This is a genomic window from Notoacmeibacter sp. MSK16QG-6, assembly GCF_024158145.1.
In the GTDB taxonomy this organism is placed as follows: Bacteria; Pseudomonadota; Alphaproteobacteria; order Rhizobiales; family Rhizobiaceae; genus Notoacmeibacter.
The window spans coordinates 113964-229306 of the sequence record NZ_JAMYXM010000001.1 but is presented as its reverse complement, the minus strand read 5'-3'; the positions used below and the strand labels follow the sequence as shown (position 1 = coordinate 229306).

The window sequence follows — 115343 nt, the reverse complement described above, 5'->3', positions numbered from 1 at the left end:
CGTTCTCCTGGAGGCCGGGCTGATCGAGCGTCGACCTGCCGGTACAGCCAGCCAATACCGGCTGTCGGCCGATGCGGCGGATCTGCTGCGTCAAACGGGCGAAGCGATCGTCGATCTCGCCCCCTCAACCTCAATGACAGACGGGCAGACCGAGCCAGAAAGCGCGATGGAATGAGTACGACCGTATCGGCCGATCGAGGATCGACCCTGCAAACGTTGAAGAACCTCTGGCCCTACATGTGGCCTTCAAATCGCGCCGATCTGAAATGGCGCGTGGCATGGGCTACGGTCTTTCTCGTTATCGCCAAACTGGTGCTCATCGCAGTGCCGTATTTCTTCAAATGGGCGACCGATGAACTCGCGGCCGATGGCGATGGCGCGCCAGGCTGGCTGCCGCTCGCCATTGCCGGCCCGATAGCGCTTGTCATCGGTTATAATATTGCGCGGATCGGTCAGCAGGGGTTCAACCAGTTGCGCGATGCCCTGTTCGCGCGTGTCGGCCAGCATGCCGTGCGGCAACTGGCTTACAAGACTTTCGTCCACATGCACAAACTGTCGCTTCGCTACCATCTGGAGAGGCGAACGGGCGGCCTGTCTCGAATCATCGAGCGCGGGACGAAGGGGATCGAAACCATCGTTCGATTTACGATCCTGAACACGATCCCAACAATTCTGGAGTTCGCGATCGTTGCCGCTATTTTTGGCATCTCCTACGGCATCTGGTACGTGGTGGTGATCGGTCTGACCATATGGGCCTACACATGGTTCACTGTTCGCGCATCCGACTGGCGGATCGAGATCCGTCGCGACATGAACAATTCGGACAATGATGCGAATACCAAGGCGATAGACAGCCTGCTCAATTTCGAAACCGTCAAATATTTTGGCAACGAGGAAATGGAAGCGGCCCGCTTCGACCGCTCTATGGCGACTTATGAGGTTGCCGCGACCCGTATATGGACATCGCTTGGTTGGCTGAATTTCGGTCAGGCCGTGATTTTCGGCACAGGCATGGCCGTGGTGATGGTCATGAGCGCGCTCTCTGTCCGTAACGGCACACAAAGCGTCGGCGATTTCGTTTTCATCAACACCATCCTGATGCAGCTGGCCGTGCCGTTGAATTTCATCGGGTTCGTCTATCGCGAAATTCGGCAGGGCCTGGCGGATCTGGAGCAGATGTTCGGACTGATGGATGTCGAGGAAGAGATCACCGATGCGCCGGATGCCGCGCCTTTGGTGATCGAAAGCGGAGCCATCCGTTTCGACAACGTTAATTTTGCCTACGACGCCAACCGGCCGATTTTGCGAGGCATCAGCTTTGAGGTGCCCGCAGGCAAGACAATCGCTATTGTGGGACCGTCGGGGGCGGGCAAGAGCACGATAAGCCGGCTGCTCTATCGTTTCTATGACATCCAGTCCGGCGCCATTACCATCGATGGGCAGGATATTCGAAACGTGACACAGCGCAGTCTGCGCGCCGCTGTCGGCATGGTGCCGCAGGATACCGTCCTGTTTAACGACACGATCGCCTACAACATTCGATATGGCCGAACGTCTGCCACGCAGGCGGAAGTCGTGCGTGCGGCGGAACTGGCGCAGATTGCTGATTTCGTGCGCGGCCTGCCTGAAGGTTTCGACACCATGGTCGGCGAACGTGGCCTGAAGCTGTCAGGTGGCGAGAAGCAGCGGGTCGCCATAGCGCGGACCATTCTGAAGAGCCCGCCAATCCTCATCCTCGATGAGGCAACCAGCGCGCTCGATACTCACACAGAGCAGGAGATTCAGGCTTCGCTGGATATGGTCTCCAAAGACCGTACCACTCTTATCATCGCCCACCGGCTCTCGACGATTGTCGATGCGGATGAAATCATCGTTTTGCGCGATGGACTTATCGCGGAGCGGGGCACCCACCGCCAACTCATGACGCATGGCGGTCTTTATGCGGATATGTGGAACAGGCAGCAGGAAGCGAGCGAGGCGGAAGAGCGACTGCGTCGCGCTCAAGAGGGGGACGAAATGGGCGTGATCGTGCGCAAATCACCTGCGCGGTAATATTCGGACCCGTCGAAACGAAACGCCCGCCGGTTCGGCGGGCGCGGTAACGGATGAGCGCCAGTGGAGAATCACTCTTCCAGTGATTTTTCGGCCTTCTGGTCGACAAGTTTCCGCTCGGCCTTCTTTCGCTCTTCGAAGCGGGGCGCGAATTTTTCGGCTTCCTCGTCAGAGAATACCTTCTTCGCCTTGGCGAAAATGTCTTCCTCTTCCTCGTCGATATGGTGCTCGTAATCGTGGCGCAGCTGTTTGAATTTCTGCAGCCAGCCGGGTGAGCTCATATCGATTTCGTTTAGCTCTTCCATCAGATCGTCCAACTCCTTGTGTTCGGAGACAGAGTGCCGCGCGTCGTCCTGCCCGTCCGGATCGGCGATAAGCTGGGAATAAAACGTTTCTTCTTCTGCGGCGGCATGGCTTTTGACCTCGTAATAGAAGTCCTTCCACGCATCCTGCCGCTCCTGACTGTCACCGCTCGTATCCGAGATGGTTTCCAGCAGAGCGCGGTGTTTGTCGTGATCGGCTTTGATCGCCTCGTAAATGTCTGTCATGGTTCGAAGCCCCTTGCTGATTGGTATGTCCGAGTTAGCGCGCCGCGGTCGGAGGCAAAGGGCAAACCCCGGTGACGAACGCTTTGCAATGGAAGCCGGGTGTCTTATGTCATCCGCACGGCCTTGTCGCCGCGCAACCCTTCTGGAGGATCGATGAGTTTATCGGATACCATACGCAAGACGCTGGTGCCGGTTCGGCCGGAAGGCTATCCGTTCATCGCAGTCTTTTTTGCTGTTGCTGTCCTGCTCGGTTTTCTCTGGTCCGGTCTATTCTGGATCGGTCTGGCTCTGACGGCCTGGTGCGCCTACTTTTTCCGCGATCCCGACCGATACGTGCCTGTCGATGACGGCTTGGTCATCTCGCCTGCAGACGGTGAAGTTTCCGCTGTCGGCCCTGCGGTGCCGCCGGAAGAACTGATGCTCGGCGCCGAACCTATGCTGCGCATATCCGTCTTCATGAATGTCTTCTCCTGCCATGTGAACCGCGCGCCCATGCGCGGTCGTATTTCGCGCATCGCGTATACTTCCGGCAAATTCCTCAACGCCGATCTGGACAAGGCAAGCCAGGAGAACGAGCGCAACGGTATCGTCATCGATGGGCCTCACGGATCGATTGGCTGCGTCCAGATTGCCGGCCTGGTGGCAAGACGCATTCTCTGTTGGGCCGAAGACGGCGAAGCGCTGATGGCCGGCGAGCGCTTCGGCCTTATCCGCTTCGGTAGTCGCGTCGATGTTTATCTCCCCGATGGAGCGGTGCCACGCGTTGCGACAGGTCAGACGGCCATCGCCGGTGAGACGGTTCTGGCGGTTTTCGATGAGCGGCAGGATGCGATACACGCGGTCCGGCGCTAGAGTAACGCGATGAACTCCTCGGCAGACCAGCCTTCGACAGAAAAGTCCGGTTCGTCAGACCGCGGGCCGCGCCTGCGCGAAATCCCGCTTCGCCTGATTTGGCCGAATCTGGTGACGGTTCTTGCTATCTGCTTTGGCTTGACCGGCATGCGGTTTGCCATCGAGGGCGATATGGAGCGGGCGGTCTATCTGGTCCTGGTGGCTGCCGTTCTCGATGGAATTGACGGTCGTCTGGCGCGCATGCTCAAGGCGACCAGCAAGTTCGGAGCGCAGATGGATTCGCTCGCCGATATCGTCAATTTCGGCGTCGTTCCGGCGATTCTTCTTTATAGCGACCTACTTTACATGACCAAGCCGTTCGGCTGGATTGCGGCGCTCATCTTCACGGTTGCCTGTGGTCTGAGGCTGGCGCGCTTCAACGTGATGAGTGAAAATCCGGGAAGGGCGACCTGGCAGGGTGAATATTTCGTCGGCGTGCCGGCGCCGTCCGCCGCAGTCCTGCTGCTTGTACCGGTCTATCTCGGTGTGCTGGGCATGGAACCCGGCCAGACGATGGCTGTCCTTGCGACGGCTTACGCTCTTCTGGTCGCTGTTCTCATGGTGAGCCGTCTGCCGGTATGGTCTGGCAAGGCGCTTGGCGCAAGGGTGCCTCGCGATGCGGTCGTGCCGATCCTCTTGATGGTCGTCATCGTCGCGATGCTGCTGTATTTCTACACCTTCCTCACATTGCTGGTCGGCTCAATTTTGCTGTTGATATCGATTCCAGTCTCGACCTATCGATACAATGCGCGTTTCAAGGCGTGGCAAATCCAGGAGAACACCGGCGCTCTGGATGAGCAGCCGGATATATCCGCCCGGCATGAGAAGATAAACGAGGACGTCAATCTCTAGGATGAGACTTCAGGCAGGCGCAGGCAGGTCGACGAATATCTCATCTCGCGCCTCGAAACGTTTTCCCGTTACCTGCAATTCAGGCGAAGCAAGGAAAAGCAATCTCTGGGCGATCTCCGAGGGATGCGGAATTGTTTCCGGATCTTCGCCCGGCATCGCCTGGGCTCGCATTGCCGTTCGCGTTGCGCCGGGGTTCACCATGTTCACGCGCACAGTCATATTTTGCGTTTCATGCGCCCAGGACCGACCGATGGCCTCCAGCGCCGCCTTAGAGGCGGCATATGGTCCCCAGTAGGCCTTTGCGGACGACGCTGCGCCAGAACTCATCAATATGGCGCGGCCGGCATCGGACAGACGCAAAAGCGGATCGACGGAGCGGATCAGACGCCACTGGCTGGTCACGTTGATCGTCATGACCTTTTCGAAGGTTTTGGCTTCGACATGACCGATAGGCGAAATGGTGCCGAGAACACCCGCATTGGCAACGAGCACGTCGAGCTTGCCCCAACGTTCATGGATCGAGCCGCCGAGCCGGTCGATACCAGCCATATCGGTCAGGTCGAGCGGTACAAGTGTTGCGCTGCCGCCCGCTTCGCTGATCTCATCATCGAGTTCTTCGAGCCCGCCCACGGTGCGCGCCACGGCGATAACATGCGCACCGCATCCGGCCAGTCCCTTCGCCAGGAAATAGCCGATACCCCGCGAAGCGCCCGTCACCAGTGCGATGCGTCCGGAAAGATCCGGAACCGTCCCGATCAAATCGCTCAAAATCTAGCCTTTCGACGAGAGGACGGAGAGCCGGCGGACATTGTCCGCGCCTTCTAGATCCGTCAGCCGGGTCGGATATTCCCGCGTAAAACATGCATCGCAGAATTGCGGCTTCTCATCGTGACGGCCTTCTTCGCCGACGGCGCGATAAAGCCCATCGGTCGAGAGGAAAGCGAGGCTGTCGACGCGAATGAAGTCGGCCATTTCTTCCACGGACATGCGGCTGGCGAGAAGTTTGGCGGTCTCCGGCGTATCGACACCATAGAAACAGGAAGCGCGGGTCGGCGGCGAAGCGATCCGCATATGCACTTCCCTCGCACCGGCGTCACGCACCATCTGTACGATCTTCTGGCTGGTGGTTCCGCGCACGATGGAATCGTCGACCAGCACGACGCGCTTGCCTTCGATGGTGCGGCGATTGGCGTTGTGCTTCAGCTTCACGCCCATATGGCGAATGGAATCGCCCGGCTGAATGAAGGTGCGGCCCACATAATGGTTTCGGATAATGCCGAGTTCGAACGGAAGATTGGCTTCCTGCGCGTAACCGATGGCCGCCGGTGTGCCGCTATCGGGCACCGGGACGACCATATCGGCCTCAATCGACTCTTCGCGGGCCAGTTCCACACCGATATTCTTTCGGATCGCGTAGACATCGCGCCCTTCGATAACCGAATCCGGCCGAGCGAAATAAACATATTCAAAAATGCAGAAACGGCTGTCGACGCCGTCGAAGGGGAAATGGCTCTGAATGCCCTTTTCCGTAATGACAACCATCTCGCCGGGTTTGACGTCCCGAACGTAACGCGCGCCGATAATGTCGAGGGCGCAACTCTCCGAACAGAGAATGTAGGAGCCGTCCAGATCGCCGAGGACGAGCGGGCGAATACCCAGAGGATCGCGGCAGCCGATCATCTTCTTGGAGGAGAGGGCGACGAGCGAGAATGCACCTTCCAGCTGCCGCACCGCGTCGATGAAACGGTCGTTGAAATTGGTTTGCTCGCTGGTCGCGACCAGATGCAGAAGCGTCTCGGTATCCGAGGTGGAGGAGATGATGGCGCCCCGTTTCTGCAGGACACGCTGGATGGTCATCGCATTGGTGATATTGCCGTTGTGCGCGACCGCAAAGCCGCCATCGGCGAGTTCGGCAAAGAGCGGCTGGACATTGCGCAGGCTGGATTCGCCTGTCGTCGAATAACGGGTATGGCCAATAGCGCGATGGCCGGGCAAACGCTCCATGACGCTGGGCTTTGTGAAAGTATCGCCGATCAGCCCGATATGCCGCTCGACGTGGAATTGCGCGCCATCGAAGGAGACGATACCCGCCGCCTCCTGGCCTCGATGTTGCAGGGCGTGAAGCCCGAGCGTCACGATGGGCGCTGCATCCTGTCGACCGTAAATACCGAAGACGCCGCACTCGTCGTGAAACGCGTCGGCCTCGTTGTCCAGACCGTCCATACCATGCAAGTCTGCATCGACCATCATGCCGTTCCGCCTGTCCTTGAACTACCTGCCGGGTCGTACCCGCTGGAATCTGTTTTTTACCGTCAGTTCGCGGCTGCTTCGCCATCGGCCGGCGCAGGCTCCGCCTCATCGTCTTTCAGAAACCGGTCGAAAAGGTCACGCTCCGGATCTTCCGGCAAAAGCGCCGCAATCTCTTCGCCGACCGGGTCGAGAATGGCCCGGCTCTTGGCGTTGACAACCCATTCAGGGGGATTGCCGGCGACAAGCCATTGGAAGAAGAGAAGGGCGACCGCAGCCACCACCACGCCGCGCGCTGCGCCGTAGATGAAGCCGAGTGTCCGGTCGAGCGCGCCCGCACGACTGTCGATGATGAAATCGGCGATCCGCATCGTGACGACCGTAACAATTACGAGAACGATCAGAAAGACGATCGCCGCCGCTGCCAGATCGGCGTAGAGCTGTTTGCCGAGAGGTTCGAGCAGATAAGGCGATAGCAGCGGGTAGGCGATCCATGCTGCCAGACCCGCGACGAGCCAGGAGGCGATGGAAAGGACCTCGCGTGAGAACCCCCTGACCATGGCAAGCAGCGCCGAAACGAGCGTGAATACGATGAAGATGCCATCCAGAAGCGTCATGTTACCCGTCTATCTATCCTGTTCGGGCGCCTTGTTCAGCATTGGAACCGCGACCGCATGAAGGCCGACAGGTTACGCTGCTTCATCATGCGCCGAAATCGGCGAAGATCCAGCAATGGAGGCAACCAGATCGACAAGCGTTTCAGGCTGTGAAAGCCGTAGCGCACTGCTCCCGATCTCTTCGGTCCCCGCCGGAAGGACAGCCCTTTCAAATCCCAGCTTTCGCGCCTCTTTCAACCGCTGAACGGAATGGCCGACCGGCCGCACCGCCCCGGAGAGACTGATTTCGCCGAAATAGACGCAATCGGCAGGCAGAGCAAGCCCGGCAAGCGATGAGACGAGAGCGGCGGCGGCGGCCATATCGGCCGCCGGTTCGCTGATACGGTAGCCGCCCGCAACATTCAAATAGACATCGTGCTGGGAGAACCGCACACCGCAATGGGCTTCGAGCACGGCAAGGATCATTGACAGGCGTCCGCTGTCCCAGCCAATGACGGACCGGCGTGGCGTACCGAGCGGGGAGGGCGCGACGAGCGCCTGAATTTCCACAAGAAGGGGGCGGCTGCCCTCCATTCCGGCAAAGACGGCTGCACCGGGAGTCTTGCCGTTGCGTTCGCCGAGAAAAAGCTCCGAAGGATTGGGCACTTCCGCAAGGCCGCGATCGCCCATCGCAAAAACTCCGATCTCATCGGTGGCGCCGAAACGGTTTTTTACCGTCCTGAGAATTCGATAAGCCTGTCCGCCATCGCCTTCGAAATAGAGAACGCCATCGACCATATGCTCCACGACGCGGGGGCCGGCAATCTGCCCGTCCTTTGTTACGTGACCGACCAGCACCACGGCCGCGCCGCTCTGTTTTGCATAGCGGATCATTGCCGACGCGCTGGCCCGCACCTGCGTAACCGTGCCTGGCGCGCTTTCCACACTGTCCGTCCAAAGCGTCTGGACCGAATCCAGAATAACGAAATCCGGTCGAGGACCATCCGCCAGGGTCGCCAGTATATTCTCCACATTTGTTTCCGCCGCCAGCATTACCGCGCTGTCGGCAGCGCCGAGGCGATGTGCGCGAAGCTGTACCTGTCCCGTCGCTTCTTCGCCCGAGACATAAATGACCCGACGGTTGCGGCGGGCCAGAGCAGCCGCCGCCTGCATCAGAAGAGTTGACTTGCCAATGCCGGGATCGCCACCCAGAAGCAGCGCGGAGCCCCTTACGAATCCTCCCCCCGTTACGCGATCGAGCTCGGCAATACCGGTCTGGATGCGGGGGGCCTGTTCCTGCTCGCCGTCCAATGCGACCAGTTCGACCGGTCGGCCCTTTTTCGGCGCGCGTTGATGTCCGCCGCCGACGCCCCCGCCAGCCTGTTCCTCAGCCAAAGTGTTCCATTCGCCGCAACCGTCGCATTTGCCCTGCCAACGCGGATGAACGGTTCCGCATTGGGCGCAGATAAAGCTGATCTTCTGGCGTGCCATGAAACCCTCTAATGTTCTTCTTTCGTTCATAGCCGATCAAACTTCATTTCGCCAGAGAGGGCGATTGAGTTTTCGCCGCTCTGTTGAAAAAGCATCGTATGACGGCAGATAGCCTGATAAGTTGTGCCGGGTGGTCCGGTTTTACTGGATGAGGTCTGATGCGCTGGCTCTGGACATTGGCGGGATTGCTGGCGCTGATTCTGGGAGTCGCCGGCATTGCGGTTCCGCTACTACCGACCGTGCCATTTCTCATTCTGGCGGCCTTTTGCTTTGCGCGCTCATCCCCCCGCCTTCATGACTGGCTCGTCGGTCATCCTCGTTTTGGACCGCCAATCGCCGACTGGCGGCGTGAGGGCGCGATCTCTCTACGGGCCAAAAGGCTGGCAACGCTCTCAATCGGGGCCGCTTTCATATTGTCGGTGGCAATGGGCCTCGGTATCGGCCTTTTGGCCATTCAGGGCGTGACGCTGATCTGCGTTTTGCTCTTTATTTGGACGCGGCCTCATGGAAGCCGGCGGTCTGTCCAGACCGACGATCAGATATAGCTGCGGCGATGACGCTGCCCAAGGGCGGTCAGCACCTCGTAGCCAATCGTGCCGGTTCGCCGCGCGACATCTTCCAACGCTATCGTTTCGCCTATGATCTCGAGCCAGTCTCCTGCCGTGCACTGCTCGGGCGGAATATCGGTGATGTCGAAAATGCTGAGATCCATTGTCGTGCGTCCGACGAGAGGCACGCTGACGCCGTTCATCGCCGCCACTGCGCCGTCAGGCACAGCGGAGCGTAGCGGAACGCCGCTGCCTGAACCGGACCGGAAATAGCCATCCGCATAACCGATAGCGGCGACGGCAAGCCGGCTGTCGCGGGTGAGGCGGTAAGTGTGGCCATAAGAGACGTGTTCTCCCATTCGCGCCTGACGGATCTGTATAATCCGCGCCTTCAACTCGATGACCCGATGAATGCCCCTCATTTTCGGACCGGCCGATCCGCCATAAAGAGCAATACCCGGCCTGGTCAGATCGAAGTGGTAGTCCGATCCAAGAAAAATTCCGGCCGAGTTAGCGAGAGAAAATCGAGACATATCAAAATTTTCACGCAACGTATTGAATCGGCCTCGCTGCTCGGAATTGGCCGGATGGTCCGGCTCGTCGCCACACGCCAGATGACTGATCACAAGATCGGGGTGGCAATTGTCCGCTACCTGCTTCGCTTCTGATGGCGACAATCCAAGCCGGTTCATCCCCGTGTCGACCTGGATCGCGAAGGGCTGTTCCGTCTCTTTCCAAAGGCTCCACTGTTCGGTCGTGTTGACGACCGGTCGGAGTTTCGCGGCGGCCATGGCTGACGCGGCCGCTGCGCTCCAGGGCCCAGAAAGCACATAGATCACTGCATCGGGGCAGATCGGCCGAAGCGCCATGCCTTCCGATGGAGTTGCCACGAAAAAGGTACGACATTCCGGCAAATGCGGCACGATCTCAACCATACCGAGGCCATAGGCATCGGCTTTGACCACCGCAGCGCATTCGCTGGATGGCGCATATCGCTGAAGGGTCTCCCAGTTTCGACGGATCGCCGCCCGGTCGACGATTAGACGGGTACCTTCCAGATCGGTCATGACGTTACTATCCGGCAAGTCGGGAGGCCGGCTACTCAAAGCGTTCCGGTAGCCGTTCATCATCCGCCAGATCGGAGAATTTTGTGAATTCGCCTTCGAAGGCCAGATCGACTGTGCCGGTCGGGCCGTGGCGCTGCTTGGCAATGATGAGCTCCGCCTTGCCGCGCACACGGTCGAACTTCTGCTGCCATTCCTCATGTTCGGGCGTGCCGAACTCCGGTTCGCGGTTTTGCATGTAGTATTCGTCGCGATAGACGAACAGCACCACATCGGCGTCCTGCTCGATCGAACCGGATTCGCGAAGATCCGACAGTTGCGGCCGCTTGTCGTCCCGCGATTCGACTTGTCGCGAAAGCTGCGAGAGCGCGATAACGGGCGTGTTCAACTCCTTGGCGAGGGCTTTCAGCCCTGTGGTGATTTCGGTCAGTTCCTGCACGCGGTTGCCCTGGCTCTTGCTCGACCCCTGCATGAGCTGCAGATAATCGATCACGATCACGTCGAGGCCGCGCTGACGCTTGAGGCGACGGGCGCGTGCGGCAAGAGCGGCAATCGAGATGCCGCCGGTCTGGTCGATATAGAGCGGGGTCCGCTGCATCATCTGCGAGCAGGCAATCAGCTTGTCGAAATCCGCTTCGGTGATTTCCCCGCGGCGGATTTTGGACGATGAAATGCGAGCCTGTTCGGAGATGATACGCGTGGCGAGCTGCTCCGAGCTCATTTCCAGGCTGAAGAAACCGACAACTCCGCCTTGCGCGGGTTTGACCGAACCGTCGGCCTGCGGTGCCGCTTCATAGGCGGCCGCGATATTATGAGCGATGTTGGTGGCGAGCGACGTTTTGCCCATGGCCGGGCGTCCCGCCAGAATGACGAGGTCGGAAGGCTGAAGGCCGCCGAGCTTCCTGTCGATGTCGATGAAGCCGGTCGAAATTCCGGAGAGATGGCCATCACGCTGATAGGCAGCGCCGGCCATATCGATGGCGGTCGCCAAGGCATCGGAAAAGGCCTCGAACCCTCCATCGTAACGGCCGGTCTCGGCCAGTTCGAAGAGGCGGCGTTCCGCATCCTCGATCTGCTGCTGCGGCGGTGCATCGACGGGCGCGTCGAACGCGACATTGACCATATCCTCGCCGATGCCGATCAGCGCGCGGCGGGTCGAAAGATCGTAGATGCCGCGCCCGTAATCCTCGGCATTGATGATGGTGACGGCTTCGGCGGCGAGCCGTGCGAGATACTGGCTGACCGTCATCTCGCCGATCAACTGATCGGCTGGCAGAAAGGTTTTAAGCGTTACCGGATTGGCGCTTTTGCCCATGCGGATCAGTTCGCCGGAAACCTCGTAGATTTTCCTGTGAAGCGGATCGTGGAAATGGACCGGCTTCAGAAAATCCGAGACGCGATAGAAAGCATCGTTATTGACCATGATCGCGCCAAGCAGCGCCTGCTCGGCTTCGATGTTATTGGGCGCCTGGCGGTAGCCGCTGTCGGCGCCGCCTTCATTTGCAGGCTGAAGATGCCGCGCCGCTTCGGCCATCGATCCGTTCTCCCGTTCATCGCATGAGCGCGGAGTCTTCCCGATCCGCCGTGAGTCGTCTAGCACGCGGAGATGGTTATCGGGCTGTTAACGGGGTGATCCGGGCGCAGAAACATCTCATGGGAGAACAGCGGGGAGAGCGGGGAAAAGATCGTCCCGCCCTTTACTCCGCCGCGCTTGTTACATCGCTCCTGGATTTCTCGCTGTCAGCCTTGGCGAGTTCCCGCTCTCGCTTTTCGATATAGTCGCGGCTCATCGGCACGACCGTTTTATCGTGAACGATCTGAATCTGGAAAACGACCATATTGTAGTAGCGGAAGGCCGCTTCCGACGCGGCTAAATAGAGATCCCACATTCGAAAGAAGCGCTCATCGTATTCTTCGAGCACTTCGTCGCGCGTTGCGTGGAAACGATTGCGCCATTCGGCGAGCGTATCGGCGTAATGCGTTGTCAGAACTTCCACATCGGTGACGGTCAGTCCTGCGCGTTCGATGGCCGCCGAGACTTCCGACAGCGCTGGAATATAGCCGCCCGGAAAGATGTATTTGTGAATGAAGCCGGAGGTCACGTTTGGCGGCTCGCTGCGACCGATCGTATGGAGCAGCATGACGCCGTCACGAGCCAGAAGATCGTGCGATTTCTGAAAAAAGGTTTTGTAGTTGCGAATACCCACATGCTCAAACATGCCGACCGAAACGATGCGGTCATAAGTCTGTTCCAGGGTACGGTAGTCACGCAATTCGAAGCGGACATCGTCTCGCCCAGCGCCGCGCTCCCTCGCAACAGCAAGCTGTTCTTCCGAAAGCGTTATGCCGGTGACGCACGCATCGCATTCGTTGGCCAGTGTGAGCGCCATACCGCCCCAGCCGCACCCGATGTCCAGCACACTCATAGAGGGCTCAATCATCAGCTTGGCGGCAATGTGCCGCTTTTTGGCCGCCTGCGCGTCCTCCAGCGACATGCCCGGGCGGGAAAAGTAGGCACAGGAATATTGCATGTCTGCATCGAGAAACCGGCGATACATGGCAGGCGACAGATCATAATGCCGTTTAACGTTACGGAGCGACGCAGTCAGGCCGTTCCACTGCGACAGACGGCGAGCAGCAAAGCGTAGACGCCGGTTCATCCGCGCTGACACGGGATATGACGATGCACGCTCGATCGGCGCAATCAGGTGAAAAAAGTCGAGAAGATCGCCCTGCTCGATGGTGACGCGGCCATCCATATAGGCCTCGGGAAAGGCAGGGTCGGGGTTGAGGATGATGGCCATCATTGTGCGGCGATCATGGATGGTCAGTGCAATCGTTGGCTCGCCGCCAGGCCCAAGGCGCAGCGTTTTTCCGCCCGGCAATGTTGCAATCAGTGTACCGGTTCCGATCATCTGATCGACCAGCCTGACGATACTTTTTTCCGCTATTCCCCGAGCTTTACCCTTCATCATTCCGCTCCGGACGCCCCGGTCATGCCGCTCAATATTTAAGATTATCATTATGTTGGTGTCGGCGGCGGAATCAATATCTTAGCTGAAAAAGCAAAAACCCCGGCGTCAGCGCCGGGGTTCTGCGATTGAGAGACGGTGCGTGGATCAGCCGGCGTTTTCTTCGTCGCCATCGCTTTCGTCTGCAGCGTCGGCCTCAGATGCGCCTTCGCCCTCGTCATAGAGATCGTCTTCCTCGAAGAACTCTTCCGGCTGGGCGGCATCGTTGATGTCTTCACCGTAGATGGCTTCGGCGCTGGTGAGGTCTTCGCCACGTGCCTGACGCTCGGCTTCGTCCGTCGTGCGGGCAATGTTCAGCGTAATGGTCACCCGAACCTCCGGATGCAGTTCGACCGGCACGTCCGTCAGGCCGATGGCCTTGATGGCCTGGTTCAGATCGACCTGGCTGCGGCCGACCTTGAAGCCCTCATCCTTGAGGAGTTCGGAAATATCGCGCGAAGAAACTGAACCGTAAAGCTGGCCGGTTTCGGCTGCCGAGCGGATGACGACCAGCGTCTTGCCTTCCAGCTCGTCGGCGATCTTCTGCGCTTCGGACTTGCGGTCTTCGTTGCGCGCTTCGATCTGCGCGCGCTCGGCTTCGAAGCGAGCTTTGTTCGCCTCGTTAGCACGCAGCGCACGGCCGGTCGGGATGAGATAGTTGCGGGCAAAGCCAGGCTTGACGGTGACGGTGTCGCCGATCCCGCCAAGCTTGTTCACGCGTTCCAGAAGAATGACTTCCATTTGAATTCCTTTCCTGAGGTCGTCTTTCGTTAGCGTTATTCCACCGGCCTCGGCGAAAGCGGCGAAGCGCGTTTCGTGTCGAACAGGCCGGCGATGACAAATCCCGCCAGAAGCGGGGCAAAAAGCAGTACGGCGACATAAGTGCCGAAGAGGATGAAGAACCGTGCGCTGGTTTGCCGGCTCCATTCATGCAGCATGGCGAAACCGCCGACCGCAAACCCCGCACCGAATGCGCCAGCGACGCCGGCGGCCAAATAGCCGGCAAGGCCCGGAGCGAAACTGGCGAGAAGCGCGACAAGAAAAGGCGCCAGCGCGATGCGCGGCAGACGAAGGGATGTAGGCCAATCATCCTTCGGCCGCACGAGCAGGCCGGCGCGGCGCGCAACCTGCAGCGCGATGTAGAAATTGGCAAGCAACACCAGAACCCAGCCAAATGGCTGCACGATAGGAAGGATGTTACGAAGCAGCGCCGCCAGTTGTCCTTCGAACCCATCCGGCAGAGCAACGTCGCCCTGGCGATAGCTCTCCGCGAGAACCGCAGCGACGTCGTCAGCCAGTTCCAGGCCGAGACCATCCACCAATGAGAGCGCGACAAAAGCGACTGCCGCGCTGCCGCAGATCGCCAGAAGAATATCGGCCATCGGGAACCAGACAAGCGTTTCGTCCGGGCCGCCTAATTCGCTTGCGGGGCGTGCCAGCGCGCCGAGCGATCCGGCCAGAACGCTTGGCACGCAGACCAACAGGGCAATGCCAAGAGCGGGTTGGAGACCGGAAACGACGGCGATACCGGCAATAGCCACAGCCGAACCGCTAAGACCCGCCGATACACCGTAGCCCAGTGTCGCCACGAGAAGCGGAAACGGAGACAGCAAAGTGAGAAAAGCCATTCCGCCAACAGGCGATGCCGCGACAAGCGCGGAGGTCAGGCCGGCAAGCGCGCCGATAAGATGGGGATTGGCAAGGATCGTTTTCACGCGGTCGCTGTCCTGCCTCTGGCAGTTAGGGATCGGCTTATGCCCGGTCCCAACTTCGGGTTTAAGAAATATAGCCTGCAATGCCGAACATGGCAGGCTGCGTCCGCGCCGGCGAGCCGGCGCGGCAAATCGTTCTTACTTCACGACGTAGGGCAGAAGGCCGAGGAAGCGCGCGCGTTTGATGGCCTTGGCCAGTTCACGCTGCTTCTTGGCGGAAACAGCCGTGATACGGGACGGTACGATCTTGCCGCGCTCGGAAATATAGCGCTGCAGAAGGCGAACGTCCTTGTAATCGATCTTCGGTGCATTGGAGCCTGAGAACGGGCAGGTTTTGCGGCGGCGATGGAAGGGCCGGCGCGTCGGAAGCTGGTTGATATCGACCATGTCTTTTTCCTCTCGTCGGCGTCTTAGCGGCGCGGACCGCGGTCGCGGCCGCCACGGCCACCACGACGATCGTTCCGGTCATCCTTGCGAAGCATCGCGGACTGACCTTCTTCCAATTCGTCGACTTTCAGGGTCAGCGAACGAAGGATTTCTTCCGACAGGCGCTGCTGGCGTTCGACTTCCTGCACGGCTTCCGCAGGGGCTTCGATGTTGAGCAGGGTGTAGTAAGCCTTGCGGTTCTTATCCATCCGATAGGCGAGGGACTTCAATCCCCAGCTTTCGGTCTTGCTGACCGATCCGCCGGCATTTTCGATGATACCGGTATATTGCTGAACGAGGTCGTCGACCTGGCTCTGGCTAAGGTCCTGGCGGGCCAGGAATACGTGTTCGTAAAGGGCCATTATCGGCTTTGCCTTTCCATCGTTTCACATCACCGGACCCGCGCGGCTAGAGCCTCTGCGACCTTCCGAATGCCGAAAAGACGGCGGGAAAGGCGCTGCACGAAGCGGTCGAGAGCGGAGACGGGAGCGAAGGTCGGCGAACGTTCCGTCACCTGCCGTCCGTAAACGGCCCTTCGATTAACCCCCGGCACAGGACCGGCTGAAGGGCGGCTCATTACAGAAAGATGGATCGTAGGGCAAGAGGGGCGCGCCAGATTGATAATTGTCAGCGGGCGCAACGTACGGCCCTGTCGTGAATTTATACTGGTCAGTACGCGTCAGGAGAAGACAATGAGTTTCACGCAGCTCGATCCTCCAATCCCTGTTCAGGTCGCCGGCAAGGGAAAAGGTCTCGCTTTCGCTGTCATCGACTACGGCATCGAACACAATCTGCTTTGGGTCACCGCAATCGACGAAACCGGTGAGATATGGTGCGCGCCAAATCCAATCGTCCGCATGCAGGCCAACTGGTCGGCGGGAAGGTCGAAGCCGTATTTCGCGGAAGGGCCAACGAAGGGCGCCATACCGACGGAACTGTCGGAGGCCCTAGGCCTTAGAGGCGGCGTTGTGCCAAGGCCGGAGCCGGCGGAATAGGATAATATAAGGCGCAATCCCTCATCTTTTTGAGGCCTTTGCTTGACGTTTGCCTCACCTTTCGGCAATCCGCGACGACCAGTTTACGGATCAGCCATGGGAGGCTCATGCAGCATGGCCACAGCTTTTATCTTTCCAGGTCAGGGCAGCCAGACCGTTGGCATGGGCAAGGATCTGGCCGATGCCGTGCCGGAAGCACGCGCCGTTTTCGAGGAAGTGGACGAGGCACTCGGCGAATCCCTTTCGAAGACAATCTGGGAAGGGCCTGAAGAAAAGCTGACTTTGACGGCGAATGCCCAGCCCGCACTGATGGCGGTTTCGATTGCGGCCCTTCGCGCCATGCAGTCGCGCGGCCTGCTTTTGGAAAAGAGCGTCTCCTATGTGGCGGGTCATTCTCTCGGCGAATATTCCGCGCTTTGCGCCGCCGGCACCTTCTCCCTTTCCGATGCCGCCAGGCTTTTGCGGATACGCGGGGAGGCGATGCAGAAGGCCGTGCCGGTCGGCCAAGGCGCCATGGCCGCAATCATCGGCTTTGAACAGCCCGATGTAGAAGCGATCTGTGACGAGGCCTCTGCAAAAGGGGCGGTTCAGATCGCTAATGACAATGGCGGCGGACAACTCGTGATTTCCGGAAGCAAGGATGCCGTTGAAAAGGCCGCCGAGCTGGCCAAGGATAAAGGCGCCAAAAGAGCGTTGATGCTACCGGTTTCCGCGCCGTTCCATTCCAGCTTGATGGAACCGGCTGCCGATAGAATGCGAGCGGCCCTGGCAGACGTCACGATGAACGCGCCGACGGTGCCTCTTATCGCTAATGTGACCGTCAGTCCGCTTACCGATCCCGCCGAAATTGCGGATCGTCTGGTGGAACAGGTGACGGGACGCGTTCGCTGGCGTGAGACCATGGAGTGGTTCGCCGCGAACGATGTCGAGACGCTTTACGAGATCGGCGCCGGCAAGGTGCTGTCCGGCCTGGCGAAGCGCATCGACCGTTCGCTGACGACCATACCGATCGGCAGCCTCGACGACATCGAGAAGGCGCTCAACGCTTTGTCCTGACCGGATGGAGCTGAAACAAAGACAAGGACATTTCCATGATCGACCTTTCCGGTAAGAAAGCGCTGATTACCGGCGCATCAGGCGGTATCGGCGAAGCCATTGCCAGAAGCTTTCATAAGCTGGGCGCGACTGTGGGCCTGCATGGCACGCGAGCCGAGAAACTTGAGCAGCTTGCCTCCGACCTCGGCGAGCGTACGGCGGTTCTGCCCGCGAACCTTTCCGACCGGCAAGCCGTCACCAAGCTCGGCAAGGATGCCGAAGAAAAACTCGGCGGAGTCGACATTCTGGTCAACAATGCCGGCATCACGAAGGATGGCCTTTTTATCCGCATGAAGGATGAGGACTGGGACGAAGTTCTGGAGATAGATCTGACCGCCACCTTCCGTTTGACGCGTGAATTGACGCAGCCGATGATGAAGCGCCGTGCCGGTCGTATCATCAACATCACGTCGATTGTCGGCGTCACCGGCAATCCAGGCCAGGCGAACTATTGCGCGGCCAAGGCGGGCATGATCGGCTTCACGAAAAGCTTGGCTCAGGAGATCGCCAGCCGTGGAATCACGGTTAACGCGATTGCACCGGGCTTCATTGAGAGCGCCATGACCGACAAGCTGAATGACAAACAGCGCGAGGGTATTTTGTCGTCGATTCCCATGAAAAGAATGGGAACGGGTGACGAAATCGCATCCATGGCTGCGTTTCTGGCTTCCGATGCGGCAAGCTATGTCACGGGACAGACCTTGCACGTCAATGGCGGCATGGCTATGTTCTGAAGCCGATTTACCAGTCAAACCATCCTGACAATAAGACACCGAACAACAATGCTTGCCCTTGATTAGCGGCGATTGCGCAGCTAACGAAAGCGCCAGCAGATTTTACAACTGGGGAATACGAAATGAGCGACACCGCCGAACGCGTGAAGAAGATTGTCGTCGAGCATCTCGGCGTGGAGGAGGAGAAGGTGACGATGGAAGCCTCCTTCATCGACGATCTCGGTGCCGACAGCCTCGACACGGTCGAGCTGGTCATGGCTTTCGAAGAGGAATTCGGCGTGGAAATTCCGGACGATGCCGCCGAAACCATTCTTACGGTTGGCGACGCCGTTCGTTACATCGAGAAGCAGACCGCCTGATTAAGGCGGAGGAGCCGGCTTGCCTGTCGCGAAAGCCCATCGCGAAACCGGCGGCGGCAGGCTGATAGCGTGAAGGTCTCCGTCTTTCCGGACGGAGGCCTTTTGCATTTGGAGAGGGTCTATGAGACGAGTAGTCGCAACCGGCGTCGGGATGATCTCACCATTCGGTGTTGGTCACGAACACACCTGGAAACAGATTTTGGCCGGAAAATCGGCTGCGCGACGGGTCGAGCGCTTCGAGGTCGACGATCTGGCCTGTCAGATCGCTTGTTCTATCCCGCGCGAAGGCGAGGGCGCCTATAATCCCGACGACTTCGTCAATCCGAAAGAACAGCGTAAGATCGGCGAATTCATCACCTATGGCATCGCCGCTGCCGACCTGGCTCTCGAAGATGCCGGCTGGAAGCCGCAGACCGAAGATGACAAATGCGCCACCGGCGTTGTGATCGGCTCGGGCATCGGCGGTATCGAAGGCATTTCCGAGACCACGTTGACGCTGGAGCAGAAGGGCCCGCGCCGCGTCAGCCCGTTCTTCATCCCCGGCAATATCATCAATATGGTCTCCGGTCAGGTCTCGATCCGCCATGGGCTGAAAGGTCCGAACCATGCGGTCGTCACGGCCTGTTCGACAGGTGCGCACGCTATTGGCGATGCTGCGCGCATGATCGCGCTTGGCGATGCCGATGTGATGGTCGCAGGCGGCGCCGAGGCGCCGATCACGAAACTGTCGCTGGCCGGCTTCGCGGCCTGCAAGGCGTTGTCCACCAAATATAACGATCGACCTGAAATCGCTTCACGCCCGTGGGATGCCGACCGTGACGGCTTCGTTATGGGCGAGGGCTCCGGTATCGTCGTTCTGGAAGAGCTGGAACACGCCAAGGCGCGTGGCGCGAAAATCTACGGCGAGGTCATCGGCTACGGTTTGTCCGGCGACGCGTTTCACATCACAGCGCCGGCAGAGAATCACGAAGGCGCTTACCGGGCTATGACGGCGGCGATGAAGCGGGCTGGAATCGCAGCCGCTGACATCGATTATGTCAACGCACACGGCACGTCGACCATGGCGGACACCCTGGAGCTCGGTGCGGTCGAGCGTCTGCTGGGCGATGCAGCTGGCAAAACGTCGATGTCCTCGACCAAAAGCGCGATTGGCCATTTGCTGGGTGCGGCAGGTGCGGTCGAGGCAATCTTCAGCCTTCTCGCCATCCGCGATCAGGTCGCGCCGCCAACCATCAACCTGGACAATCCAGAGGCTGAGACAGCGATCGATCTCGTTCCGCACAAGCCGCGGGAGCGGGAGATCGATGTCGCGCTTTCCAATTCCTTCGGATTCGGCGGCACGAATGCGTGCTTGATCTTCCGTCGGTACTCCGAATAGGCGCAAGCAGCCGCCAGCATGCCACATTGGCCGGGCAGGGCTGTCCGGCCAGCGAGAGACAAACGAATCGGAGCGGGGATGAACGAGAGCGAAAGGCCACCAATCGCGAGGCCGACCCCATCGGACGAAGAGGTAGTCGCCCGCAAACGTAGCCGTACGGCGCGCAACCAGTTCGTTATTTTCTTCAATTTCCTGTTCACGCTGGCGGTTCTGGCGGTGATCGGGATCGGCGGGATGATCTGGTATTCGCTCCATGTGTTCGACCGGCCGAGCGAGCGCTCCAGACCTGCACTGTTCGCCGTCGAGCCGGGATCGGGGCTTTCGACGATTGCCGGTAATCTTGCGGATCGTGGGCTGATTTCGGACGCTCAGATTTTCAAGATTGCGACGCGCGCCTATGGCCTCGATGCATCGCTCAAGGCTGGCGAATATGAGATTCCGCCCAAGGCGTCGATGCGCGATATTCTTCAGATGATGCAGCGGGGCGATGTGCTGGAATATCGGGTCACGATTCCTGAAGGCTGGACGACCTATCAGGCGCTCGCCCGGATTGAGAGTAACGACGCGCTGACGGGCGACATGCCGGATGAGACGCCGGAAGAAGGCAGCCTGATTGCGGATACCATCGTGTTTCAGCGCGGGCTGGAGCGGGCGGCGCTGATCGCGGATATGCAGCAGCGTCAGCGCGAACTCGTTCAGCGTATCTGGGAGGGCCGTGCGCCGGACCTGCCTATTGAGACCGTTGAAGAGTTCGTGACGCTCGCATCCATTGTCGAGAAGGAAACGGGCGTGGCCGAGGAGCGGCCCGAAGTCGCGGCTGTCTTCGTCAATCGCCTGAAAAAGGGAATGCGCCTGCAGTCTGATCCGACCATCATTTACGGGCTTTTCGGCGGCGAGGGCAAACCGGCGGATCGGCCGATCTATCGCTCCGACATCGCGAAAGAAACGCCTTATAATACCTACACGATCAACGGTCTGCCGCCCGGCCCGATCGCAACGCCAGGCAAAGATGCGCTGGAAGCTGTGGCCAACCCGGCTGAAACCGACGCGCTTTACTTCGTGGCGGACGGATCGGGGGGGCACGCTTTTGCCGAAACACTCGATGAGCACAATGCGAATGTGCGAGCCTGGCGGAAGATTGAGGCTGAACGCGGCATTCCCGACGACGAACTCGAGCCCGTTCAGGGCGATGATCCTCTGCCGGATCAATAGGCGCGACGCATGACTTTGAAAAGTATGACAGGTTTCGGTTCGGCAGATGGAATGGTCGCCGGCCGGCCCCTGCGTTTCGAAGTACGTGCCGTCAACGGCCGGGGCCTGGATATTCGCTTCCGGCTTCCGCCGGGCTTGGATCATCTGAGCCAGGCGCTGCGCTCATCAGCGCGGGAGGTGCTTGGCCGCGGCACATTGCAAGTCAATTGCGAACTCTCTGGCGCGACGGAAGGCGTCTCGATCAATCGAGAGGTTCTTGCCAGGTTCTGTGATGAGGCAAAGCTTTTGGAAGAGAAAGGCTTTGCGACGGCGCGGGCCGATGCGCTTCTGACTCTGCGCGGCGTCATCGAAGCAGGCGACGAAGCGCTGCCGACCAATGAAGCGTCGCGCAAGGAAAACGATCCTGCCATTATTGCCTTGTTTGAAGCGGCTCTCAGCGCCCTCAACGATAGCCGCGAGCAGGAGGGAAAGCGCCTGCAATCGGTCATCATCGAACAGATTGACCGTATCGAAAAGCTGGCCGCTTCGGCCGAGAACGACCCCTCGCGGCGGCCTGCTGCTATCGCCGAAAAACTTAAAGCTCAAATCGATGCGCTGATGGGTGCATCCGATACGCTCGATCCGGCGCGGTTGCATGCAGAGACTGCGCTTCTGGCGACGCGCGCCGATATTCGTGAAGAACTCGACAGAGTGATCGCCCATTGCGCCGCGATCCGCGAACTGTTCGAGGCCGTCGAACCGGTTGGCCGCCGACTAGAGTTTCTGGCCCAGGAACTGGGTCGCGAATCGAACACGCTCTGTGCCAAATCCAATGCGCCAACGCTGACCGCAATCGGCCTCGATATGAAGGTCGTGGTCGATCAGCTGCGTGAGCAGGTTCAGAACGTGGAATAGGCTCGTGCCGCCGCTGGCGCGGGATGCCGGAGGAGAGCGATGATCGACAGTATAGCGCGCTATGCGGCTGCAGCCGAACGCCGGTCAATTCCGCGAAGAGGCCTTATGCTGGTCCTCTCCTCGCCGTCCGGCGCCGGCAAATCGACTATTTCCCGCAGCCTCCTGGAAACGGACCCCGCCTTTCGCCTTTCCGTTTCCGTGACAACGAGAAAGCGGCGATCCAGCGAGATAGATGGACAGCACTATCATTTCCGGTCGGTGGCGGATTTCGAAGTGATGCGCGAGCGGGATGAGTTGTTGGAATGGGCCGAGGTACACGGCAATTTTTACGGCACGCCCCGCGCCCCAGCGGAACAGGCCATTGGCGACGGCCAGGACATGCTGTTCGACATCGACTGGCAGGGCGCCCAGCAGATGAAGGATAAGGTCGGCATCGATATGGTGTCGATTTTCATTCTGCCGCCGTCACTGGGCGCATTGCGCGAGCGGTTGAAACGACGGGCTGAGGACAGCGAAGATGTCATTGGTACGCGCCTGCGGAACGCCCGTGAGGAAATCGCCCATTGGCGCGAATATGACTACATCGTCATCAATGACGATCTGAACGATGCATTTCACGAAGTGCAGGCCATCGTTACCGCCGAGAGGTTGCGTCGCGATCGGCGTCCCGGCCTGTTCGATTTTGTTTCGGAAATGCTGAAAGAGGAGATTTAGATCGCTGCGTCGATCGCATTGGCGAGAGCAACAAATTCTTCGATTGTGAGCGTCTCGGCCCGTCTCGTGGCGTCGATGCCGACCCGATTGAGTAGCGCCTCGCCACCGAGCGGTTTCAGCGATTGACGCAGCATTTTCCGCCGTTGTCCAAACGCATATGAGGTAACCCTCTCCAGACTGACGAGAGTTCCGGCCAGTGGCTGCTGCCTTGGCTCGATATGCACGATGCTGGAGGTGACTTTGGGCGGCGGTGAAAATGCCTCTCTGGGCACATCGAACATGCTGACAGCTTGGCAGCGCCAGCCGGCCAGAACACCCAGCCTGCCATAATGCTTATCGCCCGGGGCTGCGACAATACGCTGCGCGACTTCCTTCTGAAACATCAGCGTCAGGGACGACCAGAAAGGCGGCCAGTTCGCTGGTGTGAGCCAGCCGAGGAGCAGTTCGGTGCCGATATTGTAAGGCAGGTTGGCGACGACTTTTACCGGACCGAGCGATTGCTCGGCCAACGCCGCGTAATCGATGGAAAGCGCGTCGCCCGCAATGATTTCGAGGCGGTCGGTATAGGCCGCGCCAATGTCTTCCAGCGCCGCGATGCAGCGCTCGTCGCGTTCGATGACGATTACTTTCCCGCCGCCGGCAGCCAAAAGAGCGCGTGTCAATCCGCCGGGACCAGGCCCGACTTCTATGACAGTATGATCGTCAAGAACCCCGGCCGACCGAGCGATCTTGGCGGTCAGATTGAGATCGAAAAGAAAATTCTGGCCGAGCGACTTCTTGGCTGCGATGCCGTGCCGTTCGACGACTTCACGGAGCGGAGGAAGCCCGTCAAGACTCACCGGGAGGACCCGGACGCCATTTCGGCCGCCATTTTAAGCGCCGCAATGAAGCTGTCCTCGCGTGCAACGCCTTTGCCGGCGATGTCGAAGGCCGTGCCATGATCCGGCGACGTACGAATGAATGGCAGACCAAGCGTGACGTTCACCGTCTCGTCGAAAGCCAGCGCCTTCGCCGCGATCAATGCCTGATCGTGATACATGCATACAGCCACGTCATAGCCGGCGCGGGCACGCTCGTGAAACATCGTGTCGGCGGGCAGAGGGCCTGCTATGTCAAAGCCCTCTTCTCGAAGGCGGTCGAGAACAGGTGCAACGAGATCCATCTCCTCGCTGCCCATCTTACCGCTTTCGCCGGCATGGGGGTTGAGGCCAGAAACCGCGATACGCGGACATTGAATGCCGAAGCGTTCGCGCAGATCGCGTTCGGTGATGCGTATCGTTTGTTCCAAAAGCTCATCCGTGAGCGCTTCCGGCACGGCGGACAGCGGAATGTGGATCGTCACCGGGACGGCGCGCAGGCTTGGGCCTGCCAGCATCATGACAGGCTGAACAGGGGTAGCGGTCGCTTTTTCGGACAACGATCCGAGATATTCGGTGTGTCCGGGAAAAGCGAAGCCAGCATCGTAGAGCGGCGCCTTGGCGATTGGCAGGGTGACTAGGCCCGCGGCCTCATCAGAAAGGCTCGCGGCAACGCCGCGATCGATCGATTCGATTATACCATTTGCATGAGCGGTAAGAGGCTCACCCGGGCAATCGTCGAAGCGTGCTTTGAGTGGCAGAACGGGAAGGGCTTCGGAGAAGGTAGCCGGGACTTCCTGCCAGCTCTCGATGCACTTCATCGACACACCGACGCCCATGCGGTTGGCGCGCGCTTTGAGGAAGTCGGGATCGCAAATCACGGCAAATGGAGGCAAACCGAGCGGTTCCCGGCGGTTATAGGCCCGGAACAGCAATTCCGGGCCGATCCCGGCTGGATCGCCGCATGATACGGCCAGAGGTTTATCGGTCATGAATGAATGCCGCGCCTCGCGCGTTCATTTGCGTTGAATGTTCGCCTTTTCACGCAGTTCGGCCAGAATTTTCTCTTGGGTCTCTTTGCCCTGACCGTTTGCGTTTTCTTCGGCACTCCAAACCATCTCAGCCGCCTGATCGTCAGAAACCGAACGTGTCCGACAAACTGCGATGAACTCGGCCCCCTTCTCGGTCTGGCGAACTTTCGTCGTCTGGCCCTGTTCGAGACCCTTGATGAGAGACGCCCAATCGTCGGGTAGCTCTGGCGCAAGCTTGCGGCCGAGATTGCGGACGGTCACGTCCAACAACCCACGAGCGAATTGCGGCGTGCTCTCACAATCCCGAAAGCGTTGGCGCATGGCTTCCGCTTCTTTGGTGCGAGCGGCAAGGCGGCTGCCACGCTCGGCCTGCGGCACAACGAAAATGACCTGTTGAAGGATATATTCGGTCGCCGTGGGCTTTTCCCCGCCGCGCGCGAGAATCTGTTTGGTGATGTCGTTTTCATCTTTGCGCTTTTCAGCGCTGAGACGGGCGCGGACATATTTGGCCCAAGCCATCTGGGTGCGGATGAAGTCCTTGTAATGCCTGGCTGTCACGCCAGCCTGTCCGAGGATTTGCGTCAGTTGCGCGGACGTCAGCTTGTTGCTTTTGGCGAAGCGCTCGAAATAAGCGTCGACTTCAGCGTCAGCAATTTGGATTCTTGTCCCATCGACAGCCGAACGTTTCAATGCGTCTTCGATCATCTCGTCTTCGGCAAGCTTGCGCAGATTGCCCTTTTTACGCTGCAGTTTGAGAAAGGCAGCCCGCCTGGCAAGATCGTAGCTCGTGATCGGCACTTTATTGACGACGATCTTTATTTCGCTGGCAGCGGCGCTGTGCGTGACAGCCAGCGCGGTCAGGCAACTCAGCGTGAAGCTTAGCGCAAGGGCAACGATATATCTGGAATGGCGAGACATGGCGGCTCCGGCATTGATCGTCTGATATTTGTCGCAAGGGTGCGGCATGGCCCCACCGATGCCTATCTTATAAGGCGAAAGCATGATCGGCAGAAGGTTGTGCCGCTTTATTGGTCGAAACTTGGGCGGGCATCGGTTCCGATGTCGACCAGGGTGCGGAAGGACATGAACACCTTGAAATCATGCTGTAAATCGGTCGATCCGCTACGAGTCAGCTTGTAGGCGCCGGCAAAGATATAACAACTATCCTCATAGGACAGACCGGTCGTAGCCGTTGAAATGTAGTCCTGCTTGAAGTTGTAGGCGGCCTTGCCGAATGCGGTCCAGTGATCCGCGAACTTCAGCGAAGCCGCTGCACTCAGCTCTTCATTTCTGTCGTAGAGCCCGTAGCCGGGCTGCGCAGCGATCGAACTGTACCCCACGCCCGCGCTCCACCGATCCGATACGTAGGATAGACGCGCGGCCAAGCGGTCCGGATCGCCATCGTCCTTGCTGATGCGGGTATCGACACTGGCCTGAAAACCGTTGGGTGAACTTAGGCTGAATTGCGCGACGACATCCGAGACATCGTCCTCCAGCCCGGAGAATGCGCCGGTTTGAACGAGATCGGGCTGCGCGAAAGGATTTTCGCCGGCCAGATGATAGGATTGACCGAGGATGGCATCCGCTCGCCAGCCATTATCGAACGTTCCTACATAGCGTAGTCCGACATTCGCCCGCGTGCCGCCTTCCATGCGATCCAGACCGCTGAACTTATCGATGTCGAAAAGATTCGCGGCCGTGAACGTCAGCGCCTGCGCATCTTCGTTTGGCAAACCGAAGGTCGATTGATAGGCGGCGTCGGGCCGCACGATCAGTTGACCGACAGGCTCGACGATGTGTGACGATCCTACCGTCGAAAACAGAAACGGATAGCTAACCTGAACCGCCGCGGTCGCCATGCCGCGCGCGACAAGGTCGCGATCCTCGTAACTTGTGCCCTGATTGGCCGCGAGCGTCCCAAGCGCCGTTTTCGTGTCGTCAGAAAAGTCTGTGCCGATAATATCAGCACGACCCGACAGAAGAGGCGTTACGACCAGGCCCTGTTCCGTGATGAACTGGCGTCGCCAGGTGCTCTGCGCGGTAAGCCGGCTGGAAAGACCTTCCGGCCCGGGCACACCGACCAAATCAATGTCGTCTTCATCATTGTAGGTTCGCAGTCGCTCCCGATAGATGGTGCGACTGTTGACCCTTGTGTGGATCTCGCCGCCGGCAACGTCCTCATCCACCCGGCGGTAGTCGACGCTCGGCAGGAACCAGGGCTGGCTGCGATGGCGGGCTGACGTAGCGTCGTCTTCGACGGCTTCCTGAATTTGAAACCGACCCGCGCGGAGATCGAGCAAGTTGCGGTCATTGCTGCCCTCAAGCCAGACTTCAGAAGCGCGCTCGTATTGGGAATAGCTATCGATCTGATACAGCTTGGAAAAATTCTTGTCGGTTTGAGCAAGAAGATCCCAGCCGAAAACGAAATTCTTGTTGAGCGTGAACTGGCCTTTGGTGCCGACCATAGCGCGCCACTCGCGGCCTTGGCTGATATTGTTGTCGCCAAAGGATGACGGCTTTAACTGCCGAATGCCGGCCGCCGTGATGGACGCAGTGCCGTTCTCGAACCGGCGTGCGTAATAGCCGGAAAGCAGCAGCCCCTGTTTCGAATAGACCACCGGCTTGATGATCGCTTCCGATGAGGGGGACAGCGCGAAATAATAGGGCACGGCGAGCGAATAGCCGAGCGTGCTCGAATTGCCGAAAGTCGGGAAAAGAAAACCGCTTTTCCTCACGACGGTAGGATCGTCGGTGGTGAAGCTGCCTACGCGAAACAGCGGCACGCCGAGAAAGTCGAAAGTGGCGTCATCGAACGTGACGGTCTTTTCCTCGCCATCCCAGATCACGCGGCGGCTCTTGATGCGCCAGATCGGAGGTTTGTCGGGGTTTTTTTCGCAGGGCTCACATGCGGTATAGACGGCAGAGTTGAAGATAGTGACGTCGCCCGGTTGGCGAACGGCACTTTGCGCGCCGAAAAACGTCCTGTTCGGCGTCGTTACCCGAAGGGCGTTAACGAACCCATTGGCGAAATCGTCCGTGATATCCAGAGCCGCGGCATTGATGATCGTTCCATCGGGCTGGATGAGTTCGACATTGCCGACAGCCTGCAGCTTGCCGCCCTTCTGATCGTAGATCACGCGATCCGCGACGATCGAATTGCCTTGATAATAAATCCGCACCGCTCCGTAGATGGAGACGATGCCGTTATCGATATCGTATTCCAGCGTGTTGGCTTCGATCAGCATCCGCTCGGGATCGGGAGCACCGAGCGCTGAAGCGAGGTTGACATTGGAGGTAGCAACGGGAGCAGCTGCGGCGGCAACAACAGGGCCGGCGAGCGCACTCGCAAGCAGCAGTGCGGTCAAACCTCGCACTGCAGAACGCCGCCTGCCACGCCAAACCCGCACTTAGCCGTCCTCCCTCTGGATAAGGAAAGCAGTCCCCATCAAACCCGCCACGAGAATCGGTACCCACACCGCAATGGCAGGCGCAATCAGCCCCGCGCTGCCGAACCCTTCCGACAGCACCGAGACGACATAAAGCAGAAAGCCTGCGGCGACGCCACCGGCTATGAGCCGCAAAACGGGTCCGGTGCGTTCGAATTTTACGGCGACTGTTGCAGCAAAGATAACCATCACAATCAAAGTGATGGGTTTTGCGAGCAACTGATGCATACGTGTGCGTAACGGAGCCACGCTGGCGCCTCTTGCTTCGGCATCGCTTTCGGCGGCGGGAATGTCGGTCAAGGCAAGCCGTCTTGGATCGATCTCTCGCGGCTTGAGACGCGCCGGTGTCACATCGGTCGGAAAATCGATCGTTTCGCGCACGACCATGCGACCGCCGATCGGTCGCTCGACCACACCATCGAGAACCATCTTGTTATCGGCGATGACGGCGCGGTCCGCATCGATCCGCCTTTTGACCGCTCCGTCCTTGCCGATATCCAAAACCGTGACCTCGTAGATGGCGTCAGGCGCCGATCCTTCTACGGTGCCGCCGATCACACGGGTCCCGGCATCGGTCCGCTCGCGCAGCCAGAGAGAGCGTCGCTCGCCGAGCGTCGTACTTTTCTGGCCGGTCGCAAGCGCGATCCATTCGGTCGAATAGGTCGTGAGCGGACCGATCAACAAAATAGTGACCACACCGACAAGAAAGGCACCGGCTATCGCAGGCGCAACGAATTGCCACACGCTCATCCCGCCAGCTCGGGCCACTACAAGTTCCAGCCTCCTGTTGAGCGAGGAGAAATGCATGACAGCCGCCAGCAGAATGACGAAGGGGATGATATCGGAAACGAGTTGCAAGATTCGGTTCCCTGTAATCCCGACCAGAATGGCGGTGGTCACACTTTCCCGGTCGGCATAGCGATCGGCGACTTCGACAAAATCGACGATGAAGGCGAGAGCGAGTGCGATCACTGCCAGAACGGCAACGCTCTTCAGGAAATGCCAGAACATGTAACGCTGGAGGAGGAGTATCTTCATGCCGCCAGCGCTTTACGTCTGAAGGTGAGCCTCGACATCGATAGCCCGCCGAACAGCGCTCGTCCGGACATGAATATCCACAGAAAGACAAGCATGCTGGCGATCGGAATGAGATAGATGAAGGGAATGAGTTCGGGCGCTCCGGCCGCCGCGTCTTCGACGGTGAAGCCGAGCCAGCGTATGACGAGTGCAACCAGCAGCGGCGGCACGATACCCATGCCCTGACTTCGGTTCGTCCGTGGTTGACCGAGGGCGGCGAGGGTCAATGCCGCGAATGTGAAGCAATAGATCCAAGATGTCAGGCGGACATGCATCTCCTTGCGATAGGAATCCGGCGTGTCGCGATAGGGCGGCTGAACCGGTTCCAGCCCCGCCAGAATCGAAAACGGCGCCTCCTTGTTGCCGAAAGAGACCCCTTTGGAATCGGTCCCGGTAAAATCGTAAAGGCTGATACCGTAGCGGTCGAAATTGATGATCGACACGTCCTGGCCCTTGCCGCGATGGATCTGACCGTCGCGCAGCGACAGAATCGGCTCGGCCCGCTGTTTGTCGACAACCGCCTTGTCGGCATAGATGACAGTTGGATCATTGGGGTTGCGCTTGTCGGCGATAAGAATGGACGTGAGTTGGCCTTCGGTGTCCCGCGCGCCGATCTGAATGGTAATGCCACCGGGCAGGGTGCGACTGCTGTTTTCCTGCAGCGCGAAGAGAATGAGCTCTGCGCTCGATTCGGCGATCAGCGTACGCACCTCCCGCCAGCTTGCTGGCGACACGACGTTCTGAATATAGGCCGCCGCCGCCGCGCAGATCAGCGCAACGATAAAAACCGGTCGCAATAGCTGACGCCGGCCGCCGCCTGAATTGGCGATGACCGCCAGTTCGCTGTCACGATTCATGCCGTGCAAGGTCAGCGCGACAGCAATAGCAAGCGCGAATGGCAGCGTATCGGGCACGATGCCCGGCAGCAGAAGCGAAGCGACCTTCACGAAAACCAGACCGCTGCCATTGTCGGTCACAAGTTCCAGGCGACCAATGGCTTCCGTCATCCAGACCACGCCCAGGCTCAGCGCCAGTGTGATCAGCACCGTCTTGGCGATTCGCACGGCGATGTAACGGTTGAGGATATTCATGAGTGCCCAGGATCAGGACCGGAAACAGGTCGGCTTTTCGCTAATTTGAACGCAAATGGCAAATGAGGCGACAAGAAGCTTGGTTAACGCCGGAAGAATGGCATCGGCACGGATCGTCACCCGGCATGAGCAGCAGATATATGCCTTTCGTCAAAGGCAAAACAATCGGCCTGCCCTTGCATAAGCAGCTCTTCTGACCAGATGATCGGACGGCTTGCTAGAATGCCGATCAGAAAGGTTCAGTTCATCATGTCGCTTCGTCCAGAAATTCGTTTCGCGCCGTTTTCTACACCGACAGAAGGGTGCGTGATTCTGCTGGCCGGCGAGGGTGGTGTCTTCTCCGAACGCGCGAAGGAAGGCGATCCTGACAGTGCTTTGGACCGCGCGGCGGCGGAGATGAAATTCAAAGGCAAGCTTGCCGGCAAGCTCGACATTTTGGTGCCGGGTGGAACCAATTACTCCAGGATCGTCGCAATCGGTGTCGGCCCGGCCGACAAGCGGCAGGAACATGATTTTATACGTATTGGCGGCGCAGCCTATGCGGCGCTCCGCGCCGGACAGTCGGCGACGGCGGTGCTGGATGCGCCGGACGGACCGTGTTCGACAGACGAGGTCGTCCGCTTTGCGATGGGCTTTTTCATGCGGTCCTACAGTTTCGACACGTACAAGACCAAAAAGAAGTCGGATGACGAGGACAACGACGAAGGCGCGGTCAAGCTGACGATCCAGTGCGACGATCCTGACGCGGCCACTGCGTCCTGGAAGAGTCACATGGGCGTCGCAGAAGGTGTTCTGGCCGCCCGAGAGGTTGTCGATCTGCCGGCCAATGTGCTCGGGCCAGTCGAATTCGCCGACAAGGCTGAGAAGCTAAGCGAAAAGGGCGTCGAGGTCGAAATTCTTGGCTGGAAGGAAATGGAAGAGCTTGGCATGGGCGCGCTTCTCGGCGTTTCGCAAGGCTCGGAGCGTCCGCCACGACTCGTCGTCATGCGCTGGAACGGCGGTGCGGAAGGCGAAAAGCCTGTCGCCTTTATCGGCAAGGGAGTCGTTTTCGATACGGGTGGCATCTCTATCAAGCCGGCCGGCGGCATGGAGGATATGAAGGGCGATATGGGTGGCGCGGCGGCTGTCTATGGCCTGATGCACGCGCTTTCCGCCCGAAAGGCCAAAGCCAATGTCGTCGGCGTGATTGGATTGGTCGAGAATATGCCTGACGGTAAGGCCCAGCGACCGGGCGACATCGTCACCTCAATGAGCGGCCAGACCATCGAAGTCATCAATACCGATGCGGAAGGTCGCCTCGTTTTGGGAGATGCGCTCCATTACGTCCGCGACCGTTTCGATCCAAAATTCATGATCGATCTGGCGACGCTTACCGGCGCGGTTATCATCGCGCTTGGTAATGAGTATGCCGGCCTCTTTTCAAATGACGACGATCTGGCCGGCCATCTCATGGCGGCGGGCGAAAAAACCAACGAGAAAGTCTGGCGACTGCCGTTGGGCGACGCGTACGACAAGCTGATCGACAGCAAGAATGCCGATATGAAAAACACGGGAGGCCGCCCGGCCGGCTCCATTACCGCCGCACAGTTTCTGAAGCGTTTCGTCGGCGAGACGCCATGGGCTCATCTGGACGTCGCAGGCACGGCGATGGGCTCGCCGAAAAACGAAATTTCGAGCGGCTGGGCATCCGGCTTCGGAGTTCGGCTGCTCGATCGGCTGGTCCGCGACAACTACGAGGACGGCGAAGCCTGACAGGCGCATGGCGGAAATCTGGTTCTATCACCTGACCGACTCGACGCTGCATGCCGCTTTGCCGACATTGCTCGAAAAAAGTCTCGCACGCGGCTGGCGTGCGGCGGTCGAGGTGCCGGACGAGCGCCTGCGCGACGCGCTCGATACGCATTTGTGGACGTTTCAGGACGGCTCGTTTCTCGCGCACGGCGTCGACGTGGCGAAAAACATGGAGCCAGCCGATCAGCCAATCCTTCTGACGGTGGGAGGCGGCAACGCCAACGGCGCGCAGGTGCGTTTTCTCGGTGGCGGCGCGATGCCGGGTGATGGGATCGAGGCATATAAGCGCGTTGTGCTGATGTTCGACGGCCATGACGAAGCGCAACTCGCCGATGCTCGCGCCGCGTGGAAGAGCCTGAAAGCCGAAGGGCACGATGTTACCTATTGGCAGCAGGGCGAGGGCGGCGGATGGAGGAAGATGGCGTAAGGCTTCTGCCATGCCGATCAACTACGCCGAGGAAGCCGAACCCTCTGCATGAGCCGAGCTAACGGCATCCGCCAGCGCCTGCCAAGGTGCGGTATCCCAATATCGCCGGGCCTGACCGGAGGGTGAAGGGAGCGCCCAGATCTCTGTTTTGCCGATCGATTTGCCAAGCGGTCCACATTGGAATTGTCCCGTCGGTCGATCGAGAAAGATCGACGCCGCTGTCTTGCTGGTAAAAGCGAGATGGGCCGGCTGAAACAGATCGATCTTCGCAGCAAGTCCTGCCGTGTCGAACCCCGAGGCAGGCAATTCCGCGTCCTGTCCGAAATGCGTTTTGCAAAGGTCGGTAAGGCCGATCCCGTACCGCAGGACATTGGCATAATTGGCCGGCTCGATCCGCTCAGGCGTAAGCCCCACATCGTGAAGCGTTCGCCAGAAATAATTGCCGGGATTGGCGTAATAGGCCCGCCGCTCCGCCGAGATGCGCCCAAGCGCGGTGCCGCAAAAGACGAGTGCGAGACCCGGCGCGAGGACATCCTCGATGATCGGCGACGGTGCCCCCATCGTCAGATTGGCAGGCCATTATTGGATCTGCGGATGGTGTTGATCTCTTCCATTACTTCGTCCGACAGCGTCAGATCGGCAGCATCCAGCGCGTTGTCGAGCTGTTCGAGGGAGGTCGCGCCGATGATCACGCTGGTCATGAAGGGGCGGCTGGCGGCGAAGGCCAGCGCCATCTGGGCTGGATCGAGCCCGTGGCGGCGGGCAAGCAAGTTATAGGCTTCGGCCATCTTCATGCCTTGCGGCGCTTCGCGGCCGCCGAGACCGCCATTGATAGCCCAGCGCGATCCCTCCGGCACCGCGCCGCCATCGTATTTTCCAGTAAGAAGACCGGCGGCGAGTGGCGAATAGGCGAGCAGTCCGACATCCTCATGGTGGGCGACTTCCGACAGATCGGTATCGAACAGTCGGTTCAGCAGGTTGTATTCATTCTGCACGGAGGCGATGCGCGGCAAGCCTCGCTCTTCGGCCAGCCGCACCATGCGCATGATTCCCCAGGCCGTGTCGTTCGAGACGCCCAGCGCGCGTATCTTGCCCTCTCGGATCAATTCGTCCGCCGTTGAAAGCACCTCGACGAAATGGTCGAGTTCGCGCTGGGTCTTCTGGTCGGACGGCTCATAGGTCCAGTGCTTGCGGAAATGGTAGGAGCCGCGATTGGGCCAGTGCAGTTGGTAGAGGTCGACATATTCGGTCTGGAGTCGCTTCAGCGAAGCGTCCAGCGCCTCACGCATGGTCTTGCCGGAGATGGGCGCGCCGTTGCGCGCCATGGAAGTGCCTTCTCCAAGGATTTTGGAGGCGAGCACGATCTGGTCGCGCTTGCCGCTCTTTGCCCACCAGGTGCCGATCAGCTCTTCGGTTTTGCCGAGTGTTTCTGCGGATCGCGGCGTGGTCGGATACATCTCGGCCGTGTCGAAGAAATTAACGCCGCGCTCCGCCGCACGGTCCATCTGGCCGTGGGCTTCGGCTTCGGAGTTCTGGCTGCCCCATGTCATGGTGCCGAGACAGAAGTGCGAGACGGTGATGCCGGTACGGCCGAGGGGTTTGGTTTTCATGGCTTCTCATTTAGCGATTGAATGGCGTCCTGCAGGGGCAGGACCAGTTTTAGGGGATCGAAACGGGTCTCGACGAAACCGAGACGGAGATAGAATGATCGTGCCTGATCGTTAAGGGCATCGACCATGATGGCTCGAAAGGCCACATTCTCAGCGGCCAGAAGAATTTTTCGGATCGCATCAGCCAAAAGCGCTCGCCCGAGGCCTTTGCCTTGCATGGACAGATCCACCGCGAGCCGTGCAAGAAGGGCCACAGGAATTGTGGTCGGCGATCCATGGATGGCCAAACGCCGAGGCAGCTCCTTTCGCAAGATCACGCCGGCGCTTAGCGAATAATAGCCGACGACCCGTTTGGATTGGTCCGCAACGACAAATGTCCTGGTAAACCGGTCACGTTGGTTTCCCAGCGCCCGCTCTTTGAGCCAATGATCGAGAGGTTCTTCCCCCGAAAAGAAATGCGCGACATCGTGGCTGGCATCAAAGGGCGCCGGCGGGCGAAGCCTCATCCTGTCGCTTCATTCCAAGGTGCCTTTTCGCCCAATAGCTTTGCCAGTTCGGGATTATGCGAGCCGGGCTGCGATAGCCGTTCGTCAAGCGCATCGAAGATAGAGCCTTCCACTTCGATGAGAATCTGCTCACGCAAGGTCTCTTCGGCTTGCCGCTTGGCCGCGGACACGACAAAAGACGAGACGCTGCGACCGCTGATCCGCGCTGCGCGCTTGATAATCGAGAGATCGTCGGCGGCGATCCTTGCAGCGAAATTTTCGGTCTTGGCGTCGGTCAAAGCAAGTTCACCAAATTGCGTTGTTGCTACAATGTAGAGACAATACAATCGTTGGACAATGGGTTACCGGAAATTTCGAATAGCTGACCGAGTCTTTCAGCTTGTTGCACTCTCATACGTCTCGCTCGCCTCGAGCCACGCCATCTCCGTTTCGGCGAGTGTCACGCTGGCGTCGCTGCGCTCCTTGGCGAGTTTCGTCGCGCGTGCGGGATCGTTTTCATAGATGTCGCCATCCGCAAGTTCCGCTTCAATCGCCTGAATCCGCTTCTGAGCTTTTCCCATCAAGGATTCGAATTCCTTGATCTTTTTGGCCAGCGCCTTGAGTTCCTCACGCTTCTTTGCGGCTTCGCGACGGATCTCGGCTTTCGACTGGTTGGGCTTCGACTTGTCGCCCTTGCTCGTCCGGTTCAGCGACAGGATCAGCGATTTGTAATCCTCCATATCGCCCTCATAGGGCGCGACCGTGCCGCCATGAACGAGCCAGAGCCTGTCGGCGGTACTTTCTACCAAGCTGCGGTCGTGGCTGATGAGAATGACGGCGCCGGAAAAGGCGTTGAGCGCGTCGGTCAGCGCACGGCGGCTGTCGATGTCCAGATGGTTGGTCGGCTCGTCGAGGATCAGGAGGTTCGGCCCCTCGAAAGTGGCGAGCCCCATAAGAAGTCGCGCCTTCTCGCCGCCTGAAAGGTCTTTCGCGGCGGTCGTCATCTTCTCGGTCGGCAGGCCCATCTGCGCCACTCGCGCGCGGACCTTGGCTTCCGGGGCCTGCGGCATCAGCGCGCGGACATGCTCGATGGCGCTTTCGTTCGGATGCAGATCGTCCATTTGATGCTGCGCGAACATGGCGACCTTGAGCTTCGGCGCGACCACCATGCGCCCGTCCTCGAAACTTAGCCGGTCAGCGAGCAGCTTGGCGAAGGTGGATTTGCCGTTGCCGTTCGCGCCGAGCAGCGCGATCCGGTCATCGGCGTCGATGCGCAGGTTCAGCCCTTTGAGGATTGGCTTGCCCGGCTCGTAGCCGACAGCGACCTCTTCAAGACGAATGGCGGGCGATGCCACTGTCTTGTCCGGTTCGGCGAAACGAAACGGCGCGACATGCTCGTCGACCGGGATGTCGATGGCATCCATCTTTTCCAGCATCTTGAGCCGGCTTTGCGCCTGTCGAGCCTTGGAGGCTTTCGCGCGGAAGCGGTCGACGAATGCCTGCAATTCCTTTTTGCGGGCGTCCTGCTTTTCGGCCGCCTTGGCGGCCAGTTCGGCCTTTTCGGCGCGCTGGCGGGCAAACTGATCATAGCCGCCGCGCCAGAAGGTCAGTTTCTTGCCTTCCAGATGGACGATGGAGGAAACGGCGCGATTCAGAAGATCGCGGTCATGGCTGATAAGAAGGACAGTGTGCGGATAGCGCGCCAGATAATTTTCCAGCCAGAGCGTACCTTCCAGATCGAGATAGTTGGTCGGCTCGTCGAGCAGCAGAAGGTCCGGCTGGCTGAAGAGAACGGCGGCGAGCGCAACGCGCATCCGCCAGCCCCCGGAAAAGCTCTTTGCCGGGCGCTGCTGCGCTTCTTCGTTGAAGCCGAGACCGGCGAGGATGGCGGCGGCTCGCGCTTCGGCCGAATGGGCGTCGATATCGACCAGTCGGGTCTGAATCTCGGCGATCCGCATCGGATCGCTCGCCGTTTCCGATTCCGTGAGCAGCGCGGCCCTTTCGGTATCGGCTTTTAGAACGATGTCGAGCAACGCTTCATCCGTGCCCGGCACCTCCTGGCTGACGCCGCCAATCCGCGCGCCTTTCGGCAGATCGATGCGTCCGCTCTCGGACGGCATTTCGCCACGGATTGCCCGGAAGAGGGTGGTTTTGCCTGCGCCGTTGCGGCCGACAAGACCCGCTTTCGCGCCGGTCGGCAGCGAAAGATCGGCATGATCGAGGAGCAGGCGTCCGGCGATGCGGAGCGAAAGGTCGGATATGGTCAGCATAGCGCGGCCCTTGTGGCGCGGGACGGCCCGGTAAGCAAGGGCTATGCGCTGGGCCTTTCAAAGACACGTTGCTTCCGCTAGAAGCGCGCCGAACATCCTTTCCCGAAAATATGACCAGAGGAATACCATGGCCATCGAACGCACCTTTTCCATGATCAAGCCGGATGCGACCAAGCGCAATCTGACCGGCGCCATCACCAAAATGCTGGAGGATGCGGGTCTGCGCGTCGTGGCGTCCAAGCGCGTCCATATGAGCCAGCGCGAGGCGGAAGCCTTTTACGCTGTGCACAAGGAGCGTCCCTTCTTCGGCGAACTGACGGAGTTCATGGCGTCCGGCCCGACAATCGTGCAGGTGCTTGAAGGCGAGAACGCCATTGCCAAAAACCGCGAAGTGATGGGCGCGACCAACCCGGCCGATGCCGACGAGGGCACGATCCGCAAGGCCTTCGCCCAGTCGATCGGCGAAAACTCCGTCCATGGTTCCGATGCGCCCGAGACCGCCAAGGAAGAGATCGCTTTCTGGTTCGCCGAGAAGGACATTGTCGGCTGATCGAATCCGCAGCGTAACATACGATAAAAGGCCGGCGTCTTGCGTCGGCCTTTTTGATTCACGACATTGAAGTCTGGCGCGAAGCGACTCGACGTATTGCGTTATTTCGTTCGCGTCAAAGTTCTGTCGACAGCCGGCATAATGCCGTTAACCTGTTGTCATGACGTTGTCACGGATACTCATCCTATTGGGAGCGGGGCGGATCGCCTGCGGCGCGCCACCCGGAGGATCAACTCGGGAAGGGAGGCGCTAATGCCGTTTCCAAATTTCACGGCTGCCGAGCTCTATGCGGATGGTGTGGTCCACACGCTCGCAATGATCGCCAGCGCTGTGGCCGTGACTCTCCTCCTCGCGCTGACAGCCGGCGACATTTCGGGCAGCATGACTTTCGCCCTGTCCATCTATGGCGCAGGCCTGTTTGCCATGTTCGCCTTCTCCGCTGCCTACAATCTGACGCCCTGGCACAGCGCGAAGGTGCTTCTTCGCCGGTTCGATCAAGCCGCGATTTTCGTCATGATCGCAGGAACTTACACGCCACTCGTCGTGCTGATGGACACCACGCTGGCTTATGTCATTCTGGCGGTCGTCTGGGCGGGGGCGCTGGCCGGCGTGGCGTCTAAGCTCATCTTCGCAGCCGAGTACCGCCGCTGGGATCCGGCGCTCTACCTCGCGCTCAGCTGGTGCGGTGTCGTGCTGATCGGTCAGATGCTTTTGGTGCTGCCGACCTTCGTGACGGCGATGATCTTCATCGGCGGCGTATGCTATTCCGTTGGCGTCGTTTTCCACGTCTGGGAAACGCTGAAATTCCATAATGTTGTCTGGCACAGCTTCGTCGTGGCGGGCGCGGTCTGCCATTTCATAGCCGTTGCTCACGGCACGACGAAAATGATCGGCTAGGTTGCAGCTTGCAGTCGTCATTCCGTGACTTGTTCACGGTCTCCAGACGACAGCGGCCCCTCTGGATTCCGGCAACGAGTGCCGGGACGACGCCCGCCAGCGCCTAGATCATCGCGATATGGCGAGACGAAATTCTCCGGCCTAAAATTCAGCTTAGGCTACTGTTTCCGGCAGGCGCCAGTCGACCGGCGTCTGACCGGCCTTTTCCAGAAAGGCGTTTGCCTTGGAGAAGTGGCGGCAGCCAAAAAAACCGTTATGGGCAGAGAGTGGCGACGGGTGAGGGGCCTTCAGAACGAGGTGGCGGCCTGTGTCGACGAAGGCCGCTTTTTTTTGAGCGTATGATCCCCACAGCATGAAGACCACCGGATGATCGAGGTCGTTAACGCGACGAATAACAGCGTCGGTGAAGCGCTCCCAGCCCTGTCCGCGATGCGAAGCCGCTTCACCGCGTCGCACGGTGAGCACGCTGTTCAATAGCAGCACGCCCTGCCTGGCCCAGCTTTCCAGAAAACCGTGCCTGGCCGGTGCGATACCGAGATCGCTCTCCAGTTCCTTGTAGATATTGACGAGCGAGGGAGGGATGCGTACGTCCGGTTTCACGGAAAAGCAGAGCCCGTGCGCCTGACCGTCGCCATGATAGGGATCCTGTCCGAGGATGACGATCTTCACATCGTCGAGCGGTGTCAGGTCGAGCGCGCGAAAATAGTCCACCCCCTTTGGGAAGACGACCTGCCTATTGGCATATTCATTTTTCAGAAACGATTTGAGCGTCGCCATGTAAGGATCGGCAAACTCGCTGGCGAGGGCGGCTTTCCAACTCTCGTCGAGACGGACCGGATCGCTCATCGTTCGGCCCAGCGCTTCTTCGCCTCATCGTCGGCGTCCTTGGCCGAAACCCATTCGCCGGCCGATCCATCCACCCAATGCTCTTTCTTCCAGAAGGGCGCTTCGGTCTTCAGAAAGTCCATCATGAAATTCGCGCCGTCGAATGCCGCCTGTCGGTGCGCGGATGTTGCCGCGACGAGGACGATCTGTTCGCCGGGTGCAATCTTGCCGAAGCGATGAATAGCCAGGACTCCGTAAAGTGGCCAGCGTCGGCAAGCTTCTTGAGCGATGCGGCGGATTTGGGCTTCCGCCATGCCTGGGTAATGTTCCAGCTCCAGCGCAGCCAGGCTATCGCCGTCTGCCCGGCAAAGCCCGGTAAAAGACACGACGGCGCCGATATCGGTCCGCCCATCCGTCAGAGCGGCGATCTCGGCTTCTCCGTTGAAATCCTCGGCTTGGATGCGAACGATAACCGGCGGCTCGGCCATATATCAGCCTCCCGTCATCGGTGGAAAAAGTGCGATTTCCGATGCATTACCGATCCGCTCGCTACGATCGGCATGTTCCTGATCGATGGCAACACGGATCGTGTTCCGATGGCTCATAAGGTCTGCGTAAGCGTCGCCACGTTCGGCGAGATGGTCGAGGAGATCGCCGACTGTCTCGACCGTTTCCGGCAACTCGATTTCTTCGGAACTTTTGTTCAGCCGTTCGCGCACCCACGCGAAATAGACGAGTTTTACCATGGCGGCCTCTTTATTCTTCGACGACATGTTTCAGCCCGGCGCGGAAATAGTCCCACCCGGTGATGAGAGTGACGATCGCCGAGATCCACAACAGGATAAGACCGGTCTGTGTCGTATAGGGAAAAATCTTGTCGCCTGCCGGGCCGGCCAGAAGAAACCCGATGGCGACCAGTTGCGCGGTGGTTTTCCATTTGGCCAATCGCGACACCGGCACCGAGACTTTCAAGCCGGCGAGATATTCACGCAGCCCGGCGATCAGGATTTCGCGGCACAAGATGATGATGGCGGCCCAGAGGCTCCAACCCTGAATCGTCTTGTCGGTATCGGCCGCGAGCAGCAGAAGAGCCGTCGCAACGAGTAGTTTGTCGGCAATCGGGTCCAGCATCTTGCCGATATTTGAACTTTGACCCAGCCGCCGTGCCAGATAGCCATCGAAGAAGTCGGTAACGGCGGCAGCGACGAAGATGCCAAGCGCCCACCAGCGCGCAGTATCGGACGAATGTAGCCGTCCCTCGACGAAAAAGCAGATCGCGACCGCCGGCACCGCCAGTATACGGGCATAGGTCAGCATGTTGGGGATATTATAGGCGTTGCGAATGTTACCCACCGTCGTCCGGAACCAGCTTCGTTATTAGCCAAGTCGGGCTCAACCCGCCATGGTCAAGCGCTATCGAGCATGAACTTGTCGTCATCCGCCATCGCCGCCCTCATGGAAATGATCGTAGATCTGCCTGGCAATGGATTCGGATATCCCTTCCACGGCCATCAGATCCCTTAGGGCGGCTCGTGAAACTGCCTTGGCGGTACCGAAATGCTGTAGAAGCGCGCGCTTGCGCGACGGGCCAATCCCGCCGATTTCGTCGAGTGGATTTTTTGTGAAATTGGCCTTCCGCTTGGCGCGATGACTGCCGATGGCAAAGCGGTGCGCTTCGTCGCGCAAGCGCTGGATGAAATAGAGAACCGGATCGCGCGGCGGCAGCGAAAATTCACTACGCCCTTCGATCACGAAACGCTCGCGACCGGCGTCACGGTCCTGCCCTTTGGCGACGCCAATGACGGCGACCTCCTTTTCGACGCCAAGTTGACGAAGGATTTCCATCACGGAGCTGATCTGCCCACGCCCGCCGTCGATCAGGAGCAGATCGGGCCAGTCCGGAAAACTGTCCTCGTCCTTCTGCGGTGAATCACCGGCAGCGGTTTCACTCGGCTTCCCCTGCTCTTTCAAAAGACGCGCGAACCGTCGCTGCATCACCTCGCGCATCATGGCGAAATCGTCGCCCGGATTTGTGTCCGGGTTCTTGATATTGAACTTGCGATAGCTGTTCTTGGCGAACCCGTCCGGGCCGGCGACGATCATTGCGCCCACCGCATTTGTGCCCATGATGTGAGAGTTATCGAACACCTCGATACGTCGCGGGGGCTCATCCAGTCCGAAGGTTGCGGCGAGTCCGGCCAGCAATTTGCTCTGTGCGGAGGTCTCGGCGAGCCGTCTTCCGAGCGCCTCTCGAGCGTTTTGAAGCGCTCGACCCACCAGGTCGCGCTTTTCCCCCCGCGCCGGTACCGCAATCGTCACCTTTCGGCTGGCTTTTACGCAGAGGGCTTCGGCAAGCAGGTTTTGATCCTCGACGGAATGGGAAAGCAGAATCTGACGCGGCACGGGCTTGTCGTCGTAGAACTGCGAGAGGAACGCGCCCAGCACGTCGCCTTCTTCGAGCGCTGAATCCGCTTTTGGGAAATAGGCGCGGTTGCCCCAGTTCTGACCGGTGCGGAAGAAGAAAACCTCGATGCAGTTCTGCCCGCCCTCCTGATGGATGGCGAAAATATCCGCCTCCTCCACGCCTTGCACGTTGATGCCCTGATGGCTCTGCACGTGGGAGAGAGAGGACAGACGGTCGCGGAATAACGCGGCGCGCTCGAAATCTAGATTTTCTGCCGCAGCATTCATTTCATCGGCCATGCGCTTTGTGACGGCGTTCGAGCGGCCGGACAGGAAATCGCCGGCGTCCCGTACAAGTTTACGATAGTCGTCTTCGCTGACTTCGCCCGTGCAAGGGCCGGCGCATCGCTTGATCTGATAAAGTAGGCAGGGGCGCGTCCGGCTGGCATAGACGCTGTCGGAGCATGATCGGATGAGAAAGGCCTTCTGCAAGGAGTTGACCGTCCGCGTCACCGCGCCGGCAGAGGCGAAGGGGCCGTAATAATCGCGGTGTTTGGACCGTGCGCCTCGATGCTTGAAGATGCCCGGCGCGCTGTGATCGGTGGTCAGAACGATATAGGGGAAGCTTTTGTCGTCTCGCAGCAAAACGTTAAAGCGTGGCCGCAAGCGTTTGATCAGATTCGCTTCGAGCAGCAGAGCTTCTGTCTCGGTGCGGGTGACGATGAAATCCATCGAATGGGTTTCGGCGATCATGCGCGTCAAACGTCCGGCGTGGGCGCGGCCCTGCGCATAATTCGAAACACGCTTCTTCAGGCTGCGCGCCTTGCCGACATAGAGAACATCGCCGCCCTTGTTCAGCATACGATAGACGCCGGGCCGGTTCGGCAATTGCTTGACGTAGATCGCAATGGCTTCGGCGCCGGTCTTGCCTGCAGTCTCGGCCGCGGACAGATTATCCCAGGCGATATCTTTCAATAGTGCTTCTATGGCGTCTCGGTCGGTCTCGGTCGCCTGGCTTTCCGTGACGATATCGCCCGGTTGCCACTGTTCGCTTCCGGCGGTTTCGCGAGCATCATCGTTCTCGTCTATCAGTTCGCGCACCCGCGCACCGAGATCCCGGTCTTCGCCTGGCACCAGTGGCTCTTTGCGCTGACGGTTGCGTCTTGCCTTGATGATTCGCGTTTCGCTCATATCCCTATATTTGGAACTTTCCGGGCGAGATGTTGAGACCCGGACGGATTTTCATCGTCGATTATCATCGGGACAGTCGATCTGAGGGCCATGTGGAGAGGATATGACGGAAAACAGGGATATGGCGGGTCGGATGGCCGTGGTGACTGGCGCATCGAGCGGCGTGGGCAGGGAGGTCGCCCGACAGATGGCGGAGAGGGGGTGTAACCTCTGGCTGACCTACCACAATGACGACGAGCCTGCGCGCGAACTTCAAGAAAGGTTTGCCGGCAAGGTGCGAATCGAAGCGCGACAGCTCGACCTCACCGACGAAGAGGCTGTGCGCGAGCTATTCGGCGAAATCGGCCGAGGCGAGGATGGGCTCGACTATCTCGTCAACAACGCTTCGTTCTGGTCGGAGGATTTGTGGGACGCCGATCCGAAAGATTTGAAGCCGGCAGACTTGCGCGCCGTTTTCGACGTCGATCTCGTCGGATCGTTTCTGACAATTCGAGAATCGATCGACCTGATGAAAAGAAAAGGGGGAGGGGCCATCGTCAATTTCTCCTCCAGCGATTCATTGCGCGGTGATCCGAAAGCATTTGCCTATAATCCGGCGCAGGTGGCGGTCATCGGGCTGACGCGCTCAGTGGCGCGCCGCTACGCACCATCGATCCGATGCAACGCCATCGCGCCGGGGCCTATCGATACGGGCTGGACGGAGCGCTGGGGGCTTAGCGAAAGCGAGAAAGCCGATGTCGGCGAGAAGAACGGCCTCGCCGGGCGAATGGGCCGACCCGATGAGATAGCTTCGCTCGCATGCTACCTGCTGTCGGATTCGTCACAATACATAAATGGTCAGGTGATTCGTGCCGATGGCGGAGCATCCATTGCCTGATCGGCGTCAATGTGAGGCGAACAGCGCATAGAGATAGACGAGAAAAGCAGCCGTCAGCAACGCGCCGAGTGCTTTGCCCATCTTGATCCGACAGAACACGACAACAGCCAGAACAACAGCCACTGCAGCCATCACCCACATATCGACATCGATAATGCGCCGATCGACATCGAAAGGCACGACCATGGCCGTAAGCCCCATGATCGACAGAATGTTGAAAAGGTTTGATCCGACCACATTGCCGAACGCCACCGCTCCGTGATTGCGCCATGCCGCTGCTACGCTGGCCGCCAGTTCTGGAAGCGATGTGCCGACCCCAACAATGGTAAGCCCGATCACTGTTTCCGGGACGCCCAACGAACTGGCGATGGCGCTTGCGCCAGAGACGGTCAGTTCAGCTCCGAGAGGCAGAAAGACCAGACCGGCCACAATTCGAAGGCCGATTCCGGTGCCGGTTTGACCACCGGCATCGACCTCATCCTCGTCGAGGAAGCTCGGCGCACGCTTATTGCTGCGGGCGTTCATGAACTGCCAGACAAGAAAAGCGATCAGCAGAGCGAAAAGAAAAGCGCCTGAAAGGCGGCTCAGCTCCCCCTGAAAGCCCATCATCGCCATGAAAATCGCGGTGGCGGCCAGCATGGCAAATACATTGCGTCGAACGCCGTGCTCGGTTGGCGCCATCGGCGAAATCATTGCCGGAACGCCGATCACGAGCAGCACATTGGCGATGTTGGAGCCGACCACATTGCCGACTGCCAGGCCCGGCTGATTGGATAGGACGGCATCGAGCGAAACGAAAAGTTCCGGCGCGCTTGTCCCGAAGGCGACGATGGTGAGGCCTATGATCAGCGGGGGCACGTCAAAACGTTCCGCCAGGCCCACAGCGCCTTTGACGAGCAGGTCGCCTCCGACGATGAGAAGGGCAAAGCCGGCAAGCAGCGAAACGTAACTCAGCATGAATGTGTCCTGTGGATCGGTCCATCGCATATAGATTGGGGCGAAACCAGCACCAGCCCTTGCGCACCGTGATCCCGGACAATCGCGGCCAAGCCTTGAGAAAGACGGCTTTCTAATCTCTCTGTTGCATAGCTGCAACGTGAGGCAACGCCTTATTCCCGCCAGAAAATCTCCACTGCGCCGCTCGTCTTTTTCCGCATTCGAAGCGCAAATTAGCTTTCATGAATGCGTATGGAACCGAGCCGATGCGCGGCCGTTACCTACCGTTCGAAACGTGAGCACCGTTCGCTCCCCCAAATTCGACGGTGCAAACAACAAGAATGAGTACAGTGAAATGAAGAAAATCGTATTTGCCGCCCTTTCTGGCGTTAGCCTCATCTCCGTCGCCGGCCTTGCACATGCTGCCGACGCTATCGATGCGGTCCCCGAAGCGCCTGCCGTGATGGTCGAAGAAACACCGGTCATGGGTTGGGACGGCGGTTATGTAGGTGCCATGGGCAACTACAATCACAGCAATGCCGACCGCGACAACGGTCTGCCGGGTGTCGATAGCGATACATTCGGTGGCGCCGCTTTCGCCGGTTATCAGCGTCAGAACGGCAACATCGTCTACGGTGCTGAAGCCGATGTCGGTTATAACGCCATGAATGGCGACGAGAACGGAACCGACGTCGAGACCGGTGTCGATGGCTCGCTACGCGCCCGTCTCGGTTATGCGCCTAACGACCGCGTACTCGTCTACGGTACGGGTGGTGTGGCCGCCGCCGATGCGGAGGTCTCCGATGCAGCCGGCAGCGACAGCAACGCCGTCATCGGCTACACGGTCGGCGCTGGCGCCGATGTGAAGATCACCAATCAGATCTTCGCTCGCGGTGAATATCGCTACACCGACTATATGGACGAGACGTTCAATACCGGCTCCGGCGACCAGGATGTCAGCATCGACAACCATCGCGTCGGCGCGGGTATCGGCTTCAAGTTCTGATACAGCCTGCGTAACTCTGAAAATCGAAAAGCCCGGCCATTGTGCCGGGCTTTTTAATGCTTTGCGGTCATCGTAGCTTCGTCAGGTCGCTTAGCTTATTTGGGAAGCAGGGTTGCCAGATCGGGCCGTGTTCGATCGAACCTTGACGCCCACTCGCAAAGATCGGGATAATCGTTCAGAACATTGGGCATGCGAAGCTTGGCGTAACCGATAGCGGCGCGGAGCGTGATATGGCCGCCATGCAAACCGTCATCCAGTGAAGGTACGTCGCCTTCGAAAAAGGCAAAACCGCGCTTTGCCTTTCCGAGTTGCTTGTCGATCCAGCCCTGATAGACCATCTCTTCCGGCCGGAACCGGCGTTCGTAAATCATCGCCACCATTGCGTCGCAGAGGCCGGTGCTGAGGCTCTCCATTACTTCCGCATCGAGACGGGCATCCGGCTGAAGCGGATAGACGCCATTGCCGCTCATCCTGTCCGCGTAGCGAAGGATGGCGCCCGAATCGAAGATCTTCCGGTTATCGTCGAGTATGAGGACAGGAATTTTGCCAAGCGGGTTGGCTTCCATCAACTCCGTCGGCTCCGCATTGGTATCGGTCGGCACACTTTCGAAGACGATATTGGCCAGCGTCAGTCCCATGCGGGCTTTCGCGCTGTAAGGCGAAGGGTCGGAATAAAGCAGGCGTGGCATCGTTGTCCTCTCCGAAAACGGCGGCGCTCAGCCGCGCTTGGGCATGAGCGCTTGTTTCATATTGCAGGCCCGGCGGTCGACGGCTGGGCAAGCGATGAAGTTAAGGGATTTATCCATGCAGATGCGCACATCGCGCACGTAACGGCGGTCGCATGTAACGGCTATGCCGTTGCGATTCAGTCCACGGTTCAGACGGATAAAGGCCTCTTCGGCCTCGGCCGGCGAAACGGCGCCGCCTCCGAGCCGCGTCGGCATGCGGATTTTCTCAAAGGCGGCGCGGGTGACGCGAAAATAATCTGTGGGGCTTAGTTCGGTGCAGGTGCCGTGTTTTCGCCATTCATGACCGGCCAGCCCGATAGTCGGGATGAGATCGCTGATCCCGGCATAAACCTGTTGAGAGATGCGTCCCGGTTCGGACGATTGGCAATTGCTTGGATATTTGCCGCCTTCGTATTGCGGCCAGAGACCGTGAACGACGAAGCCTTTTGGTCCGCCACGCCCGCATTGTCGTCGGCTCGCTTTCTCGCCTTCCGATGCGCAGTAGCTGGGCGACCACGACAGAGCGAGTACCCAGAAATCGAAATCGCCCGTCGAGACCGGAAGATTGTCCGTGGACGATTTCGTCGAGCGTAGATTGCCTGCGGCGTCATCCTCGGAAGACGTGGAAACCGTGGCGTCAGCCCTGCTGAAATTCTCTCCGACAACAGCGTTCAGCTGGTCTTCGAGCACGTCGTATGGGACGATCCCGGCGACGGCCAATCCGCAAAGAACGAGCAGTGCGATAATCGATTTGGCGCTCAGACGCACCCCTTAGTTCCGACCGACGCCGCTTCTGACGACACGGCAGGCTTCGTCATAAACATTCCATTCGTCGAAGCCCTGCATGCACGCCTCGACATTATCGCCGACGACGCCGGCAAAGCCCTGCTCATACTCTATGAGATACCAGACGGTCCGCGTTTCCCCATTCGAAAGCGCTGCGCTTGCCTGACAATAACGCCGTGCGATGGGTCGCTTGTGGGCTTCGGGAATGAAATCGTTCTGGTGAATGGCGTAATAATCCAGAATGTCGACCTGCGGCACGCCCGGTACATGGCGGCCCTGATAGTCGATTTGCTTCGAAACCTTCTTCAGAACGCGCTCTTCGGCACAGTCCTGATTCTCTTCATAGACGCCAAGCATATCGGCGGCATGGGAAACAGTGCCGGAAAAGGCGATCAGTAGGGTGGCGAATGCCGACGAGACAGAGAAGTGACGGAACATGCGAACCCGGCTCCTAGAACGGTTGATGTCTTGCATCGAAGAACTCTCTCGGTCGGTTTGCGCTAACGCAACGGCTCGATCAAGCCCAGGCGTTGCGGAAGGAGGATAACTGCGTGAGGATTGCGGTTGCCGTGGCCTTCACAACACGATCCGGTCAGAACGACCGGATCGTATGGCGGGCTTCCCCGTCCTCTGAGAGAATGCGGCCGATCATCGGTAGGATCAGCGCCATTTCTTCGGTGAGCGTGTAAGGCGGGTTGATGACAGCCATGCCGCATCCGTCGAGGCGGGGAGGGGTGGAAGGTTCACGGATAAAGAGAGAGATATCCAGACCTTCGCCGAAACCGCCTTCCGCCAGGCGATTTTGAAATTGCGCGACAGTGTGCCGGTCCTTGATCGGATACCACAGTGCATAGGTGCCGCCTCGCCAGCGCTTGATCGCCTTTGCCAGTCCATCCGCCATGCGATCGAATTCTCCAGCCTGTTCGAACGGTGGATCGACCAGAACCAGGCCGCGCTTTTCCTTGGGCGGAACATGCGCGCCCAGCGCCAGCCAGCCATCCAGTTCGATGACGCGGACCTGCCAGTCGCCTGCAAAACGAGTTTTCAGAAGCTGGCTGTCTTTCGGGTGAAGTTCAATGGCGCTGAGCCGATCCTGCTGGCGAAGCAGGGAACGGCTGATCATCGGGGAGCCGGGATAGGCGGAAATTGTATCTCCGGCGTTCACCGACTGCACGGCATCGAGAAAAGGTGCGATGAGGGCGGCAACATCAGCCGGCAAAGTTGCATTGGCGATGCGGCCGATACCGTCGCGCCATTCGCCCGTCCGCTGCGCTTCATCGGACGATAGATCGTAGAGCCCGGTCCCCGCATGCGTGTCGATGATGCGGAAGGCTTTGTCCTTGCGCTTCAGATGCTCGATGCAGCGCGTCAGCACGATATGCTTCAAAATATCGGCGAAGTTACCCGCATGGAAAGCGTGACGATAATTCACGGCTGATCGGATGTTTCCCGCGATCTGCCGACCGGGAGAAGCAGCGCCTTTTCGTCGCTTTCATTCATGTTGGAATAGAGCGTCGTGCCGTCGCGCATCGTAACCTTGCCTTCGGCGACAAGCCGCAGCGCTAGGGGGTAAAGGCGATGCTCGACCTCCAGCACCCGGTCGGCCAGTGTCGCCTCGGTGTCCTTGAGGCCGACCGGCACCGCTCCCTGCGCGATGATCGGCCCGTCATCCATATCCTCGGTCACGAAATGAACCGTCGCGCCGTGCACGCGGACGCCAGCGGAAAGAGCACGGGCGTGGGTATCGATGCCCTTGAAGCTTGGTAGAAGGGCGGGATGGATGTTCAGCAGCTTTCCCTGCCAACGCGAAACGAACGCGGCGGTCAATAGACGCATATACCCGGCAAGGCATATGAAGTCGGCATTCATCTGTTCGATCGCCGCGCTGATCGCTTCATCATGGCTGGCGCGGTCGTCGTAATCCTTGTGCGAGATGACTTGCGTTGCAATGCCGAAATCTTCCGCAGCCTTGAGTCCGGTCGCATCCGCCTTGTTCGAAATCACCCCGACGATCCTTGCTGGATAGGCCGGATCGAGCGTCGCGCTGATAAGCGCGCCCATATTCGACCCGCGTCCGGAGATCAGGATGACAATGCGTTTCGGTTCCGTCGTCATGCAAAGAGTTCGCCATCATAGAGAACGCCAGCGCTTTCGCGCCTGACTATCGAACCGATCGTGAGAGCCTCCTGTCCGGCATCGGCAAGGCTGGCACATACCGTCTCGGCCGCATCCGCGGCGGTGACGACCACCATGCCGATGCCGCAATTGAAGGTGCGCAGCATTTCCGCCTCATCGATATTGCCGGCTTTTGCCAGCCAGGAGAAGACGGGAGGAGGCGTGATAGCGGGAAGGTCGATCTTCACCGCCAAATCGTCCGGCAACACGCGAGGAATGTTCTCGGTGAACCCTCCACCTGTGATATGCGCCATCGCCTTGATCGCCCGGGTCGCCTTGATGGCCGCAAGCAGTGGTTTGACATAGATTTTGGTCGGTTCGAGCAGGGCTTCGCCCAAACTTGCCGATGGCGCAAACGGTGCGGGGCTTTCCCATTTCAGACCTTCTCTCTCCACGATCCGCCGGACGAGTGAAAACCCGTTGGAGTGAACGCCGGAAGATGGAAGTCCTAGAAGCACATCGCCCGGTGCCACATCGGCTGTGGGCAGGAGAGCGCCACGCTCCGCCGCTCCGACAGCGAAACCGGCGAGATCGTAATCGCCGCCGGAATACATGCCAGGCATTTCGGCGGTTTCTCCGCCGATCAGCGCACAGCCTGCCTGTCGACAGCCCTCGGCAATGCCCGACACGATGGCCGCGCCCTGTTCGGCGGAAAGTTTGCCGGTGGCGAAGTAATCGAGAAAAAGAAGCGGTTCGGCACCCTGAACGATAAGATCGTTGACGCACATTGCGACGAGATCCACGCCGACTGTGTCGTGTTGTCCGGTCTCGATTGCGATACGGAGTTTTGTTCCGACGCCATCATTGGCGGCGACGAGAATCGGATCGGTAAAACCCGCCGCCTTCAGGTCGAACAATCCACCGAAGCCGCCGATCTCCGAATCCGCGCCCGGACGGGCGGTGGCGCGCACCATCGGTTTGATCCGCTCGACCAGCGCATTGCCTTCATCGATATCGACGCCGGCATCGGCATAATTCATGCGAGAAGATGGAGTATCGTTCATCGGGCGGGTCGTCCGTTGGATTGGCGGGAACAACCCGGCAATTGGCATGAAAGAACGCCATCAGCAAGGCATAGGATCGCAGCTTTGCTTTCGCCCTGTGCAACACCTAGGTGTGAGCTGTTTGAACGAGGTCCTTTACACGTTGACGATACCGAATCTCATAACCCTGTTCCGGCTGATCCTGGTGCCGCTCGTTATCTGGTCGCTGATGGCGGGCCATTGGGGAATGGCGCTGGCCGGTTTCATCATTGCCGGCATGTCCGACGCGGTAGACGGCGCGCTGGCTCGTCTCTGGCATCAGCAGAGTGCGGTCGGGGCCTACCTCGATCCGATTGCAGACAAGCTTCTTCTGTCGTCCACCTTCATCGTTCTCGGCATTGTCGGGGCGTTGCCTGTCTGGCTCGTGGTAATCGTCGTGTTCCGCGATATAGGCATTCTCGGTGGCGTTGTGCTGGCGCGCGAAATGGAGGCCCCGATCACTATTCGTCCGATCTTCCTGTCGAAGTTGAACACGGCCGTTCAGATCGTGCTGGCGGCAGCCGTTCTGGCCCAGGGAGCCGGCGTCATCGCCATGCCGGGCGCATTGACGGTTCTGATGCTGCTCTGCGCATTCTTGACGGTCAGTTCGGCGGCAGCCTATGCCTTGCTCTGGTTCCGCCACATGCACGAGGCCGCTTGATCTCATGACCGATACCCGGCCGCCATACACGGTGCCCACGAAAGATCCCGGCGCACCGCCCCAACCGACGGACAACGTCGCGGAAGGCGCATTGTGGCGTCGACGCGTTCTCTTCTGGGGTGGGTTGGCGCTGGCGGTGCTCCTTATGCTTTGGGTGTTCCGCTCGGTGCTCATGCCCTTCGTCGTCGGCATGCTTCTCGCCTATTTCCTCGATCCTGTGGCCGACATGCTGGAGCGTCGCGGCCTGTCGCGCACATTGGCCGCGATTGTCATTCTGGTGGTGGCAATCGCTGTTCTCATGCTGGGCTTCGTGCTGATCGTGCCGGTGCTGGCGAACCAGCTTTCCGGTTTCGTGGAAAGATTGCCGACGCTGCTCTCCAACCTTCAGACCCTTGTCACATCCTACGGTCCCGCCTGGCTAGAACGGGTGTTTGGTGTGGATAAGGCGACGCTGGAAGAGGGTCTCAATCAGGCTCTCTCGCAGGGTTCCGGTTTTCTGGCTTCCTTTATCGAATCGGTCTGGAATTCCGGTGCGGCCCTGATGGATATTGCCGGCCTTTTCATCATCGCGCCTGTGGTTGCCTTCTATATGCTGATCGACTGGGACCGCATGGTCGCCTCCGTCGATGCTCATGTGCCGCGCCGTCATGTCGAAACGGTGCGCGCCATCGCCCGCGATGTCGACCGTGCCGTGGCTGGCTTTATTCGTGGACAGGGCTCCGTTTGCCTAATCCTTGGGATTTATTATGCAATCGGTCTGACTCTGGTTGGGCTGAATTTCGGTCTGTTGATCGGCCTTGGCGCCGGTATCATCAGCTTCATTCCCTATATCGGCTCGACCATCGGTCTGGTCGTGGCGCTCGGTGTGGCGCTCGTCCAGTTCTGGCCAGACTTCATCTGGATCGCCGCGACACTTGCAGTCTTCTTCTCCGGCCAGTTCATCGAGGGCAATATCCTCCAACCGAAGCTTGTCGGCGGGAAGGTCGGCCTTCACCCAGTCTGGTTGATGTTCGCTCTTTTCGCTTTCGGTGCATTGTTCGGTTTCATCGGTCTTCTGGTGGCGGTCCCGGCGGCGGCGGCTGTCGGCGTGATCGTCCGCTTCCTACTGGCGCGCTATCGCCAGTCGCATCTCTATGATGCGACGAGGGAAACCTCCTGACACCAGAGATGAGCGATTCGACCAAAGACCAGACGAAGGCGGCTTCACCTGAACAATTGTTGCTGGATTTGACCCGCGATCCGGCGCTCAGTCGCGACGATCTGGTGGCAACCCCAGCCAATCAGGCGGCAATCGCGCTGATCGACTCTTGGCCGAATTGGTCATCGCCGGTCGCGGTGATCCACGGGGCGGAAGGCAGCGGCAAGTCTCACCTGGCGGCTATCTGGCGTGATCGTACCTCCGCATCCATCACATCCGCTGGCGCCATTGGAAGCGAGGCCATAGAGGCAGCCATGAGGGGCGGTGCGGTGCTGGTAGAGGATGTCGACAGCGTAAAACCGGATCAGGCCGGCCTCTTCCATCTGATCAATGCTGTGCGACAGGGCGGAAGCTTTCTGCTTCTGACGTCCCGCGCGACGCCAGCCAATTGGCCGATCAGCTTGCCCGATCTCGTCTCGCGTCTCAGATCCGCTGCCCTCGCATCCATCGCACCTCCGGACGACCGGCTGTTGGATGCAGTACTGGTCAAATTGTTTTCAGATCGCCAAATCAGTATTGATCCGGCGATCACCGCTTATTTGGTTCCCCGCATGGAGCGATCCTTGTCGGTGGCGCGGGCGCTTGTGGAAGCCATCGACCGGCAGGCAATGACGAATCGTTCCGCTGTGACTCGTCCGCTCGCCGCCAATGTGCTCAATCGTTTGCAGCAAAGCGACGGGGAAGAGCCCGATGCCGATTGACAGATCGGATGAAACGGGCCATGTCGCACCCGAACGGCAAAGGCCCGGAGCGTAGCGCAGCCTGGTAGCGCATCTGGTTTGGGACCAGAGGGTCGCAGGTTCGAATCCTGCCGCTCCGACCATCGCCGTTGGTTTGATGCTGGCGGTCGGGTCGCACTCGTTTCCGCCGGGGCGAATGGAGGCCAGGATGAGTGCGCGCATCTACAGTCCCGCCAAGACGGCCATGCAGTCGGGCCGGGCCAAGACTGGCCGCTGGCTGCTTGAATTCGAACCCCAGGAACGCCGCGCCATCGATCCCTTGATGGGCTATACCTCATCGTCCGACATGACGAGCCAGGTTCGGCTCTGGTTCGATACCAAGGAAGAGGCGGTCGCCTACGCGAAGCGCGAAGGGATCGCCTATCGCGTCGACGAGCCGAAAGAGCGGGCGCGGCATACGATTTCCTACGCGGACAATTTCCGTTACGATCGCAAGACGCCCTGGACACATTGATTGCGAAGGTCAGTCGGCTTCGACCAATGGCCCCTTAGCTCAGCTGGATAGAGCACCGGCCTTCTAAGCCGATGGTCGCAGGTTCGAATCCTGCAGGGGTCGCCATTTCAGGAGAAGAGGCTGCAGAGGCACAGCTCTCCTTTCGCTACGGCCATATCGCTCTTCCATTCTCTTAGTCATGGTCCATGGATGCGACTTGGGAACTGATGGAGCCTGCACTGGGATTCGAAGGCAGCTAGACGGCCGACATCTCCGTAGACCGCCGCCCTTTTGACACGTCTATTTAACGATTTCCGGTCGCACCATCTCATCGGCCTTGATCGTCGTTTCCGGGTCGAGTGTCCGCATGGCCTGATGCTGGGTGAGGAAGACGCGGCCGGTCATCTCATCTAAGAGATGAGATCGCTTCAGCCGGTCCATGACCGGACCTTTCACTTCCGACAAATGCAGGTCGATCCCCGCCGATTCGAGCCGTCGAACCGTCATCTCGAGGCTTTCCAGTCCGCTGGCGTCGATGAAGTTGACTGCCGGACATTGCAGGACGAGATGTTTCAGGCCGGGCCGAGCGGCGACCTCTTCTTGAATGCGCGCCTCCACCGCACGGGCATTGGCGAAATAGAGGCTCTCGTCGAACCGCAAGGTCAGGACGCGTGAACTGGTCACGACATCGTGCCGGTCGATATTGCGGAAATGCTCGGTTCCAGGCACCTGGCCGACAATAGCCACGTGCGGGCGTGACGTCTGATAGAGGTAGAGGACGATTGACAGGGCCACCCCCGCGATAAGCCCGGTTTCGACGCCGAAGCCAAGCGTTGCGAGGATGGTCATGGCCGTCGCGGCGAAATCCGCTTTGGAATATGCCCACGTCTCCTTCATCGTCTTCACATCGACAAGGCTAAGCACCGCGACGATGATGGTGGCGGCCAACACAGCGATTGGCAGGAAATAAAGGAGAGGTGTGAGGATAAGAGACGCCAGCAAAATGCCGATAGCGGTAAAGGCCCCGGCAGCGGGTGTCTTCGCTCCGGCATCGAAATTGACGACCGACCTGGCGAACCCGCCAGTCACGGGATAGCCGCCAGTCAGGCCCGCAGCGATGTTGGCAGCGCCGAGGCCGACCAGTTCCTGGTCGGGATCGATGGACTGCCGCCGTCTTGCGGCAAGCGTCTGGGCAACGGATATCGATTCGACGAAGCCAACGATGGAAATCAGAAATGCGGCAGGCAGGAGCGCGACCCACATTTCGTGATTGGCAAACGGAAGGGTGAGCGGCGGCAAGCCCTGCGGGATTTCGCCGACAATGGCGACGCCCTGAAGGTCGAGGCGCAACGCCGCCACAGCAAGTACGGCAACAACAACGGCTAGGACCGGTCCTGTCCGCGCGATGAGCCCGGCAAGAAAATCACTCAGGCCCAATCGCAGCAAAAGCGGTCTGAAGCCTTGCCGGACCCAGAACAAAAACGCGAGCGATGCGACGCCGATCACCAACGTCGTCGCATTAGGATCGGAGAGGGTGGCGACGAGCCCCCCGACGATCTCGATCAGCGTATCGCCGCCGCCTTCCACCCCTAGAATATGCCGAGCCTGAGACAAAGCGATGATTATGGCTGAGGCCGTTATGAAGCCGGAAATAACAGGGTGGGAAAGCAGATTGGCAACGAAACCGAGACGAAACAGTCCCATCGTCAGCAAAATAATCCCACTTAGAAACGCCAGTACGAGCGCTGCGGTCAGATAATCGGCAGTGCCGCTTGCGGCAATTTCCCCGACTGCGGCTGCTGTCAAGAGCGATACCACCGCAACAGGGCCTACGGCCAATGTTCGGCTGGTGCCGAACAGCGCATAGGCGATGAGCGGCAGTATCGAAGCATATAGTCCCACGACCGGCGGAAGGCCTGCCAACAAAGCATAGGCAAGCGATTGCGGGATGAGCATGATCGTCACGATGATTGCCGCGACGATGTCGCTCGTCAGCGTGGCGCGATCATACTGGCGTCCCCAATCCAGGCATGGCAGGTAGCGGGCAAACGACTTCAAGAAATGCATGACGGGGATTGTTTCCGGACAAATGCTGCGAAAACGACAGTATGAAAAAACCTGACCTTGAACATATATGAACATATGAATATGTAAAGCCGACCAATGCTCTATCGGGCAGGTTATCGGCGACAATCGATTTTAGGAAGGGAGTTGAAATGTTGAGGCCAAAGGTCAAAGGTTTCTACGAGAAGCGGACGAATTCGGTTCAGTATGTGGCGTCATGCCCTGAGACGAAGAAGGCGGCCATTATTGACCCGGTCCTCGATTTCGATCCCAAGTCCGGCGCGACGGCCACGTTCAGCGCAGATGAGATACTGGGCTATATTGAGGATGAGGGGCTGACGGTCGAGTGGATTCTCGACACCCATCCACATGCCGATCACTTCTCCTCAGCTCATTATCTGAAAGAGAAGACCGGCGCCCGGACTGCGATCGGCGATCAGGTGGTCCAGGTGCAGTCGCTTTGGAAGAAATTCTACAATTGGCCGGATTTTCCAGCTGACGGCTCGCAATGGGATCACACCTTTGCTGAAGGCGAGCACTTCAAGGTTGGTGAGATGGATGCGAAGGTGATGTTCTCGCCGGGTCATACTCTCGCGTCGATCACATATGTTATTGGCGATGCGGCGTTCGTTCACGATACGCTTTTCATGCCGGATGGGGGCACGGCGCGGGCGGACTTTCCCGGCGGAAGCGCCAAGGCGCTCTGGGACTCGATCCAGCAGATCCTGGCATTGCCCGATGAGACACGCGTCTTCACAGGCCATGATTACCAGCCGGGCGGTCGCGATCCGGCTTGGGAATCGACGGTTGGTGAGCAGAAGCGCGACAATATCCATTTGAAGGACGGTAAGAGCGAAGCCGACTTCATCGAATTGCGCGAGGAACGCGATAAGACGCTTCCGATGCCCAACCAGATTCTCTTTGCGCTACAGGTCAACACCAATGGCGGGCGGCTTCCCGAACCGGAATCGAACGGCACGCGTTATATGAAAATTCCCTTGGACGTGCTGGAAGGCGCTGCCTGGGAGTTGGACGACTAGAAGAAGCTTTGGCTGGAAACACGAGCACCGTCGCGGTCCCAAGTCGCTCTGTTTTGCCGAAAACATAGGCAAAACAGGGCGATTTTGTTTGGTTGATTAGAAAACGTCCATGTGGTTCGATGCCGCATGAAGAGGCCGGGTTCGGCGCAATGCGAACCCACCATATGACGGAGTTCAATTTGATCAGACAAATCTTCGTAGCAGCAGCCATGATGGTCGCGACCGCCGCAAATAGCTGGGCGCAACAGGCCGTGCCATTCGCGCTCGACTGGAAATTCGAGGGGCCGGCCGCTCCTTACTTCCTGGCGATCGACAAGGGCTATTTCGAAGAGAAGGGCCTGACCGTCGAAATCGCTGAAGGTAAGGGCTCATTGGACGCTATTCCGAAAGTGGCGACCGGCGCGTTTCCACTCGGTTTTGCAGACATCAACTCGGTCATGCGGTTTTTGGACCAAAATCCTGGCGCGCCCGTCAAGGCGGTCATGATGGTGTACGACAAGCCGCCTTTCTCCGTCGTCGGCCGCAAATCGCTGGGTGTAGAAGCTCCCAAGGACCTTCAAGGCAAGGTGCTGGGCGCCCCGCCACCCGATGGCGCCTGGGCGCAATTTCCGATTTTCGCGGCAGAAAACGATCTCGATATGGACGCAATCACGGTCGAGCCGGTCGGCTTTCCGACTCGCGAGCCGATGCTGGCCGAAGGCAATGTTGCGGCCGTCACCGGCTTCTCCTTTTCCTCTACGCTCAACCTGATCCGCCTTGGTGTGCCGGAAGACGATCTATCGGTACTGCTGATGTCCGATTATGGCGTGAAGCTGTACGGCAACGCGATCATTGTGAACACCGAATTCGCTGAAGCGAACCCGGATGTCGTCAAAGGATTCTTGGAAGCCGTGGCAAAGGGATGGAAAACCGCCATCGAAAATCCGTCCGAAGCTATCGACTCCCTACTGGAGCGTAATCCGGCGGCCGACAAGGATCTCGAAACGGATCGACTGCAAATGGCCATCGATGCGAATGTGCTGACCGACTGGGTAAAGCAAAACGGTTTCGGCGATGTCGATGCGGACCGGTTCGAAGACGCAATCGAGCAGACGAAGACGGTCTATGAATTTCAGACGACGCCGGACATGGCGACCTTCTGGGATGGCCGATATCTGCCGTCAGGCGAGTCGGCGAAGCTTCAGTAGAGCGAGCGAACGTCCGCTTTTATCCGAGTCTGGTCAGCGATGGCCGGCTCGGTGCTTTTGGATCACCGATGACCGATCTCATCGAAATCAAAGATGTTCATCATGCCTATAAGACCAGGTCGGGGCCGCTGCCGGTTCTCGGCGGCCTCAATCTATCGGTGCCGGAAGGAGAATTCTGCGCAGTGGTCGGCCCTTCCGGATGCGGAAAATCGACTCTGACGAGGTTGATTGCGGGTCTCATGCGGCCGGATGCCGGAGAGGTCTGGCTTCACGGAGAGCGGGTGGTGAGCCCTCGCAGGACGGTCGGAATGGCGTTTCAGAATCCGGTTCTGCTGGAATGGCGCACCATTCTCGACAATGTGATTCTGCCGCTCGAAATCGTAGCGACCAAAATGCCGCGAAAACAGCGTGTCGCTCGCGCCGAAGAACTTCTTGCTATGGTCGGTCTCTCGGGTTTCGAAGGTAAGCGGCCGTCCGAGCTTTCCGGCGGCATGCGGCAACGGGCCTCCCTCTGTCGCGCAATCGTCCATAAGCCAGATGTGCTCATAATGGATGAGCCGTTCGGCGCGCTGGACAATTTCACGCGCGAAGATCTTTGGCAGACCATGCGCAACCTCCGGTCGGCGGAACCGTTCACGGCGGTGTTAATCACACATGATCTGCGCGAGAGCGTCTATCTCGGCGATCAGGTCATCGTTCTTTCGGATCGACCCGCGAAGACTCAATATGTGATGGACATTGGCCTTTCCGAAGACCGGCCGCTAGACATTCTCTATGAGCCGCATGTCGGTGACATGCTGCAGACGCTGCGCGACCAGATAAGGATCGCACAGGGCCGTGGCGGAGATCGCCACTGATGGAGCTCTTCCGAAAAATCGCGGTGCCGATCGCTGCAATCGTTGTTTTTCTGATTCTCTGGGAGCTTTTGGTTTGGGTGAATGGATGGCCGAATTACGTTATGGCGTCGCCGTCGGATTTGCCTGAAGCTTATATCCGGTTCTGGAAGCTTTTTCTTTCCGGTGCCTGGGAAACGCTTTGGCGCACAGTGGCCGGCCTGCTGATTGCCGTTGTCGCCGGCGTGCTGCTCGGCATGATCATGGGTTTTTCTCGTATCGCCAATGACGCTCTCTATCCGCTGCTGGTGGGTTTCAACGCCGTTCCGAAAGCCACGCTAGTGCCAGTGCTGGCTCTGCTTTTTATCGGCCAGCACAACTTCAACACGGTGATGATGGCGTTCCTGATTTCGTTTTTCCCGATAGCGGTCTCGGTGGCGATCGGATTGGCAACTCTGGAGCCCGAATATCGCGACATTTTGCGCTCGCTGGGCGCCTCGCGCTTCACGATCTTTCGCAAGATCGCATTGCCGAAAACCCTGCCCGAGTTCTTCGGCGCTTTGAAGGTGTCGGCGACGCTGGCCTTTATCGGCACAAACCTTGTCGAGATCATCTCGCCGCACGGCCGCGGACTGGGTGCACTCTTTTTGTCGGGTCAAACCAACTCGAATTACCCGCTGATGTTCGCTGTGCTGATCGCACTCGCGGTGCTCGGTATCCTTCTTTACTACGCCGTTGTCTGGCTGGAACGCATTTTCGCCGGATGGGCGGACCGCACGACCTGACCATTTCTGGTTAGGTGATTTCCACACGGCAGATGATTAAAAGACTTGCACTCACGTGGTAGGAAATAATATGACTATAAAAATCATGTTTTATTCTCTGGTGGTCTGGCTTCATTAGGCCAGTGTTACCCTTGCGCTCGCTGTGTGGCTGGGCTAGTGCGGCGTCATTTCGAAAACCACCTCGGATGAGAGTTCCGGCGTCCTGCCGCTTTCCGCTCAAATCTGATTTGATGGGTGGCAAAGGAGATGCCGAGCGTGGACCAACTTCTCGCTTCCTACCTTCCCGTGCTGATCTTTCTGGGTGTCGCGCTCGCTATCGGCCTCGCGCTCATGATCGCGCCTTTCATCATCGCCTATAAAGACCCCGATCCCGAGAAGCTCTCGGCCTATGAGTGCGGCTTCAATGCCTTCGACGATGCACGCATGAAGTTCGATGTCCGCTTCTACCTCGTCGCTATCCTCTTCATCATCTTCGATCTCGAAGTGGCGTTTCTCTTTCCGTGGGCCGTCTCGTTCGGCGCCATTGGCTGGTTTGGCTTCTGGTCGATGATGGTGTTTCTTGCCGTTCTGACCATCGGCTTCGTCTATGAATGGAAGAAGGGGGCGCTGGAATGGGACTGACAACGTCCGACAAGGCCGTGACGGCCGGCGACGGCACCATCGTCGCGCCATCCCCCAAAGGCATCATCGACCCGAACACCGGCCAGCCTGTCGGCGCCGACGATCCGTGGTTCCGTGAGGTTCATGGTGAGTTGGACGACAAGGGCTTCGTCGTCACCTCTTCCGAGGCGCTGATCACGTGGGCGCGTCAGGGTTCGCTCATGTGGATGACGTTCGGTCTGGCCTGCTGCGCTGTCGAGATGATGCAGATGTCGATGCCGCGTTATGATTGCGAGCGCTTCGGTTTTGCGCCGCGCGCCAGCCCGCGCCAGTCTGACGTTATGATCGTGGCCGGTACGCTGACCAACAAGATGGCGCCGGCTCTGCGCAAGGTCTACGACCAGATGCCGGAGCCACGCTACGTGATCTCAATGGGTTCATGCGCCAATGGCGGCGGCTATTACCACTACTCCTATTCGGTTGTGCGTGGATGCGACCGCGTGGTTCCGGTCGACATTTACGTGCCGGGGTGTCCACCCACTGCCGAGGCGCTGCTCTATGGCGTTCTTCTTCTTCAGCGCAAAATTCGCCGCACCGGCACGATCGAGCGGTAGGGAAACGCTATGACTGACGAAACAATGCGTGACCTTGCCGACTATCTGGCCGAGAAACTGGGCGATGCTGTCGAGCGGTCGAACGTCGCCTATGGCGAACTCACCATCGTTGTCGCGCCCGAAAAGCTGACCAAGGTACTGAACTTCCTGAAGACCGATACCCAGTGCCAGTTCATCAATTATGTCGACGGCGCGGGCGTGGACTATCCTTCCCGCCAGAAGCGCTTCGATATGGTCCACCATCTGCTGTCGCCGCGGCAGAATATGCGTATCCGCGTCAAGGTCGAAACGGATGAGGATACGCCGATCCCGAGTGCGACCGATGTCTTTCCGGGCGCGGACTGGTTTGAGCGTGAAGCCTACGATTTCTACGGTATTCTGTTCACCGGTCATCCGGACCTGCGCCGTATTCTGACCGATTACGGCTTCGAGGGGCATCCGCTCCGGAAGGATTTCCCGCTGACGGGCTTCGTCGAAGTTCGCTGGGACGATACCGTCAAGCGCGTCGTGTATGAGCCGGTCAGCCTGCGTCAGGAATTCAGGCAGTTCGACTTCCTGTCGCCCTGGGAAGGCACGGAATACGAACTGCCCGGCGACGAGAAGGCAAGTTCGTAGTTTGTGGTCCGTAGGTCGTCGGTCGCTATGAGCGACGTCATACGCAGTTATCGTGATTTGAGGGTCTGGCAGAAGGCGATGGATTTGGCTGAGGCGGTTTACAAGGCAACCGAGCATTTTCCGGACGGAGAGCGCTTCGGTATGACCAGCCAGATGCGGCGGGCGGCCGTATCGGTTCCCGCCAACATCGCCGAAGGGTTCGGCCGGGAATCGAGCGGGGTTTTCGTGCAATTTTTGAGAACGTCCCAAGGTTCGCTGAAAGAATTGGAAACGCATTGCCTCCTTGCCAAACGTGTCGATCTTCTTGAGAAGCCTGTCGCAGATGAGCTTCTCTGTCGTGCGGATGACATTGGAAGAATGCTTGGGGGTCTTATTCGTCGTGTTGCAGAACGATCCCGCAATACGAACGACGGACAACGAATAACGAGCGACTCAGCGCCGGAGGCGCGTGATGACTGAACACAACGTCCGAAACTTTAACATTAACTTCGGCCCGCAACACCCTGCTGCGCATGGTGTTTTGCGGTTGGTTCTGGAATTGGACGGAGAGGTTGTCGAGCGCGTCGACCCGCATATCGGGCTGCTGCATCGCGGCACCGAAAAACTGATCGAGCACAAGACGTACCTTCAGGCGGTGCCGTATTTCGACCGTCTTGATTATGTCGCACCGATGAACCAGGAGCACGCCTTCGCGCTCGCGGTCGAACGGATGCTGGATATCGAGGTGCCGAAGCGTGGTCAGTTGATCCGCGTTCTCTACTGCGAGATCGGCCGTATCCTGTCGCATCTTCTCAACATCACGACTCAGGCGCTCGATGTTGGCGCACTGACGCCGCCGCTGTGGGGCTTCGAAGAGCGTGAGAAGCTCATGGTCTTTTACGAGCGCGCTTCCGGCGCCCGTATGCACGCCGCCTATTTCCGGCCAGGCGGCGTCCATCAGGATATTCCCGATCAGCTGGTCGAAGATATCGCCGCCTGGTGCGATCCCTTTCTCCAGACAGTGCAGGATCTGGATGACCTGCTGACCGGTAGCCGCATCTTCAAGCAGCGCAACGTCGATATCGGCGTCGTCGACCTGGACGATGCATGGGCGTTCGGCTTCTCCGGCGTCATGGTGCGCGGTTCCGGCGCGAAATGGGATTTGCGCAAGAGCCAGCCCTACGAATGCTATGAGGAGATGGAGTTCGATATCGCCATCGGTAAGAATGGCGATTGTTACGACCGCTATCTGATCCGCATGGAAGAGATGCGCCAAAGCGTGCGTATCATGCGGCAATGCTGCGAGCGGCTGCTCGGCAAGGAGAGGATTGGCCCGGTCTCCAACACCGATGGCAAGATCGTGCCGCCGAAGCGCGGCGAGATGAAACGCTCAATGGAAGCGTTGATCCACCACTTCAAACTTTACACCGAAGGCTATCACGTCCCGCCTGGCGAAGTTTATGCCGCCGTGGAAGCGCCGAAAGGCGAGTTCGGCGTCTATCTCGTCGCCGATGGCACAAACAAACCCTATCGCTGCAAATTGCGCGCGCCCGGGTTTGCACATCTCCAGGCGATGGATTTCATAGGCCGGGGCCATCAGCTTGCGGATATGTCCGCCATTCTCGGATCGCTCGACATCGTGTTCGGTGAGGTGGACCGTTGATGTTCGGTATGTCCACGATCGCCAAGACAAGAAAGACCGGTGAGAAGTAATGTCCGTTCGTCGTCTCGCTACCGATGATGTGCAGCCTGCCGCTTTTTCGTTCGATGCGGCGCGTCAGTCCGAAGTCGATAAATGGCTCCTTCGCTATCCGGCAGGCCGCCAGCAGTCGGCGGTCATCCCGCTTCTGATGCTCGCTCAGGAGCAGGAAGGCTGGGTCACCAAGCCCGCGGTGGAATCCGTCGCGCAGATGCTGGGCATGCCCCTGATCCGCGTGCTGGAGGTGGCGACGTTCTACACCCAGTTCATGCTCGCGCCGGTGGGCACGAAGGCCCATATCCAGGTTTGCGGCACCACGCCGTGCTGGCTACGCGGCGCCGGTGAACTGATCGAGCATTGCAAGACCCATATCCATCCAGATCCGCTGCATCCCAATGCTGACGGCACGCTGTCCTGGGAAGAGGTCGAATGCCAGGGTGCCTGCGTAAACGCGCCGATGGTGATCATCGGCAAAGACGCTTATGAGGATCTGACCGTCGAAAAGCTCGACGAGATCATCAAGGCATTCGAGGCCGGTCAGGGGGCGGATGTACCGACCGGCCCGCAGAACGGCCGCATCTTCTCCATGGCAATCGAAGGGGCGACGTCGCTCACAGACGAAGATGCCATCACGCTCAAGCCGGATGCTAAGCCGCAAAGCGGCCATGGCGACCAGTCAGCATCACGCCGCAAAGCTGAAGTCGAGACGGCTGCCGACACGGTGGCTGCGCTCGCGCGCATGATTGAGGCGGATAGCACGGCGAGGCCGGTCGCGGCCAATCAGCCCTCGGTCGAGCCAGGCTACGGGCTGACGGCATCGGGCGAACCTGTTGCAACGACAGGTGAAGCGAAAATCGCGACTGACGAGCGTCTCGAAAACCCGGATCTCGCGCGTGAGTCTTCCGATCAGGCGCCATCGTCATCAGATGTCGGGGCCGGAACAGGTAAGGCGGCCGCGATGGCCGAGAAAATGCCGGAGCAGCCTGCCGAACCCGCTGGGGGCGACAAACCGACCGACGCTGAGCGCGCCGAGATGACGAAAGCGGCAAAACCTGAGGGCGACGCACCGGAAGCGGATCAGTCGATAGAGGGACCTGCCGATGCCGAGGGACCGGGCCATCGCGATCCCGCCCAGCAGGCTGCGGGTGGCGACAAGAGCGATAGCAGCCCTTCTCTCTCCGTCGCGGAAGGCAGCGAGACCGATGAGCCAACATCGAGTGTCGAGGGTGAGGCCAAGCCCGAACTTCATGAAACGCGCCCGGATGATGCGGACGATCTCGGATTGATTTCCGGTATCGGACCGAAAATTCATGGCAAGCTCAACGATTTGGGTGTCTATAAATTCTCGCAAATTGCGGGATGGACGCCCGATAATGCCGCTTATGTCGACCGTCAGCTCTCGTTCCGTGGGCGGATCGCACGGGAGCGCTGGATCGAGCAGGCCGATGCGCTCGCCGCCGGTGGGTCGGATGAATATGAGCGCCGCTTCGGCAAGAAGCCGCGCTAGGGAGTGACGATCATGCTGACGGATAAGGATCGCATCTTCACCAATATATACGGCCAGTTCGACAAGAGCTTGGCCGGGGCCATGAAGCGCGGGCACTGGGACGGCACAAAAGGTCTCCTGGAGAAGGGCCGGGACTGGATTATCGCCGAGATGAAAGCGTCCGGTCTTCGCGGTCGCGGCGGTGCAGGCTTTCCGACTGGCCTGAAATGGTCGTTCATGCCGAAGGAAGTTGGTGAGCGCCCGCATTATCTCGTCGTCAACGCCGACGAATCGGAGCCTGGCACCTGCAAGGACCGTGAGATCATGCGCCACGATCCGCATACGCTGATCGAGGGTTGCGTTGTTGCCGGTTTCGCGATGGGCGCACATGCCGCCTATATCTATATTCGCGGTGAGTACATGCGCGAGCGCGAAGCGCTACAGGCGGCGATCGATGAGTGCTACGACGCGGGGCTTCTGGGCGTGAACAATGTTCACGGCTACGACTTCGACGTTTTCCTCCACCATGGCGCAGGTGCTTATATCTGCGGTGAGGAAACGGCGCTGCTGGAGAGCCTCGAAGGCAAGAAGGGCCAGCCGCGACTGAAGCCGCCATTTCCTGCCAATGTCGGCCTCTATGGCTGCCCGACCACGGTCAACAATGTCGAATCGATTGCTGTAGCGCCGACCATTCTGCGCCGGGGCGGATCTTGGTTTGCTGGCTTCGGCCGTGAAGGCAACGCCGGAACGAAGCTCTTCTGCGTATCGGGCCACGTCAATCAGCCTGCCACGTTCGAAGAGGCCATGAGCCTGCCCTTCAAGGAATTGATCGACAAGCATTGCGGCGGCATTCGCGGCGGCTGGGAAAATCTGCTGGCGGTCATTCCCGGCGGCTCGTCCGTGCCGCTTGTGCCCGCCGAGGAGATCATCGACGCGCCGATGGACTTCGACGGGCTTAAGGAACTGAAGAGCGGTCTTGGCACCGCGGCTGTCATCGTGATGGATAAGTCGACCGACATCGTCAAAGCCATCGCTCGCCTGTCCTATTTCTACAAGCACGAGAGCTGCGGCCAGTGCACGCCTTGCCGTGAGGGCACAGGTTGGATGTGGCGCGTGATGGAGCGTCTCGTCGTCGGCAATGCACAGAAGCGTGAAATCGATATGCTGCTGGAAGTGACCAAACAGGTCGAGGGCCACACGATTTGCGCGCTTGGCGATGCCGCGGCCTGGCCGATTCAGGGTCTGGTTCGCCATTTCCGCCCGGAGATCGAGCGGCGCATTGACGAGTTTACCCGCAACGCAGATGCGGACCGGCCCGCTCTGGTGGCGGCTGAATGATGAAAGCGGACCGAAACGCCGTTGGAATGCCGTCCGATGGCTTGACCATCGGCGCGCGCATGGCGATACCGGCCACGCTTTTTGCCGGGTGTCTCCGCTGCTCGGAAAAACCGGAAGAGCCTGGCGTTTCGGCTGGGCAAGGAAACGGATCGATATGAAGACGATCAAGGTTGACGGTAAAGAAGTCGAGGTTCCGGATCACTACACGCTTTTGCAGGCGTGCGAGGAAGCCGGCGCCGAAATACCGCGTTTCTGTTTTCATGAACGGCTTTCCATTGCCGGCAATTGCCGCATGTGCCTGGTCGAGGTGAAGGGCGGCCCGCCCAAGCCCGCCGCGTCCTGCGCTATGGGCGTGCGCGATATGCGTCCCGGCCCGAATGGCGAGCCGCCGGAAGTCTTCACCAACACGCCGATGGTCAAGAAGGCCCGCGAAGGCGTGATGGAGTTCCTGCTGATCAACCATCCGCTCGATTGTCCGATCTGCGATCAGGGCGGCGAGTGCGACCTGCAGGACCAGGCGATGGCGTTCGGCGTGGATTCATCGCGCTATGCGGAGAATAAGCGCGCCGTCGAAGACAAATATATCGGCCCGCTGGTCAAGACGATCATGACGCGCTGCATTCATTGTACGCGCTGTGTCCGGTTCACGACCGAGGTCGCCGGTATTTCCGAACTTGGTCTCGTCGGCCGTGGCGAGGACGCCGAGATCACCACTTATCTCGAACAGGCCATGACCTCCGAATTACAGGGCAATGTCATCGATCTTTGCCCGGTCGGCGCGCTGACCAGCCGGCCATACGCCTTTCAGGCGCGCCCATGGGAGTTGCAGAAGACCGAGACGATCGATGTCATGGACGCCGTCGGCTCGGCAATCCGTGTCGATACGCGCGGTCGCGAGGTGATGCGTATCATGCCGCGCACCAATGAAGACGTGAATGAGGAATGGATTTCCGACAAAACACGATTTGTCTGGGATGGGCTGCGCACCCAGCGCCTCGACCGACCTTACGTCAAGATCGACGGCAAGCTGCGTGCAGCAAGCTGGAACGAGGCCTTCAAAGCCATTGCCGATAAAGTCGGCGCAACGACAGGCGAGAAGATCGGTGCGGTAGCCGGCGATCTCGCCGCGGCCGAAGAGATGTTCGCCGCCAAGCTGCTGCTTGAGAGCCTTGGATCGGCGAATCTGGATTGCCGGCAGGACGGCTCCCGGCTCGATCCTGCGAAGGGCCGTGCCTCCTACCTCTTCAACCCAACGATTGCAGGCATAGAAGAAGCCGACGCCATTCTCATCGTCGGCGCCAATCCACGCTGGGAGGCGCCGGTCATAAATGCGCGCATCCGCAAGCACTGGCGCGCGACGGATCTGCCGATTGCTCTGATCGGCGAACATATCGACCTAACGTACAACTACGCTCATCTCGGCCGAAGCGCGGCTTCGCTGAACGATCTTGGCGAATTCGCTTCGGTCCTTTCGAATGCGAAAAAGCCGTTGGTCATCATCGGCCAGGGCGCCTTGGCCGGCAACAATGCCGAGGCCCTGCTGGCCAAAGCGGCTGAATTGGCGGGCGGTGAAGAGGGCTGGAACGGTCTGGCTGTTCTGCATACGGCGGCATCGCGCGTCGGCGCACTCGATCTGGGCTTCGTACCGGGACAGGGCGGCAAGGCGCTTTCGGACATGTCCGATATGGATGTTGTGTTCTTGCTCGGTGCCGATGAATTCGATGTCGCGAAACTTGGCGATGCCTTCACCGTCTATATCGGAACGCATGGCGACCGGGGCGCGCACCGGGCGGACGTCATTCTGCCAGCTGCGACTTACACCGAGAAGAGCGGCACTTACGTCAACACCGAAGGGCGCGTACAGATGACCGCGCGCGCCGGTTTCGCGCCGGGCGATGCGCGCGAGGACTGGGCGATCCTGCGGGCTTTGTCCGATGTGCTGGGCCACAAGCTGCCATTCGATAGCCTGTCGCAGTTGCGTGCGCAGCTTTATGAAGCCGTGCCCCACCTGGCCGCCATAGACACAATCGAACCGGCCGATGTGGGGGCGCTATCCTCTTTGGTATCGGGAGAATTGGGGCAGGGCGATTTTACCACGCCGATCGCTGATTTTTACCTGACAAATCCGATTGCCAGGGCATCGGCGGTCATGGCCGAATGCAGCCAGCGCTTCGTGCAGGGCGCGCTGCAACAGGCCGCGGAATAGGTAGGGCAGGGGACCGATGGAATTTTTCACCACCTGGGTGCTTCCAGCGCTGATCATCATCGGGCAGTCGCTTCTGCTGCTCGTGGCGTTGCTCGTGTTCACCGCCTTCATTCTTTACGCCGACCGTAAGATATGGGCCGCCGTCATGTTGCGGCGCGGTCCCAATGTCGTCGGCCCGTGGGGCCTTCTTCAGAGCTTTGCCGACCTGCTCAAATTCGTGTTTAAAGAGCCGATTATTCCGGCAGGCGCGAATAAGGGTGTGTTCCTTCTGGCTCCTCTGGTGTCTGGCGTTCTTGCGCTGGCAGCCTGGGCGGTGGTGCCGGTTAGCGAAGGTTGGGCCGTCGCCTCTATCAATGTTGGCATTCTTTACGTGTTCGCAATTTCCTCGCTTGAGGTCTACGGCGTCATCATGGCCGGCTGGGCGTCGAATTCGAAATATCCGTTTCTCGGTGCGCTCCGCTCTGCCGCGCAGATGGTGTCCTACGAAGTTTCCATCGGCTTTGTGATGGTCACGGTCCTGCTGGCCGTCGGCTCACTCGATCTTTCGAAAATCGTGCTGAGCCAGACCGACGGTCTCGGTACACGCCTCGGCCTGCCGAACACCTTCTTGGACTGGCATTGGCTGGCCCTCTTCCCGATGTTCATCATCTTCTTCATTTCCGCTCTGGCAGAAACCAACCGTCCGCCATTCGATCTCGTCGAAGCGGAGGCCGAGCTTGTTGCCGGCCACATGGTGGAATATTCGTCGACGCCATACATGCTCTTCATGCTTGGCGAATATATCGCCATCCTGCTGATGTGCGCGTTGATGACGGTGCTGTTCTTAGGCGGCTGGCTGCCGCCTCTGAACTTCGCACCCTTCACCTGGGTGCCTGGCGTAGTCTGGTTTGTACTGAAACTCTCACTGCTCTTCTTCATGATCGCCATGGTGAAGACCTTCGTGCCGCGCTATCGCTACGACCAGTTGATGCGCCTTGGCTGGAAGGTGTTCCTGCCGATCAGCCTCGCAATGGTTGTCATCACCGCCTTTGTGCTGAAGCTGCTGGAAGGCGGTGCGGCATGAGCGCGAACCTCATCGGATTGGTCTGTGGCGTTATCCTGGCAGTCGTCGATTTCGGGCTGCTCACGATGCTGGGTCGCCGCATGGATCTCGCCGGCCCGAGCGGGGTGCTCCGCATTACCGCCATCGTTCAATTGATCGCCTTCCCGATCATTGGCTGGTTCCTCGGCCCTTATATATTCGGAGCAAACGGATGACCGGTCTCGCTCACGCCGCCAAATCGCTGCTTCTTCTGGAATTCGTAAAAGCCTTCGGTCTGACGATGCGACAGTTCTTCGCGCCGAAGCATACGATCAACTATCCTTACGAGAAGAATCCACAATCGCCGCGCTTCCGGGGCGAGCATGCGCTGCGGCGTTACCCGAATGGCGAGGAACGTTGCATCGCCTGCAAGCTGTGCGAAGCAATATGCCCGGCGCAGGCGATCACCATCGAAGCCGGTCCGCGCCGCAATGACGGCACGCGGCGCACCGTGCGCTACGATATCGACATGGTGAAGTGCATCTATTGCGGGTTTTGCCAGGAAGCCTGTCCGGTGGACGCTATCGTAGAGGGGCCGAATTTCGAGTACTCGACGGAGACCCGCGAGGAACTCTACTACGACAAGGAAAAGTTGCTCGCCAACGGCGACCGCTGGGAGCGCGAATTGGCCAAGAATATCGAACTCGACGCGCCCTATCGTTGATCGCGTCGAGACTTAAGGGGACTACGTTGCGGATGCTGGAATCCGTAAGCGGAATTTGACACAAGGCGGCGCGGCGCGCCGAACCGAGGCCGGCTAAGAGAGCTTAGTTGGCCGGGACCACAGGGAACGGATCATGGAACAGGGCGCATTGCTGACCGGAATACCGGCCGCGTTCTTCTATCTTTTTGCATTGATCGCGGTGGCTGCGGCTTTGATGGTGGTGGCGTCGCGCAATCCAGTCCATTCTGTGCTCTATCTGATCCTGACCTTTTTCAACGCGTCCGCCCTGTTCGTTCTGACAGGCGCCGAGTTCCTGGCGATGATCCTGCTGATCGTCTATGTCGGCGCGGTCGCGGTACTCTTCCTGTTCGTCGTGATGATGCTCGACATCGACTTCGCCGAACTGCGGACCGGGCTGCTGCAATATGCACCGATCGGCGCACTGGTTGGCCTGGTCCTTCTGGCAGAACTCGTAATCGTCCTCGGCGGCGCTTCCTTCGGCCCCGAGACCGCAAGCGTCATTGCTCAGCCGATACCGGATTTGTCCATTCGCGAGAACACGGCCGCCCTGGGCGACGTGCTTTACACCGAATATGTGTTCTTCTTTCAGCTTGCCGGTCTCGTTTTGCTGGTCGCGATGATCGGTGCGATCGTGCTCACGTTGCATCATCGCGAGGGCGTAAAACGTCAGAATATTTCCAGGCAGGTGGCGCGCACACCGGAGACCGCAATCGAAGTGGTTGAAGTCGAAAGCGGCAAGGGGATCTGATCATGAGCGTCGGTATCGGACATTTCCTCACCCTCTCCGCCATTCTCTTCACCATCGGCGTGTTCGGCATCTTCCTGAACCGCCGCAACATCATCGTTATTCTAATGAGCGTGGAGCTGATCCTGCTGGCGGTGAACATCAACTTCGTCGCCTTCTCCGCCCAGCTCGGCGATCTCGTCGGACAGATTTTCTCGCTCTTCGTGCTGACCGTCGCGGCGGCCGAGGCAGCCATCGGCCTTGCGATCCTTGTCGTGTTCTTCCGCAACAAGGGCACGATCGCGGTCGAAGACGTCAACCAGATGAAAGGCTGAGGAACGACCCATGTTTCACCTCATCGTCTTCCTGCCGCTCATCGGCTTTCTGATCGCAGGTCTTTTCGGCCGGTCCATCGGCGCGAAAGCCAGCGAGTATCTGACGACCGGCCTGCTGTATGTTTCGGCCATCCTGTCATGGATAGCGTTCTTCGATTTCGGCCTCGGCCACGAAGAGGCGATGGTCGTGCCGGTCATGACCTGGATGAATGTCGGCTCTCTCGCCGTCGACTGGTCTTTCCGCATCGATACTCTCACCGTCGTGATGCTGGTCGTCGTGAATACGGTCTCGGCTTTGGTTCACACCTATTCCATCGGCTACATGCACCACGACCCGCATCGGCCGCGCTTCTTCGCTTATTTGTCGCTCTTCACCTTCGCGATGCTGATGCTGGTGACGAGCAACAATCTGGTGCAGATGTTCTTCGGCTGGGAGGGCGTCGGTCTGGCCTCCTATCTGCTGATCGGTTTCTGGTACAAAAAGCCTTCCGCAAATGCGGCCGCGATGAAGGCTTTCATCGTGAACCGCGTCGGCGATTTCGGCTTCGCGCTCGGCATTTTCGGCATTTTCCTGCTCTTCGGCTCGGTCAATTTCGACACGATCTTCGCCAATGCACGACAGTTCGATCCTTCAGGGGATATGGATTTCTTCGGCTACGCAGTGCCAGCCGCCACGGCGATCACCGTCACCTGCCTGCTTCTTTTTATGGGAGCGATGGGCAAGAGCGCTCAGGTGCCGCTCCACACCTGGCTGCCTGACGCTATGGAAGGCCCGACGCCAGTGTCGGCGCTGATCCATGCGGCGACGATGGTCACCGCCGGCGTCGTCATGGTTGCCCGCCTCTCGCCGATCTTCGAACTGTCGCATACCGCGCTTGTCGTGGTAACGGTCGTCGGCGCAATCACGGCCTTTTTCGCAGCCACCGTCGGCCTCGTTCAGAACGACATCAAGCGCGTTATCGCCTATTCGACCTGCTCGCAGCTCGGCTACATGTTCGTCGCGCTGGGCGTTGGCGCTTATGGCGCGGCAATCTTCCACCTTTTCACCCACGCTTTCTTCAAGGCGCTTCTGTTCCTGGGCGCCGGTTCTGTCATCCATGCCGTCTCCGATGAGCAGGACATGCGGTATATGGGCGGGCTGCGTAAGCATATCCCAACGACCTACTGGATGATGATTATCGGCACGCTCGCCCTGACCGGTGTGGGTATTCCCTTTACGATGATCGGTACCGCTGGCTTCTTCAGCAAGGACATCATCATCGAGACGGCCTTTGCCAGCCACAGCGTGGTATCGACATTCGCTTTCATCATGCTGGTTGTCGCCGCCTGCTTCACCTCCTTCTATTCCTGGCGGCTGATCTTCATGACCTTCCACGGCACGCCGCGCGCCACCGCCGACGTCATGCACCATGTCCATGAATCGCCATGGGTCATGCTGTTCCCGCTATTCGTGCTGGCGGCGGGCGCACTGTTTGCGGGGCTTCTGTTCAAAGAGTTTTTCTACGGTCACGAATATATGGAGTTCTGGAAGCAGTCGCTTTTCGTTGCTGGCGGCAACGAGTTGCTGGAAGAATTCCATCACGTCCCAGCATGGGTGGCGCTGTCGCCCTTCATCGCCATGATCGTCGGCCTGATCGTGGCATATCTGTTCTACATACGCTCGCCGGGCACACCCAAGGCGTTGGCGGAAAGCCAGTCCGGACTTTACGCCTTCCTGCTGAACAAGTGGTACTTCGACGAACTCTACGACTTTCTGTTCGTCCGTCCGGCGATGTGGCTGGGCCGCTTTCTCTGGAAGCGCGGAGATGGAACCGTGATTGACGGGCTCGGTCCCGACGGTGTCTCCGCCCGTGTCGTCGACATCACCAACCGGGTGGTCCGCCTGCAGAGCGGCTACCTCTACCACTATGCCTTCGCGATGCTGATCGGGGTCGCGGCCCTCGTCACATGGATGATGCTCGGGAGCGCCCTCTGAGATGAATGACTGGCCCATCCTATCTCTGGTAACGTTTCTGCCGCTTCTTGGCGCGCTCATGATCGCGCTGATCCGCGACGATGAAGAGGGCTATGGCAGGCGCAATATCCGCAACGTCGCGCTGCTGGTGACCGTTGTCACCTTCCTTCTGTCGCTGGTTATCTGGATCAGGTTCGACAACGGCTATGCCGGCTTCCAGATGGAAGAGGAAATCGCTTGGCTCGGCGGCAATATCGGCTACCGCATGGGCGTCGATGGCATTTCCATGCTGTTCGTCATTCTGACGACCTTCCTGATGCCGATCTGCATCATTGCATCCTGGCGCGCCATTCAGCTCCGGCTGAAGGAATACATGATCGCGTTCCTGGTGCTGGAAGCCTTGATGATCGGCGTCTTCTGCGCGCTCGATCTGGTGCTGTTCTACGTTTTCTTCGAAGCTGGCCTAATCCCGATGTTCCTGATCATCGGCGTGTGGGGCGGCAAGCGGCGCGTCTACGCATCGTTCAAATTCTTCCTCTACACGCTGCTCGGCTCGGTGCTGATGCTGCTCGCTATCATGGCGATGTATGGCATGGCTGGAACGACCGATATCCGCGAATTGCTGGCCTATGATTTCCCGCCGGAAATGCAAACCTGGCTATGGCTCGCATTCTTCGCCTCTTTTGCGGTCAAGATGCCGATGTGGCCGGTCCATACCTGGTTGCCCGATGCACACGTGGAAGCGCCGACGGCAGGCTCCGTACTGCTGGCCGGAATTCTTCTGAAAATGGGCGGCTATGGCTTTTTGCGCTTTTCATTGCCCATGTTTCCGGACGCATCGGTCTTCTTCCAGCCCTTCGTGATGGCTCTGTCTGTCGTGGCCATTGTCTACACGTCGCTCGTCGCGCTCATGCAGGAAGATATGAAGAAGCTGATCGCCTATTCGTCGGTCGCTCATATGGGCTATGTGACGATGGGCATCTTCGCATTCAATGAGTGGGGCGTGCAGGGCGCAATCTTCCAGATGCTGAGCCACGGCCTGGTATCGGGCGCGCTCTTCCTCTGCGTCGGTGTCGTCTATGACCGGATGCACACCCGCGAGATCGCGGCCTATGGCGGCCTCGTCAACAATATGCCGAAATACGCCGTCGCCTTCCTTATCCTGACCATGGCCAATGTCGGCCTTCCTGGCACCTCCGGTTTTGTCGGCGAGTTTTTGACGCTTCTCGGCACGTTCCAGACGCAACCATGGTTCGCGGCAATCGCAACCATCGGCGTGATCCTGTCAGCGGCTTATGCGCTGTGGCTCTACCGCCGGGTGATCTACGGCAAACTCGACAAGGAAAGCTTGAAAGGCTTGATCGATCTTTCTGGCCGCGAGCGCTTCATTCTCTATCCGCTGGTAGCGCTGGTCATTCTGTTCGGCGTCTGGCCTATGCCGGTCTTCGATGTCACGGCAGCCTCAGTCGACCAGCTTCTCAACGAAATCGGACGCGCCGTTTCGGACGGCGCGCAAGCCGCCGCACTTCTGCAGCGCTAGGGGAACATCGATATGTCGATCGATCTCAATTCGGGACTCATTGCTCTGGCGCCGGAACTGATCATCGTTCTGGGCGCGATATTGCTGCTGATGATCGGTGTTTTCGCGGCGGGAAGCGGCGTTCGCATCGTCAATGGCCTGGCGGTCGCCATTCTGATTTTCGCAGGCGCGCTTGTCGTTCTCATGCCAACCGACGGCGCGGTCTTTAATGACGCCTTTGTGTCCGACAGCTTCACGCGGTTCATGAAAATTCTGACGCTGATCGGTTCAGCGGTGACGCTTGTCATGAGCGTCGGCTTCGCCAAAGCCGAGCGATTCGACAAGTTCGAGTTTCCCGTTCTCATCATGCTGGCGACGCTCGGCATGATGTTCATGATCTCAGCCAACTCCATGCTCAGCCTCTATATGGGACTGGAGCTTCAGAGCCTGGCGCTCTATGTCGTTGCCGCGATCAACCGCGACAGCGTACGTGCGACCGAGGCAGGGCTGAAATATTTCGTTCTCGGAGCGCTTTCCTCCGGCATGCTGCTCTACGGCATCAGCCTCGTCTACGGCTATACCGGCACGGTTGAGTTCGATGGCGTCGCGGCTGCGGTGACGGTCGGCGACGAGCGTCCGCTTGGCCTTCTCTTCGGTCTCGTCTTCGTGCTGGCCGGCCTGGCCTTCAAGATTTCCGCCGTCCCGTTCCACATGTGGACGCCTGACGTCTATGAAGGCGCGCCGACACCCGTGACCGCGTTCTTCGCTGCCGCTCCCAAAATGGCTGCCATGGCGCTTCTGGTCCGTGTTGTGATGGATGCGTTTGAGCCGCTGACAGCCGATTGGCGTCAGATCGTTACGTTCATCGCGATCGCTTCAATGGCGCTCGGCAGCTTCGCTGCAATCGGCCAGACGAATATCAAGCGCCTGATGGCTTACTCGTCTATTGGGCATATGGGCTTTGCACTTGTCGGTCTTGCCGCCGGTACTCAGGCCGGCGTGCGCGGCGTTGCAATCTATATGCTGATCTACCTTGCCATGACGTTGGGAGCTTTTGCCTTTATTCTCGCCATGCGCCGCAAAGGAGGTAACTTCGAGAACATCGCCGATCTGGCGGGGCTGTCTTCGACCAACCCGCTAATGGCGACGGCTCTGACGGTATTGATGTTCAGCTTGGCCGGCATCCCTCCACTCGCGGGCTTCTGGGCGAAATGGTATGTGTTTCTTGCCGCCATTGAGGCCGATCTCTACGCTCTGGCCATTATCGGTGTCATCGCCAGCGTCGTCGGCGCCTTCTACTATCTCCGGATTATCAAGATCATGTGGTTCGACGAGCCGATAGGGCGGCTGGAGCCGGTGCAGGGCGAACTCGGCACGGTTCTCGGCATTTCAACCGTCTTCACACTCGTCTACGTGATTGTCGCAGGTCCGGTCGAAGCGTCCGCCGAGATCGCGGCACGGGCCTTCTTCGCCGGGTGACCCACCCACAGACTGCCAGGGCTGCCGCCATCCTTGCCGATCCGCGATGGCCGGATGGTTTTGGCCTTGTTGCCCTCGGCGATGTGGACAGCACCAATGCCGAAGCGCGACGCATAGCCATCGAAGGAAGAACGGATCCGTTATGGATCATGGCCGAGCAGCAACTTGCCGGTCGCGCCCGCCGCGGCCGCAGTTGGGTTAGCGAGCCCGGCAATCTCTACGCCTCGCTTCTTCTGCCAATCAAGGAAGATGTTCAATCCACTGGAACGCTGCCACTGGTGGCGGCGCTGGCGGTTCATCGCGCAATCGCGCATTTTCTTCCCTATGCCGGACGGCGGCTGAGGCTGAAATGGCCGAATGATGTCCTTATCGATGGCGCGAAGGTCAACGGCATCCTGCTGGAGGCAGCGAACGGTCCCAGTGGCCAGTCGATCATTATCGGATGCGGGATCAATTGCCGTCATCATCCCGACAACCCAGCCTATCCGGCTACGCATCTTGGTGCGGAAGGCGCTGATGTGGCGGCGGCGACACTCATGCCCTATCTAGCTGCCGAGATGTCGGAAGCTCTGCGCCTATGGGACGGCGGCCATGGTTTCGGCGCTATCCGCCAATTATGGATGGATCGGGCGCAGGGGATCGGCAAACCTATCCGTGTCAATCTGGAGCAGGAAACCCTTACTGGATTGTTTGCCGGGCTGGATTCCGATGGCTATCTGATGCTCGAACGGCCCGATGGGCGATTAACCCGCATTTCCGCGGGCGATCTGTTTTTTTCCAACGAGATATAGATGAACGATAAAAACAACGAACTCGTTTTTGTGCCGCTTGGCGGTGTTGGCGAAATCGGCATGAATTTCGGTCTATATGGCATCGGACCGAAGAGCCGACGCCAGTGGATCATCGTCGATTGTGGCGTGACGTTTCCGGGGCCTGAACTGCCCGGCGTCGATCTGGTACTGCCCGACATTTCCTTTATCGAGGCCGAGCGCGAGAATCTTCTCGGCATGGTCATCACCCACGCTCATGAAGACCATTACGGCGCTATACTGGATCTATGGCCGCGCCTGAAATGTCCGGTCTATATGAGCCCATTCACTGCGGCGATGCTGGAATCCAAGCGCGAGCCCAATCAACGTCACGAAATCGATATCCGTCTGTTTCAGGCAAACGATACCTTCGCGATCGGCCCCTACAGCATCCAGGCCATTCCGGTCACTCACTCCATTCCCGAACCGTTCAGTCTTTTGATCGAAACCGAATTTGGCCGGGTTTTGCATACGGGTGACTGGAAGTTCGATCCGGCGCCGGCCCTCGGCCAGCCTGTCAATGAGGACCAACTTGCCCGGATAGGGGAGGAGGGCCTTCTCGCTCTGGTCTGCGACAGCACCAACGCGATGACGGATGGCGAGAGCCCTTCCGAAAAGGCCGTGAATGCCAGCCTCACCGAACAGATCAAAAAGGCGCCGGGCCGTGTGGTCATTACGACGTTTTCGTCCAATGTCGGGCGTATCCGCTCGGTCATGGAAGCCGCGCGCGATAGCGGACGCTCCCTCCTGGTTCTTGGCCGCTCCATGCGGCGGGTGATGGATGTAGCCAGCGATCTTGGTTATCTCGATGGTCTGCCTGAACCGGTTTCCGAGGACGAGGCCGACAGCATCCCGCGTGAGAATCTGGCGATTATCTGCACTGGCAGCCAGGGCGAATCGCGGGCGGCGCTCGCCAAATTGTCGCGCGATGAGATGCGCTCCGTCAGCTTGAGCAAGGGCGACATGGTGATCTTCTCCTCGCGCGCCATTCCGGGCAATGAGAAAGCCATCAACGACATCAAAAATGGCTTGATCGAGCAGGGCATTCGCATTCTGGAAAATGACAAAGCGCTCGTTCACGTCTCCGGCCATCCGCGCCGTAACGAACTGCGTCGGATGTATGGTTTGACGAGACCGACCATTGCCGTGCCGGTCCACGGAGAAGCCGCGCATCTGGTCGCTCATACGGCGCTGGCAGCCGGCGAAGGCGTGCCGCAAGTGGCTTCGATACGAAACGGCGATGTTTTGAAGATTGCTCCCGGTAACGCCGAGATCGTCGATCAGGTCGATACGGGGCGTCATTACAAGGATGGTCTGCTTTATGGCGACGACCGGCAGGTCGGCCTGCGTGACCGTCGCAAGCTGTCATTCGCTGGGATTGTCTGCCTCAACGTCATTCTGGACGAGCGCCTCAAACTTCTCGACGACCCGGATATCGAAGCCATTGGTTTGCCAGTCTCCGATGGCAGCGGCGAAGATTTCGAAGAGATACTTCTAGAGGCCGCGATCGGCGCGATTGAGAGCATTCCGGCCAAAAGGCGCAAGGATCTTGATATGGTGGCCGATGCCGCGCGTCGCGCCATTCGGGCTGAAGCGCGGGATATATGGGGCAAGAAGCCGCAAGTCACGGTGTTCGTCTCTCAGGTTTGAAAGTTGGCTTTGAAGAGGAAGGTAAATGCTCGGACGTCTTAATCACGTGGCGATAGCCGTGCCGGACCTCGAAGCGGCCTCCGCCATTTACCGGGACACGCTTGGCGCCAGCGTCAGTCAGCCGCAGGCTTTGACCGAGCATGGCGTTACCGTGGTCTTCGTTGAATTGCCCAATACCAAGATCGAACTTCTCGAACCGCTTGGCGACAATTCACCAATCGCTGCTTATCTGCAGAAGAACCCTTCGGGCGGCATGCATCACCTATGCTATGAGGTCGCCGATATCATCACGGCTCGCGATAGGCTAAAAGCCGATGGCATGCGGGTACTCGGCGATGGCGAGCCAAAGACTGGCGCGCATGGCAAGCCTGTCCTTTTCCTTCACCCCAAGGACTTCGCCGGCACGTTGGTCGAACTGGAGCAGGTCTAGACCGATGGATTGGGCTTTTCTTCTCGCAGTCTATTTCGTGCTTTGGTGGATCACCCTCTTTGCGGTGCTGCCGTTCTCCATGCGCACGCAGGACGAGAGCGAGGAGGGCGTGACGCTCGGCACGACCCATAGTGCGCCGCAAATGGGCCGGCGACACGTGCTCCGCGCCTTTTTGCGAACGACCGTTGTGTCGGCGCTGCTCTTAGGGCTGTATATGCTGTTCAGCTGGGCATCTGGCTGGTCCATGGACGACCTGCCGGTCCTCGTCCCAAATCTGTAAAGCCCACAAATTTATCGCTGGCCGAAAAGGAAACGGGACCGCCAAGCGGTCCCGTTATAGTTCGAACGCGTGATCGATGCCCCGCTTGCGGGTCGGCTGCGAAGGACGCGCCGCGATCTCATCCTCCCAAGACAAATTTCGCGCTCTGCTAGACCGGGTTCGTCCCGGTTCTTTCGTGTGCCGCGCAAACAAGCAGAGGATCGCTGTCTTGTCACCTTAAATCTCGTCTGGGCGGCGAAAAACTTATGATGCACTGCAGCACGAATAAGCGATTGCTAAGTGACCAAGATCGTTTCAATCGATTTTTTACGACAGTGAAATTTTCACTCCATTTTCGACTGGGAAAACCTTCCATTCTACTCATCTTTTGAGGCGGCATGGATCGGGCAGGTTTCGAGGCGGGTTAGCGGTTTTAATCCGCTCCGCTCTGTTTTAGAAGATCGCGCAACTACGGTCTGTTCGACCGATTCTCCTCGCCTTCCCGTTCAAAAGGCCGCTTCTCATGCGTTTGTCGCACTATTTCTTGCCCATACTGAAAGAGACACCGCGTGAGGCCGAAATCGTGTCTCATCGTTTGATGCTCCGGGCGGGCATGATCAAACAGCAGGCGGCAGGTATCTTCAGCTTTCTGCCGCTGGGCAAAAAGGTTCTGGACAAGGTTTGCGACATTGTTCGCGAAGAACAGAACCGAGCCGGCGCCATAGAAATCCTCATGCCGACTGTGCAGCCAGCGGATCTTTGGCAGGAAAGCGGTCGCTATAATGCGTATGGACCGGAAATGCTGCGCATTCGCGACCGTCACGACCGCGATATGCTCTACGGACCCACCAATGAAGAGATGGTCACGGATATTTTCCGGACCTATGTGCGCTCGTACAAGGACTTGCCGCTCAACCTCTATCATTTGCAGTGGAAATTTCGTGACGAGGTTCGTCCGCGATTCGGCGTGATGCGCGGCCGCGAATTTCTCATGAAGGACGCCTATTCTTTCGATCTAGATTATGAGCGCGGTAAAATCGCCTATTACCGCATGTTCGTTGCCTATCTGCGGACCTTTCAGCGCTGCGGCCTGACGGCGATACCCATGCGTGCCGATACCGGACCGATCGGTGGCGATCTGTCCCATGAATTCATTGTTCTGGCGGATACCGGCGAATCCGAAGTCTTCTGTGACCGCGCATTTCTTGAATATGAAACGCCTGGCGCTGACACCGATTTCGATAACGACCAAGCGCTAAGCGATCTGGTCGAGCAGTGGACGACTCCTTACGCCGCGACCGATGAGATGCATGACGAAACCACCTGGCAGCAACTGCCGGAGGACGACCGCATAAGCGCACGCGGTATCGAAGTCGGCCATATCTTCCATTTCGGAACGAAATATTCCGACCCTATGGGTGCGAGAGTTACCGGGCCGGACGGCAATCAGACACCCGTTTCCATGGGAAGCTACGGTATCGGGCCGACGCGCCTTCTTGGAGCGATCATCGAGGCGAGCCACGATGAAGCCGGTATTATCTGGCCGGCAAGTGTCGCACCCTTCGATGTCTCCATCATCAATATGAAGGTCGGCGACAGCGCCTGCGACGAGGCTTCCGAGAAACTTTATCGGGCGTCACTGGATGGCGGTCTCGATCCGCTTCTGGACGACACCGATCAGCGCGCTGGTGCCAAGTTCGCCACCCATGAACTGATCGGCATTCCCGCACAGATCGTCGTTGGCCCGCGTGGTCTGGCGAATGGCATGGTGGAATGGCGTGACCGCAAAAGCGGCGAAAAGAAAGAGATGTCTCTCGATGAAGCGCTGAACAGAGTAGGGGCAGGCGCATCCCGATGAGCATCGCGGCCGAGGCTCCTGTGGCAGTCGATACAAAGGCGCGGCCCTTCGGTCGATTTGAGCGACTTGTGGCTTTTCGTTATTTGCGCGCGCGCCGGAAAGATACGTTCGTTTCGGCCATCGCGCTCATCTCTTTCATCGGCATCATGCTTGGCGTGGCGACGCTGATCATCGTCATGGCTGTCATGAACGGGTTTCGCGAAGAGCTGTTGACCCGCATTCTGGGCATCAACGGCCACATTATCGTGCAGCCGGTGGATTCCCCGATGGACGATTACGATACGATTGCGGAACGCGTTTCTGCGCTGGCCGGCGTGCAGGCGGCGCTACCTATCGTCGAGGGCCAGGCGTTGGCCGATGGGAAGTCGGGTGTGAGCACCGGCGTTCTCGTCCGTGGTGTTCGCGACAAGGATTTGCCAAAGCTGAATATGGTCACTGCGAATATCCGTCAGGGCACCTTCGATGGCTTCGAACAGTCCGAAGGGGTCGCTGTTGGCGCGCGCCTCGCCGAAAATCTCGGCCTGATTGCGGGCGATCTCATAACTTTGACCTCCCCCAACGGAGATGTCACGCCCATGGGCATGGCCCCTCGCGTCAAGGCGTATCCGGTCACGGCCGTTTTCGAGATCGGGATGAGCGAGTACGATGCTGGCATTGTCTACATGCCGCTCGCCGAGGCCCAGCTCTATTTCAATCAGGAGGGGCGGGTCGGATCGATAGAGGTTTTCCTCGATGAACCGGACGAGGTCGATGCAATTGTCCCGGCCGTTCAGGAGGCGGCGGCTCGTCCCGTTCTTTTGACGGATTGGCGTGAACGAAACCGAAGCTTCTTTTCCGCTCTGCAGGTCGAGCGGAACGTTATGTTTATGATCCTTACCCTGATCGTCCTGGTTGCGGCGCTCAACATTATTTCGGGTCTCATAATGCTGGTGAAGGACAAGGGGCGCGATATCGCTGTCCTGCGGACGATCGGCGCCTCGCGCGGCGCGATATTGCGTATTTTCATCATGACGGGCGCGGCCATCGGCGTCACGGGTACAATAGCCGGTCTACTGATCGGTTTGGTCGTATGCGCCAATATTGAAAGCATCCGGCAGTTCTTCTCCTGGTTGTCCGGCACGACGATCTTCGATCCCAACCTCTATTTTTTAAGCCAATTGCCTGCCAAACTGGATGTCGGTGAGACGGTTGCGGTTATGCTTATGGCGCTGACGCTGTCTTTCTTTGCAACGCTGCTTCCGGCGCTGCGCGCTGCCCGGATCGATCCGGTCGAGGCCCTGCGATATGAGTGACGCCCAGCCCGTCCTTGAACTTTGTGGTGTCGATCGGGCCTATGAGGAGGCAAAAAAGCCGCTGGTCATTCTGTCGGGCGCCGATTTTACGCTTTTTCCAGGCGAGATGGTGGCGCTCGTCGCGCCGTCCGGTACCGGCAAATCGACGCTGCTTCATCTGGCGGGCCTGCTCGAAAAACCGGATGCAGGCGACGTGAAGCTGCTCGGCAAGTCATGCGGGCGCCTTTCCGACGATCAGCGCACGGCTATGCGCCGCAGCGAGATCGGTTTCGTCTATCAGTTTCACCATTTGCTGCCGGAATTTACCGCGCTCGAAAACGTGATGATGCCGCAACTCGTGCGCGGCACCGACACGGAGACTGCAAGGACGCGTGCGCAGGAATTGCTGGACTATATGCGTGTCGGCCCGCGCGCCAGCCACCGCCCGGCGGAGCTTTCGGGCGGCGAGCAACAGCGTGTTGCAATCGCACGAGGGGTCGCTAACGCGCCCGCCCTTCTTCTGGCCGATGAGCCAACCGGCAATCTAGATCCGAAGACATCGTCTTATGTGTTCGAGGCGCTCAGCTCTTTAGTTCGGCATGCGGGACTGAGCGCATTGATCGCCACCCACAATCTGGAAATCGCCGCCCGAATGGATCGGCGTGTGACGCTTTCGGCTGGAAAGGTCATCTCAGCCTGAAGGCTGTAGAACAGGCTCGGGTTCCGTAGCGGATCACGGCGTTGACAAATGAGAACAAAACAAATACAAATAAGGTATCAAACATGAAAACAGAGGGTTTGTTCCATGAGCGATATTCTTCAGGACATGGCAGCGTTGGTCTCCATCGGCAGCTTTCTTGTTGCGAGCGCCTTCTGGCTGGGCGCGATGTAAGAAGTCGGCCTGTTGAAAGTGGGGATGGCCTGTGATCGTCCCAATTGAGTTGGATACGCCCGGCGACGACCGGCGGGCACAGCGTTAAGGTAAAAACATTAGAAGCGAGTCGTTGAAAGCCGGAGCATGTAATGACGGAAGACGCACAGATCATGCCCCGTTTCGTGCATCTTCGGGTTCATTCCCAATATTCCTTGCTCGAAGGCGCATTGCCGGTCGATAAGATTATCAAGGGAGCGCTGGCCGACAGGCAGCCAGCCATTGCCATCGCCGATACAGGCAATCTGTTCGGTGCGCTCGAATTTTCCGAAAAGGCCGCAAAGGCGGGTCTCCAGCCCATCCTGGCCTGTCAGTTGGCTGTCGAGTTTGGTGATCTCGACCCGGATCATGCGAGAAACCGCAGCCACATGCCGGCCATTCGCCCGTCTCTCGTTCTCATCGCAGCGACCGAAGAGGGATGGGCAAATCTCGTTCGGCTGGTTAGCCGCTCTTATCTGGAGATCGAAACTGGAGAACAGGCGCATCTGAGCATCTCGCAATTGGAAGAGATGTCCGAAGGAATCATTTGTTTGACAGGCGGTCCGGGCGGCTCGATTGGGACGGAGATTGCGGCAGACAGGTTGGCGAATGCGGAAAACAGGCTAAAGCGTCTGGCGCAAATCTTCGGCGATCGTCTTTATGTCGAACTGCAGCGTCCAGCGGGTTACGATCGGACGATCGAATATCATTCGGTTCGTCTTGCCTATGACCACGACCTTCCTTTGATCGCGACGAACGAAGCGTTCTTCCCGACACGCGATGATTTTGAAGCACACGATGCGCTTGTCGCGATTGCCGAGGGTACGGTCATAGCTGTGGATGAACGCCGCCGGCTGACACCGGACAATCATCTGCGGTCACAAGACGAGATGATTCAACTTTTTAGCGATCTGCCAGAAGCCACGGAAAATTCGGTGGAAATTGCCAGACGCTGTAGTGTCCGTGCAAGAACCTGCAAGCCCATTCTGCCGCGTTTCGCCGGTGCCGATGTGGACGACCCGGCAGCCGTTGTGGCGGCGGAGGCGGCCGAGTTGGCAAAACAGGCGCACGAGGGTTTGTCGGCGCGGCTGGGTCAACATGGTCCATGGGATCGGCATAGCGAGCAGGACTATCGCGACCGGCTCGATTACGAACTCGGCGTGATCGAGCGGATGGGCTTTCCCGGATACTTTCTGATCGTTTCCGATTTCATCAAATATGCCAAGGCGCAGGGTATCCCGGTCGGTCCGGGCCGCGGCTCCGGTGCGGGCTCGGTCGTGGCCTGGGCGCTTACCATTACCGATCTTGATCCGCTGCGCTTCTCGCTTCTGTTCGAACGTTTTCTCAATCCCGAACGCGTTTCCATGCCCGATTTCGATATCGATTTCTGCCAGGAGCGTCGTGAAGAGGTCATTTCCTACGTACAGCAGAAATATGGGCGCGATCAGGTTGCCCAGATCATTACCTTCGGATCGCTGCAGGCCCGCGCGGTTCTTCGCGATGTCGGGCGCGTCCTGCAAATGCCGTATGGCCAGGTCGACCGTCTTTGCAAAATGGTGCCGGCCAATCCTGCCAATCCGGTGACGCTTGCAAAAGCGGTCGAAGATGAAGTCCGCTTCGCCGAAGAGATTGAAAAAGAGCCGGTTGTCGGGCGACTGATCGAGATCGCCAAGAAGCTGGAAGGCCTGTACCGCCACGCATCGACCCATGCTGCGGGTATTGTGATTGGCGATCGGCCGCTCTCGGAACTGGTGCCGATGTATCGCGATCAGCGCTCGGAGATGCCGGTCACCCAATATAATATGAAGTGGGTGGAACAGGCTGGGCTGGTGAAGTTCGACTTTCTCGGCCTGAAGACGCTGACCGTGCTCGATATGGCTGTGCGGTTTATCGCTCGTAAGGGCGAGACGATCGATCTTGGCGCGCTTCCGCTGGATGATGAGCCGACCTACGACATGTTGTCGCGCGGCGAGACGGTCGGTGTGTTCCAGGTGGAAAGCGCGGGCATGCGCAAGGCGCTTCTGGGCATGAAGCCGGACTGCATCGAGGATATCATCGCGCTGGTCGCGCTCTATCGTCCCGGTCCGATGGAGAACATCCCGCTTTATAACGACCGCAAGCATGGTCATGCGGAGATCGAGTCGATTCATCCCAAGATCGACCATCTGGTGTCGGAAACCCAAGGCGTCATCGTCTATCAGGAACAGGTGATGCAGATCGCGCAGGAACTGGCGGGCTATTCGCTCGGCGAAGCCGATCTGCTGCGCCGCGCGATGGGCAAGAAGATCCGCGCGGAGATGGACAAGCAGCGCGTGCGTTTCGTCGACGGCGCGGTCGAACGTGGCGTCGCGAAACCCAAGGCGAACCAGATTTTCGATCTTCTTGCGAAATTCGCCGATTACGGTTTCAACAAGTCGCACGCCGCAGCCTACGCTATCGTATCGTACCAAACCGCCTATCTGAAGGCGCACCACCCTGCGGAATTCCTTGCTGCATCCATGTCTTTCGATATGGCAAACACGGACAAGCTGAACGAATATCGCCGCGACGCAGAACGTCTGGAAATCGAGGTGCGGGCGCCCGATGTGCGCTACTCTCATCACCTGTTCGAGGTAAAGGATGGCGCGATCCTCTACTCGCTTTCGGCTATTAAAGGGGTCGGCGAAGCGGCGGTTCATCATATTGTGGAACAGCGTGACGCGTTGGGTGGGTTTGATTCGCTGGCCGATTTCTGTGAGGCGCTCGACCCTCGCATTGTCGGAAAACGGGTGCTGGAGAGCCTGATCTGCGCGGGCGCGCTGGACGGCTTCGGCGAGCGGCGCGAAGCCATGATCGCCGGCCTCGACCGGATGATTGGCCTGTCTCAGCGCACACAGGAGAAAGAGGTGAGCGGCCAGGACGATTTCTTCGGTTCCGCCACGCTCGATGCGCGAGACCGGCTGCCTTTGCCGGCGGCCGACCGCTGGACAAGCGCCGAAAAGCTGCATCGTGAATATCAGGCGGCTGGATTTTACATTTCGGCCCATCCGCTTGACGAATACAAGGATGTCCTGACCCGGATGCGCGTACAGAACTGGAGCGACTTCGCCAGTGCGGTCCGCCGCGGTGCCACGGCGGGACGACTGGCCGGGACCGTCACCAGCAAGCAGGAACGGCGCACCCGCACTGGTAGCAAGATGGGCATCGTCATGCTGTCAGATCCGACCGGCACATTCGAGGCAGTACTGTATTCGGAGCAGCTTCTGCAATATCGCGATCTGCTTGAACCGGGCCGTCCGCTATTGCTGACCGTCTCGGCCGAAAACCGGCCGGAAGGACCCAGCGTTCGGATCGGTTCTCTCCGCAGTCTGGATGACGCGGCGGAGAGCCAGCACTCGGCACTACGCGTCTTTCTCCGCGGCGGTGAGGCGCTGGCTCCTCTCCAGCGCAATCTCGCGCCACGCGGTGAGGGCGAGATTTGCCTGGTCGTCCTCAAGCCGGACAATGGTGGCGAGGTGGAGGTTTCACTGCCGGGGCGCTATCGCGTCAATCCGTCGATTGCCTCTTCCATGAAAGCCTTGCCGGGCGTAGTGGATGTGGAACTCGTCTAACGTTTTTCGGCGCTACGTCATATTTGAGATCGCTGAGGACCGGATGGTTTGAACGTCGGTCGTCGGTGTGCCATCGCAGATTCTGGCCTGACACATGCTCCAGTTCATCCGATCCAATGCCCGTTGGCTGGCCGGCGGATTTCTTCTCAGTTTCTTCTCCTCCTTCGGTCAGACCTACTTCATCTCGCTTTCGGCTGGAGAAATTCGCGCCGAATACGACCTGACCAATGGCGAATGGGGCAGCCTTTATATGCTGGCGACACTCGCGAGCGCCCTGGCGCTGCCATGGGTCGGCCGCAGCGTCGATATCTGGCGGGCAGGACTTGTCGGTGCGGCCTCGGTCGGCGGGCTCGCGCTGGCCTGCATGCTGATGGGTTTCGGCCGAGGGATCGTCGTTTTGGGCGTAACGGTCTGGCTGCTTCGCCTTTTCGGACAAGGCATGTGCGTTCACGTGGCGATTACGGCCATTGGCAAATGGTTTGTCGCCCAGCGGGGTCGCGCCCTTTCTCTCACCGCGATCGGGATCGATTGCGGTGCGGCGGTTCTGCCGCTGGGTTTCGTTTTCATGATGCAGTCGGCTGGTTGGCGGACTGCCTGGTTCGCTGCTGCAGCCATTGCTCTGCTCATCATCATGCCGATCGTCGGAGCGCTTTTGCACGTGGATCGTTTGCCGCAGGCCTCCGATCCCATATCGACCCGGCCGACCGTCCGAGACTGGACGAGGGGTGAGGCGCTGCGCGACCCGCTATTCTATATTCTGCTAGCGGGCGTACTCATCCCGCCCTTTGTCGGCACCACCATCGCCTTCCATCAGGTCTATCTGACTGAGCTCCGGGGCTGGTCTCTGGCGACTTTTGCGTCCGGCTATCCGGTCTTCAGTATTGCGACAGTTGCCTCGGCGCTCCTATGCGGTTCGCTGATCGACAGATTTACCGCTCTTCGTATCCTGCCGATCTTTCTTCTTCCGCTCATCGTCGGAACCGTCATCATTGCAACAGGGCGCGGCGAATGGGCCATCTTCGTTTGGATGGCCTGTTTTGGAATGGCGCAGGGCACGTCCAGCACGCTTCTTGGCGCTGTATGGCCAGAAGTTTACGGGACCGCACATTTGGGCGCAATTCGCTCCGTCATCATCGCTGCGACAGTATTTTCAACGGCCGCCGGCCCCGGATTGACCGGAATGCTGATCGATGCGGGGTTCGATTATTCGATGCAGATCCTCTTCATGGCAGCCATGGCGGCCCTCATGATGTTCGCGCTCGTGCCTCTTTCTCTCAGATTACGAAGGCGTTTGGAGGATGAAGCGCTATCCATGGCTTGATTGGAAGTCGAAACCGGCCTAGCGACTGCAATTATGACAACCGTACGCTTCGCTCCGTCCCCGACGGGCTATATCCATATCGGCAACGCGCGCACCGCTCTGTTCAACTGGCTTCATGCCAAAAGGGATAAGGGGCGGTTCATCCTGCGGCTCGACGATACGGACCAGGCCAGATCCGAACAGAAATTTGCCGATGCTATCGTTGAAGATCTGCGATGGCTAGGCATCGTGCCGGACGATACCGTGCGGCAGTCCGACCGTTTTGCTCTGTACGAAGATGCTGCTGAAAAGCTGAAGGCCGCCGGTCTTCTCTATCCCTGTTACGAGACGCCGGACGAATTGGAGAGGCGCCGTCGTCTCCGGCTGTCGCGCCGCCTGCCGCCAGTCTATGGGCGTGAGGCGCTCAAGCTGAGCCCAGAGGAACGCGCTGAACTTCAATCGCAGGGACGGCAGCCGCACTGGCGCTTCCTTTTGCCCAATTTCGAGGACGATCCGTTCACGCCGCGTCCGACCATCGTGAAGTGGGACGATGTGGTTCGTGGCCCACAGCAGGTCGATCTGGCTTCACTGTCCGATCCGGTTCTTATCCGCGCGGACGGCACATGGCTATATACGCTGCCCTCGGTCGTCGACGATGGCGATCTCGGCGTGACCGACATTATCCGGGGTGACGATCACGTCACAAACACGGGCGTGCAACTTGTCTTATTTGACGCTCTTGATCTCCCGCGGCCCCGTTTCGGCCATCACAATCTGTTGACCGATCCCACCGGCGCGGGCCTGTCCAAACGAACCGGTGCGCAATCGATACGCGGTTTGAGGGATGACGGTCTGGAGCCGATGGCTGTTGCCAGCATGGCGACGCTGATCGGCACCTCCCATTCTGTGGAACCGTTCGAAGACCTCAATCGTCTGGCGCAAATATTCGATGCCTCGACCGCGTCGAAAAGCGCCGCGCGCTATGATGAGGGCGAACTTCAGGCACTGAATCGGGCGATCCTTCATGAATTGCCCTTTGAAGAGGTCGAGGAACGGCTCCGAAAACTCGGTATCGAAGGGCCGGATGCTGCCTCGTTCTGGCGTATCGTACGCGCCAACCTCGATCGCTTCGATGAAGCGGCTGCCTGGTGGGCTATCGTTCAGCATGGGCCTGGGCGGATCGTTCCGTTCGAAAGCGATGACGACCGCGCTTTCGCTAAAGAGGCATTCGAGTATCTGCCGGGCGGTGTGTGGGATGAGACCATCTGGAAGCGCTGGACGGATGCGGTGAAGGCTGCGAGCGGGCGCAAGGGCAGGGCGCTTTTCATGCCGCTGAGGCTGGCGCTTACTGGCCGGCGTTCCGGCCCGGAACTCGCAGACCTGGTCGCGCTTCTCGGTCGGGAAAGAACGCTGGCCCGACGGCCCTGATCGGACCGTCCGGCAGATCGCGCAGGACAGGCTCCGGCCGCACCACCTCCAACGGAGGCGGGGAAGGCGACGGCGCAACGATGGGAGGCGGCGGCGGTTCGGCGATTTCCACAATCTCGATCGGTTCGGATGCCTCTCCTCTCGCGGCGCGCTCCACGCTGCTGCGGGAAAGGCCGTTCAACCGAATCCGGGGTTGATCTGGCCGGCCTCTATCTGCTTCCGCAAGCTGTAAAGTGTGGGCGCTCTCGCATTTCGACGGATGTTCGTTGCAGCCTTCCGCCCAACTTTGGGATGACATGGCGACGGCGGACGCGGCGCAAAACCAAGTCACCAGCGGGAGACGTCTTTCAGTCGGTGCAATCTGATCTTTGCGTTTGCGCATGGTGAGCATCTTGGCGGAATTTTCAGGCCTTCGCGAGGGCTGTGCGCCATTCAACGCTGACAAAGCTTAATTCGAAGTGCAGCTCGGCTTACTGAGACTATCACGCGATGACGGGTTTACCCCCAGAGCTCCGCATCGGGCGGCGAGACGAGCGAACCGGCATAACGCAGACCGGGCTGGCGGTCCCGCTTGAGCAGGAGCGGGCCATCGAGGTCGACGAAATCCGCGCTTTGCGCCAGCAGCACGGCTGGCGCCATGGCGAGCGACGTCCCGACCATGCAACCGACCATGACGCCGAAGCCCAACTCATGAGCGCGCTTCATCATCATGAGAGCGGCGGTCAGTCCGCCAGTTTTGTCCAGCTTGATATTGACCACGTCATAAAGTCCGACGAGCTTTTCCAGATCGTCAATCGTATGGACGCTTTCATCGGCACAGATCGGTACGGGGTGGGGCACAGAGCGGAGAATTTCATCCTGCCCGACCGGCAAAGGCTGCTCCACCAGAACGACGCGGTATTGAAGCGCGGAAAGCAGGTGCTCGCTAATATTGTCCGGTGTCCACGCCTCATTGGCGTCGATGATGAAGCGCGATGTGGTGGCGGCGCCGGCCACCGCGTGGAGCCGGGCATGGTCGCCATCGCCTCCGACTTTGACCTTGATGAGTGGCCGGTGCGAGGCGACCCGCGCGTGATCGGCCATGGTCGCCGTATCATTCATCGAGATGGTGAAAGCGGTGGTCACAGGGACCGGCGGCATCGCGCAGATATCGTAGTGCGCGCCGCGCCCGGACCGTTTGGCTTCGAGGTCCCAGAGCGCACAGTCCACCGCATTGCGCGCCGCGCCGGCGGGCAAAGCATCGAGAAGGGCATACCGGTCCATTCCGTTTTCGATGGCCGGCCTCACATCTTCGATCTGGGCGAGGACGCTTTCCTCAGTCTCGCCGTAGCGGGCGTAAGGCACACACTCGCCCTGACCGGCCGCGCCGTCCTGAGTGATGTTGACATGCACCACGCACGCTTCTGTCTTCGCGCCTCGAGATATCACGAAGGCTCCTGCTATCGGAAAGCGCTCGGGCGTCGCGGTCAGCGTGCGGGTCATGCGATCTCCTAAAACGTGACTTGCCGGTGATGATGGATGACATGGGTCGAAGACACCGATAATGAAGAACCCATGGCGAGTGAAGACGACAATGCCGAATCGGTAACCAAAGCGGACGCGGCCGGCGTTCAGGAGCAGCAAGCCGACGGCTCGCACGAATTGGCGTTGACCGGCAATTGGACCACACGCAGCATCGCCGGTATCGATGGCTGGATGCGCAAATTTTCAGATCGCGCGCCACAGCAGGTGGTGTTCGATTTCGGGCCTATGGCCAATATCGACACGGCAGGCGCTTTCGTTATCCGTCGGACAGTTGAACAGCTGCGAAAGGCCGGCAAATCTGTCGAATTCCGGAACATATCGACCAGCGAGGAAGTTTTGCTGGATGCGGTGGCCGACGCGGCGGGCCAGGATCTGCCGGAAAAGCCGTCTTCCGGTTTTGGCCTTCTGACGCCATTCGCTGCGACAGGCCGCGCTGTTTATGCGACCGCGGAGCAGATGAAGGACGGGTTCGGCATTCTTGGCTCCGCCATTGCCGGCTCTTCCGGTCATGGCATCTCGCTGACGGCTATCGTGGCGCAAATTCACCGCATAGGCGTCGGCGCTATTCCCGTCGTGCTTCTGATGAATGCGATCATTGGCGCGATTGTCGCGCAGCAGGGCGCGTTTCAGCTCCGCTATTTCGGCGCCGAGATCTTCGTTGTCGACCTCGTCTCCGTGCTGGTCCTTCGTGAAACCGGCGCTTTGATCACAGCGATCATGATTGCCGGTCGGTCGGGCTCGGCAATCACGGCGGAAATCGGCTCCATGAAGATGCGCGAGGAGGTTGACGCACTCAAGGTCATCGGCCTCAACCCCATTGGCGTTCTCGTCTTTCCCCGGTTGGTCGCGTTGATGATCGCCCTGCCATTGTTGACGGTCGCTGCCGATGCGGCAGGCCTTGCGGGAGCCATGGTGATCGCGAACTACTATTCCGACATCAGCTACACCGCTTTTATCAGCCGCATGGAAGGATGGATCGACGTTACGACCGTCTTTGCGGGACTGATCAAGACCCCCTTCATGGCGCTGGCGATTGGCGTGATCGCATCTATGGAGGGCATGCGGGTTGGCGGAAGCGCCGAAAGCCTCGGTGCGCGTGTCACGGCATCCGTGGTCAAGTCCATCTTCGTCGTCATCGTTCTCGATGGCCTGTTTGCCATCTTCTTTGCGTCCATTGGATTTTAGCATGGCGCAGACTGTGGAAGAGACAGCCGAGAAAACCGAATGGCAGCCGGATGGCAGCGAAGACCGGGAAGTCATCCTGTCAGCCAAGGACATTACCGTTCGCTTCGGCAGCCAGACCGTGCTGGATGGGCTCGATCTAGACGTCTACGCTGGCGAAGTTCTCGGCTTCATCGGCCCTTCAGGCGCGGGCAAAAGCGTTCTGTTGCGAACGGTGCTCGGACTGAACCGCAAGCAGGGTGGCACGATCAGCCTGTTCGGCCAGAACATCGAGGAACTGGAAGACGATGAAAGGACCGCCATCGATATGGCGATGGGCGTTCTCTTCCAGCAGGGAGCGCTTTTCTCGTCGCTGAATGTGCTTGAGAACATTCAGGTCCCCATGCGCGAATATCTCGATCTGCCCAAAGCGCTCATGGACGAACTGGCCATGCTGAAGATCGAGATGGTTGGATTGCCGCCGGAAGCGGCCTGGAAATTTCCCGACGAATTATCGGGCGGCATGATCAAAAGGGCGGCGCTGGCGCGGGCGCTTGCGCTCGACCCGGCAATTGTGTTCCTTGACGAGCCGACGTCAGGGTTGGACCCAATCGGCGCGGCGGAGTTCGATGAACTGGTCCGTCAGCTCTCTGATACGCTCGGTCTGACGGTCTACATGGTCACCCACGACCTCGACAGCCTGTTCTCGGTGTGTGACCGAATTGCCGTACTCGGCAACAAGAAGGTGCTGGTCGCTGGCACGATCGAGGACATGCTGGTATGTGAGGACCCTTGGGTTCAATCGTATTTTAACGGAAAACGTGCGCGGCAGATCAAACGATGATCGAGCTGCCGTCCACAGCGAAGTGATGAACGACTGATGGAAACACGGGCCAACTACGTCGCAGTGGGCGTCTTCACCATCGTGCTGCTTCTGGCCGCTTTCGGCTTTGTCTTCTGGACCAGCGGCGCGGGCGACAAGGCAGAAATGGTGCCTGTGCAGTTCCAGATTCCTGGCTCGGCCAGCGGCCTGACTCGCGGTAGCCTCGTCACATTTAACGGCGTGCGCGTCGGCACCATTTCTTCCGTTTTCATTGATGGTTCCCGGCCCGATGTCGCGCTGGCCAATGCGCTGGTCGATATCGCGACGCCCGTCACACCGTCCACCAGGGCAGGGGTTGGCATTGCCGGCTTGACGGGAACGGCGAATATCGAATTGTCCGGCGGCGATCCGAACGAAGAGAATGTCTTGCGCAAGGCGGCTGCGGAGAACCGAAGCGCCATCATTCAGGCCCAGCCGTCTCAGTTGAGCACGCTGATGGAGACGGGTGAAAGCATCCTCAACCGGGTCAACGAGGTAGTCGGCCAGCTTGAGGGCTTCACCAGCGATGCGCGTGAACCGCTGACCCAGTCCCTGCAGAACGTCGAACAGTTTACATCGGCGTTGGCCGCAAACTCCGATGGAATCGGCGACTTCCTGGCTGCAGCCGGTGACCTTTCCGAGACGATCAGTGGAATGTCGGGCACCATCGAAGGCTCGGTGAAACAGATCGAACAACTTCTGACGGCGGTCAATCCAGAGGATCTTGGACAAGCGGTCGCGAACGTCCGCAAGATCACCGAGGAACTGGTAGGCGCATCCGAACGGGTATCCGGCGTTATCGCGCAGGCGGAAACATTCGTCGGAGAACTCGAGCCGGGGGCGGGCCAGCAGCTCGTTTCAGACGCCACCGAGACCTTATCGTCTGTCCGCCAGGTTGTTGCCAATGTTGAGCAGCGCATCGATCCCATCGTAACCAGCCTGCAAAACGCATTGCAGAAAACCGAATCCATTCTCGATGGGGTAGAATCGGACGATATCGGGAAGACCCTCGCCAATGCCCGCCAGGTTTCAGAGCAACTGACGTCTTTGACCGAACGCGTCGATAATGTGGTCGCCAAGGCCGATACGTTTCTCGGCGATGTTGAACCAGGAGCGGGCAGCGCGCTTGTCGCCGATGCTCGATCGACACTTTCCTCCCTTCAGGAAATCACGGAGGATGTCGGCTCGCGTATCGATCCGATTGTCAAAAGCGTTCAGCAATCGGTCGAAAGGGCCGAGGCCATTCTGGAAACCGTCGAGCCGCAGGAAGTGGAGCAGGCGGTCGAGAATGCGCGCGAACTGGCTGAACGGCTGAATGCGGCGTCTGTCCGTATCGATGGCATCCTCGCAAAAGCCGACGCCTTTATGGGCGGGCTGGACGCCGATGCCGGCAACACGCTGATGACCGAAGCACAGCGCACGCTGGCGACCATTCGCGAAGCAGCCGCCACAATCCAGCAGACGTCTAATACACTGAACAGCCGTATCGGTCCGATTGCCGGTTCGATCCAGAATTTCACCGATCGTGGGCTCAAGGATGTTCGTTCACTTATCACTCAGGCCAGCCGGTCAATTGAACGGATCGAGCGCAGCCTGACGGATCTGGGACGCAATCCGCAGCGCATCATCACAGGCGGCGAGGGGGAGGTCCGGACCTATGATGGCCGTCAGCGACGGTAGCAAAGCGTGGCTAACCGGCGACACGGTCGGCGTGATGGGTGGTTGGAACCTCTTATCGGCACAGGGCTTTCTTGACATTAAAAGGCGTCCTGCCGCCTAGTCGCACCAGGTAAGCGTTCCCGTGAGGGCGGGAACGAGGGGAAAGAAGCGGATTTTCGTGAAAAATTCACATCCAAAAATCGGAATATTTGGCGCCGCAGTCGCAATGCGCTTTCGCCTGTTGATTCTCGCTGCGCTGGTGGCGCTTGTGCCGGGCTGTGCGCTCGTCGGTGGCGGTTCGCCGGAACTCGATACATTTGGACTGACAGCACCCGATCCCGAAACGCGCCGCTCGACACGGCGACAGATACTTTTGCCGGAACCCAGTGCGGTCAAAGCGTTGGACGGGCAGAATATCGTGGTCATGACATCGCCCACCATGGTGACCTATCTGGAGGGGGCGCAATGGAGCGACCGGCTGCCGCTTCTGGTACAGTCAAAACTCCTGCAATCCTTCGAAATGGCTGGCATTGCCGGCGTTGGAACGCCAGGCGAGGGCCTGGCGATCGACTATCAGCTCATCACCGATATTCGCGCATTCGAAATCCGGGCCTCCGGCCCCGAATCGGCCTATGTCGAGATTTCCGTGCGTCTATTGAACGACCGGAACGGTCAGGTCATCCGTCAGGCTGCTTTCGACGCAGAGGTGGCGGTCGTCGGCTCCGGCTCGGACGCCTATGCCAATACTTTGAATCTGGCTTTCGAGGATGTCGCAAAGCGTATCGTCAGTTGGGCGCTCGGACTTATCTGACATACATCGCGCGGGCGGACTGGCGGACCTGGCGTTCAGGCCTGGCGTTCCGGAACGGTCACGACCAGACCGTCGAGCTCGTCGGTAATCGGAACCTGGCAGGATAGGCGCGAAGTTTCGCGCGCATCATAGGCCAGGTCGAGCATGTCTTCTTCCATGATGTCAGGTTCACCGACAACCTTCATGAAGTTCTCTTCTATATAGACGTGGCAGGTGGCGCAGGCGCAGGCGCCTCCGCATTCCGCCTCGATGCCCGGCACGGAATTTCGGACCGCCGTCTCCATCAATGTGGCGCCGTTCTCGGCAGCGATGTCGAAACGCGTCCCGTCAGGGGCGACGAAGGTGATATTCGGCATGAAACCCTCGGGGAGGAAATTTGAATCAGGGGCGGCTCTGGCCGCTCTCGTTGAACGATGCCGGATTGGCAAAGCCTGAGAGAACTGTCAACTCCATCGCCAGTTCACGCGGTCGGTGACATCATCTAAGAATCGATGCGCAGAATTCCCGCACGCGCTCGATCTCCGCGAAAAGATCGTTCAGCGCTTCGTCGTTTGCGCAGTCGTTTTCCAGACGTGCAGCCATATCGGCAAGCTCCATGGCGCCGACGCCGCGGGCGGAGCCTTTGACCGCATGCGCAAGAAAGTGACGCTCTTTCGCCGAGGCGTTTTTCAGTGCTGACGAGGTCTGCTGAATCTGGGTGCAAAAGAGACGTAGCACCTCCTCGCAAAGCGCACGGTCGCCGAAGGTCTGTTCCGAAAGATGGTCCAGATCGATCGGGCGCCCCTTCGATTGGGCGCACCGCTCACCGCCGGGCCGGTCGAAAGCGACGGTCTGGATTTTTCGTGCAAGGATCATGGCGAACTCCTGCGCCTAAACGGCACTGACAAAGGATATGAGGATAATGCGACGCTTTCGCTTAACCTTGCCTTAACGAGGCCATAGAGCTGTGCCTTAGGAAAATGCTGGCTTTGATCGGCGTTAACTAAACTTAAAGACAAATGAATAAGCCCGGACGAAATGGTTTCAAACCGGGACCCAAGTCTTTACGATGAAAGACGTACGGTTGTGGCTGAAGCGCTCGCTCTACTGGCGGGCTTTGCTCCTGACGGAGCAGCTGGAACCGGTAAAAAAAGGTGTTGCGTATGGCCGGCAAACCCAACGAAAAAGAAAATTTCGAAGACCTCGATGGTCTGCTCGAAAACGATTTCGATCTGGATATCGGCGAAATCGAGGCGGAGTTTGGTGATGAGCAGGTTCAGAGTACCGCGCCTGTCGCAGCAGACGACCAGTCGTTTCATTTGGAGGAATTCGATCTGGATGAACTGACTGCCCAGATCGAGAATGCCGCGCGCGACCTTTCGTCCGAAAGCGCTGAAGATGAACCATTTGACGAACCGGCTGAAGCCAATCGTTCGGCATGGACCACAGCTGCTGACGATTTCGATCTCGCTGCGGACGAAACGCAAACCGATTTTGCTGCCGAACTGGATACATACGACTTTCAGACGGGTTTTGACGACGAATCCGAAGTAGTCGGGACGGTTGCTGATGACGCCAAGCCGGTCGAAACCGCTTCTACTGCGGCTGCAGCGGGCGCAATCGCGCGGGAAAGCGCGCCAAAATCGAAGTCGGTGCCTGACGACGAGCCGGCTAACGAGCGCAGCCGGTTTGCTGCCGCAAATGACGATGACCGACGCAAGGACTATAGGGCAACTGTCGCTTCCTTGCGACGTGGCGCGCCTTTGATCGCATATTGGGTTGCAGCTTTCGTTTCCATTGTCTGGTTCGTTGGAACGGTCGCTATTGCCGGGTTCTTCTTCAATGCGCCGATCTGGGAGGCGAGCACTCTTCAGAATGTGACGTCTTCGCCGGCGCTGCTGATTACTCTCCTGATCGCCTTTATTCCTTGCCTGCTCTTCTTCGCCTTTGCGTCTCTGATACGGCGCGCGCAGGAAATGCGCATGGTTGCGCAATCTATGACCGAGATTGCCTATCGTCTGGTAGAGCCTGAAGAATTGGCGATGGATCGCGTTCATACCGTCGGATCGGCCGTTCGGCGTGAAGTCCGCGCCATGCAGGAGGGGATCGATTCCGCCATCAACCGGGCCGCCGGTCTCGAAAGCGTCATGCGCGGTGAGATGAGCGAACTGGAACGGTCCTATGCCGAGAACGAGACGCGCATGCGTGGTCTGCTGGATGGCCTCGCCGCCGAACGCGACGCCGTCTCCCATCATGCCGAGCGTATGCGTGAAACGGTTCGGGTCTCGCACGAAACGCTGCGCGATGATCTAAGCGAATCCACCGATTTCATTCGGGACAGCATCCTCAAAGCCTCGACTTCGCTGTCTTCGCAACTTTCGCTTTCCGGCGAGGGTCTGACCAATCTGCTGGACGAGCGGGTCGCGGCGATTGGCGCGATTGCCGATTCCGTCGGCACACGGCTTGATGAGACTGCAACGCCTCTCTTGCAGCGCATCGCCGAAACCACGACCGGTCTCGATCAGACCGTCGAGAAGATGACTGAACGCGGCCGCCTTTTCGAGGAAGGCATTTCTACGGCACTTGATGAGCGGCTGAACGCCATTGACGAGCGCAGTGACGCTTTCGCCATCCGCTTCGCGGAATCCGTCGACGGTCGTCTGGAGACGCTGGACCACAGAAGCGCGGATATCGAGAAAAAGGTCGCGGACGTGCTCGATGCCCGTCTTGCCGTTCTGAACGAGCGGGGTGTCGCGATCACCTCTTCGATTTCCAGTACATTGGACGATCAAATCACTGCGCTGGAGTCAAAGGGCGCAACGCTGAACGACCGGCTGGCCACATCCCTCGACGAACGTTTGGTTCGCTTGGAAGATAAGGGCTCCGCAATTGGCGCTGGTCTTGCGGCATCGCTCGATGCGAGGATCGCTGAACTTTCGGAAATCATGGAAGAGCGCGCCGGCAGCTTGGCTTCGACGCTGACCGACGGAACACGCTCTTTCGCCGATACGGTTAGCGCAGGCGAGGAGAATTTCGTCGGGACGATCACAGGGCATCTCGACCGGCTGGACGAAACGCTCGCGAGCCACCGTCAGGCCTTCGACGAGAGGGTTGGCGACGCTGCAACGTCATTTGGCGAGACCCTCGACAGCTATAGTCGCGATAGTCTGGACCGCATCGATGGGGTCGCGTCCAGGGTAGGCGAAGCGCTCGATAGCCGCACGCAGCAGGCTGTCGAACGTCTCGACAGCGCAGCCGCCGGTCTCGGTGAGACGATAGAAGGCCGCACCCAACAGGCCGTCGAAAGAATTGATGGCGCTGCTGCTGGGCTGGGCGATACGCTGGAAACCCGTTCGCGCGAGACGATGGAGCGCATGAATGCTGCCACCAGCGAATTCGGTCAGCAGTTCGATGGCCGGCTGGAAGCCATTCGCAGCAATCTAGATGAGCGCGGCGAAATGTTGCTGGGTGAGTTCGACACGCGTGCCAGGGCGTTGGAAAGCAACACCGAGCGGCTGAACGACGCGCTGCAGACCAGAGCCGATGCGATGAACGCGGCTCTGCTCGACCGGACCAGGGAACTGGCCGGTACGATGAATTCGGCTCGCGATGAACTGACGGCATCGATCGACCAGGGCAGCGCCCATATGTCGGAACGCGTTGGTTCTTTGTCCAACGAGATGGCTCGCCTGGTCGATGACCGGCTCGACAATATGATCGCCAGGCTGGAAGAAGGCCGTGATCGCATTGCCAACGCGCTACGCGACGATGTCGCCGAGGCGGAGCGGATCCAGACGGAACTTTCGGACAAGATCGCCGCAGAATTCGCCAGGAGCCATGACCACCGCGAACAATTGTCCAATCTCATCGGTCAGATGATGGATGAAGTCCGCGGCGGCAGCGACCGGCTCGATAGCGTCTTCGCCGAGAGGCTGAGCATGATCGACGAGCGTTCGACGACAATGGAAAACGCGCTTACGGTTGGCGCTGATGGTGTGCGTCGTGCCCTGGAACAGTCGGCCGGTACCGTGGCGACGTCGCTCCGCGGTGTGGTCATCGAGGCTGGCGAGCGCCTTGCCGAAGATGCAGGCCGTGCTGGCGAGGAAGCCGAGCGCCGCCTTGTCGAGCGGACCGAGAATCTTCGCGGTCTTTTCCGTGATGTCGACGAGCAGGTCGAGCGTATGGGCGCACGCGTCGATGGGCTGAAAGGCTCGCTGACCAGCGAAGCCGAAGCCGTCGACCGGACCCTTGCCGATCTCGGCGACCGGTTTGTTGCATCCGCTGAAAAGGCTGGCGATGCGCTGCGTAGCCGTGTCGGCGATATGGAAGGGCTTGTCGAAGCGGCAGGCCATCAACTCAGCCGGTCTGTCGCTGGTTCGGCGGAGGATGTGGCAGAACGGATTGCCGAGCTTCAGACGCTACTCGCTGCTGCGGAAATGCGTCTGGCGGAAGGCGTGTCGCAGAGCGGCAACCAGCTTAACGATCGTGTGGAAGCCATCATGCAGACGATTGCTGCGGCCGATACCGATTTTGCCAATGTCCTCGATTCCAATCGCGAACGGGTCCGCGAGACGGTGACTGAGGTCGAGCGCGCCTTCACGGAAGCCGATGACCGCATTCGCACACGGACAAGCCTGACAAATAGCGATCTGCGCAACCGCGCCGAAACGATCGCCAAGGCATTCGAGGAAATGGATCAGCGCCTCGGTAGCGGCGTCACCGAAATCGAGGCCGCGCTTAAGGCCGGCGCCGATGAGGCCAGCCAGCGCTTTGCCGCGACAATCGGAGAAACAAAGGCCGATCTGGAGCGTCGCACCGGCGAACTGGGCGACAGCATCTCTGTCCGTGCGCGTGAACTCAGCGAAGTTCTCGACAGCACGACGAGCGGCATCGACCAGACCTTCTCTAATCGCGCCAAGGAGATTGAGGAAACGCTGTCGGGTCGTGTCAACGAGATCAATGAAGCCTTGTCTGGCCACAGCAAGCAGATCGAAGAAACGCTCGATGCGCGTGGTCGTGAGCTCAATACCAGCCTTGCTATGCGTGCCAAAGACTTCAATCGTATTCTCGACGAAACGGCAGCCCCGCTGATCGACCGTCTGGCCGAGCAGGGCTCCAGTCTGCAAGGGCAGTTGGAAGAAGCAAGCCGAGCGGCGACGGAACATCTGCGTGCGGAAAACGCAAAACTCGTCAACGCGCTGGCTCACCGTACCGCCGAAACGTTGACGGCGATGGAAAACGCCCGAACCTCGCTGAGCGGAGAGGTCGGCGATCTGATCGGGCGGCTTTCCAGCTCTAACAGCCGTTTGGATCAGCTGATCGCAAACGCGAGAGAGAGCCTTGGCGAGGTCGATGGATCGCTCTCGGAAACGATCGATCGCCTGTCCAACCGCAGCGAAGAAGCCGGCCGCAGCCTTGCCGCTTCGGCCCGCCTGATGGACGACAATTCGGAGCGCTTGCAGGAGATTTCCGGCGGAACGCTGCGCGATGTCGCTTCCATCGTCGCTACACTCGATCAGCATGGCGGCATGCTCCGCGAGGCGACCGATCTGCTGAATGCTGCGCAATCAAATCTGTCATCGACGGTCAATGACCGACAGGATGCGTTGCGAGACCTCGCTGACGGCCTGGTTCTGCGTAGCGAAGAGATCGAAAAGTCGATGAAGGGCTTCGAACTTCTCGTTTCCGGCGCCATTTCCAATGTCGAAAACAGGGCGCGTAGCGCGGCTGAAACTTTGGCGACGGAGCTGACTGAAAAGACGGACGGACTGTCGAGCAAAGTGTCGGCCACCACCGATGGCTTGCGCACCCGCGTCACCGAGACGACGGAGACGCTTGATCGGCAGGTTTCGGAGGCGGTGGAAGCGGCGACTGGCCGCTTCGCCGATGCAACCGAAGACATGCGCAAGACGGCGGAAACGATCCGAAAGGAATTGGAGGAGACCCGCAGCGAGTTGAAGCGCGGTGTATTCGATCTGCCGGACGAAACCCGCGAAAGCACGAGCAAGATGCGCCGTGCCGTCGCTGATCAGATCAGTGCGCTTCGGGAACTGTCGCAAATCGTCAGCCAATCGGCTTCGGTGGCATCCCAGCCGCAAACAGTCTCGCAACCCGTGCAGGCGGCGGTGGGGATGGATCGGTCGCCCGCAGCGGGTGTCTATCAGTCCGCGCCGGCTCATGCTCGAAATGAAGCGCCGAGGCAATCGGTTGACGATCCGCAAACCTTTGCCCAGCCTCGCCAGGCCCCACCCGCCTATAAACCCTCCGAGGGTGGTGCGAGCGCGGACGACAGCGGCGATTCCTGGGTGCGCGGTCTTCTGCGCCGGGCCAGCGATGAAGACGAGCCGGCCCAGCCTGCCGAGCGCCGCTCGCCCGGACAGGTGGTCGACAGCCTTAATTCCCTGTCGGTTGATATCGCCCGCGCTATCGATCATGATGCCGCGCTCGATCTCTGGAAGCGCTATCAGGCGGGCGAACGCAATGTTTTCACGCGGCGTCTTTACACGCTGAAGGGCCAGCGCACCTTTGACGATATCCGCGCGAAATACGATAAGGACCGTGAGTTCAGAAACGCCGTGGATCGGTATTGCGAGGACTTCGAGCGCCTGCTGCAATCGTCGGCCAAGGATCGCTCCGCCATGGAGCACTACCTCGGCAGCGATCAGGGCAAGGTCTTTACGATGTTGGCCCATGCGAGCGGACGGCTTCGCTGATCCGACGATGCCGGCGGTATAGGAAATGGGAGGGTTTCAAGGCCCTCCCTTTTGCTTTTCTCTGTGGCATCGCGGAGGACTTGAAGGAGCCTGCTGAAGTGGACGAAGTGTGACCGGCAACCCGTCGACAATAGATAAAAGCGGTCCTTTCGTCCCCTGGGAATGGCGGCTCGCGCATGGCAGCACCATCACGCTAGGGCCGCGCGCCGTTATTATGGGTATACTTAATGTGACGCCCGACAGCTTTTCCGACGGCGGACGTCACACGACCGTCGATTCAGCTGTCAGCCATGCCTTGCAGATGGTGACGGATGGCGCGGACATTATCGACATTGGCGGCGAATCGACACGCCCGGCCGCAGAACCGGTCGACGCTCAAGAGGAGCAGGATCGTGTTCTGCCGGTTATCGAAGCACTGGCCGCGCGGTCCGATGTACTGATCTCGATCGATAGCCGGCGTGCAGAAACGGCGCGCCTTGCCGTCCGGGCCGGCGCTCATATCATAAATGATGTCGAGGGTTTGCAGGGCGATCCTGACATGGCGGATACGGTTGCGGCGACAGGAGCCGGTGTGGTTGCCATGCATACGGGGCGGGGTCGTGAAAAGCGGACCGATCCGCTTGCCGACCAGAGATTCTTCGTTTCTCAAACAATCCGTCTCGCAACCGATGCCGGAGTTGAAGCCGATCGCCTCGTACTCGATCCTGGCTTTGGATTCGCCAAAACCCCTGTCGAGAATTTTACCCTGCTGGACAAATTCGGAGAGCTTCATGCTCTCGGTTATCCGCTGCTGATCGGCACCTCCCGTAAGCGATTTCTCGGAAAAGCTACCGGCCGCAAAGCGGAGGATCGCGATATTGCGAGCATCGCTTCCGCAGTGATGCTTCGGCAGGCGGGCGCCGCTATTTTCCGCGTTCATGATGTTGCCGGCCATAACGACGCCCTGTCAGTTTGCGATGCTGCGCGGCAACCATGTTTGTTCGATCTGTCGGGAGAGGCATGATGCGCTATTCCATTCGCATAGATAATTGCGGGTTTTTCGCTCGACACGGCGTCTTTCAGGAGGAAGAGACGCTTGGCCAGAGGTTCTATGTCGATGCCGCTCTCGATCTTGAGGTTGGCGATGCGCTGGAAACCGACACGCTTGCCGGCACTGTGGACTATGGCGAAGCCTATGACATGATTGCCGAAGTCGTTCTCGGTGAAAGGCGCTACCTCATCGAATCCATTGCCCTGACCATTGCAAAGACATTGGTCGAGCGGTTCGAACCGGTCACGCGCGCAGAGGTGACGATCCGAAAGCCGAATGCGCCGGTGCGCGGCGTTCTGGATTTCGTGGAGGTAAAGGTTGCCTGGCCGCAGTGAAGAACCGACCGATGTTCTTATCGGGCTGGGTGGCAATCTCGGTGATCCGAAGACCGCCTTTCTCAGGGCGTTGCGCCGGCTGAAAGAGGAAGGATCGTTGTTGGCCGTGAATGCGGTGTCCTCGCTCTGGCGGACGCCGCCCTGGGGGCTCGAAGCGCAGCCGGATTATCTCAACGCCTGTGTGCGTGGGACGACGAGCCTTTCGGCAAAAGGTCTTTTGAGCCGGCTTTTGGAGGCCGAATCGGCAGAGGGGCGGGTGCGAAACGTCCGCTGGGGACCGCGAAGCATCGATCTCGATCTGCTTTTCTTCGGTGATCGTTCTATCGACGAGGATGGCCTGACGCTTCCTCACCCACGCATTGCCGAAAGGGCTTTCGTCCTTCTGCCTCTCTCAGAAATCGCGCCGGAATGGATCTACCGAGGTGAGACGATCCAATCGCTTGCAGCACGAGCCGACACAGCTGGCATGACAGTTATCGCTGAGCCCGACGAGTGGTGGCCGGGCGAATAAAAGCTTTCGGTCAGCGGACCGAGCTTGTTGTGACGGAGTCGACACGGTCCAAAGCCAGTCCGATGACTGGAACCATGCCTTCGCCAACGCGAACAGAGATCGTGATCGTCATCTTGTCGCGACCCGTCACGCGGGCGAGCATCGCACCGTTCAATTCATTTCGTTTCAGAGTGAAGATGGCCCGGCTTCCGCCGATATTGCCGCCGACAATGTCGAGACCCTTGCCGAGCGCACCGTCGAGAAACGCGCCCCGATAGCCACCCTTCGCCCAATGAATTTTGGCTTCCATCCGCTGGGAGAAAATGCCGACGCGGCAGGTGCCGCCTATTGTCATCGCCGAATCGGCAAGATTTTCTACGCCGCTGAGTTTGCAGTTGAACTTCGTGCCCTTGTATTTGCCAGCCACGATTTCTCCTGCGCCGGCCCATTCGCCCTGAACCGAGCGGAAAAAGGCCTGATCGCTGCGCGGCGGGCCTGCGAATACCGGGCCGGCGGAAAGGGCAAAAAGGCTGGCGGCGGCGACAATCGATCGGAACATGAAACAGCTCGGCTCACACATCGGAACAGGATGAGCCGAGTGTTACCGAAAGCGGTTAATCATTCATGAGCGGATCGTGTCGTCTTGCGCTTTTTCTGCGTTTGTCAGTCTCGTCAACTCACTGAGAAAATCGGTCATGGCTGGGCGTTTTCTGGCGTTGAATGGCATTGGCCGGACCGTATCCAGAGCAGCAATGCCGATACGAACAGTCATCAGGCCGTTGACCACTCCTTCGCCGAGCCGGGCGGAAAGACGCGCGGCAAGGCCATGGCCGACCACCTGCTGTACGAGCCCGTCACCGACCGCGATGGAGCCGGTCACCGCTAGATGCGCTAAAACGTCGCGCGCCAGCCTGATAAAGCCGATCGTTCCGGGCCGGGCACCATAGAGCTCGGCAATTCTGCGTATAAGACGCCCTGATTCGAAAAGGACGTAGGCCAGATCGACAATGGCGCGGGGCGATACCGCCGTCACCACACTGACCCGTTTGGCCGAATTGAGGATCATCGGAATGGCCTTATCGTCCAGCGGTCCGAGCATTTCTTTTTCGCCGAGTGCGAGAAGATCCGGGGGGTCGATAATGTCATCCATCAGCCGGGCCATCTCGGCACGACCGGCCTTGGCCTCGGGACGGCCTGCGAGTACGCCGGAAACTTCGCCGATAAGCGCCCGCGCGCCGTCTCTTGTCGGATGGGTAATTTGTTCGATGCCGCGGGCATGGAGCCGTTCGACCGAGCTAAGCCGCCGCAATGCCCATAGTTCACGCAGCACGCCGGCCAAAAGCGCAACAAGAGCGAGGGCGGCAAGGCTGGCCGCGGTCCATCCTAGCCAGTCCGAGCGGGTGAATAGATCGCGTATAAGCTGATCGACCCAAAGGCCGATCGCCAGAGACAATAGAAGGCTGAGAGCGCCAAAAAACAGGCGCGGCAGGGTGAGCAGCCTTCGCTTTCTGGGAGGCAAGGGCGCCGGCACGCCAGCCCCTTCATGCAAGAACGGATCATCGGCCTCTGGCGAGAAGCTTATCCGCTCCATTTCCCGCACCGCCGTGGGCTCGCGGGGCGTGCTGGTTTTGGCGGCTTTGGCGGGGGCATCGTCCGGCACCTGGAAACTCTGCGGTGTGCGTGGCGTCTCGTTCATACCAGCCTGTCCCCGAACAGAAACTGCATGGCGCGGTCAAGGCGAATGTGAGGCAGGGAAAGCGCCGCGCCGCCGGCTGTCTTCTCGACCGCTGGCGGGCGAAATCGGACAAAGCGGATGGGATGAGTCGGTTGTCCGTCACGACCCTTCCTGAAGATGGCATCGGGGTCTGCGGGCAGATCGCCCGGGAAGATGGCGGTCCGCGTCTGGCCGTCGAAGGTCTCGCCGCCAATTGTTTCTCCCGCGATTGGTACGCCGGAAATGACGGGCAAATCATGACCGTTCTGCTGAACCGTTCCTTCTCGAGTCGCCCTTACGGCAGCCATTGCAAGCGTCGCGACCTCTGCGCCGTGGAACTGTGCGCGGCGCGATGCCTTGTCCACAAGGCGCCGCACAATAGCTTCAAGCCGTTCGTGGCTTTCGTGGTGGATGTGGTCTGCCTTTGTGGCCGCGATGAGGAGCCGATCGATCTTGCGTGAAAACAAACCCGTCATCGCATTGAAACGCCCTTGGCGGAAACACTCCAGTAGCCCGGTCAAGGCGCGCTCGAGATCCTCAACGGCATCGGCGCCCGCATTCATCGCCTGCATCGCGTCGATCAAGACGATCTGGCGGTCGAGCCGGGTGATGTGTTCGCGAAAGAACGGACGGACGACGTGACTTTTATAAGCTTCATAACGCCGCTCCATCATGGCCCGCAGGGAATTTCGGCCGGGAGCCTTATCGCTCGCCGGTAGAGGTGAAAATGTAAGGGCGGGCGAACCTTCCAGATCGCCGGGCATCAGAAAACGGCCCGGCGGCAATGTGGAAAGCGCCAGTTCATCCGCACGGCAGGCGCGCAGATAGTCGGTGAAGAGGGCGGCCAGTTCTCGCGCATCGGTCTCCGAGGCGTCCTTGTCGGCATCGATAGACTGCAGTCGCGCAAGAAACGGCTCGGCGAGTTTGGCCCGGATCGGCAGGCGGGCAAGATCGATGGCTTCGCGGCTGAACGCCTCGAAATCTTTGCCGAGCAAAGGCAGGTCGAGAAGCCATTCGCCGGGATAGTCCACAATGTCGAGCGACAGCCGGCCGCCAGAGAAAAGCCGGTTCATGAAGCTGCCGGCGTCATAATCGACGGTCAGCCGCATTTCGGAAATGGCTCGTGTCGACTCCGGCCATGTTCGTTCTTTGACAAGGGCCGCGACATGGTCCTCGTACTGAAAGCGCGGTACGGCATCGTCCGGCTGCGGTTCAAGATAGGCGTGGCGTAGCCGACCACTCTTCTGAGGCTCGAAAAGCGGTAGTCGCCCGCCATGCAGGAGGTTGTGGACAAGCGCTGTGATGAAAACGGTCTTGCCGGAACGCGAAAGCCCCGTCACGCCAAGGCGCAGCGTGGGATCGGCCAGTCCCGTGATCCGGTCCACCACGGTGTCCACCGCGATCAGCGCTTCGTCGGCAAAACCTGTCAATCGCGCCAAACCGCATTCCCTCTCGTCCGTTGCGTGTCCTAAGGCCCTACATAGGGGCGGCCACGGAGATTGAGAAGTGAAGCCGTCAGCCGGCGTTGAGATCTTGCGGTCGCAGGAACATTCGAAGGTAGCCCTTGTCGGGTTGAGCGCTGTGGATCGGACCGTCGAGGTCGATGATCGCCAGCCCGCAGGCGGCGAATCCCGCCCGCAATCCTCGCTTGGCGGCGGGCTCTCCATCCGCCGAAAAGGCAAGGGCGACGTCTTCCATCATCGGGTTGTGGCCGACGACGAGAAGGGACCCGTCTCCCGCCGCTTCTGTTATGAGGTCGGAGTAAGTGCCGATATCGGAGTGATAAAGCTCGTCGAGATAGGTGGCGCGCTCCGGATCGGTGCCAAGCCCCTTGGCCAGTTCACCCCAGGTCTGCCGCGCCCTTACGGCCGTGGAGCAAAGGACGCGGTCCGGCACCAACTGGCGTGCTCTCATGACGCCTCCGAGGCGTTTTGCATCGCCAAGGCCAGTCGGCTCGAGCGGCCTGTCAAAATCCTTCATCCCCGGTTGCGGCCAGGCGGCGACGGCGTGACGCAATAGATAAAGTCTGCTCATGAGCGAGCATTTGCCCCCGAATTCGTGAACCGCCAGCTAACCGGATCGCCATGTTCTACGCAAGCGAGCGGAACCGTCAGGTCTTTTTCCAGTTTTCTGAAAAGATGCAATTTTTCTTATGGAGAGCGCCCTTGTGCCGAATCTAGGCTTTTCGTATAGGGCACTATGGCTTCATGAAACGACACGCGGGGAGAGTCGTATGCTTGATGCACTAGAAAAAGAGTCGTTGCCGGCAGGTTATCGACCCAATGAAGATGAGCCGTTTATGAATGAGCGGCAAAAGACCTATTTTCGTGCAAAGCTGAAAAGTTGGAAGGACGAGATTTTGCGCGAAGCGCGCGAAACACTCGAAAGCCTCCAGCAGGAAAACGCCAATCACGCTGATTTGGCGGATCGCGCGTCGTCCGAAACCGACCGCGCCATCGAATTGCGCGCAAGGGACCGCCAGCGCAAGCTGATTGCCAAGATCGACGCGGCGCTTCGCCGTATCGATGAGGGGACGTACGGCTACTGTGAGGAGACGGGCGAGCCGATCTCTTTGCGCCGTCTGGATGCGCGGCCCATCGCGACGCTTTCAATCGAGGCGCAGGAGCGGCACGAACGGCGCGAGAAGGTCTATCGCGACGATTAAGCCGCTTCGGGCCGGCGTTCGATAGCTCGAATGGAGGGGCACCGGTCAATCTGCCGGTGCCCATTTCTTTTACGTGGTGCGCAACGGTCTGCCGTGACGTGACGCTGATGGCTTGCTGTGGCAAGAAGGCAGAAAGGGATTCGCCGCCTGGAACTGATCCGGACGGCTGAAGCGGGGAAGGCGGCGTGACGCCAAAGCAGGAAGCGGTGACGGACAGGTTTTATCCGACGCCCATGATCGATGAGACCATGCGGCCGGGGCCGGTAGCGAGGCTTTTGATCTTCGCAGCCGTCCTTACCGTGACGTCAGTCATGTTTTTTCTTTTTCGCGAACAGCTGGAAGAGCCGGTTCTGCTGGCGTTTCTAGGGCTTCTGGCGATGATCGGCGTCGGCTACCTGTTTGCCACCGTAGTAGGCATCGTAAAAATTGCCCCGCGTTCCGCCAGCGATGAACTGTCGCGCGCTTTCGTCGATACGATGGCGCATGGATTGGTCGTGACTGACGGCCGCGATCGCATCATCTATGCCAACCGTGCCTGGGCCTCCCTTACAGGCGCGATCGACGCCAAAGATATTCGCACGCCTCGGTCTTTGCTCAGTGATGAGCCCAATGCCGGCCCCATTGTCGCTCGGCTGGACAAATTACTCTCCGATGGAAAGTCGGGCGAGGGCGAGTTCCGGCTGGCAACAGCTATCGCACCGGGCGGAGAGCCGGTTCCGCACTGGTATCGGCTACGCGCGAGAACGTTTCAGGTGCCTGGCCAGAGACGACCTGCCAGCGCTTGGCAATTGATGGATATCACCGAAGAGCGTACCGAGCAGGAGCGCTTTTTTCAGGAATTGCAGCACGCGATCGATCATCTCGATCACGCGCCCGCCGGCTATTTTTCCACCGATGCCGACGGCCGCCTGACTTATGTGAACGCAACGCTGGCCGAGTGGCTTGGCTTCGACCTTGGCTCGTTTCTCCCGGGCCAGACGTCGCTGGCGACAATCGTGGCTGGCGACGGAATGGCGCAGATCCGCTCCGTACGGGCGCCGGCGGGCAACACGCGCGACGCAGTGCTCGACCTCGATATGGCGACCGTCGATGGAGCCGCGCTACCGGTGCGGCTGATGCATCGGGTGACGACCAATCGCGACGGCTCGGTGTCTAACGCGCGTACTATCGTTCTGAACCGCACATTCGCCAATGATGTGACCGCCAATACCGGGGCGGCTGAAGCGCGTTTCACGCGATTTTTCAATTCGACCCCGATGGCCATCGCCTCGGTCGATGAAGAGGGACGGATCGTGCGCACCAATGCGCCGTTCCTTCGCCTATTCTCCGCCATGGTGGACCAGGCGGCGCTCGACCACGATGTGCGGTTCGAGAACGTTATAGCCGATGCCGACCGCCCGGCTTTCCGCAAGGCGCTGCAACTGGCCAGCGATGGGCAGGCCGATATAGCGCCGCTGGAAACCTGCATGCCGAGCGCGCCCGACAGGCAATTGCGCTGTTACATTCATGCGGTTGTCGATGCCGGCGTCTCTGAAGGAGAAGAAGAGGCCCGTCGCGAGGTCGGCATTGTCTATGCGGTGGAGACGACCGAGCAGAAAGCGCTGGAACAGCAGATGGTCCAGAGCCAGAAAATGCAGGCCGTTGGCCAACTTGCCGGCGGCATCGCGCATGACTTCAATAATGTGTTGACCGCTATCATCATGGCGACCGATCTTTTGCTGATCGATCACCGACCGACTGACCCGTCCTTCCAGGACATTATGAACATCAAGCAGAACGCCAACCGTGCAGCATCTCTCGTGCGGCAATTGCTGGCGTTTTCGCGCCGCCAGACGTTGCGCCCGGAGGTGCTGGACCTGACGGACGTCATGGCCGACTTGCGTATGCTTCTGACACGTCTTGCCGGCACCAAGGTCGATCTGAAGGTGGAGCACGGGCACGATCTATGGCGCGTCTTCGCCGATCTCGGACAGTTCGAGCAGGTCATCGTCAATCTGGTGGTCAATGCGCGCGATGCGATGGCGGATGGCGGCAAGGTCACCGTACGCACCCGTAATATTTCCGAGACCGAAAGCCGGGCGTTCGATTATCGTGAACTGGAGCCGGCGGACTACGTTGCCATTGAGGTGCAGGATACGGGTACCGGCATAGAGCCTGACGTCATCAAGAAGATTTTCGAGCCCTTCTTTACCACCAAGGAAGTCGGCAAGGGCACCGGCCTCGGCCTCTCCATGGTCTACGGTTTCGTCAAGCAATCCGGCGGTTTTGTCTATGCCGATTCGACACCGGGGCAGGGAACGGTCTTTCGCATTTTCCTCCCGCGATACAGTCCTTCTGCGGCTGCCGAGGCAGCAGAGGCCGAAGCGCTCGCCGTCGAACGCAACGGCGCTTCTGCGGCAAAGGCGGACGCCGCGACGGCCTCGCGCGAAGATCTGACCGGGACAGCGACCGTGTTGCTGGTTGAGGACGAAGATGCAGTGCGTATGGGCAATGTTCGTGCGCTGGCAACGCGCGGTTATAACGTCTACGAGGCCGCTTCGGGGGTCGAAGCGCTGGAAGTGTTCGACGAATTGGCCGGCGAAGTGGATATTGTCGTCTCCGACGTGGTGATGCCGGAGATGGATGGCCCGACACTGCTGCGCGAATTGCGTGCCCGCAACAATATGGTGAAATTCATTTTCGTTTCCGGCTACGCTGAAGAAGCCTTCTCCAAGAACCTTCCGGAAGACGCCAATTTCGGTTTTCTCGCCAAGCCCTTTTCTCTCAAGCAGCTCGCCGCGACGGTGAAGGAAATGCTGGAAAAGGATGACTGAAAGCGGAACGCTCGCAGAACAAAATTCAATATCTATTTAAATTCAATGGATTGCTGCGCTTGAAAAAAGAGAACAAAAAGGATACAGATAAATACAGGACAGCCCGATAGGCGGGCTAACGAAGCAACGGCACGGGTGCTAAAATGGCGCAGAATTCGTTACGGCTGGTCGAGGATAAGACGGTGGACAAATCAAAGGCGCTGGATGCGGCCCTTTCACAGATCGAGCGCTCTTTTGGCAAGGGCTCTATCATGCGGCTCGGACAGAACGAGCAGGTGGTGGAGATCGAGACGGTATCGACCGGCTCGCTCGGTCTGGACATCGCTCTTGGCATTGGCGGCCTGCCGAAAGGGCGCATCATTGAAATTTACGGGCCGGAAAGCTCGGGTAAGACCACCATGGCGCTTCAGACCGTTGCCGAGGCGCAGAAAAATGGCGGTATTTGCGCCTTTGTCGATGCCGAGCATGCGCTCGATCCTGTCTATGCCCGCAAACTTGGCGTTGCGCTCGAGGATCTTCTGATCTCGCAGCCCGATACGGGCGAGCAGGCGCTGGAAATCGCCGATACGCTCGTTCGTTCCGGTGCGATCGATGTGCTGGTGGTCGATTCGGTCGCTGCTCTCACACCGCGCGCCGAGATAGAAGGAGAGATGGGCGATTCGCTTCCGGGAATGCAGGCTCGCCTTATGAGCCAGGCGCTTCGCAAGCTCACCGCATCTATTTCCCGCTCCAATACCATGGTCATTTTCATCAACCAGATCCGCATGAAGATCGGTGTGATGTTCGGCTCGCCTGAAACGACGACAGGCGGTAACGCTCTGAAGTTTTACTCGTCTGTCCGCCTGGATATTCGGCGGATCGGAGCGGTCAAGGACCGCGACGAGGTGGTCGGGAACCAGACGCGCGTCAAGGTTGTCAAAAACAAGATGGCGCCACCATTCAAGCAGGTCGAATTCGACATCATGTACGGTGAAGGCGTTTCGAAGACGGGCGAACTTATCGATCTGGGCGTAAAGGCTGGAATCGTTGAGAAAAGCGGATCCTGGTTTTCCTATAATTCGCAGCGGCTCGGTCAGGGGCGCGAGAACGCCAAGGAATTCCTGCGGACCAACCGTCCGATTGCCGATGAGATCGAGATGGCCCTTCGCCAGAACGCCGGGCTGATTGCCGATGGTCTTCTTGCTGATGAAAACGGCAGTGACGATCTGGACGATGTCGCTGAAAACTAGACGACATTTTCCAGAAGTTTGTGAGGGCTCGTCCGCATCGGACGGGCCTTTTCTTTTGTGTGCTGGCGTCTATCCCGCCCAGTCGACACCGTATCGTCATGGACAGTCCCCGACAGTCCGTCTAGAACCCCGGAAAATCCATGTCTTCGCCGGATAGACCGGCTACAAATCAGGGATAGCATCGCATGAGCGGCGTGAATGAAATCCGGTCCACTTTTTTGAATTTCTTCGAAAAGAACGGACATCGGAACGTGGCGTCGGCCCCCCTCGTGCCTCACAACGATCCGACCCTGATGTTTGTCAATGCGGGGATGGTGCCGTTCAAGAATGTCTTCACCGGGCTGGAGCAGCGCCCGTATTCGACAGCGGCATCGTCGCAAAAATGCGTCCGTGCCGGCGGTAAGCATAACGATCTCGACAATGTCGGCTATACGGCCCGCCATCACACGTTTTTCGAGATGCTGGGTAACTTTTCGTTCGGCGATTATTTCAAGGAACGCGCGATCGAACTGGCTTGGACGCTGTTGACAAAGGAGTATGGCCTGCCGGCGGAGCGTTTGCTGGTGACGGTTTATCACGATGACGATGAGGCGGCCGGTTTCTGGAAGAAGATTGCAGGCCTTTCCGATGACAGGATTATCCGCATCGCAACCTCGGACAATTTCTGGTCGATGGGCGATACTGGCCCTTGCGGACCCTGCTCAGAGATTTTTTACGATCACGGCGAAGGCATTCCCGGAGGCCCCCCCGGCAGCCCGGACGAAGACGGTGACCGCTTCATCGAGATATGGAATCTCGTCTTCATGCAATTTGATCAGATCGAGCCGGGCAAGCGCGTCTCGCTTCCGCGGCCGTCCATCGATACGGGCATGGGGCTGGAGCGCATTTCGGCCGTTCTCCAAGGCGTCCACGACAATTACGAGATCGATCTTTTTCAGGCGTTGATTGCGGCTTCGGCCCAACTCACTGGCGTTGAGGCTGCGGGTCCGCGGCAGGCGAGCCACAAGGTCATTGCCGACCATTTGCGCGCCTCCGCCTTTCTTGTCGCCGATGGCGTTCTTCCATCGAATGAAGGGCGCGGCTACGTGCTTCGCCGGATCATGCGTCGCGCAATGCGTCATGCCCAGATATTGGGGGCGGAAGAGCCTCTGATGCATCGCCTGGTGCCATATCTCACTCGTGAGATGGGTCAGGCATTCCCGGAGCTTGTCCGGGCCGAAGCCCTGATTTCGGAAACGCTGAAGCTGGAGGAAACACGCTTCCGCAAAACGCTGAGCCGCGGTCTCGTTCTGCTTGAAGAAGCGAGCGAAGCGCTTTCCGCGGGCGATGTGCTGGCGGGCGAAACAGCTTTCAAGCTTTACGACACTTATGGCTTTCCGCTCGATCTGACACAGGATGCGTTGCGCCAGCGTTCCATCACGGTCGATACCGAAGGTTTTGCAGCGGCGATGGAACGGCAAAAGGCCGAGGCCCGTGCGGCATGGTCCGGCTCGGGTGGAGCCGCTGATGACCAGATATGGTTTCGCCTCCGCGATGAGCTCGGAGCGACCGAATTCCTTGGCTATACGACGGAACAGGCTGAAGGTTCGGTGCTCAGAATCGTTCGAGACGGTGCCGACAGTTCCGAGCTGAAGGCCGGCGAAAGCGGCTTCGTCATTATGAACCAGACACCTTTTTACGGCGAATCGGGCGGTCAGGTCGGTGATACCGGCGCCATTTCCGGTGATGGGGTAAAGGGTCACGTCACGGACACGCAAAAGCGTGCCGATGGTTTATTCGTTCACGCGGTGACAGTGGATGAAGGCACGCTCGTACCTGGTGCGGCGGTCGAGCTACGGGTCGATACGAAGCGCCGCTCGGCGATCCGCCGCAATCATTCTGCAACCCACCTTCTGCACGAGGCGCTGCGTCAGACTCTTGGAACGCATGTCGCCCAGAAGGGATCGCTTGTTGCGCCCGACCGTCTGCGTTTCGACTTCTCGCACCCCAAACCGATTGACGATGACGAGATCCAGACCATCGAACGCGTGGCGAATGCGGTCGTCGATCAGAACAGTCGCGTCTCGACACGCTTGATGGGGGTCGATGACGCCATAGCATCCGGCGCCATGGCTTTATTCGGAGAGAAATACGGTGATGAGGTCCGTGTCGTCTCTTTGGGTGATCCTGCGGCCGATGGCGAAAAAGCATGGTCGGTTGAATTATGCGGCGGTACCCATGTCGGCGCGACAGGTGATATCGGCCTGGTGCGGATCGTTTCCGAAGGCGCCGTATCGTCGGGCGTCCGGCGTATCGAAGCGCTCACCGGAGAAGCGGCGCGGTCTTATCTTGCCCAGCAGGAAGAGCGTTTGCGGCAGATCGCCGGAGCGCTCAAGACGTCGCCCGCCGAAGCGCTGGACCGGCTGAGCGCCATTCTTGACGAGCGCAGGAAGATGGAGCGTGAATTGGCGGAAGCCCGGCGTAAGCTGGCGCTGGGCGGCGGGGCATCCGCCGTGTCCGATACCGGGCCCGAAACGATTGGCGATCTGGCTTTCCTCGGTAAGGTCTTGGACGGCGTCTCGCCAAAAGATCTCAAGCCGCTGGTCGATGAAGCGAAACAGACGATCGGCTCGGGCGTCATCACCTTCATCGGTCGGGGAGAAGATGGCAAAGCCTCCGTCGTCGTCGGTGTCACGAGCGATGTCACGGGCCGTGCCGATGCAGTGGCGCTGGTGCGTGAAGCGTCTGCCGCGCTCGGCGGTAAAGGCGGCGGGGGACGCCCGGATATGGCTCAGGCAGGCGGTCCGGATGCCAGTAAGGCCGAGGAGGCGCTTGAGGCCGTGCGTTCGGCGCTTCGCGGCTAGCTCTCCCCGGAAAAATCCGGCGGCGCATCGTCATCCTTTGGTGAAAGGTTGACGCCACGCGAAATCTTATGGCCGAACGTGTAGCCGGTCTCCACAGCTCGCCCGCCGAAACGGCGGCGTAGCTGATCGATTGTTTCCTCCGCGCTTGCCAGGCGCTGCGCACGTTGGTCGACCAAATCGGGCGGATCGGCCAGCCGGTCGCTTACGAGTTCAGACAGGCCCACGCCGATCAGCCGAAAGGGTGTGCCATCCGCCTCGCGGCGAAGCAGGTCGAGCGCGATGTCGAAGATTCGACCGGGTCGTCGTGTCGGGTCGGCGAGAGTCCGGTTGCGGGTGCGGCTCCGGAAATCGGCGGTTTTCAGTTTTAGCACCACCGTTTGGCCGGCCAGCGCCTCATCCTTCAGCTTGCTGGCGATCTTTTCCGACAGACTGCGCAGAATGGGAACCAGTTCGTC

The 115343-nt window shown here is 59.2% G+C and carries 110 protein-coding genes, 2 tRNA genes and 1 pseudogene (2 of these 113 cut by a window edge); 67 read left to right on the top strand and 46 right to left on the bottom strand.

Annotated features, from left to right (window positions below; genetic code table 11):
• Both NIM86_RS01105 and NIM86_RS01100 read left to right on the top strand, forming a co-directional pair.
• On the top strand, positions 1-175 hold the 3' portion of the coding sequence (locus NIM86_RS01105) for a helix-turn-helix transcriptional regulator (RefSeq protein ID WP_253378441.1). Its footprint begins 146 nt before the window's first position; the window shows 175 of its 321 coding nt (coding positions 147-321); its start codon lies beyond the left edge, outside the window; its stop codon occupies positions 173-175.
• A complete protein-coding gene (locus NIM86_RS01100) occupies positions 172-2052 on the top strand; it encodes an ABC transporter ATP-binding protein/permease (RefSeq protein WP_253378440.1) in 1881 nt (626 codons plus the stop codon). The genes NIM86_RS01105 and NIM86_RS01100 overlap by 4 nt, the downstream gene beginning before the upstream one ends.
• 71 nt (positions 2053-2123) lie before the next feature.
• Here NIM86_RS01100 and NIM86_RS01095 read toward each other — a convergent pair whose 3' ends face one another.
• On the bottom strand, positions 2124-2600 hold the full coding sequence (locus tag NIM86_RS01095; protein WP_253378438.1) for a hemerythrin domain-containing protein: 477 nt from the start codon (positions 2598-2600) through the stop codon (positions 2124-2126).
• A 153-nt stretch (positions 2601-2753) separates the two neighbouring features.
• Between NIM86_RS01095 and NIM86_RS01090 the strand changes: the two genes are divergently transcribed.
• Positions 2754-3452, top strand: a complete 699-nt coding sequence (locus tag NIM86_RS01090) for a phosphatidylserine decarboxylase (RefSeq protein WP_253378436.1) — start codon at positions 2754-2756, stop codon at positions 3450-3452.
• A gap of 9 nt (positions 3453-3461) precedes the next feature.
• On the top strand, positions 3462-4343 hold the full coding sequence (pssA, locus tag NIM86_RS01085) for a CDP-diacylglycerol--serine O-phosphatidyltransferase (RefSeq protein ID WP_253378434.1): 882 nt from the start codon (positions 3462-3464) through the stop codon (positions 4341-4343).
• A 9-nt stretch (positions 4344-4352) separates the two neighbouring features.
• Here the strand turns inward: pssA and NIM86_RS01080 are convergent, their stop codons facing one another.
• From NIM86_RS01080 to radA, 4 genes are all read right to left on the bottom strand, one after another.
• On the bottom strand, positions 4353-5102 hold the full coding sequence (locus tag NIM86_RS01080; RefSeq protein ID WP_253380631.1) for an SDR family NAD(P)-dependent oxidoreductase: 750 nt from the start codon (positions 5100-5102) through the stop codon (positions 4353-4355).
• Positions 5103-5114: 12 nt separating this feature from the next.
• The gene (gene purF / locus NIM86_RS01075) at positions 5115-6590 is read right to left on the bottom strand and encodes an amidophosphoribosyltransferase (protein ID WP_253380630.1); all 1476 of its coding nucleotides are present in this window, start codon (positions 6588-6590) and stop codon (positions 5115-5117) included.
• 65 nt (positions 6591-6655) lie between these two features.
• Positions 6656-7207 carry a CvpA family protein gene (locus tag NIM86_RS01070; protein ID WP_253378432.1) on the bottom strand — a complete coding sequence of 184 codons (552 nt, stop codon included), beginning with the start codon at positions 7205-7207 and terminating at the stop codon, positions 6656-6658.
• A gap of 72 nt (positions 7208-7279) precedes the next feature.
• Positions 7280-8677: a DNA repair protein RadA gene (gene radA / locus NIM86_RS01065; RefSeq protein WP_253378430.1), complete on the bottom strand. Its 1398-nt coding sequence runs from the start codon at positions 8675-8677 to the stop codon at positions 7280-7282.
• Positions 8678-8835: 158 nt separating this feature from the next.
• Between radA and NIM86_RS01060 the strand changes: the two genes are divergently transcribed.
• Positions 8836-9222 carry a YbaN family protein gene (locus NIM86_RS01060; RefSeq protein WP_253378428.1) on the top strand — a complete coding sequence of 129 codons (387 nt, stop codon included), beginning with the start codon at positions 8836-8838 and terminating at the stop codon, positions 9220-9222.
• Here the strand turns inward: NIM86_RS01060 and alr are convergent.
• The 8 genes from alr to NIM86_RS17160 all read right to left on the bottom strand — a co-directional run bounded on the left by alr (position 9213) and on the right by NIM86_RS17160 (position 15952).
• The gene (gene alr / locus NIM86_RS01055) at positions 9213-10292 is read right to left on the bottom strand and encodes an alanine racemase (RefSeq protein ID WP_253378426.1); all 1080 of its coding nucleotides are present in this window, start codon (positions 10290-10292) and stop codon (positions 9213-9215) included. The genes NIM86_RS01060 and alr overlap by 10 nt on opposite strands.
• A gap of 31 nt (positions 10293-10323) precedes the next feature.
• A complete protein-coding gene (locus NIM86_RS01050) occupies positions 10324-11823 on the bottom strand; it encodes a replicative DNA helicase (protein WP_253378424.1) in 1500 nt (499 codons plus the stop codon).
• Positions 11824-11986: 163 nt separating this feature from the next.
• Positions 11987-13264, bottom strand: a complete 1278-nt coding sequence (locus NIM86_RS01045; RefSeq protein ID WP_253378422.1) for a cyclopropane-fatty-acyl-phospholipid synthase family protein — start codon at positions 13262-13264, stop codon at positions 11987-11989.
• A gap of 144 nt (positions 13265-13408) precedes the next feature.
• On the bottom strand, positions 13409-14041 hold the full coding sequence (gene rplI / locus NIM86_RS01040; protein WP_253378420.1) for a 50S ribosomal protein L9: 633 nt from the start codon (positions 14039-14041) through the stop codon (positions 13409-13411).
• A gap of 35 nt (positions 14042-14076) precedes the next feature.
• Positions 14077-15015 (bottom strand): DUF2232 domain-containing protein, encoded by a 939-nt coding sequence (locus tag NIM86_RS01035; RefSeq protein WP_253378418.1) that lies wholly within the window; start codon positions 15013-15015, stop codon positions 14077-14079.
• 135 nt (positions 15016-15150) lie between these two features.
• Positions 15151-15399, bottom strand: coding sequence for a 30S ribosomal protein S18 (gene rpsR / locus NIM86_RS01030; protein WP_253378417.1), 249 nt, complete (start codon positions 15397-15399; stop codon positions 15151-15153).
• Between the two features lie 23 nt (positions 15400-15422).
• The gene (gene rpsF / locus NIM86_RS01025; RefSeq protein ID WP_253378415.1) at positions 15423-15800 is read right to left on the bottom strand and encodes a 30S ribosomal protein S6; all 378 of its coding nucleotides are present in this window, start codon (positions 15798-15800) and stop codon (positions 15423-15425) included.
• A gap of 29 nt (positions 15801-15829) precedes the next feature.
• A complete protein-coding gene (locus tag NIM86_RS17160; protein WP_256478309.1) occupies positions 15830-15952 on the bottom strand; it encodes a hypothetical protein in 123 nt (40 codons plus the stop codon).
• A gap of 178 nt (positions 15953-16130) precedes the next feature.
• Between NIM86_RS17160 and NIM86_RS01020 the strand changes: the two genes are divergently transcribed.
• The 8 genes from NIM86_RS01020 (at position 16131) to gmk (ending at position 22819) form a co-directional block, all read left to right on the top strand.
• On the top strand, positions 16131-16433 hold the full coding sequence (locus NIM86_RS01020) for a hypothetical protein (RefSeq protein WP_253378413.1): 303 nt from the start codon (positions 16131-16133) through the stop codon (positions 16431-16433).
• A 114-nt stretch (positions 16434-16547) separates the two neighbouring features.
• Complete coding sequence (gene fabD, locus NIM86_RS01015; RefSeq protein ID WP_253378411.1) at positions 16548-17489, top strand: ACP S-malonyltransferase; 942 nt, start codon at positions 16548-16550, stop codon at positions 17487-17489.
• Positions 17490-17524: 35 nt separating this feature from the next.
• Positions 17525-18262 carry a 3-oxoacyl-[acyl-carrier-protein] reductase gene (gene fabG, locus NIM86_RS01010; RefSeq protein WP_253378409.1) on the top strand — a complete coding sequence of 246 codons (738 nt, stop codon included), beginning with the start codon at positions 17525-17527 and terminating at the stop codon, positions 18260-18262.
• A gap of 122 nt (positions 18263-18384) precedes the next feature.
• Positions 18385-18621, top strand: a complete 237-nt coding sequence (locus tag NIM86_RS01005) for an acyl carrier protein (RefSeq protein ID WP_094078102.1) — start codon at positions 18385-18387, stop codon at positions 18619-18621.
• Positions 18622-18742: 121 nt separating this feature from the next.
• Positions 18743-19999, top strand: a complete 1257-nt coding sequence (gene fabF, locus NIM86_RS01000; protein ID WP_253378407.1) for a beta-ketoacyl-ACP synthase II — start codon at positions 18743-18745, stop codon at positions 19997-19999.
• Between the two features lie 78 nt (positions 20000-20077).
• Positions 20078-21211 (top strand): endolytic transglycosylase MltG, encoded by a 1134-nt coding sequence (mltG, locus tag NIM86_RS00995; RefSeq protein WP_253378405.1) that lies wholly within the window; start codon positions 20078-20080, stop codon positions 21209-21211.
• Positions 21212-21220: 9 nt separating this feature from the next.
• Positions 21221-22105, top strand: coding sequence for a YicC/YloC family endoribonuclease (locus tag NIM86_RS00990; protein WP_253378403.1), 885 nt, complete (start codon positions 21221-21223; stop codon positions 22103-22105).
• Positions 22106-22144: 39 nt separating this feature from the next.
• The gene (gene gmk / locus NIM86_RS00985; protein ID WP_253378401.1) at positions 22145-22819 is read left to right on the top strand and encodes a guanylate kinase; all 675 of its coding nucleotides are present in this window, start codon (positions 22145-22147) and stop codon (positions 22817-22819) included.
• Here gmk and rsmA read toward each other — a convergent pair.
• The 6 genes from rsmA to NIM86_RS00955 all read right to left on the bottom strand — a co-directional run bounded on the left by rsmA (position 22816) and on the right by NIM86_RS00955 (position 30321).
• Entirely contained in the window at positions 22816-23658 is an 843-nt protein-coding gene (gene rsmA, locus NIM86_RS00980) for a 16S rRNA (adenine(1518)-N(6)/adenine(1519)-N(6))-dimethyltransferase RsmA (protein WP_253378399.1), read from the bottom strand. The two genes, gmk and rsmA, sit on opposite strands and share 4 nt — an antisense overlap.
• Positions 23655-24668 (bottom strand): 4-hydroxythreonine-4-phosphate dehydrogenase PdxA, encoded by a 1014-nt coding sequence (gene pdxA / locus NIM86_RS00975; protein ID WP_253378397.1) that lies wholly within the window; start codon positions 24666-24668, stop codon positions 23655-23657. Before pdxA ends, rsmA begins: the two co-directional genes overlap by 4 nt.
• Before the next feature lie 24 nt (positions 24669-24692).
• Positions 24693-25625: a SurA N-terminal domain-containing protein gene (locus NIM86_RS00970; RefSeq protein ID WP_253378396.1), complete on the bottom strand. Its 933-nt coding sequence runs from the start codon at positions 25623-25625 to the stop codon at positions 24693-24695.
• 107 nt (positions 25626-25732) lie between these two features.
• Entirely contained in the window at positions 25733-28081 is a 2349-nt protein-coding gene (locus NIM86_RS00965; protein WP_253378395.1) for an LPS assembly protein LptD, read from the bottom strand.
• Between the two features lie 33 nt (positions 28082-28114).
• Entirely contained in the window at positions 28115-29191 is a 1077-nt protein-coding gene (locus NIM86_RS00960) for an LptF/LptG family permease (RefSeq protein WP_253378394.1), read from the bottom strand.
• Positions 29188-30321: an LptF/LptG family permease gene (locus NIM86_RS00955; protein ID WP_253378393.1), complete on the bottom strand. Its 1134-nt coding sequence runs from the start codon at positions 30319-30321 to the stop codon at positions 29188-29190. Before NIM86_RS00955 ends, NIM86_RS00960 begins: the two co-directional genes overlap by 4 nt.
• 249 nt (positions 30322-30570) lie before the next feature.
• On the opposite strand from NIM86_RS00955, the gene NIM86_RS00950 reads away from it, so the two are divergent.
• Together NIM86_RS00950 and NIM86_RS00945 are read left to right on the top strand one after the other, a co-directional pair.
• Positions 30571-32073, top strand: coding sequence for a leucyl aminopeptidase (locus NIM86_RS00950; protein WP_253380629.1), 1503 nt, complete (start codon positions 30571-30573; stop codon positions 32071-32073).
• 7 nt (positions 32074-32080) lie between these two features.
• A complete protein-coding gene (locus NIM86_RS00945; protein WP_253378392.1) occupies positions 32081-32539 on the top strand; it encodes a DNA polymerase III subunit chi in 459 nt (152 codons plus the stop codon).
• Positions 32540-32560: 21 nt separating this feature from the next.
• Here NIM86_RS00945 and NIM86_RS00940 read toward each other — a convergent pair whose 3' ends face one another.
• The 6 genes and pseudogenes from NIM86_RS00940 to NIM86_RS17225 all read right to left on the bottom strand — a co-directional run.
• Complete coding sequence (locus NIM86_RS00940; RefSeq protein WP_253378391.1) at positions 32561-33100, bottom strand: mismatch-specific DNA-glycosylase; 540 nt, start codon at positions 33098-33100, stop codon at positions 32561-32563.
• Positions 33101-33102: 2 nt separating this feature from the next.
• Positions 33103-34149 carry an aldo/keto reductase gene (locus NIM86_RS00935; RefSeq protein WP_253378390.1) on the bottom strand — a complete coding sequence of 349 codons (1047 nt, stop codon included), beginning with the start codon at positions 34147-34149 and terminating at the stop codon, positions 33103-33105.
• The gene (locus NIM86_RS00930; RefSeq protein WP_253378389.1) at positions 34146-34655 is read right to left on the bottom strand and encodes a GNAT family N-acetyltransferase; all 510 of its coding nucleotides are present in this window, start codon (positions 34653-34655) and stop codon (positions 34146-34148) included. Before NIM86_RS00930 ends, NIM86_RS00935 begins: the two co-directional genes overlap by 4 nt.
• Entirely contained in the window at positions 34652-34933 is a 282-nt protein-coding gene (locus tag NIM86_RS00925; protein ID WP_253378388.1) for a DUF1778 domain-containing protein, read from the bottom strand. Before NIM86_RS00925 ends, NIM86_RS00930 begins: the two co-directional genes overlap by 4 nt.
• A 96-nt stretch (positions 34934-35029) precedes the next feature.
• Positions 35030-36259 (bottom strand): ABC-F family ATP-binding cassette domain-containing protein, encoded by a 1230-nt coding sequence (locus tag NIM86_RS00920; RefSeq protein WP_371872840.1) that lies wholly within the window; start codon positions 36257-36259, stop codon positions 35030-35032.
• 132 nt (positions 36260-36391) lie between these two features.
• A pseudogene (locus NIM86_RS17225) lies at positions 36392-36904 on the bottom strand (ATP-binding cassette domain-containing protein); the annotation flags it as partial.
• Positions 36905-37031: 127 nt separating this feature from the next.
• Here NIM86_RS17225 and ndk point away from each other — a divergent pair.
• Both ndk and NIM86_RS00910 read left to right on the top strand, forming a co-directional pair.
• Complete coding sequence (ndk, locus tag NIM86_RS00915) at positions 37032-37454, top strand: nucleoside-diphosphate kinase (protein ID WP_253378386.1); 423 nt, start codon at positions 37032-37034, stop codon at positions 37452-37454.
• Between the two features lie 252 nt (positions 37455-37706).
• Positions 37707-38351, top strand: coding sequence for a hemolysin III family protein (locus tag NIM86_RS00910; protein WP_253378385.1), 645 nt, complete (start codon positions 37707-37709; stop codon positions 38349-38351).
• A 153-nt stretch (positions 38352-38504) separates the two neighbouring features.
• On the opposite strand, the gene ung is transcribed toward NIM86_RS00910, so the two are convergent.
• The 5 genes from ung to uvrC form a co-directional block, all read right to left on the bottom strand.
• Positions 38505-39197 (bottom strand): uracil-DNA glycosylase, encoded by a 693-nt coding sequence (gene ung, locus NIM86_RS00905; RefSeq protein WP_253378384.1) that lies wholly within the window; start codon positions 39195-39197, stop codon positions 38505-38507.
• Complete coding sequence (locus NIM86_RS00900) at positions 39194-39664, bottom strand: molybdenum cofactor biosynthesis protein MoaE (RefSeq protein WP_253378383.1); 471 nt, start codon at positions 39662-39664, stop codon at positions 39194-39196. The genes ung and NIM86_RS00900 overlap by 4 nt, the downstream gene beginning before the upstream one ends.
• A gap of 3 nt (positions 39665-39667) precedes the next feature.
• A complete protein-coding gene (gene moaD / locus NIM86_RS00895; RefSeq protein ID WP_253378382.1) occupies positions 39668-39922 on the bottom strand; it encodes a molybdopterin converting factor subunit 1 in 255 nt (84 codons plus the stop codon).
• Positions 39923-39932: 10 nt separating this feature from the next.
• Positions 39933-40493, bottom strand: coding sequence for a CDP-diacylglycerol--glycerol-3-phosphate 3-phosphatidyltransferase (gene pgsA / locus NIM86_RS00890; RefSeq protein ID WP_253380627.1), 561 nt, complete (start codon positions 40491-40493; stop codon positions 39933-39935).
• A 117-nt stretch (positions 40494-40610) separates the two neighbouring features.
• On the bottom strand, positions 40611-42770 hold the full coding sequence (uvrC, locus tag NIM86_RS00885; RefSeq protein ID WP_253378381.1) for an excinuclease ABC subunit UvrC: 2160 nt from the start codon (positions 42768-42770) through the stop codon (positions 40611-40613).
• 103 nt (positions 42771-42873) lie between these two features.
• Between uvrC and NIM86_RS00880 the strand changes: the two genes are divergently transcribed.
• Positions 42874-43647 (top strand): SDR family NAD(P)-dependent oxidoreductase, encoded by a 774-nt coding sequence (locus NIM86_RS00880; protein ID WP_253378380.1) that lies wholly within the window; start codon positions 42874-42876, stop codon positions 43645-43647.
• A 6-nt stretch (positions 43648-43653) separates the two neighbouring features.
• Here NIM86_RS00880 and NIM86_RS00875 read toward each other — a convergent pair whose 3' ends face one another.
• Entirely contained in the window at positions 43654-44604 is a 951-nt protein-coding gene (locus NIM86_RS00875) for a calcium/sodium antiporter (RefSeq protein WP_253378379.1), read from the bottom strand.
• A 334-nt stretch (positions 44605-44938) separates the two neighbouring features.
• On the opposite strand from NIM86_RS00875, the gene NIM86_RS00870 reads away from it, so the two are divergent.
• Positions 44939-45589 (top strand): outer membrane protein, encoded by a 651-nt coding sequence (locus NIM86_RS00870; RefSeq protein ID WP_253378378.1) that lies wholly within the window; start codon positions 44939-44941, stop codon positions 45587-45589.
• Positions 45590-45684: 95 nt separating this feature from the next.
• Here NIM86_RS00870 and NIM86_RS00865 read toward each other — a convergent pair whose 3' ends face one another.
• From NIM86_RS00865 to purM, 6 genes are all read right to left on the bottom strand, one after another.
• On the bottom strand, positions 45685-46278 hold the full coding sequence (locus NIM86_RS00865) for a glutathione S-transferase family protein (RefSeq protein ID WP_253378377.1): 594 nt from the start codon (positions 46276-46278) through the stop codon (positions 45685-45687).
• 27 nt (positions 46279-46305) lie between these two features.
• Entirely contained in the window at positions 46306-47085 is a 780-nt protein-coding gene (locus NIM86_RS00860; RefSeq protein ID WP_253378376.1) for a ribonuclease T2, read from the bottom strand.
• Positions 47086-47088: 3 nt separating this feature from the next.
• Complete coding sequence (locus NIM86_RS00855; protein WP_253378375.1) at positions 47089-47577, bottom strand: hypothetical protein; 489 nt, start codon at positions 47575-47577, stop codon at positions 47089-47091.
• 118 nt (positions 47578-47695) lie between these two features.
• Entirely contained in the window at positions 47696-48535 is an 840-nt protein-coding gene (locus tag NIM86_RS00850) for a 23S rRNA (adenine(2030)-N(6))-methyltransferase RlmJ (protein ID WP_253378374.1), read from the bottom strand.
• Entirely contained in the window at positions 48532-49218 is a 687-nt protein-coding gene (gene purN, locus NIM86_RS00845; protein WP_253378373.1) for a phosphoribosylglycinamide formyltransferase, read from the bottom strand. Before purN ends, NIM86_RS00850 begins: the two co-directional genes overlap by 4 nt.
• Positions 49215-50282, bottom strand: a complete 1068-nt coding sequence (gene purM / locus NIM86_RS00840; protein ID WP_253378371.1) for a phosphoribosylformylglycinamidine cyclo-ligase — start codon at positions 50280-50282, stop codon at positions 49215-49217. Before purM ends, purN begins: the two co-directional genes overlap by 4 nt.
• Positions 50283-50403: 121 nt before the next feature.
• Here purM and NIM86_RS00835 point away from each other — a divergent pair, with 121 nt between their 5' ends.
• From NIM86_RS00835 to NIM86_RS00810, 6 genes are all read left to right on the top strand, one after another.
• Positions 50404-50961, top strand: a complete 558-nt coding sequence (locus tag NIM86_RS00835) for a CDP-alcohol phosphatidyltransferase family protein (RefSeq protein WP_256478308.1) — start codon at positions 50404-50406, stop codon at positions 50959-50961.
• A gap of 4 nt (positions 50962-50965) precedes the next feature.
• Entirely contained in the window at positions 50966-52120 is a 1155-nt protein-coding gene (locus NIM86_RS00830; RefSeq protein WP_253378369.1) for an AI-2E family transporter, read from the top strand.
• Positions 52121-52128: 8 nt separating this feature from the next.
• Entirely contained in the window at positions 52129-52860 is a 732-nt protein-coding gene (locus NIM86_RS00825) for a hypothetical protein (protein ID WP_253378368.1), read from the top strand.
• Between the two features lie 45 nt (positions 52861-52905).
• Positions 52906-52982 (top strand) — tRNA-Pro (locus NIM86_RS00820).
• Between the two features lie 65 nt (positions 52983-53047).
• Complete coding sequence (locus NIM86_RS00815; RefSeq protein WP_253378367.1) at positions 53048-53353, top strand: ETC complex I subunit; 306 nt, start codon at positions 53048-53050, stop codon at positions 53351-53353.
• Between the two features lie 28 nt (positions 53354-53381).
• Positions 53382-53458: transfer RNA gene (locus NIM86_RS00810), tRNA-Arg, on the top strand.
• Between the two features lie 174 nt (positions 53459-53632).
• Here NIM86_RS00810 and NIM86_RS00805 read toward each other — a convergent pair.
• A complete protein-coding gene (locus NIM86_RS00805) occupies positions 53633-55399 on the bottom strand; it encodes a SulP family inorganic anion transporter (RefSeq protein ID WP_253378366.1) in 1767 nt (588 codons plus the stop codon).
• A 149-nt stretch (positions 55400-55548) separates the two neighbouring features.
• Here NIM86_RS00805 and NIM86_RS00800 point away from each other — a divergent pair, with 149 nt between their 5' ends.
• The 30 genes from NIM86_RS00800 to NIM86_RS00655 all read left to right on the top strand — a co-directional run bounded on the left by NIM86_RS00800 (position 55549) and on the right by NIM86_RS00655 (position 89060).
• Entirely contained in the window at positions 55549-56436 is an 888-nt protein-coding gene (locus NIM86_RS00800; RefSeq protein WP_253378365.1) for an MBL fold metallo-hydrolase, read from the top strand.
• Positions 56437-56615: 179 nt separating this feature from the next.
• The gene (locus tag NIM86_RS00795) at positions 56616-57623 is read left to right on the top strand and encodes an ABC transporter substrate-binding protein (protein WP_253378364.1); all 1008 of its coding nucleotides are present in this window, start codon (positions 56616-56618) and stop codon (positions 57621-57623) included.
• A gap of 68 nt (positions 57624-57691) precedes the next feature.
• Entirely contained in the window at positions 57692-58480 is a 789-nt protein-coding gene (locus tag NIM86_RS00790; protein WP_253378363.1) for an ABC transporter ATP-binding protein, read from the top strand.
• Complete coding sequence (locus tag NIM86_RS00785; RefSeq protein ID WP_253378361.1) at positions 58480-59241, top strand: ABC transporter permease; 762 nt, start codon at positions 58480-58482, stop codon at positions 59239-59241. The genes NIM86_RS00790 and NIM86_RS00785 overlap by 1 nt, the downstream gene beginning before the upstream one ends.
• Positions 59242-59496: 255 nt before the next feature.
• Positions 59497-59862, top strand: coding sequence for an NADH-quinone oxidoreductase subunit A (locus NIM86_RS00780; protein ID WP_253378359.1), 366 nt, complete (start codon positions 59497-59499; stop codon positions 59860-59862).
• Positions 59853-60455 (top strand): NADH-quinone oxidoreductase subunit B family protein, encoded by a 603-nt coding sequence (locus NIM86_RS00775; RefSeq protein WP_162787186.1) that lies wholly within the window; start codon positions 59853-59855, stop codon positions 60453-60455. Before NIM86_RS00780 ends, NIM86_RS00775 begins: the two co-directional genes overlap by 10 nt.
• Before the next feature lie 9 nt (positions 60456-60464).
• Positions 60465-61070 (top strand): NADH-quinone oxidoreductase subunit C, encoded by a 606-nt coding sequence (locus NIM86_RS00770; RefSeq protein ID WP_253378357.1) that lies wholly within the window; start codon positions 60465-60467, stop codon positions 61068-61070.
• Between the two features lie 27 nt (positions 61071-61097).
• The gene (locus NIM86_RS00765; protein ID WP_253378355.1) at positions 61098-61529 is read left to right on the top strand and encodes a four helix bundle protein; all 432 of its coding nucleotides are present in this window, start codon (positions 61098-61100) and stop codon (positions 61527-61529) included.
• Complete coding sequence (locus tag NIM86_RS00760) at positions 61522-62712, top strand: NADH-quinone oxidoreductase subunit D (protein ID WP_253378353.1); 1191 nt, start codon at positions 61522-61524, stop codon at positions 62710-62712. The genes NIM86_RS00765 and NIM86_RS00760 overlap by 8 nt, the downstream gene beginning before the upstream one ends.
• Positions 62713-62761: 49 nt before the next feature.
• Positions 62762-64255: an NADH-quinone oxidoreductase subunit NuoE gene (gene nuoE, locus NIM86_RS00755; RefSeq protein WP_253378351.1), complete on the top strand. Its 1494-nt coding sequence runs from the start codon at positions 62762-62764 to the stop codon at positions 64253-64255.
• Between the two features lie 12 nt (positions 64256-64267).
• Complete coding sequence (gene nuoF / locus NIM86_RS00750) at positions 64268-65572, top strand: NADH-quinone oxidoreductase subunit NuoF (protein WP_253378350.1); 1305 nt, start codon at positions 64268-64270, stop codon at positions 65570-65572.
• 154 nt (positions 65573-65726) lie between these two features.
• A complete protein-coding gene (gene nuoG / locus NIM86_RS00745; protein ID WP_253378349.1) occupies positions 65727-67778 on the top strand; it encodes an NADH-quinone oxidoreductase subunit NuoG in 2052 nt (683 codons plus the stop codon).
• Between the two features lie 16 nt (positions 67779-67794).
• Positions 67795-68841, top strand: a complete 1047-nt coding sequence (gene nuoH, locus NIM86_RS00740; RefSeq protein ID WP_253378348.1) for an NADH-quinone oxidoreductase subunit NuoH — start codon at positions 67795-67797, stop codon at positions 68839-68841.
• Complete coding sequence (locus tag NIM86_RS00735; protein ID WP_253378347.1) at positions 68838-69035, top strand: hypothetical protein; 198 nt, start codon at positions 68838-68840, stop codon at positions 69033-69035. Before nuoH ends, NIM86_RS00735 begins: the two co-directional genes overlap by 4 nt.
• Complete coding sequence (gene nuoI / locus NIM86_RS00730; protein ID WP_253378346.1) at positions 69032-69523, top strand: NADH-quinone oxidoreductase subunit NuoI; 492 nt, start codon at positions 69032-69034, stop codon at positions 69521-69523. The genes NIM86_RS00735 and nuoI overlap by 4 nt, the downstream gene beginning before the upstream one ends.
• 133 nt (positions 69524-69656) lie before the next feature.
• Positions 69657-70292: an NADH-quinone oxidoreductase subunit J gene (locus NIM86_RS00725; protein WP_253378345.1), complete on the top strand. Its 636-nt coding sequence runs from the start codon at positions 69657-69659 to the stop codon at positions 70290-70292.
• Positions 70293-70294: 2 nt separating this feature from the next.
• On the top strand, positions 70295-70603 hold the full coding sequence (gene nuoK, locus NIM86_RS00720) for an NADH-quinone oxidoreductase subunit NuoK (protein WP_253378343.1): 309 nt from the start codon (positions 70295-70297) through the stop codon (positions 70601-70603).
• A gap of 10 nt (positions 70604-70613) precedes the next feature.
• The gene (gene nuoL, locus NIM86_RS00715) at positions 70614-72578 is read left to right on the top strand and encodes an NADH-quinone oxidoreductase subunit L (RefSeq protein WP_253378341.1); all 1965 of its coding nucleotides are present in this window, start codon (positions 70614-70616) and stop codon (positions 72576-72578) included.
• 1 nt (position 72579) lies between these two features.
• A complete protein-coding gene (locus NIM86_RS00710) occupies positions 72580-74097 on the top strand; it encodes an NADH-quinone oxidoreductase subunit M (RefSeq protein ID WP_253378339.1) in 1518 nt (505 codons plus the stop codon).
• Between the two features lie 12 nt (positions 74098-74109).
• Complete coding sequence (nuoN, locus tag NIM86_RS00705) at positions 74110-75555, top strand: NADH-quinone oxidoreductase subunit NuoN (protein WP_253378338.1); 1446 nt, start codon at positions 74110-74112, stop codon at positions 75553-75555.
• A complete protein-coding gene (locus NIM86_RS00700; RefSeq protein WP_253378337.1) occupies positions 75552-76346 on the top strand; it encodes a biotin--[acetyl-CoA-carboxylase] ligase in 795 nt (264 codons plus the stop codon). Before nuoN ends, NIM86_RS00700 begins: the two co-directional genes overlap by 4 nt.
• Complete coding sequence (locus NIM86_RS00695) at positions 76347-78014, top strand: ribonuclease J (protein WP_253378336.1); 1668 nt, start codon at positions 76347-76349, stop codon at positions 78012-78014. It abuts the gene before it with no gap.
• A gap of 25 nt (positions 78015-78039) precedes the next feature.
• Positions 78040-78444: a methylmalonyl-CoA epimerase gene (gene mce / locus NIM86_RS00690; protein WP_253378335.1), complete on the top strand. Its 405-nt coding sequence runs from the start codon at positions 78040-78042 to the stop codon at positions 78442-78444.
• Positions 78445-78448: 4 nt separating this feature from the next.
• The gene (locus NIM86_RS00685; protein ID WP_253378334.1) at positions 78449-78724 is read left to right on the top strand and encodes a DUF1467 family protein; all 276 of its coding nucleotides are present in this window, start codon (positions 78449-78451) and stop codon (positions 78722-78724) included.
• A gap of 502 nt (positions 78725-79226) precedes the next feature.
• Positions 79227-80561, top strand: a complete 1335-nt coding sequence (proS, locus tag NIM86_RS00680) for a proline--tRNA ligase (protein WP_253378333.1) — start codon at positions 79227-79229, stop codon at positions 80559-80561.
• On the top strand, positions 80558-81853 hold the full coding sequence (locus tag NIM86_RS00675; RefSeq protein ID WP_253378331.1) for a lipoprotein-releasing ABC transporter permease subunit: 1296 nt from the start codon (positions 80558-80560) through the stop codon (positions 81851-81853). Before proS ends, NIM86_RS00675 begins: the two co-directional genes overlap by 4 nt.
• Positions 81846-82532: an ABC transporter ATP-binding protein gene (locus tag NIM86_RS00670; protein ID WP_253378329.1), complete on the top strand. Its 687-nt coding sequence runs from the start codon at positions 81846-81848 to the stop codon at positions 82530-82532. Before NIM86_RS00675 ends, NIM86_RS00670 begins: the two co-directional genes overlap by 8 nt.
• Positions 82533-82855: 323 nt before the next feature.
• A complete protein-coding gene (gene dnaE, locus NIM86_RS00665) occupies positions 82856-86332 on the top strand; it encodes a DNA polymerase III subunit alpha (protein ID WP_253378328.1) in 3477 nt (1158 codons plus the stop codon).
• A 94-nt stretch (positions 86333-86426) separates the two neighbouring features.
• Complete coding sequence (locus tag NIM86_RS00660; RefSeq protein ID WP_253378327.1) at positions 86427-87653, top strand: MFS transporter; 1227 nt, start codon at positions 86427-86429, stop codon at positions 87651-87653.
• Between the two features lie 30 nt (positions 87654-87683).
• The gene (locus tag NIM86_RS00655; protein WP_253380623.1) at positions 87684-89060 is read left to right on the top strand and encodes a glutamate--tRNA ligase family protein; all 1377 of its coding nucleotides are present in this window, start codon (positions 87684-87686) and stop codon (positions 89058-89060) included.
• Between the two features lie 498 nt (positions 89061-89558).
• Here the strand turns inward: NIM86_RS00655 and dgcA are convergent, their stop codons facing one another.
• Positions 89559-90542, bottom strand: a complete 984-nt coding sequence (gene dgcA / locus NIM86_RS00650; RefSeq protein WP_253378326.1) for an N-acetyl-D-Glu racemase DgcA — start codon at positions 90540-90542, stop codon at positions 89559-89561.
• Between the two features lie 36 nt (positions 90543-90578).
• Here dgcA and NIM86_RS00645 point away from each other — a divergent pair, with 36 nt between their 5' ends.
• From NIM86_RS00645 to NIM86_RS00630, 4 genes are all read left to right on the top strand, one after another.
• On the top strand, positions 90579-91769 hold the full coding sequence (locus tag NIM86_RS00645; RefSeq protein WP_253378325.1) for an ABC transporter permease: 1191 nt from the start codon (positions 90579-90581) through the stop codon (positions 91767-91769).
• Between the two features lies 1 nt (position 91770).
• The gene (locus NIM86_RS00640; protein WP_253378324.1) at positions 91771-92589 is read left to right on the top strand and encodes an ABC transporter ATP-binding protein; all 819 of its coding nucleotides are present in this window, start codon (positions 91771-91773) and stop codon (positions 92587-92589) included.
• Positions 92590-92625: 36 nt separating this feature from the next.
• Positions 92626-94287 (top strand): MlaD family protein, encoded by a 1662-nt coding sequence (locus NIM86_RS00635; protein ID WP_253378323.1) that lies wholly within the window; start codon positions 92626-92628, stop codon positions 94285-94287.
• Between the two features lie 157 nt (positions 94288-94444).
• Entirely contained in the window at positions 94445-95077 is a 633-nt protein-coding gene (locus tag NIM86_RS00630; protein ID WP_253378321.1) for an ABC-type transport auxiliary lipoprotein family protein, read from the top strand.
• A gap of 35 nt (positions 95078-95112) precedes the next feature.
• Here NIM86_RS00630 and NIM86_RS00625 read toward each other — a convergent pair whose 3' ends face one another.
• Positions 95113-95433 (bottom strand): 2Fe-2S iron-sulfur cluster-binding protein, encoded by a 321-nt coding sequence (locus NIM86_RS00625; protein WP_253378319.1) that lies wholly within the window; start codon positions 95431-95433, stop codon positions 95113-95115.
• 121 nt (positions 95434-95554) lie between these two features.
• The gene (locus NIM86_RS00620) at positions 95555-95932 is read right to left on the bottom strand and encodes an Hpt domain-containing protein (RefSeq protein WP_253378317.1); all 378 of its coding nucleotides are present in this window, start codon (positions 95930-95932) and stop codon (positions 95555-95557) included.
• A 287-nt stretch (positions 95933-96219) separates the two neighbouring features.
• Between NIM86_RS00620 and NIM86_RS00615 the strand changes: the two genes are divergently transcribed.
• From NIM86_RS00615 to folK, 4 genes are all read left to right on the top strand, one after another.
• Positions 96220-101769: a hypothetical protein gene (locus NIM86_RS00615; RefSeq protein WP_253378316.1), complete on the top strand. Its 5550-nt coding sequence runs from the start codon at positions 96220-96222 to the stop codon at positions 101767-101769.
• A gap of 109 nt (positions 101770-101878) precedes the next feature.
• A complete protein-coding gene (folP, locus tag NIM86_RS00610) occupies positions 101879-102772 on the top strand; it encodes a dihydropteroate synthase (RefSeq protein ID WP_253378315.1) in 894 nt (297 codons plus the stop codon).
• Entirely contained in the window at positions 102772-103134 is a 363-nt protein-coding gene (gene folB / locus NIM86_RS00605) for a dihydroneopterin aldolase (protein WP_253380621.1), read from the top strand. Before folP ends, folB begins: the two co-directional genes overlap by 1 nt.
• Positions 103118-103645, top strand: a complete 528-nt coding sequence (gene folK, locus NIM86_RS00600; RefSeq protein ID WP_253378314.1) for a 2-amino-4-hydroxy-6-hydroxymethyldihydropteridine diphosphokinase — start codon at positions 103118-103120, stop codon at positions 103643-103645. Before folB ends, folK begins: the two co-directional genes overlap by 17 nt.
• Positions 103646-103655: 10 nt before the next feature.
• On the opposite strand, the gene NIM86_RS00595 is transcribed toward folK, so the two are convergent.
• The 4 genes from NIM86_RS00595 to NIM86_RS00580 all read right to left on the bottom strand — a co-directional run bounded on the left by NIM86_RS00595 (position 103656) and on the right by NIM86_RS00580 (position 107372).
• Positions 103656-104183: a hypothetical protein gene (locus NIM86_RS00595; RefSeq protein ID WP_253378313.1), complete on the bottom strand. Its 528-nt coding sequence runs from the start codon at positions 104181-104183 to the stop codon at positions 103656-103658.
• 63 nt (positions 104184-104246) lie between these two features.
• Entirely contained in the window at positions 104247-105320 is a 1074-nt protein-coding gene (locus tag NIM86_RS00590) for a YcjF family protein (protein WP_253378312.1), read from the bottom strand.
• Entirely contained in the window at positions 105317-106777 is a 1461-nt protein-coding gene (locus NIM86_RS00585) for a YcjX family protein (RefSeq protein ID WP_253378311.1), read from the bottom strand. The genes NIM86_RS00590 and NIM86_RS00585 overlap by 4 nt, the downstream gene beginning before the upstream one ends.
• A gap of 76 nt (positions 106778-106853) precedes the next feature.
• Positions 106854-107372, bottom strand: coding sequence for a histidine phosphatase family protein (locus NIM86_RS00580; RefSeq protein ID WP_253378309.1), 519 nt, complete (start codon positions 107370-107372; stop codon positions 106854-106856).
• A 199-nt stretch (positions 107373-107571) separates the two neighbouring features.
• Here NIM86_RS00580 and dksA point away from each other — a divergent pair, with 199 nt between their 5' ends.
• The 4 genes from dksA to alaS all read left to right on the top strand — a co-directional run bounded on the left by dksA (position 107572) and on the right by alaS (position 114888).
• A complete protein-coding gene (gene dksA / locus NIM86_RS00575; protein WP_253378307.1) occupies positions 107572-108003 on the top strand; it encodes an RNA polymerase-binding protein DksA in 432 nt (143 codons plus the stop codon).
• Positions 108004-108188: 185 nt separating this feature from the next.
• Entirely contained in the window at positions 108189-110816 is a 2628-nt protein-coding gene (gene cckA / locus NIM86_RS00570) for a cell cycle histidine kinase CckA (RefSeq protein ID WP_371872819.1), read from the top strand.
• A gap of 143 nt (positions 110817-110959) precedes the next feature.
• Entirely contained in the window at positions 110960-112045 is a 1086-nt protein-coding gene (gene recA / locus NIM86_RS00565; RefSeq protein ID WP_253378306.1) for a recombinase RecA, read from the top strand.
• Positions 112046-112230: 185 nt separating this feature from the next.
• Positions 112231-114888 (top strand): alanine--tRNA ligase, encoded by a 2658-nt coding sequence (gene alaS, locus NIM86_RS00560; protein ID WP_253378305.1) that lies wholly within the window; start codon positions 112231-112233, stop codon positions 114886-114888.
• On the opposite strand, the gene NIM86_RS00555 is transcribed toward alaS, so the two are convergent.
• Positions 114885-115343, bottom strand: the 3' end of a protein-coding gene (locus NIM86_RS00555) for a DNA polymerase IV (RefSeq protein ID WP_253378304.1). The gene runs 882 nt beyond the window's last position; the window shows 459 of its 1341 coding nt (coding positions 883-1341); its start codon lies off the right edge, out of view — the gene reads right to left on this strand; the stop codon is at positions 114885-114887. The genes alaS and NIM86_RS00555 overlap by 4 nt on opposite strands.

Bases quoted from the DNA above. Each gene is read 5' to 3' on its own strand.
- recA (WP_253378306.1), top strand. From the start codon at position 110,960: ATGGCGCAGAATTCGTTACGGCTGGTCGAGGATAAGACGGTGGACAAA.
- NIM86_RS00875 (WP_253378379.1), bottom strand. From the start codon at position 44,604: ATGCTGAGTTACGTTTCGCTGCTTGCCGGCTTTGCCCTTCTCATCGTC.
- dgcA (WP_253378326.1), bottom strand. From the start codon at position 90,542: ATGACCCGCACGCTGACCGCGACGCCCGAGCGCTTTCCGATAGCAGGA.
- NIM86_RS00735 (WP_253378347.1), top strand. From the start codon at position 68,838: ATGAGCGCGAACCTCATCGGATTGGTCTGTGGCGTTATCCTGGCAGTC.
- NIM86_RS01095 (WP_253378438.1), bottom strand. From the start codon at position 2,600: ATGACAGACATTTACGAGGCGATCAAAGCCGATCACGACAAACACCGC.
- pgsA (WP_253380627.1), bottom strand. From the start codon at position 40,493: ATGCTGACCTATGCCCGTATACTGGCGGTGCCGGCGGTCGCGATCTGC.
- NIM86_RS00765 (WP_253378355.1), top strand. From the start codon at position 61,098: ATGAGCGACGTCATACGCAGTTATCGTGATTTGAGGGTCTGGCAGAAG.
- radA (WP_253378430.1), bottom strand. From the start codon at position 8,677: ATGGCACGCCAGAAGATCAGCTTTATCTGCGCCCAATGCGGAACCGTT.
- NIM86_RS00595 (WP_253378313.1), bottom strand. From the start codon at position 104,183: ATGTTCCGATCGATTGTCGCCGCCGCCAGCCTTTTTGCCCTTTCCGCC.
- NIM86_RS01060 (WP_253378428.1), top strand. From the start codon at position 8,836: ATGCGCTGGCTCTGGACATTGGCGGGATTGCTGGCGCTGATTCTGGGA.
- NIM86_RS00970 (WP_253378396.1), bottom strand. From the start codon at position 25,625: ATGTCTCGCCATTCCAGATATATCGTTGCCCTTGCGCTAAGCTTCACG.
- NIM86_RS00635 (WP_253378323.1), top strand. From the start codon at position 92,626: ATGGAAACACGGGCCAACTACGTCGCAGTGGGCGTCTTCACCATCGTG.
- NIM86_RS00955 (WP_253378393.1), bottom strand. From the start codon at position 30,321: ATGAATATCCTCAACCGTTACATCGCCGTGCGAATCGCCAAGACGGTG.
- NIM86_RS00660 (WP_253378327.1), top strand. From the start codon at position 86,427: ATGCTCCAGTTCATCCGATCCAATGCCCGTTGGCTGGCCGGCGGATTT.
- fabD (WP_253378411.1), top strand. From the start codon at position 16,548: ATGGCCACAGCTTTTATCTTTCCAGGTCAGGGCAGCCAGACCGTTGGC.
- ung (WP_253378384.1), bottom strand. From the start codon at position 39,197: ATGAGCGATCCGGTCCGTCTCGACGAGAGTTGGAAAGCCGCCCTCGCC.
- NIM86_RS00775 (WP_162787186.1), top strand. From the start codon at position 59,853: ATGGGACTGACAACGTCCGACAAGGCCGTGACGGCCGGCGACGGCACC.
- NIM86_RS00865 (WP_253378377.1), bottom strand. From the start codon at position 46,278: ATGCCACGCCTGCTTTATTCCGACCCTTCGCCTTACAGCGCGAAAGCC.
- NIM86_RS00880 (WP_253378380.1), top strand. From the start codon at position 42,874: ATGACGGAAAACAGGGATATGGCGGGTCGGATGGCCGTGGTGACTGGC.
- uvrC (WP_253378381.1), bottom strand. From the start codon at position 42,770: ATGAGCGAAACGCGAATCATCAAGGCAAGACGCAACCGTCAGCGCAAA.
- dksA (WP_253378307.1), top strand. From the start codon at position 107,572: ATGCTTGATGCACTAGAAAAAGAGTCGTTGCCGGCAGGTTATCGACCC.
- nuoK (WP_253378343.1), top strand. From the start codon at position 70,295: ATGAGCGTCGGTATCGGACATTTCCTCACCCTCTCCGCCATTCTCTTC.
- fabF (WP_253378407.1), top strand. From the start codon at position 18,743: ATGAGACGAGTAGTCGCAACCGGCGTCGGGATGATCTCACCATTCGGT.
- NIM86_RS00825 (WP_253378368.1), top strand. From the start codon at position 52,129: ATGAGCGATTCGACCAAAGACCAGACGAAGGCGGCTTCACCTGAACAA.
- rpsR (WP_253378417.1), bottom strand. From the start codon at position 15,399: ATGGTCGATATCAACCAGCTTCCGACGCGCCGGCCCTTCCATCGCCGC.
- pssA (WP_253378434.1), top strand. From the start codon at position 3,462: ATGAACTCCTCGGCAGACCAGCCTTCGACAGAAAAGTCCGGTTCGTCA.
- NIM86_RS00580 (WP_253378309.1), bottom strand. From the start codon at position 107,372: ATGAGCAGACTTTATCTATTGCGTCACGCCGTCGCCGCCTGGCCGCAA.
- gmk (WP_253378401.1), top strand. From the start codon at position 22,145: ATGATCGACAGTATAGCGCGCTATGCGGCTGCAGCCGAACGCCGGTCA.
- dnaE (WP_253378328.1), top strand. From the start codon at position 82,856: ATGACGGAAGACGCACAGATCATGCCCCGTTTCGTGCATCTTCGGGTT.
- NIM86_RS00830 (WP_253378369.1), top strand. From the start codon at position 50,966: ATGACCGATACCCGGCCGCCATACACGGTGCCCACGAAAGATCCCGGC.
- NIM86_RS00950 (WP_253380629.1), top strand. From the start codon at position 30,571: ATGTCGCTTCGTCCAGAAATTCGTTTCGCGCCGTTTTCTACACCGACA.
- NIM86_RS00645 (WP_253378325.1), top strand. From the start codon at position 90,579: ATGACATGGGTCGAAGACACCGATAATGAAGAACCCATGGCGAGTGAA.
- ndk (WP_253378386.1), top strand. From the start codon at position 37,032: ATGGCCATCGAACGCACCTTTTCCATGATCAAGCCGGATGCGACCAAG.
- alaS (WP_253378305.1), top strand. From the start codon at position 112,231: ATGAGCGGCGTGAATGAAATCCGGTCCACTTTTTTGAATTTCTTCGAA.
- NIM86_RS00900 (WP_253378383.1), bottom strand. From the start codon at position 39,664: ATGGCCGAGCCGCCGGTTATCGTTCGCATCCAAGCCGAGGATTTCAAC.
- NIM86_RS00620 (WP_253378317.1), bottom strand. From the start codon at position 95,932: ATGATCCTTGCACGAAAAATCCAGACCGTCGCTTTCGACCGGCCCGGC.
- NIM86_RS00935 (WP_253378390.1), bottom strand. From the start codon at position 34,149: ATGAAAACCAAACCCCTCGGCCGTACCGGCATCACCGTCTCGCACTTC.
- proS (WP_253378333.1), top strand. From the start codon at position 79,227: ATGCGTTTGTCGCACTATTTCTTGCCCATACTGAAAGAGACACCGCGT.
- NIM86_RS00760 (WP_253378353.1), top strand. From the start codon at position 61,522: ATGACTGAACACAACGTCCGAAACTTTAACATTAACTTCGGCCCGCAA.
- NIM86_RS00710 (WP_253378339.1), top strand. From the start codon at position 72,580: ATGAATGACTGGCCCATCCTATCTCTGGTAACGTTTCTGCCGCTTCTT.
- NIM86_RS00770 (WP_253378357.1), top strand. From the start codon at position 60,465: ATGACTGACGAAACAATGCGTGACCTTGCCGACTATCTGGCCGAGAAA.
- NIM86_RS00785 (WP_253378361.1), top strand. From the start codon at position 58,480: ATGGAGCTCTTCCGAAAAATCGCGGTGCCGATCGCTGCAATCGTTGTT.
- nuoE (WP_253378351.1), top strand. From the start codon at position 62,762: ATGTCCGTTCGTCGTCTCGCTACCGATGATGTGCAGCCTGCCGCTTTT.
- NIM86_RS01005 (WP_094078102.1), top strand. From the start codon at position 18,385: ATGAGCGACACCGCCGAACGCGTGAAGAAGATTGTCGTCGAGCATCTC.
- NIM86_RS00790 (WP_253378363.1), top strand. From the start codon at position 57,692: ATGACCGATCTCATCGAAATCAAAGATGTTCATCATGCCTATAAGACC.
- NIM86_RS00615 (WP_253378316.1), top strand. From the start codon at position 96,220: ATGGCCGGCAAACCCAACGAAAAAGAAAATTTCGAAGACCTCGATGGT.
- NIM86_RS00640 (WP_253378324.1), top strand. From the start codon at position 91,771: ATGGCGCAGACTGTGGAAGAGACAGCCGAGAAAACCGAATGGCAGCCG.
- NIM86_RS00940 (WP_253378391.1), bottom strand. From the start codon at position 33,100: ATGGGGGCACCGTCGCCGATCATCGAGGATGTCCTCGCGCCGGGTCTC.
- NIM86_RS01070 (WP_253378432.1), bottom strand. From the start codon at position 7,207: ATGACGCTTCTGGATGGCATCTTCATCGTATTCACGCTCGTTTCGGCG.
- fabG (WP_253378409.1), top strand. From the start codon at position 17,525: ATGATCGACCTTTCCGGTAAGAAAGCGCTGATTACCGGCGCATCAGGC.
- nuoH (WP_253378348.1), top strand. From the start codon at position 67,795: ATGGAATTTTTCACCACCTGGGTGCTTCCAGCGCTGATCATCATCGGG.
- NIM86_RS00930 (WP_253378389.1), bottom strand. From the start codon at position 34,655: ATGAGGCTTCGCCCGCCGGCGCCCTTTGATGCCAGCCACGATGTCGCG.
- NIM86_RS00910 (WP_253378385.1), top strand. From the start codon at position 37,707: ATGCCGTTTCCAAATTTCACGGCTGCCGAGCTCTATGCGGATGGTGTG.
- folB (WP_253380621.1), top strand. From the start codon at position 102,772: ATGCGCTATTCCATTCGCATAGATAATTGCGGGTTTTTCGCTCGACAC.
- NIM86_RS00695 (WP_253378336.1), top strand. From the start codon at position 76,347: ATGAACGATAAAAACAACGAACTCGTTTTTGTGCCGCTTGGCGGTGTT.
- mce (WP_253378335.1), top strand. From the start codon at position 78,040: ATGCTCGGACGTCTTAATCACGTGGCGATAGCCGTGCCGGACCTCGAA.
- NIM86_RS01020 (WP_253378413.1), top strand. From the start codon at position 16,131: ATGAGTTTCACGCAGCTCGATCCTCCAATCCCTGTTCAGGTCGCCGGC.
- NIM86_RS00800 (WP_253378365.1), top strand. From the start codon at position 55,549: ATGTTGAGGCCAAAGGTCAAAGGTTTCTACGAGAAGCGGACGAATTCG.
- rplI (WP_253378420.1), bottom strand. From the start codon at position 14,041: ATGGAAGTCATTCTTCTGGAACGCGTGAACAAGCTTGGCGGGATCGGC.
- NIM86_RS00960 (WP_253378394.1), bottom strand. From the start codon at position 29,191: ATGAAGATACTCCTCCTCCAGCGTTACATGTTCTGGCATTTCCTGAAG.
- mltG (WP_253378405.1), top strand. From the start codon at position 20,078: ATGAACGAGAGCGAAAGGCCACCAATCGCGAGGCCGACCCCATCGGAC.
- pdxA (WP_253378397.1), bottom strand. From the start codon at position 24,668: ATGACCGATAAACCTCTGGCCGTATCATGCGGCGATCCAGCCGGGATC.
- NIM86_RS00855 (WP_253378375.1), bottom strand. From the start codon at position 47,577: ATGCAAGACATCAACCGTTCTAGGAGCCGGGTTCGCATGTTCCGTCAC.
- purN (WP_253378373.1), bottom strand. From the start codon at position 49,218: ATGACGACGGAACCGAAACGCATTGTCATCCTGATCTCCGGACGCGGG.
- NIM86_RS01100 (WP_253378440.1), top strand. From the start codon at position 172: ATGAGTACGACCGTATCGGCCGATCGAGGATCGACCCTGCAAACGTTG.
- rpsF (WP_253378415.1), bottom strand. From the start codon at position 15,800: ATGGCCCTTTACGAACACGTATTCCTGGCCCGCCAGGACCTTAGCCAG.
- NIM86_RS00670 (WP_253378329.1), top strand. From the start codon at position 81,846: ATGAGTGACGCCCAGCCCGTCCTTGAACTTTGTGGTGTCGATCGGGCC.
- moaD (WP_253378382.1), bottom strand. From the start codon at position 39,922: ATGGTAAAACTCGTCTATTTCGCGTGGGTGCGCGAACGGCTGAACAAA.
- NIM86_RS00725 (WP_253378345.1), top strand. From the start codon at position 69,657: ATGGAACAGGGCGCATTGCTGACCGGAATACCGGCCGCGTTCTTCTAT.
- nuoG (WP_253378349.1), top strand. From the start codon at position 65,727: ATGAAGACGATCAAGGTTGACGGTAAAGAAGTCGAGGTTCCGGATCAC.
- NIM86_RS00685 (WP_253378334.1), top strand. From the start codon at position 78,449: ATGGATTGGGCTTTTCTTCTCGCAGTCTATTTCGTGCTTTGGTGGATC.
- purF (WP_253380630.1), bottom strand. From the start codon at position 6,590: ATGGTCGATGCAGACTTGCATGGTATGGACGGTCTGGACAACGAGGCC.
- NIM86_RS00945 (WP_253378392.1), top strand. From the start codon at position 32,081: ATGGCGGAAATCTGGTTCTATCACCTGACCGACTCGACGCTGCATGCC.
- NIM86_RS01045 (WP_253378422.1), bottom strand. From the start codon at position 13,264: ATGATGAAGGGTAAAGCTCGGGGAATAGCGGAAAAAAGTATCGTCAGG.
- purM (WP_253378371.1), bottom strand. From the start codon at position 50,282: ATGAACGATACTCCATCTTCTCGCATGAATTATGCCGATGCCGGCGTC.
- alr (WP_253378426.1), bottom strand. From the start codon at position 10,292: ATGACCGATCTGGAAGGTACCCGTCTAATCGTCGACCGGGCGGCGATC.
- nuoI (WP_253378346.1), top strand. From the start codon at position 69,032: ATGACCGGTCTCGCTCACGCCGCCAAATCGCTGCTTCTTCTGGAATTC.
- NIM86_RS01050 (WP_253378424.1), bottom strand. From the start codon at position 11,823: ATGGCCGAAGCGGCGCGGCATCTTCAGCCTGCAAATGAAGGCGGCGCC.
- nuoF (WP_253378350.1), top strand. From the start codon at position 64,268: ATGCTGACGGATAAGGATCGCATCTTCACCAATATATACGGCCAGTTC.
- NIM86_RS00815 (WP_253378367.1), top strand. From the start codon at position 53,048: ATGAGTGCGCGCATCTACAGTCCCGCCAAGACGGCCATGCAGTCGGGC.
- NIM86_RS00870 (WP_253378378.1), top strand. From the start codon at position 44,939: ATGAAGAAAATCGTATTTGCCGCCCTTTCTGGCGTTAGCCTCATCTCC.
- NIM86_RS00590 (WP_253378312.1), bottom strand. From the start codon at position 105,320: ATGAACGAGACGCCACGCACACCGCAGAGTTTCCAGGTGCCGGACGAT.
- NIM86_RS00675 (WP_253378331.1), top strand. From the start codon at position 80,558: ATGAGCATCGCGGCCGAGGCTCCTGTGGCAGTCGATACAAAGGCGCGG.
- nuoN (WP_253378338.1), top strand. From the start codon at position 74,110: ATGTCGATCGATCTCAATTCGGGACTCATTGCTCTGGCGCCGGAACTG.
- NIM86_RS00990 (WP_253378403.1), top strand. From the start codon at position 21,221: ATGACTTTGAAAAGTATGACAGGTTTCGGTTCGGCAGATGGAATGGTC.
- NIM86_RS00625 (WP_253378319.1), bottom strand. From the start codon at position 95,433: ATGCCGAATATCACCTTCGTCGCCCCTGACGGGACGCGTTTCGACATC.
- nuoL (WP_253378341.1), top strand. From the start codon at position 70,614: ATGTTTCACCTCATCGTCTTCCTGCCGCTCATCGGCTTTCTGATCGCA.
- NIM86_RS01090 (WP_253378436.1), top strand. From the start codon at position 2,754: ATGAGTTTATCGGATACCATACGCAAGACGCTGGTGCCGGTTCGGCCG.
- NIM86_RS00805 (WP_253378366.1), bottom strand. From the start codon at position 55,399: ATGCATTTCTTGAAGTCGTTTGCCCGCTACCTGCCATGCCTGGATTGG.